Below are 95973 nucleotides of genomic sequence, written 5' to 3' on the forward strand. Positions count from 1 at the left end.
GCCCTTGTTCTCAAGGATCTTGCCGGCAACGATCGATGCTTCCGCACCGGCGTTGGCCGCGATCTGGCGGGCCGGAGCCTGCAGCGCACGACGAACGATGTTGATGCCGGCGGCCTGGTCGGCATTGACGCCGGTGACCTTGATGTCGGCCGAAGCGCGCAGGAGAGCGACGCCGCCGCCTGCAACGATGCCTTCTTCGACGGCCGCGCGGGTCGCGTTGAGGGCGTCATCGACGCGGTCCTTCTTTTCCTTGACTTCGACTTCCGTCGCACCGCCGACGCGGATCACCGCAACGCCGCCGGCGAGCTTCGCCAGACGTTCCTGCAGCTTCTCCTTGTCGTAGTCCGAAGTGGTCTCTTCGATCTGCTGCTTGATCTGGGCNCGGGTCGCGTTGAGGGCGTCATCGACGCGGTCCTTCTTTTCCTTGACTTCGACTTCCGTCGCGCCGCCGACACGGATCACCGCGACGCCGCCCGCGAGCTTCGCCAGACGTTCCTGCAGCTTCTCCTTGTCGTAGTCCGAAGTGGTCTCTTCGATCTGCTGCTTGATCTGGGCAACGCGGCCCTGGATCTCGGCCTTCTTGCCGGCACCGTCGACGATGGTGGTGTTCTCCTTGGAGATCGACACCTTCTTGGCGCGGCCGAGCATGTTGAGGCCGACGTTCTCGAGCTTGATGCCGAGGTCTTCGGAGATGACCTGGCCACCGGTGAGGATGGCGATGTCTTCCAGCATGGCCTTGCGGCGATCACCGAAGCCCGGCGCCTTGACGGCGGCGATCTTCAGGCCGCCGCGCAGCTTGTTGACGACCAGCGTGGCCAGAGCCTCGCCTTCGACGTCTTCCGAGATGATGAGCAGCGGCTTNCTTCCGAGATGACCTGGCCACCGGTCAGGATGGCGATGTCTTCCAGCATGGCCTTGCGGCGATCACCGAAGCCCGGCGCCTTGACGGCGGCGATCTTCAGGCCGCCACGCAGCTTGTTGACGACCAGCGTGGCCAGGGCCTCGCCTTCGACGTCTTCCGAGATGATGAGCAGCGGCTTCGAGGTCTGCACGACGGCTTCGAGAACCGGCAGCATGGCCTGGAGGTTGGACAGCTTCTTCTCGTGCAGGAGGATGTAGACGTCCTCGAGCTCGGCAACCATCTTGTCGGCGTTGGTGACGAAGTAGGGCGAGAGATAGCCGCGGTCGAACTGCATGCCTTCGACGACTTCGAGTTCGGTCTCGGCGGTCTTGGCTTCCTCAACCGTGATGACGCCTTCGTTGCCGACCTTCTGCATCGCTTCCGCGATCATCTTGCCGACCGACTCGTCGCCATTGGCCGAGATCGTGCCGACCTGGGCAACTTCCTCGGAGGTCTTGATCTTCTTGGCAGCCTTGCCGAGCGCCGCGACGACTTCGGTCACGGCCAGGTCGATGCCGCGCTTCAGGTCCATCGGGTTCATGCCGGCGGCAACGGCCTTGTTGCCTTCCTGGNGCGTCTTCCAGATCCGCAACCATCTTGTCGGCGTTGGTGACGAAGTAGGGCGAGAGATAGCCGCGGTCGAACTGCATGCCTTCGACGACCTCGAGTTCAGTCTCGGCGGTCTTGGCTTCCTCAACCGTGATGACGCCTTCGTTGCCGACCTTCTGCATCGCTTCGGCGATCATCTTGCCGACCGACTCGTCGCCATTGCCGGCGATCGTGCCGACCTGGGCAACTTCCTCGGAGGTCTTGATCTTCTTGGCAGCCTTGCCGAGCGCCGCGACGACTTCGNCTTCCTCAACCGTGATGACGCCTTCATTGCCGACCTTCTGCATCGCTTCGGCGATCATGGCGCCGACCGACTCGTCGCCATTGGCCGAGATCGTGCCGACCTGGGCAACTTCCTCGGAGGTCTTGATCTTCTTGGCAGCCTTGCCGAGCGCCGCGACGACTTCGGTCACGGCCAGATCGATGCCGCGCTTCAGGTCCATCGGGTTCATGCCGGCGGCAACGGCCTTGTTGCCTTCCTGGACGATCGACTGCGCCAGAACGGTCGCGGTTGTGGTGCCGTCGCCGGCGATGTCGTTGGTCTTCGAAGCAACTTCGCGGATCATCTGCGCGCCCATGTTTTCGAACTTGTCGGAAAGTTCGATTTCCTTGGCGACGGTGACCCCGTCCTTGGTGATGCGCGGTGCGCCGAACGACTTGTCGATGACGACGTTGCGGCCCTTGGGGCCGAGGGTGACCTTCACCGCGTCGGCGAGGATGTTGATGCCGTGAAGCATGCGCTCACGGGCATCGCGGGAGAATTTTACGTCTTTGGCAGCCATTTTTTTACTCCTGGGCATCTCGCCCGAAATTCAGATTTGATGGTGCGAAGGAAAGGCCTGATATCAGCCGATGATGCCCATAATGTCGGATTCCTTCATGATCAGAAGGTCTTCGCCATTGAGCTTGACTTCGGTGCCCGACCACTTGCCGAACAGGATGCGGTCGCCGGCCTTGACGTCCAGCGGGACCAGCTTGCCAGCTTCGTCACGAGCGCCGGAGCCGACAGCGATGATCTCGCCTTCCTGCGGCTTTTCCTTTGCCGTGTCGGGGATGATGATCCCGCCAGCGGTCTTGGATTCGGATTCGACCCGGCGAACGACCACGCGGTCATGAAGCGGGCGGAACTTCGACTTTGCCATTTTTTCTTCCTCGATGAGAACGGTGAGAAACAGTTCCTCCGTCCGGCGGCGCCGGACATATGTGGTTAGCACTCACCAAAGGCGAGTGCTAACGTGGCGCTGAAATAGGCTGACGGCTTTTGAGAGTCAAGGTGCGCGAAGGCCGCGATGCGAGCGAAATTTTTCTCATGCTGCCGCACGATTTTACAAAGCCTGGGTTGCGCCTGCCCCGGTCGAGCGCCGTCCTGCTATCTTCAGTGTCTTGGCGCCCGCAGCACCAACAGCGGGCATCGCTCGGCGAGCCCATAGCTCCCGGTCAAAGCGATGCGAACATCACCAAAGAACGCTTCCGCCTCGCTCGCCAATGCAGTCGCCGGCGCGAAGGTGTAGATGGCCGGCGAGTTCCGATAGACATCGATGGTGCCGATGGTGGGCAGGTCCCAGCCCGTGCGAGCCGAAAGCTCTTTGCGGTCAGGAAACAGTGCATCGAACCTTTCCGCGATCATCCTGACCGGAATGGCATGGTCGGGCGCATCGCCCGTCGCGGTCATTGCGACGCGCCATTTGAGTTCGTGGAAGGTCGAGACACCGCCCGACAGTGCAAGCGCCCGCACCGCCGCCGGATCGTCCGGTGTTTCGGGACCGGCAAAGAGACGCAGTCCCGCTCGGCCGTCGGTGCGCAGTACGCCGGCGATCGCCTCAAACAGCGCCCGGCGCGCGGTTGAAAGGCCGAGCGCCGACAGGCAGCCATCGCCGATCACCGCATCGATGCTTGCGTCCGACACCGGCAAGTCGAGCCAGTCGCCGTTGATTGCCTTTCGCAACGCGGTGTCGCCTGGCCAGATACCGGCGATCATGTCGGAGGATTCGTCGACGGCCATCATCGTCGTCCCGAGCCCGGCGAGTTCCGGCGTCACGCCGAGCAGAATGACGTGCGCCTTCGAAAGGTCGAGCTCACGCTCATAGGCCTCAACCGCTTCCGCTGGCGGCCGCAACGGTGGCCCGAGCAACTGCCAGTGCCCTCGAATGGCATTCCAATGGTCGGTCATCCACACCCCCAAGCCGGCATTGTATTTGCAGGCATAATGGAGGACGCTGATGAAGCCAAGCTCGGGGGGCGCATGACACGCATCGCGGTTATTACGCATGAGTTCGACAGGTTCGAACGCCGGCGTGGCCTGCTGTTTCGCCGCCGGAGCTCCTATATGCTTTTCGGTTTGCTGGAGGAACTGAAGCGACGCGGTCATTCCGTCCGCATAATCCCCGGAACGTCGGCAAAGCCGGAGGCCGACATCGCGGTGCTGCACGTCGATGCGACTGTGACGCCCCCCGAATATGTCGAATACGCACGCGCTTTTCCCTTCTGCCTGAACATCGGAGCCGCCGACATCTCCAAGCGACGCGTCAGTGGCGCGGTGATCGGCAAGGAGGACGACTGGCAAGGACCGGTCATCGTCAAGAGCAATCTCAACAATCTCGGGATGCGGGAGCAAGCGCTCAACCGGCGATCGCTGCGAGCCGGGAAGCCGAAGCCGTTTCCCGGCGTCGAGCTCATCGAGGGTTATCGCGTCTATGCATCCCTTTCGGATGTTGCGCCGGAGGTCTTCGACCGCAGCGATCTCGTCGTCGAAAAATTCATTCCCGAGCCGGAGGCGGACGGCTTTGGAGCCCGCTTCTGGATATTCTGCGGCGAGCGCGAGCGCTGCACCCGCCATGTCTCGCCGCAGAGCCTCGTCAAGGGCGACGACACGATCCGACGTGAGCCGGTTCCGGTTCCCGACGAGCTTCGCACGTTGAGGCGCCGGCTTGGCTTTGACTACGGAAAGTTCGATTTCGTCATGCATGAGGGCAGGGCGGTGCTGCTTGATGCCAACAAGACGCCCGGTGGCGCCCGCAATCTTTCTGCGTTTCTCGCTGCCGGCAATGCCAATCTTGCCGACGGCTTCGAAGCCCTTGTCCGCCAGGTCGCATAGCGGGCGTTCTGATGCTTGCGATGCCCGACACCTCTCATTCGCGGCAGCTTGCTGACGATCGCCACGGCTACAAAAACAGCCGCAGCTGGGTGTGAATGATAGACCGGTAATCCTCGATGGTCTGGCGGCTTTCCGGTTCGCCCTCGGCGAGCGCCAGGCGCACCACGCCGCCGGCGAGCTGGAAGATCAGCAGAACCATGCGTTCGAACTGCTCGCGCCTCTCGGGCTTGAGCAAGGCGATGACGTGGTCGCAGAACATTTTGGCTTGGTACCGGGTTTCCGCGATGTCGAGGTTCTTGAGCGCCTTGTCGGCCTGGATGGCGTTCTGCAGATCCTGGATGGCCGGATCGCCGGCGACACGGTTGAGATAATCATCGAGCAGCCGGTCAGCGGCCACGATCACATCCTTCGCCTCGTGGATTTCGGCGATGATCGTCGTCAGCCGTGCCCGGCTGACCTCTGAAAACCGTTCATAGAGCATCGCCAGGATCGCCGATTTGTTGGGAAAATAGTGGTAGACGGTGGCGATCGGCCCGCCCGCCAGCATGCCGACCTCCTTCATGGTGACGGCGTCGATACCCTTTTCCCCGATCAGCCGCATGGTCGTCGACAGGATCGCGTCGATGCGCTCGCGGCTGCGTTCCTGCTTGGGCCTGCGCCTCGGCTCGGTCGCCATTCTTTTCAATTCGGTCATGCACCGATCTTTCGCACAGTTTTCAAATTCCGGTTGACAAGAAATATGATCAAGTATCAGTTTCTGAAATACTGACAGGTTGTCAGCTTTTTTGCCGCACGGCAAGGACGTTGGGAGGCGCCTTTGGCTTCGACAGACACCGGCCATGCAGGCAGTGGCGACTGGCTGGTCGGCAATCCGACCGGCTGGCAGCTTGCCTCGGCCCTGTGGATCGGTTCGGTGGGCCTGCTCATCCTCGGGCTGCAGCCCGTGTTGCTCGGCGCCCTTTACACTGAGGGTCATGTCAGCGGCGACGAACTGGCGCTGGTCGCCACCGCCGAGATGATCGCCATTGCCATCGGTTCGGCTGTCGTGGCGATGCTGCTTTCGGCGCACCACATGCGCTGGAAAAGTGCCGTCCTTCTGCTGCTGCTGGCGCTGGCCAATGTGTGGACGGCCTATGCCGCGAGCGCCGGCACGCTGATTGCGGCCCGCGCCCTGGCCGGGCTCGCCGAGGGCGGTCTGGTCGCCATCGCCACCGAACTGATCGCCCGCTCGCGGCGCGCCGAGCGCATCGGCGGCTATTTCGTCACCATGCAGACGCTGGCGCAATGCGCGCTCGCCCTGTTGCTGGCGCTCTATGTAATCCCGGCCGCAGGGTCGGCAGGGGGCTTCATCGTTCTTGCCGTCGTCTGCATCGCGTCTCTGGCGGTCGCCTTCACTGTTCCCGGTGACTATGCCGACCTGCCCAAGGAGGAGAATTTGGCCAATGTGCTGACGGTTCCTTCACTCACCGCGCTGCTGTCGGTCTTCTGCTATTTCATGTTCTTCGGCGCGGTCTGGGCCTTTCTGGAACCGCTTGGCGCACAGTATGGCATCGATGCCCGCACCGTCGGCCTGATCGTCTCGGCCAGCCTCGCCGTACAGGTCCTGGGGGCGATGACGGCGACGGCGTTCGAAGCACGCATCGACTATCGCCTTGCCATCGCGGCGATCGGCGTCGTCGCGCTTGTCAGCTCCCTGGTTCTTGCCAGTAGCCCTGGCCTGACGACGTTCTGGGTCGCTGCCTTGGCTATGGGCTTTATCCTGCTGTTCATCGTGCCCTACCAGATACGTCTGGCGATCACCGCCGACGAGACGCGGACCGCTGTGCTGCTGGTGCCGGCGGCCCAGCTTTTCGGCCTGGCGATCGGACCGATCGCGGCGTCGCTGCTCATCGATGGCAAGGATTTCCGGCCGGTGCCGGAATTCGCCGCCGCCAGCGCGGTGGCCAGCGTGGCGCTGCTCGGTCTGTTCGTCCTTGTGTCACGTCGCCGTCGTGCGGTTGCCTGAGCGGGGAGGTGGGATGTCAAACATTTGGAGCAACTGGTCGGGCTTTGTAAGTGCCGAGCCCAAGCTGATCGCCAGCCCCGGCGATGCCGGTGAGCTCGGTGATCTCGTCCGGACCGCGCCTGGCCCGGTGCGCGTCGCCGGCGCCGGTCATTCCTTCACGCCGCTGGTGAAATCGCGGGGCACGATCCTGTCCCTGGAGAGGCTGGAAGGGCTGGTCTCGCACGATGCGCAAAAACATCAGGCGCGGGTGCGGGCAGGAACCCGGCTCGGCGCGCTGATGGGCATCCTGCAAGGCATCGGCCAGGGCCTGCCCAACATGGGCGATATCGACCGCCAGGCGATCGGCGGCGCGCTGGGCACCGCCACGCACGGCTCGGGACCGACGCTCGGCGCCTATCACACGCAGCTGGAGACAGTGCGGATCGTCGACGGGCTTGGCAAGGTTCGCGACTTCAAGCGGGCAGGGGATCAGGACATGATCCATGCCATCGGCGTCGCACTCGGCGCTTTCGGCGTGCTCACCGAAGTGACGCTGAACAACATCGCGACCTACCGGCTGCGGCGCCGCAAATGGGTGCTGCCGATCACTGAGATGCTGCGGGAGTTCGAGACGATGATGGCCGCGCATCGCTCGGCCGAATTCTACTACATTCCGTTTTCCGGCTACGCGCAGTTCATCGCCAGCGATCTCAGCGGCGCCGCACCCACCGCACGGCCGCCGGAAGAAGACGAGTCGGGTTTGAGGACACTGCGCAGGCTGCGCACTTCACTTGCCTGGCTGCCATCGCTGCGTGGCCGTCTGATCCTGGGCGCCATCGCCAAATTGCCGGCCGAGGACTACGTGCAGGACTGGCTCAACGTCTATGCCAGCGACCGGCAGACCAAGTTCAACGAGATGGAATATCATTTGCCGTTCGAGGAAGGGCCGAAGGCGCTGGCCGAGATCATCGAGCTGACCGAGAAGCGTTTTCCCGAGGTCTATTTCCCGATGGAGGTGCGCACCGTTGCGCCCGACGAATTCTGGCTGTCGCCATTCTACAGGAGGCCGACCTGCTCGATCGCCATCCACCATGACGCGGCGAACGATCCGCTGCCATTCATGCGGGCGGCCGAACCTATCTTCCGCAGATATGGCGGCAGGCCGCATTGGGGCAAGATGCACAGCCTCAAGGCCGCGGAGCTGAAAAAGCTCTACCCGCGCTGGGACGACGCCATGGCGGTGCGCCGCGACATCGATCCGCAAAACCGCTTTGTCTCACCCTACATGGCCGGCCTGTTCGGCATCGAATGATGAGCACCTATTTTTCCACCCTGTCGGATGCGCTGAAGGAAGCCGGCATCTTCCAGCCCTGCCTGCTGCTCGATCGCGACCGGCTGGACAGCAACATTGCCCTGGTGAAAGACAGGCTCGACCCCGGCCTTGCTGTGCGGTTGGTCGACAAATCGCTCGCCTGCCTGCCGCTGCTTGCGCATATCGGCAAGGCGCTCGGCACCAATCATGTCATGACCTTCCATCCGCCGATCAGCGAGGCGGTGCTGAAGGCGTTTCCGGATGCCGATCTGCTGTATGGCAAGCCGATGCCTGTCGATGCGGCAAGGGCTGTGCTTTCGAGGGGCGCGGTCGACTGGTCGCGTGTCTGCTGGCTGATCGACAGCGAGGAGAGACTGGCGGAATATGGCGCCCTCGCTGGCGAACTCGGCATCGGCCTGCGCATCGCTTTCGAGATCGATGTCGGGCTGCATCGCGGCGGGTTCGCCAATCCTGAGGCCTTGTCGAAGGCGTTGAGCGCGTTGCCGGCCCGGCTGCATTGCGAAGGCGTCATGGCCTACGAGGCGCATGCGCCGCTCATTCCCGGCCTTTTCGGCGGACCGGCAAAGGCATTGGCCAAGGCGTCGGCGCAGGCCTCGGCGTTCGTCGCCTGTCTCGGCGCCGACCAGCGCCGTATCCTGAACATCGGCGGCAGCAAGACCGCGCTGCTTCATCATGGCGGCATGGCCAACGAGGTCTCGATGGGCTCCGCCTTCGTGCTGCCCAGCGACTTCGATACGCCAGGACTCGACGGCTTCCAGCCGGCGGCCTTCATCGCCACGCCGATCCTGAAAATGGTCGAGCCGATGCTGCCTGGCCCGCCGGCCGTCACCCGCCTGCTGCAGGCGCTCGGCCGCTTCCCGCGCAAGGGCTGCTATCTCTATGGCGGCAAGTGGATGGCCGAGCCCGTCTTCCCCGAAGGCATGAAGGCGAACGGGCTGCTCGGCCTGTCCTCCAACCAGCAATTCATGGGCTTGCCCGCCGACGCGACCGCAAAACCCGGCGACTACGCGTTTCTAAGGCCGACGCAGAGCGAAGCCGTGCTGCAGCAGTTCGGGTCGATCGCTGTGTTTTCCGGCGGCGGGATAGTCGATCGCTGGCCGGCGCTGCCGATGGCCTGACCGACTACGCCTTCACCGGTATCCAGATCTCCAGCCCGCCATTGCCGCTGCGTGGGTCGAACTCAGGGCCGTAGCGTTCGAATTCCGGCGCATCCGATATCTCGTGGCCGGAAGCCGGCAGCCATTTGTTCCAGATCGTATTGACCGTGCGGCGGATGGTCGAGATGTGTTCGCGGTGGGCAAAGACCGCATATTTCTGCGCCGGCACCCGCACCCGGCTGAATTCCCTCGGCAGGTCGGAAAAATCAGACACTTCGACGCCGGCGATGTAGTCGAAATTGCCGGCATCGTCGCCGTTGACGCAGACGCCATAGGCGACATCGCCGGTCTCGCCCGGAATGTTGCCGATATAGGGGCCGAAGCGCTGCCATTGCATCGGAATGGCGGCGCTGGTTTCGCAGCTGTAGCGTTCGCCGAGGCCGGCGATCAGGAACGGCCGGCTGGTCTCGAAACGCGGTGGTTCGAGATTGGTGAGGAAGGACTGGTCCATCAGGATCGGCTCCACGAGGTCGAGCTTGTCGAGTGTGCCTTGCGCGCGCACCAGTTCCGGCGTGGTGCCGAACTGATCGCGGAAGGCACGGGTGAACGCCTCATGCGAGTTGTAGCCGGCGTCGAGCGCGACGGAGAGAATGTCGGGCGCCCCGCCGGCCAGCTTGCGCGCCGCCTCGGTGAGCCGGCGTGAGCGCATGTAGCCCATCACCGAGCGGCCCGTGGCAGCGCCGAAAGCCCGCGTCACATGAAAACGCGACACGCCGCTGCTTTGCGCGATATCGTCAAGCGAGATCGCCTCCGGCAGATGACTTTCGACGAACCACAGCGCTTTCTCGGTCGGGTTCATTTTGCTCCTCGCATTGGCCAGATCATCCTGCCGTTTCCTGGCGCGGCCAGTTTGATCGAAATTGCGCATCCCGCGCAATCGAACCGATCCCGTCACAGTCGCACACCGATATGGCACAGCGGTCGAGCGCCCCTTGCCGCCGACGAGCCAAATTCGGCAGGCTTCGCTTGACAGCGCCAGGCGGCATCCTCTAAATGCGTAATGTTATTACATATCGAGAGCGTGAAATGCATGTTTCCCCTAGCCGGCCCACCACTCCGTCCGAGAAATCCATTGCGAAGCGATTGGAGGAAATCTACGCTGAAGCGGTGATGGTCCCCGAGTCGAAAGGCGAGGGGTGAAAAGGGAACACGGTGAGATCCCCAGGGGTCCAGGCCGTGGCTGCCCCCGCAACTGTAAGCGGCGAGCAAAATCCGTGAATGCCACTGGCCGGCAAGGCTGGGAAGGCAGGATGGCGCAACGACCCGCGAGCCAGGAGACCTGCCATCACTGAGTTGACCGGACGGGGTGTGCCGGGAGGAAACGCGAATCCCGGTCTTGTCGGCCGCTTCGCCAGCTTCCTTCCGTCGCCAGTTTTGGAAAGTGACGGAAAGTTGGACGGCTCTATCGATCATCGCATCATCGTGTGCACGCTTTGCCATCCCGGCAATCTGGCGGGCAGCCGATGACCGTAGCGCTTCTCGAAGCACATGACCTCTGCGCCATGGCCAATGGGCGGGATCTGGTCCAGGCGGTCAGCTTCTCGGTGGCCGCTGGCGATCGCCTAGCCATCATCGGTCCCAACGGCGCGGGCAAGACGACGCTGCTGCGCATGCTGTCGGGCATGCTGCGGCCGAGCTCCGGCGAGGTGAACCTCGGCGGGCGCCGGCTGGACGGGATTTCCGCCGCCGAGCGGGCGCTGCATATCGCCGTTGTCGGCCAGACCGACCAGCCCGATCCGCGGCTGGCGGTGATCGACTATGTCGAGCTGGGCCGGGTCCCGCACGCTCGGCTACGGCGCAGGAGCGAGGAGCGTGACATTGTCGTCGATGCGCTGCGCCGGACCGGCCTGCTGCCGCTGCTTGGCCGCACCATCGGCTCCCTGTCGGGCGGCGAGCGCCAGCGCGCCCAACTGGCGCGCGCCATCGCCCAGCAGCCAAAGATCCTGTTCCTCGACGAGCCGACCAACCATCTCGACCCGCGCGCCCGCGGCGAACTGCTTGAACTCGTGGCCGGCTTCGAGATGATGGTGATCGCGGTGCTGCACGATCTGGCGCTGGTCGCGCCGTTCGCCACCAGGGTGGCGGTGATGAACCATGCCCGTCTGCAAGCGCTCGCCGCACCGCGCGAAGCGCTGACCCAAAAGCTGATCCGCGAGATTTTCGGCATCGATGTGCTGCGTCTGCGCCATCCGACCGAAGACCGCGAACTGACGGTGTTCGAGATGCCGAACCGTGCCGCGCCGCCATTCTGATTGAAGCCGTCCCATATCGATCAATCCCGTCCACAGGAGCAAAACCCTTGAAACGCCTCGCTTTTTCGCTTGCCTTCTCGCTGCTGGCCTCGACAGCCCTGGCCTTCCCGGTGACCGTCGACAGCTGCGGCAAGCCGCTGACCTTCGATGCGCCGCCGAAGCGCGCCGTCATCCAGGATCTCAACATGGCCGAGATGGCTTTCGCGCTGAAACTGCAGCCGTCGATCGTCGGCCTGACCGGCATCACTGGATGGTACAAGGTGGGTCCCGAATTCAAGGCGGAGCAGGGTTCGATCCCGGAACTGGCGCCGAAATATCCGACGCTCGAAAACCTCGTCGCGGTCGAGCCCGATTTTTTCTTCGCCGGCTGGTATTATGGCATGAAGCCGGGTGGTGAAGTGACGCCCGACACGCTTGCCCTGCATGGCGTCAAGACGCTGGTGCTGACGGAAAGCTGCGTCCATCTCGACAAGAGCCGCCCCGCCGCTTCGATGGACCTGCTCTACGGCGACGTCGAAAAGCTGGGCAAGATTTTCGGCAAGGAAGCCGAGGCCGAGAAGCTTGTCTCCGGCTGGAAGACGCAGCTCGCCGACATCACCGCCAAGGTCGGCAACGCCAAGGGAACGCGGGTGTTCCTCTATGATTCCGGCGAGGACAAGCCGTTCACCGCAGGCAAGTTCGCTATTCCGAGCGCCATGATCACTGCCGCCGGCGGCGACAACATCATGGCCGACATGGACACCAGCTGGGGCAACACGGACTGGGAAACGGTGGCGTCGCGCAATCCGCAATTCCTCATCCTGCTCGATTACCAGGACGGCGGCGGCTACAAGAAGCTGCTCGGTTTCCTGAAGGCGCATCCGGCGATGAAGGAGACAGACGCGGTCAAGAACGAGCGCTTCGTTGCCCTGCGCTACGCCGAGCTGACGCCTGGACCCGCCAACATCGAAGCGATCGACAAGATCGCGAAAGCCATGCATCCGGAAGCGTTTTGAGCTTGCGTCATCCAGCATTTGCATTGTCCATGGTGCTGGGAGCGGCGGCGATCGCCGCTCTCGCTCTGCTGTCGATTGCCTATGGCTCGACGCTGATCCCGCTGACCGACGTTGTTGCAGCACTTGGCCGCGCAATCGGCTTAAGCGGGCACGACGTGTCCGGACCGGTCGGCAAGATCGTCGTCGACCTGCGGCTGCCGCGCACGATCCTGGCCATCTGCGTCGGCGTCGGTCTCGGCGTCGTCGGTGCGCTGCTGCAGACGGTGACCCGCAACGACCTTGCCGACCCGTTCCTGTTCGGCCTGTCGTCGGGCGCCGCCGCGGGTGCGGTTTCCGTTATCACCGTCTTCGGCGACAGTTTCGGCATCTGGACATTGCCGGTCGCGGCCTTCACCGGCGGCATATTGGCTGCCGGCGTCGTCCTGCTGCTGGTGGCGCGGGTGAGGGGGCAAGGCCCGGAGCGGCTGATCCTTGCCGGCCTTGCCGTGTCCTTCATGTTCACCGCCTTGACCAACTATCTTGTCTTTGCCGGCGATCAGCGCGCCGCCCACTCCGTGCTGTTCTGGACCATGGGCGGCCTTGGCCTGGCGCGCTGGGACAACATCTGGCTCGGCGCACTGGGTGCGGGGACCATTCTGGCTTACGCGCTGTGGAACCACCGCCGGCTCGATGCTTTCCTGGCCGGTGAAAATGCCGCCGAAAGCCTTGGCGTGCCGGTGGCGCGCATGCGCCGGATGACCTTTCTCGTCGCCGCCTTCTCGACGGCTATCCTTGTCTCGGTCGCTGGCGTCATCGGCTTCGTCGGGCTGATGATTCCGCATCTGTCACGGCCGCTGGCGGGCCCCTTGCACCTGCGCCTGGTTGCCAGCTGTGCCGTGTTTGGCGCGGTGCTTTTGCTGGCCAGCGACCTTCTGGCCCGAACGCTGCTGCCGCCGCAGGAACTGCCGATCGGCATCATCACCAGCTCGGTCGGCGCGTTCTTCGTCGTCACCATGCTGATCCGCAACCGGCTTTGAGTACGGTCAGGGCCGCGATTACTCTCCCGAAATGCCCAGTTGCACCCGTTGCTTTGGGCGCTTCGACTGGAACAGGGCAAGCAAAAAAACGCCGGCCTGAACGACGACGATCGTCGGGCCGGTGGCTGCGTCGATGTGATAGCTGAGGATCGTTCCCACGACGCTCGACCCGATGGCGGCCGCGGCAGCAATGGCGAGCATGCGCTCAAAGCTCTTCGTCAAAAGAAAGCCGATCGCTCCCGGCGCGATCAGCATGGCGATGACAAGGATGATCCCGACAGCCTTCAGCGAGGCCACGATGGTCAACGCGAGCAGCGTCAGCAGCCCGAAATGCAGCAGGTTGACGGGCAGGCCGATCGCGCGCGCATGGGCCGGATCGAAACAATAAAGCAGCAGATCCTTGCGTTTTGCCAGAACGATCAGGATCGCCGGCACGACGATGACCGCCGCCTCGATCACGTCGCGCCACTGGACGCCGAGCATGTTGCCGAACAGGATATGATTGAGATGCTGGTCGGTCTCGACCTTGACGAACAGCACCAGGCCAAACGCGAACATGCCTGAGAAGACGATGCCCATGACTGCGTCCTCCTTGATCCGGCTGTGCTGCTTGAGGTAGCCCGTCGCCAGCGCGCAGCCAAGTCCTGCCACGAAGGCGCCGAAGGCAAGCGGGATCCCGGCGATATAGGCGAGCACGATACCCGGAAGCACGGCATGCGAAACGGCGTCGCCCATCAGCGACCAGCCCTTCAGGACGAGATAGCAGGACAACACCGCGCAAATGGCGCCGACCAGAACGGCGACGGCGAGACCGCGACGCATGAATTCGTGGCTGAGCGGTTCGGCGATCCAGGACCAGATCGTCATCATGACGCGACCTGCGATGCGGCACGTGCCGCCCGGCGTGCGGCGAGCCGCCCATGTTTGGGTGCGAAGACGCAGGCAATCAGAAAGACCACGGTCTGCAGCACCACGATCAGTCCGCCAGTCGCGCCATCGAGAAAGAAGCTGAGATAGGCGCCAACCGCGCTCGTCGCCGCGCCGATCGCCATCGCGAGCAGGATCATGACACCGAACCGATCGGTAAGCAGGTAGGCGGTGGCGCCAGGCGTTACCACCATCGCGATCACGAGGATCGCGCCGACGGTCTGGAGCGCGGCGACGATGCAGGCGCTGAGCAGCACGAAGAACAGGACCCGCAACCGCCACGGATTCAGGCCGACGCCGCGCGCATGGTTCTCATCGAAGAACACCAGCATCATATCCTTCCATCGAAGCCCCAATACAGCCAGCGAAACCGCTGCGATGAGGATGACCTGGGTTACATCCTCGTCGGAGATTGCGAGGATGTTGCCGAGTACGATGGACTGGATGTTTACGGAGGTCGGACTGATCGACGCAATCAGCAGCCCGCCAGCGAACAGCGTTGTAAAGACAAGGCCGATCACGGCGTCCTCGCGAAGTTGCGTCACGCGCCGCACCAAGGTGATGCCGAGCGCGGCGATGAGGCCGGAGGCGAATGCGCCGGCGGCATAGGGAAGGGCCAGCATGTAGGCGGCCGCAACGCCGGGCACCACCGAGTGGGCAAGCGCGTCGCCCATCAGGGCCCAGCCCTTTAGTATGAGATAACAGGACAGGAACGCGCAGACCATGCCGACCAGGGCGCTGACCCAGATGGCCTTGGCCATGTAGTTGTAGGTGAAGGGTTCCAGCAGGATGTCGATCACGGGGCTGGCGATCCGCTGTCGGGCTTCATCATCTTCTCTTGATCCCGCTCGCCGTAAAGCACCAGAGGACGCTCGTCATCGGTCAGCACGGTCAGGTGGCGAGCGTCGGGGTCGTCATGAAGATCGGCGCCGCCGAGGCGCAGATGCCTCAGCACGCCGCCAAAAGCTTTCGCAAGATTGGCTTGCGTAAACGTTGTCTCTGTCGGTCCGAAGGCCAGCACCGTCTTGTTGAAGATGACGACATGGTCGCAGAAATTGACGATGCTGCCGAGATTGTGCGTCGACACCAACATCAGCTTGCCGTCGTCGCGCATCGACCGAAGGAGATCGATGATCGCTGCTTCGGTCTGTACGTCGACGCCGGTGAACGGCTCGTCGAGCAGGATGATTTCGCCCCCCTGCGCCAGAGCGCGCGCCAGGAACACACGCTTCTTCTGGCCGCCGCTCAGTTCGCCGATCTGGCGCTTGCGAAAATCGGTCATGCCGACCCGTTCCAGTGCCGCGTCGACCGCCATGCGATCGGCTCTGCCTGGGATACGCAGAAAATTCATGTGGCCGTAGCGGCCCATCATGACGACATCTTCCACCAGCACCGGAAAGTTCCAGTCGACATCCTCGCTCTGCGGCACATACGCGACTAGGCCGCGCTTCAGCGCTGCGTGGACGGGCAATCCGGCGATAAGCACTGTTCCTGTCGACGGCGTCAGGAAGCCCATCAGCGCCTTGAACAGCGTCGATTTGCCGGAGCCGTTGACGCCGACCAGCGCGCAGATGGTGGAGGCGCCGAGCCTGAAAGAGGCGGAGTGTACGGCCGTGACCCCGCTTGAATAGCTGACGGTGACGTCGTCCACGTCGATGGAGGCAACGACCCGGCCGCTACCGGTCGATGTTCGATCACGGCTGCTGTCCGGAGCGAGCGCGGCGCGAACCCCGGTCACCCGCCGAACCCCTGGACGATCGTCTCGACGGTGGTTTCGAGAAGCTTCAGATAGGTCGGAACCGGGCCGTCTTCCTCGCTCAGCGAATCGACGTAGAGAACGCCTCCATAGGTGGCTCCGGTTTCGCGCGCGACTTGCTTGGCCGCCTTGTCGGAAATGGTGCTTTCGCTGAACACCACCGGAATCTTGTTCTCGCGCACCAGGTCGATCAGCTTGCGCGCCTGTTGCGGGGTGCCTTGCTGGTCGGCGTTGATCGGCCACAGATAGGCTTCGCGCAGGTCGAAGTCGCGTGCCAGGTAGCTGAAAGCGCCTTCGCTTGTAACCAGCCAGCGTTGGTCCGTTGGGATCGCCGACAGGCGCTTGCGCATGGGCTCGTCGATTGCCTTGATCTTTTCCGAATAGGCGGCGGCATTGGCGGCATAGACCGGGGCGTTTGCCGGATCCGCCTTGGACAGCGCCTTGCGGATGTTCTCGACATAGATGAGGGCGTTCTTCGGCGACATCCACGCATGCGGATTGGGCTTGCCTTCGTAAGGTCCCTCCTTGATCCCCATCGGCTCTATGCCCTCCGTGACGACGGCACTCGGCACGTTCTTCACGTTGTCGAAGAATTTCTCGAACCAGCGTTCGAGGTTCATGCCGTTCCAGAGCACGAGGTCGGCCGATTGCGCCCTCACCACGTCGAGCGGCGTCGGCTGATAATCGTGGATTTCAGCGCCGGGCTTGGTCACCGACTCTACGATTGCCGCGGTCCCGGCCACGTTTTGCGCGATATCCTGGATGATCGTGAACGTCGTCACGACGCGCAGAACCTTCCCTGCCGAAGGCTGAGTCTCCTGTGCCATGACCGGAACGAGGCTCGCCATCGTCGCAAAACCGATGGCCACAAGGCCGCCAAGCGCCCGCAGCATCGTCCTGCGGGTTGGGGAAGCAGAAACAGTCATCGGATGCCTTTCGACTGGAGTTGATCGTCGCCCATGCGCTGCTCACGTCATGCTAATGCAAGTGATTTGCATCTGATATTGCAGTTGCAACTGATTTGCAAGTAGCTAATTGCAGTCGCGTGGCAACGCGGCTAAGTATGACGGATGAAAGCGGACAACGACCTTTTCGAGCGATTCCGGAGCAATTTGAAAGCCGCCGGTGTCCGGATGACTGAACAACGCAAGGTGATCTTGCGGCTGCTGGCGGATGCGCATGACCATCCGGACGCGAACGAATTGTATTCTCGTGCCCACCAGATCGACGGCAGCATTTCCTTGTCGACCGTCTACCGGACGTTGCGGCTCCTGGAGGAGAAAGGCGCCATCCAGCGTCATGCCTTCGACGAGGGCCGCGCCCGGTTCGAAAACGCGGACCGTGAACATCACGACCATCTCATCGACCTCGACACCGGTCAGGTGATCGAGTTCCGTTCCGACAAAATCGAGAAACTGCAGGCCGAGATAGCGTCGGAGCTTGGCTTCGAGATCGTCCGCCACAAGCTGGAACTGTATGTCAGGAAACGCGCTAAATAGCGTGGTTTCTGGTCGTCACCATGCTCATCCGCAACCGCTTTGGGCGCGGCAACAGATCGCCGGATCACACGGTCCAGAAATAGCGCACGATGTGGAAGAACACCGGGGCGGCGAAGACCAGGCTGTCGGTGCGGTCCATCATGCCGCCATGGCCTTCGATGAGATGGCCCCAGTCCTTGACGCCCTGATCGCGCTTGATGGCCGAGGCGACCAGCCCGCNCATGGCCTTCGATGAGATGGCCCCAGTCCTTGACGCCCTGATCGCGCTTGATGGCCGAGGCGACCAGCCCGCCGAGAAATCCCATCGAGCAGGCGACGAAGGCCACGGCTGCTGCCTGCAGCGGCGAGAAGGGTGTCACGAACGATAGCAGCGCGCCGAGCAGGCTCGCCGACACCAGTCCGCCGATCAGGCCTTCCCAGGTTTTCGACGGCGAGACGTTCGGCGAGAAACGGTGTTTTCCAAACAGCTTGCCGAAGATGTATTGCAGCACGTCGCTGCCTTGCACGACGATGATGAGAAAGGCGATCAGCAGCAGGGTGCGGCCTTCGAAGCCCGGCACGTCGAGTGTCAGCAGGGCAGGGACGTGGCTGACGCAATAGACCGAGATCATCACCGCCCATTGTTGCGCGGCGATCCGCTCGAGGAAGCGTTCCGTGTCGCCATGCAGCGCCGTGATGGCCGGCATCAGCAGGAAGCAATAGACCGGAATGAAGATGACGAAGAGCCCGTACCAGGCGGTCCACACCAGCCAGTACTGAAACGGGATGATGATGCCGAACATGCCGAGCAGCACCCAATGGTCGCTGCGGCGCGTATGCGTCAGCGTCACGAATTCGCGCAGCGCGGCGAAGGAGATCAGCGCGAACAGGATGGTCATCCCGTAACGGCCGAAGAAAAATGCGACCGTCATCAGCGCCACCATCACCCACCAGGCGTTGATGCGCTGGGTCAGATTGACCAGCGTCGAGCTAAGCGGCTTTGGCGCCCGCGCGCAAAGTATGGCGGCAACGATGCTGGCGGTGGTCAAAACCGCCAGCAGGCCAATGATCAGGATGGAGATCTCGTGGCGCATCAATCGTCTCGCTCGGGACGCGGGTTGAGCGCCAGAAGCGTGGCGTGGGCGCGTTCGAGGAAGGCGCGGCGTTCTTCGCCCGGACCGATCGCCACCGGCGGGCCGAAGACGACGCGGCACAGCAGCGGCACCGGCAGGAATTGGCCTTTGGGCAGCACGCGCGACATGTTCTCGATCCAGCACGGGATCAGCTCGACCTCAGGGCGCGCCGTCGACAGATTGTAGAGCCCGGAGCGGAATGCCAGCAGCGGCTCTTCGGTCATGTTGCGTGTGCCTTCGGGAAACAGGATCAGCGAGTGCCCCTGGTCGAGAACCGACAGCATGATCTCGATCGGATTTTCCTCAGGTCTCGTCCACTGCCGGTTGATCAGCACCGACGACAGCATGTCCTGCGCGATGAAGCGGCGCAGCCGCGACTTCCCCCAATATTCGCCTGCGGCAACAGCATGGGTGATCGCGCGCTCCCTTTCGCTGAGGCAGGCCGACAAAAGGATGAAGTCGCCATGGCTGGTGTGGTTGGCGAAATAGATGCGCTGGCGGTCGGAGGGCAGGCTGCCGTTCCAGATCGGCCGCACCCCGGTTACCATCCGGGCCAGCGCCGACAGGCCGACGGAGGTTACCGTCTGCAGCAAGGTGAAGGTCTTGAGCGAAAGCCTGTTCATCGCGGCGCCCAAAACCCTGCCGCCAGAAGTGCTGCGGCAAACAGAGCCAGGGCGGCACGCTGCTTGAGCAGCAGACGACGCGTGCCGGCCATGCGGTCATCAAGCGAACGTGTCGCGGACGGGGCCGTTTTCAGGCGCATGCGCGCCAGCATGTCGTCCACTGCGGCACCGCCGGAAGCTTCGTCATCATGGCTGGCCATGATCCGGAACAGCAGCGCGTCAAACGCCAGCAGTGTCGACAGCATCAGCACCGCCACCGCGCTCGCGGCGGTGATCGACAAAGCAACGGCCGCGGGCAAGTTTTCGAAAGCGCCGCGCGTCGAGGCAGCCAGCGGCGCAAGGATATTCGCGGCCACCACGATTGCGGCCGGCCACCCTGCCTGCCGCATCAGCATGCCGGCGAAGCGGTCGGTGCGGTCCTGATAGGCATTGCCGGTCATGACGCTACCGGATCCGTGGCTTCTGCAAGATGAACCGGCCGGCCGAGGGCCGCGAGCATCTCGCGGGCGAGCGTCGACGTTTTGGCCCTGCCGGTCACCACCAGCCATTCGGCGACGACGCCGGCGCTGCGCTGGAAGCCGAGCGCGCAGCACACCAGCACGGTGCCATCCCGACGCGCGCTTTCCAGCGCGCCGGCTGCCTGTTGCTGTACCGACACGGGCGGCGGCAACAGGTCGATCATCGGAAAGCTGATCCAGCGGCAATCGGGTGCCGCCGGTCTTTCAAGTTCGGCGGCAAGGTCGATGACCGTGCCGAAGCCGTTGGCCTCGCGTGTAGTGGGAAAGCGCCCGAGAAAGACGCCATCGGCAATCGCCACCTGGGGAGCGAGATTGCGCGTCCAGGCCCATATGTTTGCCCTGGCGCCGAGGCGGTAAGGCAAGAGCAGGACACGGCTTGCGAGCGTGATGCTGCCATCGACGGATTTCTGGAACACTTTTTCGCCTGCCCCTGCATAGGCGAGGGCGACGATGGCCAGCGCCAGCGCCGGCCAAAGCAGGAACAGCGCGACAGCGCAAACGAATGCACCGAGCGCGACGCCCGCCAGCGCGAGCACGGCGCCCAGCGCATAGAACCGCGCCAGCCGCCGCGCTTGCACATCGCTGGTTAGCCGGAAGCCTGAAAACGGCAACGCGCCGCTGCGCGGAAACAGCCACAGCGCAAAGAACCCGAGCAGCGCGCCGGTCGGGATGTCGATGAAATGATGCTGCCAGGTCGTCAGCACCGAGGCGCCGATCAGGAAGCACCAGCCGTGCCAGAGCGCCAGGAGAAGGCCACCGAGCCGGTGGCGCCAATGATCCCAGATGATCACCAGAAGGGCGATGTGCAGCGAGGGCGCCTGGTTGAACGGCTTGTCGAAACCGCCGAGCACGGCAAACAGGAAGCCGGGCAGGCCGGTCGTCGCCGGCCGCACGAATGTCGCGGTCAGCGGGAACAGGATGAAGCAGGCAACGGCGACGATCTGCGCGGTGAGATAACGCCCGGCCAGGCGGTCCACCCCTTGCCTGTCGTTGTTGAGCAGCAGCGACAGGCCGTAGAACAGGTTGATCGACCAATAGGGCACGATGGTCCAGGCGACGAACGGGATGCCGTGCTCCCACGAGAACACGATGCTGCCGACCTCGTCGCGCCGCGAGGCCAGCCAGTTGGCGAAGCCGTAGCTGAGATAGAAGAACGGCGCCAGGAAGGCCAGCCAGAGCGCCGCCCTGACGACCACCCGTCCATAAGGCTCGGCGCGCGCGGTGGGTGCAGGCGATGAGACCATGCTGTTCAGCGGCGCCGCGCGACCGAGACGGTGAAGATGCCCCATTGGTCGATGCGCTGGTCGAGCTTTTCGAAACCGGCGGCTTCGACGAGCTGGTCCATCTCGCCTTGCGTACGACGCCGCATGACCCATGCCTCGCCGCCGCGATGCGAGGTCAGGCTGCGTGCGATCATCTCGAGCTGCGGGTGCCAGGGCTGGTTGGTGTAGAGCAAAAGGCTTCCCGGCTGCATGGCGCGGGCGAGCCCACCGAGCGAGCGGGCGATCATCGCATTGTCGGAGAACAGCTCGTAAAGGCCGGAAACGATGGCGAGGTCGGGCGCTGGATCGGCGCCGGCGAGCATGTCGGCATCGAAGGCGTCGGCGCGCTGGAACGAGAAATCAGCCGGGAATTGCCGCTCAGCGATCAGCTTGCGGCCAAGCTGGACGTTGAGGTCGGAATAATCCTGCAGGCGAACGCTCGCTGGCTGGTCGGGGCTCTTCGCGATGGCATCGAGAACATAGCGGCCATGGCCGGCGGCGATGTCGAGAATGTGCGCCGGCCGGCCAGCGGCCTTGAGCGTCGCCACGCAAGAGCCGATGAGCTCTTCGAGATGCAGCTTGCGCTGGCGGATGCCGCGCCAGCCAATGGCCTCCAGGAAGACACGGTCGACGACGCGGCCAAGAGGTGTGAGACCCCGCGCGTCGTTCTCGTAGACGTAATCCAATGTCGAGCCGGAATCGAAGCCGGTGGCGATGCCGGTCTTCATGCCCTGCGAGACCCAGGCACCCATGCGGATGGAGGCGCGGCTGAATGCCCAATAGAGGCCCTTGGGCGACATCAGAGCGAGCGGCGAGGCAAGCCGGTCGGCCTCGTCGCGGGTGTAGCCGGCGATGTCCGCCTGCTTCAGGTCGACCGGCGCGTCCGGTGCCGCGAATTGCCTGGCGAGGAACGGCCGGATCAGCTCGAGGGCCTGCGCCCGGTCGCGTTCGCCCAGCGTGTCGTGAAAGAAGCCCGGCAGCACATGGCGTTCCTTGGTGCGGCTGCCGAGATTGACGAAGAACTCGTGCTGCGGGCCGTGGCGCACCACCCAGTCGCTGCCCGAAAGCAGAAGCTGGGTCGGCACGCTGATGGCGCGGGCGTCAGCGACGATGCGTGCGGCATGCTGGTAGAGTTCGACCAGGATGTTGGAAGCGATCGGCCGCGTGATCAGCGGATCGCTCTCGAAGGAGGCGATGCGCACGGGATCATGGGTCAGGAATTTCGCCTTGACGTAGGAATTGACGAAAAAGCGGCCCTTGATCTTCTGCCAGAGTGCGATGCCTTCCTTGGCGAAGGGCACGTAGAGTTTCACCGAGAAGGCCGGTGAGGCCAGTACCATGGCGCGCAACTTCGGCGCATAGTCATGCACCCAGGCGGCGGCAAGCACAGCGCCGAAGGATTGCGCGATCAGCGCGATATCCCCAGTGGCGAAGCCATCCCTGGCGGCAATCTCGCGCATGAAGCAGTCGATGTCGCGCACCAGGGCCGAGAAGGAAGGGGCATAGCCGCGCTCGCCGGACGAACGGCCATTGCCGCGGGCATCCCAGGCATAGAAGGCGTGGTCCGGCATCCGCAATTCGTCGACGAGATGGGCCATGCGGCCGCCATGCTCGTGGCCGCGATGGAACAGCACCACCGCGCCTTTGGCATCGGCCGAAGCCGCAGGCCAGAATCGGTAGAAGATCTCCGCCCCGTCATGGCTGCGGAAGACCCGCTCCTGCGCTTGCCGCGCAAAGCTTTGCGTGGCCGCGGCGGCGATCGGTTCGTGCATCATGGTCTTTCCCTCTGGCGGCATGGCGAGCCTCGATGCTCAGCTGGCGCTGCCAATAAGGCCGGCGCGTATCCGGTTTATGGCGGTCAGCAGCGAAAGCGTTGCCATGGCCGGAAACACAAACGGTGCTATCGATGCCGGCCAGAGCCCGGCGGCGCACAGCACGGCGACCACACCGAGCGCCAGCGCTCTGTCGCTCTTGCCGAATGGCCCGGCATAGTTGCGTCCGATCTTGGCGGCGATGCCGAGCACGCCGGCGAATTCGGTCAGCACGGCCGATATCGCGAAGGCGACGACGCCCCATGCGCCAAATTCCGGAAAGACGGCAAAAGGAAGAATCAGTGCGAGGTCCGAAACGACGTCGCACAACTCGTTCAGATACATGCCGAGCGTCGACGCCTGCCCATGTTCCCGTGCCAGCATGCCATCCACGGCATTCAGCGCCATGCGTACGAACATCACCACGGGGATAAGCAACAGCAGCCAGCGCCATTCGTGCAGGATCGCGATGGCCGCGCCGGCGGTTATCGACATCACGGCCGCCAGGATGGTTATGCTGTTTGCGGTGACCCCGATTGCCGCCAGCCGATTGACCAGCGGCCGCAGCCGTCCCTGGAAGGCCGGCTTGAGAGCGTAGAGCGTCGGCATTTTCGTGATCCCCCGATCCTGACCAACGGCTGTACATCAATATGTCAGACCCGACCAGCATGACGTGGCGGAGCGGCGAAGCCGGCTGGCATGGCGACAGGCGCTCACCAATCGGTAACCATGCCTGCATCGCATGACTGTCGTGCATATCTGCCGGCTTCTTATGCAACGCGGCATCTTGAATAGTGAGCACGCTTATTATATATCCCGCTCATGGTTTCCGATGGCATCGACAGATTGGGTTTCTTGATTCACGACGTGCAGCGCCTGATGCGCAAGCGCTTCGAGGCGAGGGCCAGTGGCTTGGGGCTTTCTTCGGCGCAATGGCGGCTTCTGGTCCGCGTTGCCAAGGAAGACGGCGTCGCGCAGGCACGGCTGGCCGAACTTCTCGAAATCGAGCCGATCAGCGTTTCGCGCCTGGTCGACCGCATGGAGGAGGGAGGCTGGATCGAGCGTCGTGCCGACGCCGCCGATCGTCGCGTCCGCATGATCTTCCTGACGCCCAAGGCGAGCGACGCCTACGCCGTGATCAAGAGCATTGCCGGGGAAGTCTATGAGGAATCGCTGGTCGGCGTGAAGCCGGAAGCCCGTCGCGTCCTCGTCGAAGGGCTCGAGGCGATGGTCCGCAACCTGACCGACGACGAGACGCCGTCCATTGAAAAAGTGAAGAATACAGAAGGCGCAGCAGCATGAACGCGGTAGCCAAGATAGACAAGAACACGACCGAACTGGAGATGGAAGCGCCGGCGCAGCCGGCCGCGGCCCCGGTGGCGGTTGCTCCCCCAGTGCAGCCGGCCCCGGCGCCGGTGAAGAAAAAGCGCCGGCTGGGCCGCTTCCTGCTGATGGTCGCGCTGCCCGCGGCACTCGCTGTCGGGGGCGGCTACGTCTGGGTCACCGGCGGCCGCTACCAGGAGACCGAGAACGCCAACCTGCAGCAGGCCAAGGTGTCGATCGCTTCCGACACGGCAGGCCGCATCGTCAAGGTCGACATCTTCGATAACCAGCTGGTCAAACAGGGTGACGAGCTGTTTGCCATCGACCCCGAGCCATACCGGATCGCGCTGGCGCAGGCCACGCGGCGGTGGCGGGCGCGCGTCTCAATGTCGAGCAGCTGCGCGCGGCCTATGGCCAGTCGATGGCTCAGCAGAAGTCCGATGCCAGCCAGGTCGTCTTCGCCCAGTCGCAGTTCGACCGCGCCGCCGATCTTGCCCAGAAGGGCATCAACGCCAAATCGTCGCTGGACGAGGCCAAGAACGATCTCGACAAGGCCAAGCAGCAGCTGGCCGTTGCCGAGCAAGGCATCATCAGCGCCAAGGCAGCCCTTGGCGGCAATCCCGACATCGAGACCGACAAGCACCCGACCGTGATGGCCGCGCTCGCCGCGCGCGACAAGGCGGCCTACGACCTGGCGCAGACCACGGTCAAGGCGCCGGCGGACGGCATCGTCAGCCAGGCCTCGTCGTTCAAGGTCGGCCAGTATGTCGGTTCCGGCACGCCGCTGTTTTCACTGGTCGAGACCGGCGACACCTGGATCGATGCCAATTTCAAGGAAACGCAGCTCACCCACATGAAGCCCGGCCAGAAGGCCGAGATCGTGGTCGACACCTATCCAGGGCGCACCTTCGAGGCGACGGTCAAGGCGATCGGCGCCGGCACGGGAGCCGAGTTCTCGCTGCTGCCAGCCCAGAATGCCACCGGCAACTGGGTCAAGGTCACGCAGCGCATCCCGGTTCGTCTCGAATTGACCGATGCGGACGCCAAGATGGCGTTGCGCACCGGCATGAGCGCCACCGTTACCGTCGACACCGGCGTGGCGCGTGGCCTGCCTTCGATCTTTGGTCACGCCACGGCTGGCGAGGCCGCGCAGTAACGTCAACAGAATGCCGCAGGACCAGCGGCGGAGGTGAATAGCAGGATTGGTCTGATGGGAGGAGCTGGAGGATCAGCGTTTGGGCGTGCCGCGTAGCGGCCTGGCCGAAATCTGAAATCTCCGACGCGGACCCGTCGGTCCTCATGTTTCCGGGCGGCAGGCATCCGCTCATCAGAGACTTTCAGTCGATGTAACCCCCACATCGACAATCGCGTCCCACCGCGACGAGGGTCTCTCAACGGAAGGCGTTGCCGCCCGGAAACCCCTTGTACACGTTTTTGTTACCTGCTGGAAGTTTCATGCCATGAGCACGCCCGAACCCTTCAAAGAAGTGCCGCATCGCGGCCTGATCACGGTCGCGCTCATGCTGGCGACGATCATGCAGGCGCTCGACACGACGATCGCCAACGTCGCGCTGCCGACCATGACCGGCGATCTCGGCGCCTCACCCGACAACATCAACTGGGTGCTGACCTCCTACATCGTTGCCGCCGCCATCATGACGCCGGTCACCGGCTGGCTGGCCGATCGCTTCGGCCGCAAGGAACTGTTCCTTGGGGCGGTTGTCGGTTTCACCGTATTCTCGATGCTGTGCGGTATCGCCTGGAGCCTGGAGAGCATAGTGTTCTTCCGGCTGATGCAAGGCGTGTTCGGCGCCGCCATCGTGCCACTGTCGCAAACCTTCCTGCTCGACATCAACCCCAGGGAACGTCACGGCCAGGCAATGGCCATCTGGGGCGCCGGCATCATGCTGGGGCCGATTCTGGGTCCGACGCTCGGCGGCTGGCTGACCGAAAATTTCAACTGGCGCTGGGTGTTCTTCATCAACCTGCCGGTCGGCATCATCGCCTTCCTCGGCATGGCCGCCTATCTGCCGGCGGTTGCCCGGCGGGTGCGCAGCTTCGATTTCTTCGGCTTCGCCATGTTATCGCTCGGTGTCGGCGCGCTGCAGCTGCTGCTCGACCGCGGCGGCGAGGTCGACTGGTTTTCCTCGGTCGAGATCTGGATCGAGCTTGCTCTTTCGATCACCGGATTCTGGGTGTTCATCATCCACACGCTGACGGCGGAACGTCCTTTCATCGATCCCAAGATCTTCCTCGACCGCAATTTCGTGACCGGGCTGGCATTCATCTTCGTCATGGGCGTGCTGATCCTGGCCTCGATGTCGCTGCTGCCGCCGATGCTGTCGACCATCTTCGGCTATCCGACCGTCACCATCGGTGTCGTGTTGGGGCCGCGCGGTGTCGGCACCATGATTTCGATGCTTGTCGTCGGGCGGCTCATGAGCAGGATCGACGCCAGGATTCTTGTCGTCATCGGCTTTCTGCTCACGGCGCAATCGCTCTACACCATGTCCAGCTTCACGCCACAGATGGACAATTGGCTGATCCTCAGCTCCGGCGTCATCCAGGGCCTGGGGATGGGAATGGTGTTCGTGCCGCTGTCGACCGTCGCCTTCGCCACGCTTGACGTGCGCTTCCGCACCGATGCCACGGCTTTGTTCAGCCTGGTGCGCAATCTTGGCTCATCCATCGGCGTGTCGGTCGTGACGGTTCTGATGGTGCGCAACACGCAGGTCAACCACACCGAGCTTTCGGCCTTCATCAACCCATTCAATCCGAATCTGTGGGCGGTCTCTCCAGCCGCCGCGAGCGGCGATCCCATGGCGCTCTCACAGGTCGATCGCATGGTCAATCTCCAGGCGATGATGATCTCTTACGTCAATGACTTCAAAATGCTCATGGTGATGACGCTGCTTGCCATTCCGTTTGTTTTCCTGCTGCGCAAGCCGAAGCAGGCGCCTGCCGGCGGCGCGCCGGCAGCGCATATGGACTAGCTTTCCATCCTATTTCCCGAGCACCAGGCTCCAGTAACGGAGCTTGCTGTCGCCGCCGTCGCGCACATAGGCAAGGCCGAAGCGGGTGAAGCGCGGGTCGAGCATGTTGCGGCGATGGCCGGGCGAATGCACCCAGATGTCGAACAGCTTCTCAAGATCGAAACGGCCCTCGGCGATGTTCTCCGCCGCGGCACCGGAAATTCGATTGTCCCTGACGCGCGAGGCGAAATCCTTGCCCCAGCCGGTGGTGTGGCTCATGCGGCGGCGCTGCGCCATGTAGCCGGCCTGCTGCAGGGCGGCCTGTTCGAGCTGCCGGTCGGGGACCATCGGCGCCAGCCCGGCCGAGGCGCGGATACTGGCCAGCGTGCCGGTGGCGGAGGAGGAGACCCCGGCGCCTTCGCCGGTTGGCAGTGAAACAGTGCTGCAGGCGGCGAGTCCGGCTAGGGCGGCGAGGCCGGTCAACACCATGCGCCTGTTCAGATTCGGCATCGGGTAGGTTTCGATTTTCGCTATGGTCATGCCCCTGAGATAACGTCGATCATGGCTTTTGCCGGGCAGGGCGGCGAAAATTCTGGTCTAACCGACGGTTCTAGGCGGCGGTATCGAGATTTACGTCCGAAGCCGGCGAGCGGCCGGTCCGGTCGTCTTCGGTCCGTTCCCACCAGGCGCCGAGCGCATCGACCAGCGGGACAAGCCTGCGGCCCGGCGCGGTAAGGTCATAGTCGACCCGCAACGGATAACCCGGACGCGCCGTTCGCCGCACGATGCCGGCTTCCTCCAGCTTGCGCAGTTCCAGCGTCAGGATGCGATGCGACACCGTCGGGTTGTCGCGTCTCAGGTCGCTGAACCGCTTGGTGCCGTCCTTCAGATAATAGAGCAGCAGTGTGGGCCAGCGACCGCTGAGCACGCGCATGGTCTCTTCGATCGGGCAGCGTGAGACGACGTCTTTCATGGGCGGATCCTGGTTACAGAATTGTGCGTAATTTACATGGGACGATCAGCGTTTAGGGTCAAGTTTCGCTGCGCGGCGTGATCCCCTCAATCACGGAAGAAAACAAATGGAACCTATCCTGCTTTATGGCTTCCCGGCGGGAAGCTCGATGGGGCTCGTCGCTGCCTTCGAACGCATCGGGCAACCCTATCGCCTGTGCCGCGTCGACATGCTCACCGAGATGAAAAACGATGCCTATGCCAACATCAACGGCCGTCAGGAAACGCCGGTGCTGATCACCGACGACGGCCGGGTGCTCACCGAGACAATGGCCATCGCCGCATGGCTCGAAGCCCGCGACACGCAGCGCCGCATCAGCTTCGAACCGCGCACGCCGCAAGCCGACCGCATGCACCAGTTGATGGCCTTTGTGAACACCGGCTTCACCGCCGCCTTCAGCCCGCTCTGGGTGGCATTGGAAATGGCGGCGGATGAACCCGCGCTGAAGGCGACCTTGCGGGAGTTCGGCCGCAAGGCCGTTGCGGAACGTCATGATCGGCTCGAGGCGATGATCGCCGATACGGATTTCCTGGTCGGCGACCGGCTGACGCTGGCCGATACCACGCTGATCGGCGTGGCGCGCTGGGCGGAGTTTCACCAGGCGATCGACGGCGCTGCCTATCCCAAGCTGGCCGGATTGCGCCTTCGCATCGAAGCCGATCCGGCCGTGCGTTATGCGCTGGCTGTCGAGGATGGCGAACAACCCGCCGGTTCTGGCGCCTGCCTTGGCCACGTCCCGCTGACTGAGGTGATCGATCGCTTCGCTGCACCGGCGCAATCGTAGCGATACTCCATCTTCAACCAGGATGTGACTTTGTGAGAGGCACTGATCTGCCGGAGTGCGGTCGCCGCACTCCGGCATTGTTAAACGCGACCGCCATTTTTCTCAACGCGACCGCTTGCGCCGCCGGACATCGGGTCGTTTCTCATTTCACCAGAGTGATCATCCGATCGGCATACATTGTGCGATTTCCAAGCGCCGCCGCGCAATCCGACTTGACGGACGAGTTTCCGGTCATCTGTATCGTATTGCCGACAAGCCTGAGACAGTTGCCCTGGGCGCTCATATCAGAGTTGCCGGCGTAGGAAATGAGCGCGTCCGGCGCGTAGATAAAACCGCTGATCACGGAATTTGCGCCGCCATTCAATGTCAGAGCAGACGTGTTGCCGTGATCCTGAAAAATGGTGATACCGGCATAAGGGCCGCTGGTGGGCGGGGAAAGGTTCACCTTCTCATTGGCATTTATGTAGATCTGAGCGCTTTCCATGAGGAATATGGTCACGCCCTGGCCAGTCAGGCTGCCGTTTCCCCCTGGCTTTATGGTGGTGCCGCGCATGATGTAGACGCCCGGATCGAGCGTGATGTTTCCCGACAATGTCTTGTCGCAATAAGTGCCTGGCGACAGCGTGTAGGTTTTGCCGTTCGGGACCGGCAAACACAATGTGTAAGGGGGAGGAACGACGTCGGCCAGCGGATCAAAAGACGCGTACCGATGTTCGTGCGGCGTTCCGCAGGCGAGACTGGCGCTGGGTGGCGACAGCCCGCTGGTGCCGCCGACGGTTGAGACACAGCCCGCTGAAACCAGGGCGGAGCCGCCCCTGTTGACGGAATCGGACGCGTCCGAGTTCGCCGCGATCACGCAATTGTCCATCGAGACGTTGGTCGAGCCCTGCAGGTTCACGGCGGCGGACGCATGCGGATCGAGCGCCAGAACGCAGGCCTGCGCGCCAGGTTTTATCTTGACCGAGGCCGAGCGGTAGGCCTGCCAGGGGGCCGAGGCGCTGATGAAGCTTGGGCGGCTTATGCTGGACGACAGCGAGATAAAGTAGGCGCTTGGGCTGCCGCTTGCCGTTGCCGCGAAAGCGGAGACGCTGCCCAGATATTCCTGCTGGTTGGCCACGCTCATATTGGCGGCGAAAAATTGCAGCCCGAGCTGCTGGACATCGCCGGCCGCCATATCGGGAGAGAACTTCGTGCCGATGGCGAGCCCGGCCGCGTCCAGCGAGTTCTGTAGTTGCGAGGCGTCATGGCTCGTGCCGATCAGATCAACGGCGCCGGCCAAACCAATCATTATCGGCAGCATCCCGATGGCGGTCGTTATGGCAAAGTTGCCACGCTCCGAAGACCAGAAGCCTTTCAATGCGAACATAGTTCCTCGCCGAACTTCGTAAAGCTCAGGTGATACGCCAAAGATCCCTACGAGCAATTTAAGTAAATGCTAAAATGCGTAAATGCTAAAATGCAGCACAATGATTGGTCAAAATGAAGGACCGCCAAGGTACGCCATATGAGAGGCCATACGGAGAGTTGAACACTACGAGGAGTTGCTCCCCAGGCAATTGACGCGGCGACAATCGCCGCCAACTCTGCTATCGTGCCTCTCGTTCTTGAAGTGGCAGCTCTGGCGGCCATCCTGGCGGTGACCGCCCCGACACACGGGAGGAAGGTTATGGCCGGCTTTCATGTCATGGCGGACGCACGTGGAATGCATGTGCAGCCAACGGTGCGCCGCATCACCACGTCGGACCTTTGGGATGCGCTGCGCCTCGGCGTCGAGGATTTCTGGGCAAAACCTTCGCACTATGTGTTCCTGTGCTTGATCTATCCCATCGTCGGCCTGATCCTGACGCAGTGGACGTCCGGGGCCAACGCCATCCAGCTCATCTATCCCCTGATGTCGGGTTTCGCGCTGGTCGGGCCCTTTGCGGCGCTCGGCCTTTACGAGATCAGCCGCCGGCGCGAACTCGGCATGAACACCTCCTGGCGGCACGCGTTTGATGTGCGGCGCTCGTCCGCGGTTCCGTCGATCGCCGTCATCGGGATCATGCTGGTGGCGCTGTTCCTGTTATGGCTCTACACCGCGCAATCGATCTACACCGGCCTGTTCGGCGACCAGCCGCCGGCCTCGATCGGTGGCTTCATCCGCGACGTGCTGACCACCAGCAAGGGCTGGACGCTGATCCTTGCCGGCAATGCCGCGGGCTTTGTCTTTGCCGTAATCGTGCTGGCCACCACCGTGGTTGCCTTCCCGCTGCTGCTCGACCGTGACGTCGGCGCCGTTTCGGCGATCGAGACCTCGGCCCGGGCGGTAATGGCCAACCCGCTGCAGATGGCGCTGTGGGGCTTGCTGGTCGCCGTGCTTCTGGTGATCGGTTCCATCCCGCTGTTTGCCGGGCTAGCCGTCGTCATGCCGGTGCTCGGCCATGCCACCTGGCATCTCTACCGCAAGGTGGTCGAGCCCGAGCGGGCGCAGCAGACAAGGCGGCCGATGTAGGGTGCGCTGTCGCTAACTTCTTGCAATCACTCAACGACGATAGGCCGTTCAGCGATTGAGCTGGGAAACATCACCGCCCCAAAACGCGGCGCGCGGTCTTGACCGGGCGCTTTCCAGGAAGGCGACAATGATTGGATGCGGGTGCTGCTTTGTCGACGTCAGCTGCGGCACGAAGAGCGTGGCAAGGTAGAATGGGTGGGATGGCAGCAGGAGGACGCGAGCCTCGCCATTCGAATCCCTGCCGACAATGTGAAAGCCGCCGGCGTCCAGTTCTTTCTGGTAGGCTGGATTGATGCCGAAGTTGCAATAGTAGCGCTCTTTCGTGTTCGTTTGTCCATAAATCCGCGCTGCCCGGCTCCCTCGCGTCAGAAATACGTCCATGGTTTGCCCAACGAGTGAACAGGTCAGCTGTGTGACGAACAGGGTGGAAGCATAGGGATCGTATTCCGCATGCTCGGCGTCCTGGAAACCCAGCACGTTGCGGGCATATTCGACGACCATATGCTGGCAACCGCCGCAGGTTCCCAAAGCAGGAATTTCGTTTTCCCTGGCATGCCGGATGGCATTCAGAGCGCCATTCATGCTCCTGTACGGGCTGCCTGGAGCGATCCAGATCGCATCAAAAGGTGCCAGCTTGTCGCTGACCCCGGTGATCAGTTCTTCGGTCGAAATCCACTGGTGTTCGTACTGGATACCGAGCGTGGACCCGGCATGATCCAGCGCTTCGTCCATCTTGGCGTGTGGTTCGAAAGATGGCGTGTATTCACCGATCAGCGCCAATGCGAGTCGTTGTGTCATGAGAGCTCCTATGAATTGAAGTGAGCTTCCAGATGCGTTATCGGAGATGCATAAGTAAAATGCATTCGGATGATATCTATCATGACTATCACTAATATCACTCTCGCTCAGCTGCGGGTCCTGACCATGATTGTCGAAGACGCGAGCTTTTCGACGGCCGCTACGCGGATCGGCATGACGCAGTCGGGCGCAAGCCAGGCGATGAGAAGCCTTGAAGGCGTTCTTGGAGTGAAGCTTCTGGTTCGCGGCAAGAACGGGGTGTTTCCGACGGAAATTGGACAAGCAGTGCTTCAGGATGCGCGAGAGGCCGTTCTGGCCATCGAGCGAATCCAGCAAAGGAGCGCCGCAGCTTCAGGCGCTCAGACCGGGCGGTTGCGCATTGGAAGCGTGGCAAGCGCGGTAGAGCGTTTGCTGCCGCAAATACTTGCCCGCTTCCAGCGGCTTTTCCCCGGCGTCGAACTGGTTTTGCTGGAAGGAACCGATCATGAGGTTCTGGAATGGGTTGAAACAGCAGTCGTTGACGTCGGCCTGACCTCCGAACAATCAGCCGAAACTGTCGGGGATGTAGTCCTGGAGGATGATTTCGTCTTTCTTGCTGCTTGCGACCACCCGCTAGCAGCGACGGCGCGCGTCAAATTGTGCGACCTGGCCGACGAGAATTTCATCATGTCGGGCTCTGGTTGCGAGCCGGTCATCCGTCAGCTCTTCGCATCCGTGAACATCTCGCCTAAGGTTGTCCTTACGGTTCGCGATACGGCTGCCCTGGTGGAAATGGTGTCGCAGGGGATCGGTGTGACACTGATGCCTGAGCTTTCCACTCCGGAAGGAGACGCTCGCGTGTGTCGAATTCCCATTGTTCCTTGTGTTCAGAGGCGGCTGCTCGTTGTCAGTCTTGCAAGGGCCAATCGTTCGCCAGCCGCGGAGAAATTCGTGCAGCTGCTGGCGCCCTGACGTTTCTAGCTCAGCTCGCGATCATCGTCCAAGGCGAATTCAGCGCTGCGCCTCTGTCGCCATCTTCAGCGCAAGTGCCGCCAGCACGGTGCCCATCATCCAGCGCTGGATGACCAGCCACAAAGGCCGTCCGGCGAGAAAGGTGGCGATCGAGCCGGCCGTCACCGCGATGACGGCATTGACGCTGAGACTGATCGAAATCTGCGTCGCGCCGAGCACCAGTAGCTGCGACAGGACGTGGCCTTTGCCGGGGCTGATGAACTGCGGCAACAGCGACAGATAGAGCACGGCCACCTTCGGATTGAGCAGATTCGTCATCAGGCCCATGGCGAAAAGCTTGCGCGGCCTGTCCCTCGGCAATTCGCGCACTTCGAACGGCGAGCGTCCGCCCGGCTTCACCGCCTGCCAGGCCAGCCACAGGAGATAGAGCACGCCGGCAAAGCGCAGCGCGTCATAGGCGTAGGGCACGGCGAGCAGCAGCGCGGTGATGCCGAACGCCGCCGCCAGCACATAGAAGACAAAGCCGAGTGCCACGCCGCCAAGCGAGATGAGCCCCGCCTTCGGCCCCTGCGACAGGGAACGCGAGATCAGATAGATCATGTTGGGGCCAGGCGTCAGCACCATGCCGAGGCAGACCAGCGCGAAGGCGAGATGATTGGCCGTTTCGGGCATCTGTTCTTCCCCAGCGCGCCGCGAATGGATGCACGATCCGGCAGGCGGCCAACATGTGCCTGTCCCGGCAGGCGCGCGCAAGTGCATGGCGGCGCCAGCCGTTGTTCCAGCTAGCCGCCGGTGCCTACGGATCAGCCGACGACGCGCAGGTTCGACAGTTCGTTGCCGATTTCCTTGAAATCGTTCGACAAGCTGGCGCCGGTGGCGTTCCAGAACAGTTTTGCCGGCTTGCTCGCGTCCGTTGGATCCTTGCGGAAGCGCGAGTTCGACGAGCAGGATTTCAGCGCCTCGATCGCCTGCTGGTCGGCGATTTTAGTCGTCGACAGATCGAGCGCCACAGTCATCACCATGATGTTGGCTGCCTTGGCGTTGTTGCAAAGCGTCGCCATCTGCTCGTTGAGCGCGTTGGTATAATTGCCGTTAGAATAATCGAATTGGCCAATGGTGCTCGATGTGCCCATGAACAGGCGGCCCACCGACGTGCCGTTGTAGCCGGGTTTGAGATAGCCGAAGGACGCATAGGTCGACTTCGAATCGGCGGGGTCGGAATAGCCGAGCGAGGAAGGCGTGTAGTAGGTGTTGGCGCCGTCGGTCAGCACGATCACGACCTTGTCGTTGCCCCTCTCGGTTTCCGGGCGTCCTTGCGTGAAGGGCTCGCCGCTCGAAACCACGCGCCATCCCCAGGCGATGCCTTCGGGAACATTGGTGCCGCCATCGGGCTTCATCAGGTCGATCGCGGCCTTGATCGCCGTGAGCCCAGTGGCAACGCTGACATCGGTCAGCGGCGTGATCGGGTTGGTGGAGCAGCTGTAGTTCGGCCCGTTGCCGGCGGCCAGCGCCGGCGCATTGATCGGCCGCGGCTGGAAATATTTGGCCATGTTGCGCAACCGGGATTGGCCGGTGCTGCTTGTCGGGTCGTCATTCCACCAGCTGTTGATAGCGCCATAGGCCGTCGGCGCGGCCTCATCCGGATCCTGAGTGATCTTCCAATGGTTGCCGGGTTCGTCAGGGGCGAACATCGGCACGAACATCGTCGCCGGATCGCCAATCCCTATGCCGGTGTTCGCAGAGCCGCCGGAAGGCGCCGCGTCGTTGACATTGTAGGGATAGGGCCTGGCCTCGACGCAACCCTGCCAACTGGCGAACGGGCCATAGGAATCGATGTAGTCGTATTCGTCGTGGTCGCGTTTGCAGGTGTTGTTCGAGTTGTATTCGTCGCAAACCACGCGCTTGCTGTTGGTGACACGCTCATGGTTGGTGACGACCTTCATGTCTCGGTAGAGCGAAAACCGGGTCAGCATCTGGCCTTCGCCGGTACCCCATCCGGTGCCGCGCTTGTACCAGATACCGTTGGTCTGCTGGGCGTATTTGTCGACCGCGTTCAGCGTCGACCAGTCGAAATTCTCGTTCGATACCGGCGACAGTCCTTCGGTGTCCATCCAGGACGCGTTACCGTTGCCGGGTCCGACATTGACCGAGGCGGCAAACGGCACGAGGCCGAACTGCACCGGCCTGTCGACCTGCTTGATCATCGCCGCCTGCTGGGCCAGCGTGTCGACCAGCTGTTTGGCCGCGGTCTTGAGAAGGTCGATCCGCGTTTGCCCCGAGCCCGTTCCGGTCTTGGTCATCGACCCGGAATTGTCGAGCACCAGGGCGACTTCAAGAGTGTTCTTCAGCCGCACTTCCGAGGAGACGTTGAAGCTGATCTTCTGGTTGGCGTCGGTTTCGGATTTGCCGACGAGCTGACCGAAGACCGGATAGAAATAGGGCTTGTAGTCAAGCCGCGCGCTCATCTTGAGCAAGCCCCCGCCGGCGGTGTTGCTTGGCAAGGTGACGCTGAGCGTCGTGTTGGCAGGGTTGATCTTGTTGAGGTTGGCATTGAAGAAATCGAGCGCATAGGCTCTCAACTGGTCGTCGGTAGCACCTTCCGTCAGCCGGCGCGCCGTGGCGAAGTTTGCGGCATCGAGCGCATTCGAAACCGCCTGTTTTTCGCGGCTCATCTCGGTGAAGTCGACGGCCATCGCCAGGGCGCCCATGAGCGGAACCATCGCGACGACGGTCATAAGAGCATAGTTGCCGCGTTGGTCGCGGCAGAACTGACGCCAAAGTCCATGCATGTCTTGCAGCGGCCCCCGCCGGCGGATTCTCGATCAATGCCAGCTTTCCACAAAACGCTGAAGGCCGTGTTTGGGAAATCGCTCGATTGCCGGGGCAGCGCTTCACCAACCGCTAACCAATCGTGCCTGGCGAAAGCTGATGACAGGCCGGGGCGGTTCGGCTAATCCGAACCGGCTGCGGCGAACCGTCGGTCGCGGCGATCGCAACGATCATGACTGAAGGAAACGGCATGGCGGATTCGCCTGAAATCATCAGCTCGCTCGAAGACGTGTCGAAGGCCTATTCGGCAATCCTGTGCGACGTCTGGGGCGTGGTGCACAATGGTGAAACGCATTTCCCGGCGGCGGCCTCGGCATTGGCAAGGGCTCGAGAGGCGAAAATCCCCGTCGTCCTCATCACCAATTCGCCGCGCAGAAGTGCCGATGTCGTGGCGCAGATGAACGCGATCGGTGTTCCACCGTCAGCCTACGACCGGGTGGTTACCTCAGGCGACGTGACGCGGGATCTGATCGCCGAAGGGCCGCGCAAGATTTTCCATATCGGCGCCGACCGGGACTTCACCCTCTATGAAGGTCTCGACGTCGAGCTTGTCGAGGAGTTCGAGGCGTCCGGCATCGTCTGCACCGGCCTGTTCGACGACGAGGTCGAAAACCCCGAGGATTACACGGAGCTCCTGCGGCGGCTGCGCGCCCGGAACCTGCCTTTCATCTGCGCAAATCCCGACATCGTGGTCGAGCGCGGCGAACGCATCATATGGTGTGCCGGCGCGCTGGCGCGTGACTACGCCCAGCTCGGCGGCCGCACATTGATCGCTGGAAAACCTTACGCGCCGATCTACAATCTCGCGATGAAAGAGGTCGCCGAGATTCTTGGCCAGCCGGTCGAGCGCGGCCAGGTGCTGGCCATCGGCGACGGCATGATGACCGATGTGAAGGGCGCCGCCGACAATGGCTTCGATGTTCTTTATGTCTCCGGCGGCATCCATGCCCGCGACTATGGCGATGCCCTGTACCCGGACCCGGCAAGACTGGCGGCGTTCCTGGAAAAGCATGGCTATGGTCCGGTGGCCGTCATTCCCAGACTTCGGTAGGTGACGATGGCAGCCTTCCAACGCATCCTGGCAACCGCGCCGCTTCCCGCCGACCTGCGCGGCGGCGTGGTGGCGATCGGCAATTTCGATGGCGTCCATCGCGGCCATCAGGCGGTGCTCGAGCGGGCCTCTGCCGAGGCCGGACGGCGTGGAGTGCCGGCCCTGGTGCTGACATTCGAACCGCATCCGCGCAAGATCTTCAGGCCTGATATCCCGTTGTTCGTGCTGACGCCGCCGCCGATGAAGGCGAGGCTCCTGTCGCTGCTGGGCTTTGCCGCGCTGGTCGAACAGCCGTTCACGCGCGACTTCGCCTCGCTGTCGGCGGAAGCGTTCGTGACGGATGTGCTGGAAACGAACCTTGGCATTACCCACGCCGTGACCGGGTTCGATTTCCACTTCGGCAAGGATCGTCAAGGCGGCCCGGCCTACCTGATGGCGGCCGGCGAACGTCATGGCTTCGGCGTCACGCTCGTCGACGCCTTCCGGGACGAGGGCGCCGAGGTGGTGTCGTCCAGCCGCATCCGCGGATTGCTGGGCGAGGGCGAGGTGGCTGAAGCCGCCGGTCTGCTCGGCTACCGCTTCACCGTCGAAAGCGAGGTGGTCGGCGGACAGCAGCTTGGCCGCACCCTTGGCTTTCCAACCGCGAATATGAGGCTGTCGGCTGAAGCCGCACTCAAGGAGGGCATCTATGCCGTCCGCTTCCGCCGCGCCGACGGCACGCTTCACGACGGCGTCGCCAGCTTCGGCCGTCGCCCGACGGTCGACGACAATGGCGCGCCGCTGCTTGAAACCTTCGTCTTCGACTTCTCCGAAGACCTCTATGGCGAGGTCTGTCAGGTTTCCTTCTTCGGTTTCCTGCGCCCGGAGGTGAAGTTCGAAGGGCTCGATGCGCTGGTCGCGCAGATGAAGCGCGATGAAGCCGAGGCACGCGCGCTGCTTGCCGGCGTCAAGCCGCTCTCCGATCTCGACGCGGCCATGGCTTTTTGAGTCCAGGCGTGATCCCGGCTATTTTTTCAGCGCGAGGCCGACGGCGATGAAGGTCCAGCCCTGGAAGATCAGATCGATCGCAAGGAACAGACCGAGCACCCACAGGCTGTTGACCGGCCAGCCCATGGCGATGATCAGACCTGCAAGGGCGCTGATGACACCGGCGGCGACGATCCAGCCCCAGCCGCGTTCCGGCCGATGGCTGTAGCCGACCCAGGCCCTGAGCACCCCTGACGCGACCAGCGCGATCGCCAGCAGGAACGTCAGCACCGCCGAGGCAAGCAACGGATTGCCGAAAGCGAAGAAGCCGGCAACGGCGTACAGCAGTCCGCTGAGCAGCCAGTAGAAGAAGCGGCTCCAGGTCTTGACGCCGAACGCATGCACGATCTCGATGATGCCCGCCATCAGCATCAGCCATCCCACGACGTAGACGGAAGCCACCGTGGCGACGAACAGATTGGCAAAGGCAATGCCGCCGAAGATGAGCAGCAGCACACCGAGCGCGACAAACCATCCCCATTTTGTCCGTGTCTGTTCGATCGCGATTTTCAAGGCGTCGCCATGCAGGGTCATTGTCGCGGTCTCCATCGAGGGCTGCGGAATACTGCGAATGGAAGGTAATCCGGGCGCGGGCCAACGTCCAGTCGATGACCGGCAGCCGGATCGCGGCAAAGCGCGAGCGTATGTCTCGGGTTTAAATCAAATTTTACCAAACGGCCGTCAAAGCTGTCGTCGGTAACCGTGTGTGTTGTGTTAGTGGAGTGGCCATGAGTCCGGTCGGAAGAATCTCTCTGGTGTTGGCCGCTGCGATGCTGGGTGGCGCGGGCGTTGCCAATGCGGGCGAGGGCAGCTGGCTGTCCGGCGACTGGTATCTGACCGTTGGCGCCACTGGCATGGTGGCGCCGAATTTCGAGGGCGGCAAGAAGTACCTGCTCAGCGCCTCGCCGATCATTTCGCTGGGCAAGGCCGGACCTGCCGCCCGCTTTGTCTCGCGCAACGACAACATCTCGCTGGCGCTGGTCGATGATGGCGGTGTCCGCGCCGGCCTGACCGGCAAGTTCCTGTTTTCCCGCGACGATGACAACGCCGATGAGCTGAAGGGCCTCGATCCGGTGCGCTGGGGCGGCGAAGTCGGCGGCTTCTTCGAATTCTATCCGACGGACTGGCTGCGCGCCCGCGCCGAGCTGCGCCACGGCATTCGCGCCCACAACGGCTTTGTCGCCGACATCGCCGCCGACGCCTTTTACGACGTGACGCCGACCGTCAGGATTTCGGGAGGACCGCGTGTTTCCTTCGCCTCAGGCAACTATTTCGACGCCTATTATGGCGTCAACGCGCAGGAAGCGGTGGCCTCGGGCTTGAGCGAATACCATCCCGGTGGCGGGTTGAAATCGACCGGCCTCGGCGGCGCTATCACCTGGAAGGTGACCGAGCCGATGACTGCCAGCCTGTTTGGCGAATATTCGCGCCTGATGGGACCGGCGGCCGATTCCAGCCTGGTCAAGGAGCGTGGCGACCGCAACCAGTTTATGATTGGCGTGTCGACCACCTACCGCTTCGATTTCACGATGTAGGTGAATCGAACGAGAGACGCTTTATTCCTGCGTCTATCTCCGCTAAAAGCCCACCAATGACGAGCTTTTCGCGCCTTCGCGTGCTGACGATACGAATTACCGGCCCGGTGTTCCGGGCGGCCTGAGGGTCGCCGGAACCGCCGGGAATTCTGCGCGCGGCCTCTCGCGCTTTTTCCAGATCATCAGGCATGTCGCCCAAAAGTGGCCCCGGTTTTGGGAAAACGACATGCGCAAAAGTATAGTTCAACGCCCGAGCTCTTTTGCCGCCGGGCAATGCACATGGCAGACCAATGACCGATACAACTGAAACGATCGACTATTCCAAGACGCTTTACCTGCCGCGGACGGATTTCCCGATGCGTGCCGGCTTGCCGGAGAAGGAGCCGCTGCTGGTCAAGCGCTGGCAGGACATGGACCTCTACCGCAAGCTGCGCGAGAGCGCTGCCGGCCGCACGAAATACGTGCTGCATGACGGCCCGCCCTACGCCAACGGCAACATCCATATCGGCCATGCGCTGAACAAGATCCTCAAGGACGTCATCACCCGCTCGTTCCAGATGCGCGGTTACGACTCGAACTATGTGCCCGGCTGGGACTGTCACGGCCTGCCGATCGAATGGAAGATCGAGGAGCAGTACCGCGCCAAGGGCAAGAACAAGGACGAGGTGCCGGTCAACGAATTCCGCAAGGAATGCCGTGAGTTCGCCGCAGGTTGGATCACGGTGCAGGGGGCCGAGTTCCAGCGCCTCGGCGTCATCGGCGACTTCGAGAATCCCTATACGACGATGGCTTTCCATGCCGAGTCGCGGATCGCCGGCGAGCTTTTGAAATTCGCCATGTCGGGCCAGCTCTACCGCGGCTCCAAGCCGGTGATGTGGAGCGTGGTCGAGCGTACGGCGCTGGCCGAGGCCGAGATCGAGTACCACGACTATGAGAGCGACACGATCTGGGTGAAGTTTCCGATCCAGTCTGCTGATGGGGATACGATTTTACACGTCGAGGACGAAGGTGGTGAGCGAACTGGCAGGAAAATTGTCGTAAAGCCGCCGCACAGTTTGTCCCATGCTTCAGTTGTCATCTGGACGACAACGCCTTGGACGATCCCGGGTAACCGGGCGGTAGCCTATTCGCCACGCATTGCCTACGGACTTTACGAGATCGTGGCAGCCGAAAATGACTTTGGCCCTCAGCCCGGTGAGAAGCTGGTCTTTGCCGACGCGCTTGCCGATGAAAGCGCAGCCAAAGCCAAGGTGAATTTTAAGCGACTTCGCACCGTGACAAGCGAGGAACTTGCCAACGTAACGTTAGATCATCCGTTTTTTGCGTTAAACGGAGGGTATCATTTCGATGTGCCCATGCTCGTCGGCGACCATGTCACCGACGATGCCGGCACCGGCTTCGTCCACACCGCGCCCGGTCACGGCCGCGAGGACTTTGACGCCTGGATGGACGCGGCGGTGGATCTGCGCGCACGCGGCATCGATCCCGCCATCCCGTTCACCGTCGACGATGGCGGCTTCTTCACCAAGGACGCGCCGGGGTTCGGCCCCGACCGCGAGGGTGGACCGGCACGCGTCATCGATGACAATGGCAAGAAGGGCAACGCCAACCAGGCCGTCATCGACGAGTTGATCAAACGCAACGCGCTGTTCGCGCGTGGCCGGCTGAAGCACAGCTACCCTCACTCCTGGCGGTCCAAGAAACCGATCATCTTCCGCAACACGCCGCAATGGTTCGTCTACATGGACAAGGACCTCGGCGATGGCTCGACGTTGCGCAGCCGGGCGCTCAAGGCCATCGACGACACCCGCTTCGTGCCCGCCGCAGGCCAGAACCGCATCCGCGCCATGATCGAGGAGCGCCCGGACTGGGTGCTGTCGCGCCAGCGCGCCTGGGGCGTGCCGATCGCCGTGTTCGCCGATGCCGACGGCAATGTGCTGAAGGACGAGGCGGTCAACCAGCGCATCATGGACGCCTTCGAGCAGGAAGGCGCCGACGCCTGGTTCGCGGCTGATGCCAAGGAGCGTTTCCTTGGCAATCACGACGCTTCGAAGTGGAAGCAGGTGATGGACATCCTCGACGTCTGGTTCGATTCGGGCTCGACGCATGCCTTCACGCTGGAGGATCGTCCTGACCTGAAATGGCCAGCCGACGTCTATCTCGAAGGCTCCGACCAGCATCGCGGCTGGTTCCATTCGTCGCTGCTGGAGAGCTGCGGCACCAGGGGCAGGGCGCCTTACGACACCGTCGTCACCCATGGCTTCACCATGGACGAGGATGGCCGCAAGATGTCGAAGTCGCTCGGCAACACCGTCGTGCCGCAGGACGTCATCAAGCAGTCGGGCGCCGACATACTGCGTCTGTGGGTGGTGACGACCGACTACTGGGAGGACCAGCGGCTCGGCAAGAACGTGCTGCAGACCAACATCGACGCCTACCGCAAGCTGCGCAACACCATCCGCTGGATGCTGGGTACGCTTGCCCATGACGATGGCGAAGAGGTGCCGATGGAGAAAATGCCGGAGCTGGAGCGGCTGATGCTGCACCGGCTGGCCGAGCTCGATGAGGTCGTGCGTTCGGGCTACGACGCCTTTGAATTCAAGCGCATCACCCGCATGCTGCTCGATTTCATGGTGGTCGAGCTGTCGGCGTTCTATTTCGACATCCGCAAGGATGCGCTCTACTGCGACGCGCCGTCGAGCCTGAAGCGCAAGGCTTCGGTGCAGGTGGTGCGCCATCTCTTCGATTGCCTGGTGAAATGGCTGGCGCCGATGCTGCCTTTCACCACGGAGGAGGCCTGGCTTGACCGTCATCCCGACGCCGTCTCGGTGCATCTCGACCAGTTCCCGCAAATCCCGGCGGACTGGAAGAACGAGGCGCTGGCGGAAAAGTGGCGCCAGGTGCGGCAAGTGCGGCGCGTCGTCACCGGCGCGCTGGAGATCGCGCGGGCCCAGAAGGTGATCGGATCGTCGCTGGAAGCGGTGCCGGTCGTCACAATCAACGACGCAGCGCTCGAAGCGGCGATTTCAGATGTCGACATGGCCGAGATGGCGATCACCAGCGATCTGGTCATCGCTCATGGCGAGGCACCGGCTGGTGCCTTCGCGATCGACGACGTCAAGGGTGTCGCCGTGGTGGTCGAGAAGGCCGAGGATCGTGGCCTGTTAAAATGTGCACGCTCCTGGCGCTACACCGCCGATGTCGGCCAGGATCCGGAATTCCCGGATGTTTCGGCTAGGGATGCGGCGGTGCTGCATGAATTGAAGACGCTTGGCCGACTTTAACGGTTAGTCGGCTGGATCGGTGCACAAATGCCACGCCGGGCGGGCGAAAACCGCCCGCGCGTTGCCCTTAACGAGTGGTTGAGGTAAACACGCGAAACTCCGGAAGACAAATTGTCGCCGGATTTCCGTCGCAAGTGCTTGGACGATGGGGACCGGCCACAAGGCCGGCGGCAATCGAGAGGCTGTCTAGAGTGGGACTTTTTGGCATGACCGAGAGATATAACGCGCGCTTGGCGCTGCTGGCGCCGCTTGTCGCGTCGGGCCTCGCTTTGTCCGGCTGCATGGGCTCTCCGACCTACGGCACCGACAAGACCGCCGGCGAACAGCTGGCCGGCGATATTTCAGGTGCCTTTTCATTCGCGCCGAAGCGCAAGGAACAGATCGACTACAAGCCGCGTCCGACGCTTGTGAAGCCGGCGCCAGGCCAGAAGGAAGCGCTGCCGGCCCCGCAGGACAGCATCGAGACGGCGAGCGCCGAATGGCCCGAATCGCCCGAGCAGCGCCGCGCCCGCCTGCGCGCCGACGCCACCGCCCATCAGAACGACCCGGCTTACCAGTCGGAGATCGTCGACGACGTGCAGACCGATCCGGCCTCGGTGAAGAGGGCAATGGCGGAATCAGGCTCGAGCCACCCGCCGGCATGGACACCGGCCGATTCCGACAAGGGTCGCGCCGCCGAGATCCAGCGCCGCCTTGCCGACAGCAAGCAGGGCGATCCGAACACCCGCAAATATCTGAGCGAGCCTCCAGTGCAGTATCGTGTCGCGGCCGGCACGGCGCCGCAGAACGAGCTTGGCGAGGACGAGTACAAGAAGGAACGCCGTCTCAAGAAAGAGGCGGAAGGCAAGAAGGGCAGCGGCTGGTTCGACTGGATGCCGTCCCTGTAAAAACCGCTTCTTTCTTATTTCTTGCCGAAGGGCGCCCGGCTCAGCCGCGCCGTTCCCGGAAAAATCCTTTGAGCAACAAGGCCGCCTCGGTCTCGCCCATGCCTGGATAGATGTCGGGCCTGTGGTGGCAGGTTGGCGATGCGAAGAAGCGCACGCCATTGACCACCGCGCCGCCCTTGTCGTCGGCGGCACCGAAATAAAGCCGGCGCAGCCGGGCGAAGGAAATTGCGCCGGCGCACATGGCGCAAGGTTCCAGCGTCACATAGAGATCATGGCCGGTCAGCCGCTCGGCCGACAGTTTGCGGCAAGCTTCGCGGATGACCAGCATCTCGGCATGCGCGGTCGGGTCGGCAAGTTCGCGTGTGCGGTTGCCGGCGCTGGCGACAACACCAGCGCCATTGGCGATGACGGCGCCGACCGGCACTTCGCCTCGCAAGGCGGCAGCCTCGGCCTCCTTCAGCGCCAGCGCCATGAAATCGGGCCGCTTCACGCGATTTCCACTCTGATTATCTCCTCGCCACCTGACGGTGATCCTGTTATTGAGCGCAGGACCTCGAAAATCGGGACTCGGTTTTCGAAAATGATCATGCGCCACATCAAAAGTGCTACAGCGTTCGTTGCGCGCCCGAAAGGATGCGCCACGCTGTAGCAGCGCAAACGGATAAAGGCCACATGGACGACAACGAGAAGAAATTCCGACCCAGGAAGGGTCCGGCCAAGAGTGGGCCGAAAGCCGCGGGACCGCGCAGCCGAGATGGCGCCGCGGGCAAGGGCGGCAAGCCGTCCTTTGGCGCCAAGAAGCCTTACGCACCGCGTGGCGATCGGCCGATGGCCGCTGATGGCGAGCGGCCGAAGCGCGATTTCAAGGGCGGCGACAAGCCTTTCGGCAAAGGCCCGCGACCCGAAGGGAAGCCTTTTGAGAAGCGCGAGGGGCCGCGCAAGCCCTACGCACCGCGCGGCGACCGCCCGATGGCCGCCGAGGGTGAGCGCAAACCGTATGAGAAGCGCGAAGGACCACGCAAGCCCTACGCACCGCGCGGCGACCGCCCGATGGCCGCCGAGGGTGAGCGCAAACCGTATGAGAAGCGCGAAGGACCGCGCAAGCCCTATGCACCGCGNGATGGCCGCCGAGGGTGAGCGCAAACCGTACGAGAAGCGCGAAGGACCACGCAAGCCCTACGCACCGCGCGGCGACCGCCCGATGGCCGCCGAGGGTGAGCGCAAACCGTACGAGAAGCGCGAAGGACCACGCAAGCCCTACGCACCGCGCGGCGATCGCCCGATGGCCGCCGAGGGTGAGCGCAAACCGTATGAGAAGCGCGAAGGACCGCGCAAGCCCTATGCACCGCGGGGAGACCGGCCGGCTGCGGCGGCAGCGGGCGGCGAAAAGCGTTTCGACCGTCCCAAGCGTGATTTCAGTGACCGCGCGCCGCGCGACGCCGGCGATCGACCGAAGCGTGACTTCGCTGACCGCCCCAAGCGCGATTTCAGCGACCGCCCCAAGCGCGACTTTGGCGATCGGCCGCAAGGCGCATCGGGCGGCAGCTTCAAGCCACGCCCGCGTCCCGCCGACGCTGCCGAAGAGGCAGGCGAACGCATCGCCAAGCGGCTGGCGCGCGCCGGCCTGGCCTCGCGCCGCGATGCCGAGGAACTGATCGCCGCCGGTCGCGTCAAGGTCAATGGCCGCGCCCTGACCTCGCCGGCCTTCAACGTGATGCCTGATGACATCATCCATCTCGACGGCATGGAAATCCCGCCGATCGAGCGCACGCGGCTGTTCCTGTTCCACAAGCCGGCCGGCGTCGTCACCACCAACCGCGATCCCGAGGGCCGCAAGACCGTCTTCGACGTGCTGCCGGCTGAATTGCCGCGGCTGATGACCATCGGCCGGCTCGACATCAACACCGAAGGCCTGCTGCTGCTCACCAATGATGGCGGCCTGTCGCGCGTGCTCGAACTGCCGGCCACCGGCTGGCTGCGCCGCTACCGGGTGCGCGTCCACGGCAAGGTCGAGGAAAGCGCGCTTGCGGGCCTGCGTGAAGGCATTGCCGTCGACGGCGTGTTCTACGGTGCCATCGAAGCGACGCTCGACCGTGAGCAAGGCACCAATGCCTGGCTGACGATCGGTCTGCGCGAGGGCAAGAACCGCGAAGTCAGGAACATCCTGGGTTCGCTCGGCCTCGACGTTACGCGGCTGATCCGCATCTCCTACGGGCCGTTCCAGCTCGATGACCTCGCCGAGGGCCATGTGCTGGAGATCAAGGGGCGCGTGCTGCGTGACCAACTCGGCGAGCGCCTGGTCGAGGAATCCGGCGCCAATTTCGACGCCGATGTCACCAAGCCGTTTTCCAACAAGCCGGTGCGGCGCACCGAAGTTCGCGAGCCGGAGCCGGAGCGGCCGAAATTCACCCGCGACGGTGAGCGCCGCCCGATCGGGGAGGGCGGTCTGATCAAGAACCGCAAACGCCGCGAAGGCAGCCGCGACGAGGCTCTGGGCAAACTGTCGACAAGTCCCGACAGAAGCGCGGAGAAGAGTTTTGGCGAACGCGGCCCGCGTCCCGAACGCAGCTTCGGCGACAAGCCGCGCGGCAATTTTGGCGACAAACCGCGCGGTGGCTTCGGTGACAAGCCACGCGGCGGTTTCGGCGACAAGCCTCGGGGTGGTGGCAAAAAGTCCGAGCGCGAGCAGCGGCCGATCGAGCCGCCCGGCCAGCGCAAGGCCAATGTCTGGATGGCACCGGGCGCGCGGCCGATCGGCAAGGGCAGGGCCGACGCAGACGCAGCCAAGGCCGCTGAAGCAAAGGCGCGAAAGGCATCGTTCAAGCCGACCTATGGCAAACCGGCCGGTGCCAAGCCGTTCGGCAAGCCGAGAGGCGAACGTCCGGGCGGGGCCGGCGGCGGTGAGCGTCCGCGCAATGGTCCCCGAGGCCCCAAAGCGAGATGAGAATCGTCGGTGGTGAGTTTCGCGGGCGTCCGCTGGCGACGCCCCGTTCGAGCGCCATCCGTCCGACGACCGATCGCACCCGCGAGGCGGTCTTCAACGTGCTGGCGCATCGCTTTGCCGCGCAGTTGGACGGTGCGCGCGTGCTCGACCTGTTCGCCGGCACCGGCGCGCTGGGGCTCGAAGCCCTGTCGCGCGGTGCCTCCTACGGGGTCTTCATCGAGGAATCGGCCGAAGGCCGTGGCCTGATCCGCGACAATGTCGAGGCCTTTGGGCTGACCGGCCGCACCAAGATCTTCCGTCGCGACGCCACGGGCCTCGGCGAGGCCGGCACGCTGGCGCCGTTCGGCCTCGTCTTCGCCGACCCGCCCTATGGCAAGGGTCTTGGCGAGCGCGCCTTGCAGTCGGCGAAAGCCGGCGGCTGGCTTCGCCCCGGCGCGCTGTGCGTGGTCGAAGAGGCGGCAGTGGCGCCGTTCGAGCCTGGTCCCGGCTTTTCGGTGCTGGACGAGCGCAACTATGGCGAGACCGTTATCCGCTTTGTCGAGGCGGTCTGATAGCCTGCATCCTTGGCCGGGCCTCATGGGCCGGCCTCTTTGCCGCCGCCTTTGCCGGCAACATGACCAACAATTCACTTTGCTTGTCGCCAGCACCTTGCCTATCGTCCGCCAAGAAACCGGAGCCATCGATGACATTTCAGGCTGAATGGCTGCGCGGAACGCTGTTGGCGACCTCTTTGGCTTTTGCGATAACCGGTCCGGTGCTGGCCGAGAGCCCCGTCTTGCCCAACACGGTTCCGGCCGAGTTCAAGGTCACGGATTTCCTGCTCGACAACGGCATGGAGGTGGTCGTCATTCCCGACCACCGTGCGCCGATCGTCACCCAAATGGTCTGGTACAAGATCGGCAGCGCCGACGAGCCGCCCGGCAAATCCGGCATTGCGCATTTCTTCGAACATCTGATGTTCAAGGCGACGACCAACCATGCGGCCGGCGAGTTCGACCGCGCCATCTCCGATATCGGCGGCTCCAACAACGCCTTCACCTCTTACGACTACACCGCCTTCCACGAAACGGTGGCGCCGTCGGCGCTCGAGCTGATGATGAGCTTCGAGGCCGATCGCATGCGCAATCTCATTCTCACCGACGATGTGATCAAGACCGAGCGCGATGTCATCCTCGAGGAGCGCCGCTCGCGCATCGACAACAGCCCCGAGGCCGTGCTGGACGAGGAGGTCGATGCGACGCTGTGGCAGAACCAGCCCTATCGCATCCCGGTCATCGGCTGGATGCAGGAGATGCAGCAGCTGAACCGCGCCGACGCTGTTGCCTTCTATGACAAATATTACCGGCCCAACAACGCGGTGCTGATCGTCGCCGGCGATGTCGAACCGGACACGGTGCGGGCGCTGGCCGAAAAGACCTATGGCAAGGTGGCACGCGGCCCCGATCTGCCGCCGCGCATCCGTCCGGTCGAGCCGGAGCAGAACACCAAGCGCACGGTGACGCTCGCCGATGCCCGCGTCAGCGTGCCGAGCTTTTCCACCCAATGGGTGGTGCCGTCCTATCACACCGGCAAGCCGGGCGAGGCGGAAGCGCTCGACCTCTTGGCGGAGATCCTTGGCGGCGGCAATCGCAGCCGGCTCTACCAGGCGCTCGTCGTCCAGCAAGGTATCGCATCCAGCGCCGGCGCCTTTTTCCAGGGCACCATGCTCGACGACACCAACTTCACCGTCTACGGCGCGCCGCGCGGCGATGCCAAGATTTCCGACGTCGAAGCGGCGGTCGATGCCGAGGTGGTGCGCATCGTCAAGGATGGCGTCACGCCATCGGAGCTGGAGAAGGCCAAGGACCGCTATGTCAGGTCAATGATTTTTGCCCGCGACAAGCAGGATTCCATGGCCAACATCTACGGCTCGACGCTGGCCACCGGCGGCAATGTGCAGGACGTCCAGCAGTGGACGGACCGCATCCGCAAGGTCACGACAGATGAGGTCAAGGCCGTCGCCGCGCGCTACCTGGTGCTCGCCCGATCGACCACCGGCTATCTCTTGCCGCAGCAACAGGCGGGGAATTGATGATGAAGAGCACGAACGCGGTACGCGCACCCCTCACCACCCTCTTCCTCTCCATCCTCTTCCTCATCCTGCCGGCACTCACCGCGCGGGCCATGGACATCCAGTCCGTCACCTCGCCAAAGGGCATCACCGCCTGGCTGGTCGAGGACTATTCCGTGCCGGTCGTCGCCATCCGCTTCGTCTTCGGCGGCGGCTCGACGCAGGACCCGCCGGGCAAGGAGGGCTTGGCCAATCTGATGACCGGCCTGTTCGACGAAGGCGCCGGCCCGCTTGACAGTGAAGACTTCCAGATCAAGCTCGACGACGCCGGCGCCGAGATGAGTTTTGATGAAAGCCGCGACGGCATCTACGGCTCCATGCGCATGCTGGCCGAGCAGCGTGACCAGGCATTCGACCTGTTGCGGCTGGCGGTCAACCAGCCGCGCTTCGACCAGCTGCCGATCGACCGCATTCGCTCCCAGATCCTGTCCGGCATCATCGCCGGCGAGAATGATCCCGACACGGTGGCGCAGAACAAATGGGCGCGCGCCCTCTATGGCGATCATCCTTATTCCCGCTCCGACCAAGGCACCAAGGAAAGCATCGCCGCCATCACGCCGGATGATCTCAAAGCCTTGCACAAAGCGGTGTTCGCCCGCGGCGGCCTGCATGTTGCCGTCGTCGGCGCCATCGACGCGGAGACGCTGAAGAAGAAGCTCGACATGGTGTTCGGCGACCTGCCGCAAAACCAGGCGCTGAGGCCGGTGGCCGATATCGACCCGAAGCTGGCGCAGCATATCGAGGTTGACTACGACCTGCCGCAGACCTCGCTGCAGCTCGCTTTTCCCGGCGTGAAGCGCAAGGCGCCGGACTTCTTCCCCGCCGTGCTGATGAACGAGATCCTTGGCGGCGGCACCTTCACCTCACGCCTGTTCCAGGAAGTGCGCGAGAAGCGCGGGCTGGCCTACAGCGTCAACTCCTCGCTCATCAACCAGGACCACGCCAACGCGCTGATCGTCAGCACCGGCACCCGCTCCGACCGCGCGGCCGAGACGCTGGGCATCGTCCGCGACGTGGTCCAGCGACTGGCCGAAGAAGGCCCGACCGAGGCGGAGCTGGCGGCGACCAAGAAATACATGATCGGCGCCTACGCCATCAACAATCTGGACTCCTCCAGCGCCATCGCCTCGACGCTGGTCGAACTGCAGCTCGACGATCTCGGCATCGACTACATGCAGCGCCGCGCCGGCTACATCAACGCGGTGACGCTCGATCAGGTCAAGGCGGCGGCGAAGAAACTGCTGACCGCCGAGCCGACCATCATGGTCATCGGCCCGAAATTGGCCGGAGCCGGCAAGGGATGAGCCCGACCTTCGGCATCGCCTTCGGCGGCGGCGGCGCGCGCGGGCTGGCGCATATCCATGTCATCGAGGCGCTGGACGAGTTGGGCATCAAGCCGGTGGCGATTGCCGGCTCGTCGATCGGCGCCATCATGGGCGCCGGTATGGCCGCCGGCATGACCGGCAAGGAGATCCACGACTACGCCCGCTCGATTCTTGGCCGCCGCGCCGAGGTGGCGAGCCGCATGTGGCGGGCGCGGCCGGGCACCATCGCCGAAGCCATGCAGGTCCGCGTCAGCCAGTTCAACGTCGAGCGCATCCTGAAAGCCTTTCTGCCCGAGGCCATTCCCGAAACCTTCGCCGAGCTGAAAATCCCGCTCAAGGTGACGGCGACCGACTATTTCGGCCACAAGCTCGCTGTCTTCGAAGACGGCGACCTGCACTCCGCGCTGGCGGCCTCGGCGGCCATCCCCGCCGTGTTCCGCCCGGTGATGCGCGACGGCAGGCTGCTGATCGACGGCGGCATCTACAACCCCGTGCCCTTCGACCTGATCGAGAACGATGCCGACATCATCATCGGCGTCGACGTCGTCGGCGCGCCGGAAGAGGCCGACCGCAAGCAGCCGACCTCCGTCGACCTGATGTTCGGCGCCACGCAGCTGATGATGCAGTCGATCATCGCCAACAAGCTGAAACAATGCCGCCCCGACATCCTGGTCCGCCCGGCAGTGTCGAAATACCGCGTGCTCGATTTCCTGAAGATCGACGCCCTGATGAACGAGACGGTGGATATCAAGGACGAGCTGAAGCGGCAGGTGGAGAAGGTGCTGGAGGCACGGGCTGGCGCCGCCGTCAAAGCGAGGCGGGGAAAGCAGGTCGGGTGAGGATGCATCTTCCCGACTCGATCTGCTAGGAAAGAGGCTCCAACCGATTTACGATTTCGCCGCCACCGGGGCATACTCCAGCGCCACCACACCGTTGCTGAACGGCGTGGCGGAAACCAGTTCGAGCGACACCGGCTCGCCGACTGGGAACAGCGGCTTGCCCTGGCCCACAGTGCCGGGATAGCTGAGCAGCCTGACGCGGTCGACAAGGCCGTGACGCAGCAATTCCTGCGCAACGCTCAGGCTGCCATGCACGTAGATGTTGCCGCCACCGCCTTGCTTCAGGATTCTGACCGCATCCGGCAGCGGTCCCTTCAGCAATTCGGCCGGCTTCCAGTCGAGCGCCTTCAGGCGGGTCGAGACGACATATTTCGGCAGCGCGTTGAACCGGTCGGCAAAATCTCCGGTTTCCGTGGGCCAGGAGCCGGCAAAGATCTCATAGGTCGTGCGCCCCAAAAGCATGGCGCCGCTATCGGCAAGCTCGTCCTCCTTGAACCTGTTCATCTCGTCGTTCCAGGTCACGCTGGGCAGCTTCTCGACCTCGGCAATGCCATCGACGCTGATGAATTCGGTGACGATAAGTTTTCGCATGGCGTTCTCCCTTTTCCATCAAAGGACGGACTGCGCAGGCCCTTTGCGACATGCTTCGTGAAAAATAGCGCGGCGCGGCGGAAGGGAGAAGGCGCCGCGATGAAGGGCAGGCGTGGAGGAGAGACTGCGTGAGCCATGGGATGTTGCGAAATTCGAGCGCTGGTTGTGTATGACCAAGTAAGCCACAGTCGGCGCAAAGGCAAAGTCCTTCCCAGACCGGATTACCGCCAAACGACATCGGGTTTCTTCGACAAGATTCCATCACCTCTGTCAAAAAATCAGCATGTGGAAGTCGATTTCTGAAGATTTGAAACGGCCTCCCCCATGTATTTATGTGCTCTGTCGCCTTATATGGTTGAAGATGAGGTTCGTCTGCGAGTAATCTAATGTTCTAGGGTGGGATGATTCCCGGGGGATGCGCCGATAGTGCGTCGAAGTCTGTGAGTCTGCAGGTCATTGATAAACCGTTGAAGACTACGGCGGCTGGCCAATATCTCGGCTATTCGCTGCAGCAACTGCGACTGTGTCATCATCTTTTCAAGGCTCTGGATGGAGACAATGTCTCTCTAGAATATCTCGACGACATCGCAGTCCACCGGTCAGATGGAACACTCCTGTTGGAGCAGGACAAAAGTGCGCTCACCGGAAACCCTGCCGCTGACCGATGTGAGGAGCTTTGGAAAGCATTTGCAAATTGGGCCGACCTCTGTTCCTCTGATTCAATAGATGCCGCTGAAACCGATTTTCAGCTGTATGTTACGCCGGCCAAAACTGGAGCATTGGTCAGTCAACTCCATTCAGCAGTGACGTCGGCGACGGCTAGCGATGCGCTGGCGAAGATCAAGAAGCTGGTCGATCCCAATAAGCTTGAGATTGGATGTACCCCGCACGTTATTCGCTTTTTGAACGCTGGCGATGATATTTGCCGCGTTATCATTCAACGGTTCCGTCTTGTCACGGAGATCAATCCCGTCGAGAGTGTGCGCGAGTATGTGCGGGCTGGCGTTCCGCCGGACGCGGTAGACGACCTGACGTCTGCAGCCGTTGGAATGGCGCGAGATCGCGTGGACAAACTTATCCGTGAGGGGCAGCCCCCCATTGTCTCCGCGACAAAATTCCGGCGACTGTTCCAAACGTTCTCTCAGCGCTCCAATCTTACCAACATGTTGCCTTCCAAAGCGCCAGAGCCCTCCGAAGGCGCGATTGTTGCAGTCGTGGCCACCGCGCCAACTTTCGTCCGACAACTTCAGGCAATCAACGCAAGCGACGACATGCTGGTTACGGCCGTGAGCGATTATCTGCGTTCAACGGCTGACAAAGTTCATTGGGCAGACGAGGGGCTGATCATAGAGGACAGCCTGAACGATCTTGACGTCCAATTGATACGCCAACACAAGATGGTTCGTGACGAGATCGAGGACACGCAGGCCAGCGTGGATGAACCTGGGCGGGGTCGTGCGCTATATCGGAGGTGCGCAGCAACGACGCTTCCATTGGAGGGCCGCACTCTCCCATCACATTTCATTGCTGGCGCGTTCAATGATCTCGCCGATCTCCGTCGCGTAGGTTGGCATCCGTCGTATCAGACGCTATTTCCAATGGAGTAGGTTGCGATGGCGCACGCGGAAATATCGGCTGTCGGTCTGGTTCAGAATCCTGCGTTCGGCTCGCTGCTGCTTTGGAGTTTCGGCAGTGGCTTTCAGGCAGAGCGGGTTGGCGATCTTCCGGTGCTCACGCAGTTTTTTTTGGTCCTGCCGCTGGTGCTCCATGGCCCGACAGTGCGAACGATCCGCTCTACAAACCAGAGTTCGGGTCTCGCAAAGTTTATCTCAAAGCTTGCTGAGGAGCGCGAGCGCTTGTTCGCTGTCCATGATCGCGCGCTTGCGATGCGCAGCTTGACGCTTGAATCCATGGCGGCTGGTATCGCGACCAAGCTTTTGAGCGTTGACTACAACACTGCCGCGGTGCGCTCGAATGAGGTCAAGCTACCTCCGCCGCCAGACCGGTTAAAGCACCACGTCGCCAGCGCGGAAAAACTTGGCAGGTGGTTGGCCCGGCTTCCACCCAACCAAGGTTTCTCACTCCTGCAGGTCGAACCCTAATGCACTTCCAGATATTAAAACTGATACTTTGGTCTCGAGCTGGTCATGCGCCACGCGTGGTGGAATTTGAACCCGGCATGGCCAATGTTATCAGTGGCGCTTCCAAAACAGGTAAGTCCGCCGTAATTCCAATCATCGATTACTGCCTTGCTTCAGGGAAATGCAGCATCCCTGTTGGCACGATTCGCGACGCTTGTTCGTGGTTCGGCATCGTGATCGAGACTATCGAGGGGCAAAAGTTGCTGGCCCGTCGGGAGCCTGGGGAGGCGCGGCAGACTGGGGACATGTTCATACTTGAAGGGGATGTCATCGAAGTACCGGAGCAGACTCCTGACAAGAACACCACAGCTGAGATCGTAAAGCGAATGCTAGACAAACTGGCTGGCCTGTCCCAACTCGGGCTGAATCCAGAGAGTGAGGTCGCGCGAGTGAGCTTTCGCGATTTGATCGCTTTCGCGTTTCAACCACAGTATATAGTGGCCAATCCCATGGTGTTGTTTTTCAACGCCGATACATCTGAACATCGAGATAAGCTAAAGGCGATCTTTCCTTACGTGTTAGGTGCTCTCACGCCGGAGATGCTAGCGGCGCGCTGGGAAATGGATCGGCTCAATCGAGAATTGCGCCGGAAAGAAGGAGCTCTTGCTTCCGCCCGCACAGCGGTGCGGGCATGGCAAACCGAAACCCAAGCTTGGCTTCGCAATGCAGTCGAGTTTGGTCTGCTGCCTAGCGATACCCAAATTCCTACGGAGTGGAACGAGGTCGTAGATCTACTGCGACGTGTCACAAGAGCGAATACGCGGACATCTTTCGCAACGATCGGGTCTATCCAGCCCACGATTGAGCAACTGCAGGCGCTACGACAACGCGAAAGCGACGCAGCAGGAAAGCTTGCGGATCAACGCCATCGGCTGAATGAAATTCAGCGGCTGTTGACGAGCAGCGAAGCATACGGTTCAGCTATCCGAATCCAGCGAGACAGGTTGAACATTGCACCGTGGCTTAAGGCTCGCGCTGACGACGCAGGCGACATCCTTGTCGCACTCGGCGATGGTGGTCGCGACAAGCTCGATACGCTAACCGAAGCGCTGGCTGGGATAGACGTTCAACTTCGCACTCAGCCAACCATGTCAGACACTTTTGACAAGGAGCGGCTTAGACTGCGCGAAGAGGTCGAGTTGGCGACCGCAAATCTTACGGCAGTTAGGCAAGAGATCGCTCTCTTGGAACAACAGTCTGAGCAAGTCCGTGCCCTTACCTATAGGCAGGACAGGATCGAACGCTTCATAGGACGACTTGAACAAGCGCTGGTGTCGTTTGATAGATCGGAGGAAGGGTCTTCGTTCGCCGATGAGGTTTCGCTGTTGAAAACGCGCATAGATGAACTTCGCGCAATTTACTCAGAAACCCAAGTGCAGCGCAAAACGCAGAACGCTCTGCGGCAGGTCGAAGCCTTTGCTGCCACTATCATCCCAAAGCTAGATGCTGAGTGGCCAAACGCACCAATAGAATTGGTGATCAACGATCTTACAATCAAGGTCATCCACACGGAGCGCGAGGACTATCTCTGGGAAATTGGAAGCGGCGCAAACTGGCTTGCCTATCATGTTGCCATTACGTTAGCGCTGCAACGCTTCTTCATCGAGGGGCCACATCCGGTTCCTGGAATGTTGATCTATGATCAGCCAAGTCAAGTTTATTTCCCGCGAGGCTTTGATACGGCAGAGGGAGAACCTCATATCGGACGCACCCGCGATGAGGATATTGCGGCCGTAAGAAAGGTATTTGAAGCGATAGGCGGGGAGATCGTGCGAGGAAAGGGGCAACTTCAAGCGATTATCCTCGACCACGCTGGGGATGATGTTTGGGGTGAGATCCAGGGTGTTGTTCTGGCGCAGGAATGGCGTGGTGACGAGAAACTCGTTCCGCCAGAGTGGCTTGTTGGCAGCGCATAAGGCGAGTCCGGCGAAATGCTGGGCTGGCTAGGAAGCTCGTGACCCCCAGGACCCCCTCAGTCCTTCGCGCGCTCCACATACGCCCCATCGGCCGTCATCACCACCACGCGGGTGCCCGGCGCGATGTGCGGGGGGACCAGTGTGCGCACGCCGTTGGACAGCACGGCCGGCTTGTAGGAGGACGACGCCGTCTGGCCCTTGGTCGTCGGCTCGGTTTCCACCACTTCGAAGGTCGCGCGCTGCGGCAGCACCAGGGAAATGGCAATGCCGTTGAACTGCGACACCTGCACGGCCATGCCTTCCAGCAGGTAGGGCGCCATGTCGCCGACCACGCCTTCCGAGACGGCCACCTGGTCGTAGCTTTCCGGGTTCATGAAGTGAAACCCTTCGCCGTCGCGATACAGGAAAGTGTGCTCGCGCTCTTCGACATAGGCGCGCTCAACCTGTTCGGTGGTGCGGTAGCGCTCCGAAACCTTTACCCCGTCGCCGATGCGGCGCATATCGAGCTGCGTCACCGGCGTGCCCTTGCCTGGGTGGATGTTTTCGGCAAAGAGGATCACATAAAGCTTGCCGTCCTTTTCGACGACGTTGCCTTTGCGGAGCGAACTGGCGATGACTTTCACCACGGTTTTATATCCTGCAAGAAGAGTTGACTGGCGTTTGCCGGCTTGTGCGGCGCTGGATGGGGGCCTACCGCATCTTGGCCGCCGCCGCCAGCCCCCTTCCACCATGTTCCGAGCCGCATGACCGAAGCTTCGCCCTGGTGGACGCCTGACGTTCATGCCGACCGCCGCCCGCGGCTGATGCTGCGCAACGGCATCGCCGCCAGCCTGCGCGATTGGTTCGCCGCCCATGATTTCGTCGAGGTGCAGACGGCAGCGCTGCAGGTCTCGCCCGGCAACGAGGCGCATCTGACGGCCTTCGCCACGGAAGCGGTCGGGCCGGACGGTGCAAGGGCGCCGCTCTATCTCCACACCTCTCCGGAATTCGCCTGCAAGAAGCTGCTCGCCGCCGGTGAAGTCAGGATTTTCAGCTTCGGTCCGGTCTACCGCAACCGTGAGCGCGGCCCCTTGCACCATCCCGAATTCACCATGCTCGAATGGTATCGGGTGGGCGAGGCCTATGAGAGCCTGATGCTGGATTGCGCGGCCTTTCTGGCGCTGGCCGCGACAAGGGCAGGGGCGACTCTTTTCTCTTTCCGGGGCCGCGACTGCGATCCGTTTGCCGAGCCGGAACGGCTGAGCGTGGCGGACGCCTTCACCCACTATTCCGGCATCGACCTGCTGGCAACGGTCGCCGCCGACGGCAGCACCGATCGCGACGCGCTGTATGCGGCTTTGACCCAGGCCGGCCTGCGCACTGCGCCCGACGATAGTTGGGCAGATTTGTTCAGCCGTGTGATGGTGGAAAAGATCGAGCCGTTGCTCGGGCAGGGGCGGGCGACCATCCTGTGCGAATATCCACTGGCCGAGGCGGCATTGGCGCGGCCGAGCCCGAACGACTCGCGCGTCGCCGAGCGTTTCGAGCTCTATTGCTGCGGCGTCGAACTCGCCAACGGCTTTGGCGAACTGACCGACGCCGACGAGCAGCGCCGGCGTTTCGTCATCGAGATGGATGAGAAACAGCGCATCTATGGCGAGCGCTATCCGCTGGACGAGGATTTCCTCGCCGCCCTGGCCATCATGCCGCTTGCCAGCGGCATCGCGCTCGGGTTCGACCGGCTGGTGATGCTGGCCACCGGCGCGCAAAAGATCGAGGACGTGATCTGGACGCCTGTTGCCTGAGGCGCGGAAAGATCTGGCCTATTCGATTCCAGGGATCAAGACTGGACCGTGACCCCGAACCAAGAGACCACATGATCGGTACGGGATTTCAAGGTCAATCGGGAAGATCCACAGTGGCTGCTTCTGAAACGGTCGAAATCGCCATTGTCGGCGCCGGAGTTGTCGGGCTGGCGACGGCACTTCGCCTTGTCGCGGACGGCCGCGAAGTTCTGCTCATCGATCCGAACGAGCCGGGCTCCGGCGCGTCGTTCGGCAATGCCGGGACGATCGCCGAATATGCCTGCATGCCGGTCGGCACTCCTGCGGTGCTGCGGGCGTTGCCAAAGCTGCTGCTTGATCCCGACAGCCCGTTTTCGCTGCGCTGGCCGGCGCTGCTGCAGCTGGCGCCATGGCTCGTTCGGTTCATGCGGCAATCGCTGCCGGCGGCCACCCGGGCCAATGCGCTGGCGCTCGCCGGACTGCTGGCCGACGCCCTCCCGGCCTGGGAGGAAATGGCTGGGGAGGCCGATCTGGACGATCTGCTGCGCCGCAATGGCTGTCTTTACCTCTATCGCCGCGAGAGCGATTTTGCCGCTGGCGCCGGCGGCCGGGCAATGCGCGCTGGGTTTGGCATCCACCAAGAGGTGCTGACTCCGGAAGAGGTGGCGGCACTTGAGCCGGGCCTGCCGGCGACAGCAGCGCATGGCGTGTATTTTCCCGACTCGATCAATGTCACCGATCCGGCAATGGTGATGCGGCGGTTGCTGGGCGCGGTGAGCGCCCGTGGTGCATCGGTGAAGCAGGTTGAGATCACCGGGCTGCAGGTCGAGGCTGGCGGTGTCCAGCTCAGCGGCCCCGGCGTTCGCATCAAGGCTGGCACGGTGGTGATCGCCGCCGGTGCACGGTCACGCGCACTGGCCGCGCAGGCCGGCGACAGGATTCCGCTCGAGACCGAGCGCGGCTATCATCTGGAATTCCACACCGACGCGCCGCTGCTCAACCGGCCTGTGTGTCCCGTCGATCTTGGTTTCTACCTGACGCCGATGGCTGGCCGCTTGCGGGTCGCCGGCACCGTCGAACTCGGCGGCCTGGTCGCGCCGCCAAATCCGCGCCGGCTGGCGCTGCTTGACCGTGGCGCCAGGCAAATTTTTCCCGGGCTCGGCTCGCCTGCCTCGCAATGGCTCGGCTTCCGGCCGTCCCTGCCGGATTCCAGGCCGGTCATCGGCGTTTCGCGCGGCAGCTCCCGCGTAATCCATGCTTTCGGGCACGGCCATCTCGGCCTGACGCTGGCTCCGATCACCGCGCGGCTGGTCGCCGACTTGATCGGCGGACGCGGCGATCCGGCGCGGCTCGCACCTTTCGTGGCGGGCCGTTTCGGCCGTTGATCGACCGATGCCCTCGATCTGAGCTAATGCGCGAAAACCTGCTCCAAAGAGCGAAAGCCCTTGAATTCCAAGGCATTGCCCGAGGGGTCCCGGATGAACAGCGTTGCCTGTTCGCCGGGCTCGCCCTTGAAGCGGACCATCGGCCGTTCCAGCCAGTCGATGTCGTCGCGCGCCTCCAGCCGCGTCGCCAGGCGCTGCCAGTCGTCCATCAGAAGCACAGCGCCGAAATGCGGGATCGGCACGACAATGCCGTCGACCTTGCCGTCACTGGGAGCCTGTGCGGCCTGCGGCCGCAGATGCGCCGACATCTGGTGGCCGTAAAGGTCGAAATCGACCCAGGTCGCTGACGACCGGCCGATCGCGCAGCCCAGCACCTCGCCATAGAAAACGCGGGTTTCATCGAGATCACGGACCGGAAAGGCGAGATGGAATGGCGTCATCGAAATGCTCCGTGCAGGCTGCGAACCGATTTTGCGTCACAGGGTTGGCGATTTGAACCGTCCACCCTGCATTTTGATTGAAGCCTATGCCATTGCACAAGCCGGACCGGAACAATAGATGGGTGGGCAACGGCCGCACACCGGCCGCACCAGCAGGATTTCAGGCATGACCGATATATCAGACGCAGCAAAATTGACCGACCGCGTCGCGGCTCTGGTCGAGGCTGCAAAAAAGGCCGGCGCCGATGCCGCCGACGCGGTGGCCGTGCGCGGCCGCTCGACCGGCGTGTCGGTGCGTCTCGGCAAGGTCGAGGCTACCGAAGCCTCCGAGAGCGAGGATGTCGCGCTGCGCGTTTTCGTCGGCGGCCGCGTGGCGAGTGTCTCGGCTACAGCGGCGTCCGACCCGAAAACACTGGCCGAGCGCGCTGTGGCGATGGCGAAAGTGTCGCCGCAGGATCCTTATCAGGGGCTGGCCGACCCGGCATTGCTGGCCAAACAGACGCGCGATCTCGATCTGTTCGACGCCACCGAAGTGTCCGCCGACCAGTTGAAGGAAGCCGCATTGGCGGCGGAAGCGGCAGCGCTTGCCGTCAAGGGCGTGACCAATTCGGCCGGCGCCAGCGCCGGTGCGGGGCTGGGTGGTCTGGTGCTGGCCACCTCGCACGGCTTCCTCGGCCACTATGTCGGTTCGCGTTTCTCGCGCTCGGCCAGCGTCATCGCCGGCGAGGGCACCGGCATGGAGCGCGACTATGAATTCTCCTCGCGCCAGCATTTCGCCGATCTCGACGCGCCGCAAGACATCGGCCGCAAGGCCGGTGAACGCGCCGTGCGCCGCATCGGCGCGCGCAAGGCGGCGACCGGGCCGGTCGACGTGGTATTCGACCCGCGTGTCGCGCGCGGCATCGCCGGCCATCTGGCCGGCGCCATCAACGGTGCCTCGGTGGCGCGCAAGACCTCGTTCCTGCGCGACATGATGGGCAAGCAGGTGGCCGCATCCGCCATCACCGTCACCGACGAGCCGCTCCGGCTGCGTGGCCAGGCCTCGCGGCCGTTCGACGGTGAAGGCGTCGAGGGCGAAAAGCTGTTGATGGTCGAGAAGGGCGTGCTCAACCACTGGTTCCTGTCGACCTCGGCTGCAAGGGAACTGGGCCTCGTCACCAACGGCCGCGGCGCGCGCGGCGGCTCCTCCGTGACGCCATCCTCCACCAATCTCGCCATCGAACCGGGCGAGCGGTCGCCGGAAGAGCTGATCAAATCGCTCAAGACCGGCTTCTACGTCACCGAAGTGTTCGGCCAGGGCGTCGACATGATCACTGGCGAATATAGCCGTGGCGCCTCGGGTTTCTGGATCGAGAATGGCGAGCTGGCCTATCCGGTCGCCGAGGTCACAATCGCCTCGAACCTGAAGACGATGTTCCTCAACATGGTGCCGGCCGATGACCTCGACCGTAATTTCGGCACCGCCGCCCCAACGCTCCTGATCGAAGGCATGACCCTTGCCGGAGCATGACCTGACCACTGCCGGGGCCATCTCCGGCGCCTCTGGGGACTTGCCGCTGCTGCGCGATGCCGCCCGCGAGGCGGGGGTCATCGCCATGCGCTACTTCGGCAACAGCCCACAAGTCTGGATGAAGGGCGGCACATCGCCGGTCAGCGAGGCCGACCATGCCGCCGACGCCTATCTGCGCGAAACATTGCTGGCGGCGCGGCCGGATTATGGTTGGCTGTCGGAAGAAACAGTTGACGATCCGGTCCGGCTTTCGGCACGCCGCACCTTCGTCGTCGACCCGATCGACGGCACGCGCGGTTTCCTGGAAGGCCAGCGTACCTGGTGTGTCAGCGTCGCCGTCGTCGAGCATGGCCGCACGTTGGCCGGCGTGCTGGAATGCCCGGCGATGGAGGAGACCTATTGGGCGCTGCCCGGTCAGGGCGCCTTCCGCAACGGCAAGCGCATTGCGGTTCGCCAGCTGGCAGACACGGCCGAGATTTCCGGGCTGAAGCAGTTGACCGACCTGATGCCGGCCGAATGGCAGGCGCGCCTGAAGCGGGCGCCCTACAGCCCTTCGCTCGCCTATCGGCTGGCCATGATTGCCAATGGCGCGCTGGATGCCACTTTCGTCAAGCCGAACGCGCATGACTGGGACATCGCCGCGGCCGATCTCATCTTGCGCGAGGCCGGCGGCCAGTTGCTCGACCAGCATGGCCGTGCTCCGCTCTATGCCGGCGAGGTGACTCGTCACGGCGCCCTTGCTGCCGGCAGCGGTGAATTGCTGGCCGTGCTCGCCGGCGTCATCGCCGGTCTGGACGCGTGAAAGCGTTTTCCCGGGCGAGATGAATTCATCTCGCCCTAAAGGTTCCAAAGTCGGCGGCTTTGGTCTAGACCTGTCACAAACTCACGATATGTGAAGGACCGACATGGCCGCGGAAGACGGAAAGAAACAGCTTTTGCATCTGGTGTTCGGTGGCGAACTGAAGAAGCTTGGCGGCACCGAATTCCGCGATCTCGACGGGCTCGACATCGTCGGCATCTATCCCGACTATCAATCCGCGCACACGGCGTGGAAAGCCAAGGCGCAAGCCAGCGTGGACAACGCCCACATGCGTTACTTCGTCGTTCATCTGCACCGGCTGCTGGACCCCGACAACAAGGCTGCCGGTTGACTTCGATGGAGCATGACCTGGCGAAAGGGCCAGCAAGCGATGCCGCGCCCACGGGCAGGGGACGCAGCCGCACGACCAAGGCCTTCTGGCGCAAGATTCGCCAACCGCTAGCGCAGTCGCGATTCGTCAAGAACGCCATTGCCAGCCTGTTCGCCCAGTTCGTGCGGTTCGTGCGCCTCACCAATCGCGTCGTCGAGGGCTCGGCGCGGTTTTCGGGCGGCGCCTATACCGAGTTCGAGCCTGGCATCATAGCCCTGTGGCACGGCCAGCATCTGCTGACGCCGGCCTATTATCCCAAGCGCAAGCCGCTGGTCGCCATGGTCTCACGCAGCGCCGATGCCGAGCTCAACGCGCTGATGCTGGAAAAATTCGGCATCGAGGCGGTGCGCGGGTCGGGCGGGCGGGAAAATGCCAGGCATCTCGACAAGGGTGGGGCAAAAGCGCTTATCGCCCTGAAAAAGTCGCTCGCCGTCGGCAAGAACGTCGCCATGATCGCAGATATTCCGCACGGCACGCCGCGAGACGCAGGGCTTGGCATCGTTCTCCTGGCCCGCCTCTCGGGCCGGCCGCTTGTGCCCGTCGCCATCACCACCAGCCGCCGCAAGGTGCTGGAGAAGAGCTGGGACAAGACCACCATCAACCTGCCGTTCGGCCGTTCGTCGATCGTCATCGGCCAGCCGATCTTCGTGGCGGCCGGCGCCGATGACGCCGAAATGGAGCGCAAGCGCCAGGAAGTGACGACCGCGCTCAATGCCGCGACTGCCGAGGCCTACCGTCTCGTGGATGCTCCGCGATGAGCGGCCGCTGGGCACGGGCCATGCTGTCGGCTTACCGGTTCGCGGGTGCGGCAGCCTATCCGCTGGTCGGGCCCTATGTTGCCTGGCGCACCTCGCGCGGCAAGGAAGACCGCTACCGCCGCCGCGAGCGCTATGGCGTCGCCGGCCGCGCGCGCCCCGACGGGCCGGTGATCTGGATACATGCCGCGAGCGTCGGTGAGACCATAGCCGTCGTGCCGCTGGTCGAAAGCATTCTCGACTACGGCGTCAACATCGTGCTGACGACCGGCACGGTCACCTCGGCGCAGGTCGCCGACGAGCGGCTCGGTGATCGGATCATCCATCAATACGTACCGCTCGATCTCAAGCCGGCGGTCAGCCGGTTCCTCGATCACTGGCAGCCGGACCTGGCGATCATCGCCGAATCCGAGATCTGGCCGATGACCATCCTCGAGCTTGGCGCGCGCCGCGTGCCGCAGGTGCTGGTCAATGGCAGGCTGTCCGACCGCTCGTTCAAGTCGTGGAAGAAACGGGCCAACATCGCCGAGGCGTTGTTCGAGAACCTGGCTCACGTCGTGGCGCAGTCGGATGTCGATGGCGAGCGGTTTCTGGCGCTCGGCGCGCGGCCGGTCACCGTGTCGGGCAATCTCAAGGTCGATACCTCGCCGCCGCCCGTCGACGAACGGGCGCTGGCGACGCTGCGGCGGCAGATAGGCACGCGCCCGACCTGGGCGGCGATCTCGACCCATGACGGCGAGGAAGTGGTCGCGGCTGAAGTCCACGCGACGCTGCACAAGCGCCACCATGGCCTTCTGACGATCGTCGTTCCGCGTCATCCCGATCGCGGCGAGGCCCTTGCGGCGCAGATTTCCGGCTTGGGCCTGAAGGTCGCGCGGCGCAGCAAGGGCGACAGGATCGCCGCCGACACGGATATATTGCTCGGCGACACGATCGGCGAGATGGGGCTCTATCTCCGGCTGACAGAAATCGCCTTCGTCGGCCGCTCGCTGACCTCCGAGGGTGGCCAGAACCCGCTGGAGCCGGCCATGCTCGACACGGCGGTTCTCGCCGGGCGCAATGTTCAGAATTTTCGCGAGGCCTACCAGCGTCTCCTCGACAGCGGCGGCGCCAAGCTGGTGCGCGATCGCGACATGCTGGCCGGCGCCGTCAATTTCCTCCTGACCAACGAAGTGGCGCGCCACGAGATGATGGCGGCGGGTGTAGCGACCGTCGACGAGATGCGCGGCGCGCTGGCGCGCACGCTGAAATCGCTTGAGCCCTACATCCAGCCGCTGGTCGTCAAGTCGCGCCTGAAGGGCGCGAACGGGCGCTAGCGTGGCCTCCGAAGCACCACCATTCTGGTGGGAAGAGCCGGACTGGCGGGTCTTGGCGCTGTCGCCGCTATCGGCCATCTATGCCGCCGCCGCCGGCCGCGGCATGCGGCGGGCCAAGCGCGAGAAGATCGAAGCACCCGTTCTGTGCATCGGCAATTTCACGGTTGGCGGCACCGGCAAGACACCGGTGGCCATCGCGCTCGCCAAACAGGCCAAGCGCATGCGTCTCAAACCAGGCTTCCTGTCGCGCGGCCATGGCGGCTCCTTCGCCGAGCCGCATGTCGTCGATATCCATCACGACAGCGCCCGGCATGTCGGTGACGAACCGCTGCTGCTCGCCGAACACGCGCCGGTGGCGGTGACGCCGAACCGCGCCGCCGGCGCTCGGCTGCTGCTGGAACGGCATGGCTGCGATTTCCTGATCATGGATGATGGCTTCCAGAGCGCCCGCATCCACATCGATTATGCGCTGGTCGTCGTCGATGCGCGCTATGGGATCGGCAATGGCCGCGTCATTCCGGGCGGGCCGCTCAGGGCCAAAATCGTCGACCAGCTGGTCTTCACCAGCGGGCTGTTGAAAATGGGCGAGGGCACTGCCGCCGACGCCGTGGTCCGCCAGGCGGCACGCGCCGGCCGGCCAATCTTCGAGGCCCATATAGAGCCAAGCAGCAAGGCAGGGCTTGCCGGCAAGCGGTTCCTCGCCTTCGCCGGTATCGGCCATCCCGAGAAATTCTTCGACACGGTGCGCGAAGCCGGCGGCGAACTGGCATTGACGCGGCCGTTTCCGGACCATCATTTCTATGCCGAGGACGAACTTGCCGAGCTGGCGGCGACCGCACGCGCCGAAGGGCTGGTGCTCATCACCACCGCCAAGGACGCCGCCCGGCTACGCCACGGCGCCTCACAGGACTTTCTCGACCGGCTCGAGGTGCTGGAGATCGACACGGTCTTCGAACTCGACCACGTTCCCGAGCGCATCATCGACGAGACGCTCGATGCCTGGCGCCAGCGCAAGCTGAAAGGCTAAAGCAATTCTAGGAAAAGTGTGAAACGGTTTTCCCGGAAAAAGCGCATAGCGCTTTCCCTTGGGAATTGCGTCAAAACAAAGAGATAGAGCGGTTCGCCGTTCCGTGAAACGGTGAACTGCTCTAACCGCGCTTACGCAGCTCCGGATGCATCTCGATCTCGCGGCGCAGCGAGGCGGTGGCGCTGATGTAGGGCTCCTGCCTGGCGACGCTCCAGTATTTCAACTCGTCGAGCGGAATGCTTTCGCCTGTCACCGCGCAGCGCACGAACGCGCCGGGACTGGTAACCTGGAAGTCGCCATCCAGATAGCGGATGCGGGCTTCCTTGCCGCCGGGGCCTTCGAAACGGTTCATCATGCGGGGACGCCAGGGTTCATGAGGATTTCTCGCCATAAATTCCCGGCGAGGTCAAGCATGCGACAAGCCTGAGACAATGCTGAACGCTTATTGTGAAGCGGAAAAATGGTGTTGGCAGGCCGCAATGGACATTTCCTCCACTCGTCTTCCCGCGTTGCTCAGGGAAGTGATGACGCCGCAGGCAGTGCCCTCGGGGCAGGCTGATCCAGTCATGGCGGCACTGGTCAAGGCGCTGGTCCAACCGCCGGCACCGTCTCTGCTCGCACAACAGACAGCGCCAGCGCTGTTGACTTTGCCGGCCGCGCCAATGGCCGTCAAATCGCAGCAGATCGCATCGGCTGGCATCGTCGATGCCTATCTTGCCCAACTTGAGACGGGCGAAGAGGCGGCGTTGGCGACCATCGCGGCGAGAAAGGCAAAACCCGAAGCCGAAACACTGCGAGCCTTCTTGCCGCCTTCGACAACAGCCAATGACAATGCTCCTGCCAGGGTTGCGGGGCTGTCATTGCTGTCGCTTATCCCGCCGCAGGCTCCAGTCCCGCGCAATGCTGCCGCCCTGGGTACATTGGCGGGCAGGCACAGGCCGGCCAATCAATCCCACGGTGCGGCGCCGAACCCAGAGCAGTTGCTGGTGAAAATTGGCTTTGTTTCGATAATGGCCGGTTTGCTGGGAGCCGTGATCCTCGGGTTCGTTCTGTTGTTGCTTCGTTGAGCTTCGAATCGGCTGGTTCTCGATATATGCCCGGCGGAAGGCCTACCGCTCGGCTTCGATGAACGCCTCGATCTTTTCCGGCGCCAGCCCGGCCTCCGCCGCGATGCGGCGGGCGAGGTCGGCGGCTGCGGCACGCGGCCGCCCGATCGGCCGGTCGAGCCAGTAGGACACCGGATTGAGCGCGGTGCGCTCATCGACGGTGGTGATGCGGCCCGATTGCAATTGATGCCCGGTCAGGGGCGGGCGTGCCAGCGCGATGCCGAGCCCATAGGCGGCGGCGTCGAGCACCAGATTGTAGTCCTCGAAGCGACGGTCCTGCGGGCGCGGGCGATAATCCATGCCTTGCGCGGCAAACCAGGCGCGCCAGGCAGACGCGTCGGAATCGTTGATCAGCGGATATTTGAGCAGCCGGGCCGGGTCGCCGCGGCCGATCTCGCGGGCAAGCCCGGGTGACGCGACGGGGAAGACATGTTCCTCGAAAAGCTGCACCGAGACGCGGCCCGGAATGCCGCCGCGTCCACAGCGGATGGAGAGATCGATACCCTCATCGGCAAGGTCGGCCTGGCGGATGTCGACATCGAGCACGATGCGCAGCTTCGAGGGATTGTTCTCCAGAGCCGCCATGCGCGGCATCAGCCACAGCCCGCTGACCGAGGGGATCGAGGTCAGCCGCACCACGGCGGTGCCACGCGGCTCGACCCAGCGGTCGGAATGGGTCGATATCAGCGCAAAGGCTTCCGACGTGCGCAGATGCAGCCGGTTCCCCTCGATCGTCAGCGAGACGCCGCGCGCACCACGGTCGAAGACTTTCAATCCCAGCCAGTCCTCGAGCTTGGCGATCTGCCGGCTGACGGCGCCATGGGTGATATTGAGCTTTTCGGCGGCCGCCGAAAAGCTGCCTGTCCGCGCCGCCGCATCGAAGGCGCGCAGCGTCTCGAGCGGCACCATTGTGTCCGAGCTGTGATCCATAGTCACAGGTGATCCTCGATTTGGTCGTTTGTCAACTGGCCTGAAATGGCGTTTTCTGCCTCTCAGGACCGAAGAATACGAGGGCAGTGAGATGAGCGCGATGACGGGCACGTTGAATTCGACACAGCGGATGGACACCACGGCAGCCATTGCTGTCGCGCTGACGGTGGTCGGCTGGGCTTCTGCCTTTCCCGCCATCCGAGCCGGTCTCGCCGCCTTCGGACCGCTGGAATTGGGTGCATTGCGCTTTGCCATCGCCGCGGTGCCGGCGGCGATCTTCCTGGCCGTCAAGCGCCCGGTGCTGCCCAGGCTCGACGAAGTGTGGCGCCTTGTCTTTGGCGGCGCCATCTTCGTCGCGCTTTATACCGTCATGCTCAATTTCGGCGAACTGACCGTCTCGGCCGGTGCCGCCGGCTTCATCATCAATGTCAGCCCGATCTTCACCGCCATCATGGCGATGGTCCTGCTGGGCGAGCGCTTTTCGGGCATGGCCTGGGCCGGCACGGTGATTTCCTTCGCCGGCATTGGCGTCATCGCCATGGCCGACGGGCATGGCCTGTCTTTCAACACCGGTGCTCTTCTGGTGCTTGGTTCGGCCTTGTGCTCGGCCGTCAACACTATCGTCCAGAAGCCGCTGTTTGCCCGCCATCATCCGTTGACCATTTCGGCTTCGAACATGGTGCTCGGCGCACTATGCTTGGCGCCCTTCCTGCCGTCGGCCTTTTCGCAGGCGGCGGTTGCCGACACGGCAGGCCTCGGCGCCGTCATCTTTCTTGGCATCGTGCCCAGCCTGATCGCCTATGCCGCCTGGGCGACCGCGCTGTCGCGTCTGCCCGCCGCACGTGCCTCCAACTTCCTCTATCTGGTCTCGCCGATGTCCGCGCTGATCGGCTTCTTCTGGCTGGGCGAAGTCCCGACGCTGCTCGGCATAATCGGCGGCGCGCTGGCGCTGGGCGGTGTCATCGTGGTGAATTTGAAGAGATGATTTGGTAAGTCGGAGCCATTCCCCGGGCGGGAGTTGCGCCTTTGCCTGCCTTGCTGGTCATCCGGAGATCCGGCCTGATCCATATTGCCGTTTCCCTCATTCGGAACGATCCCTCGGTCAAAGGCGTTTAGCCGGTGTTTATTCGACGGAGGTCCGAATGCCGGGTGCAACGACGCACCGACGCATGCAACTGGATGATCTATCCATTTTTTATCGCGAGGCAGGGCCGCCAGAAGCACCTGTCTTGCTGTTGCCGCACGGCTATCCCTGCTCTTCGTTCCAATTCCGCCGACTGATGCCGGCGCTCGCCGACCGCTGGCGAACGATTGCATTCGACTGGCCGGGCTTCGGATACAGTGGCACACCAGATCCGGCCGCCTTTGGCTATGATTTCGACGCCTATTCCGACGTGCTTTCCAAACTTGCCGGTGAATTCGGTCTCGAACGCTACGCCTTGTGGCTGCATGATTATGGCTCGCAGATAGGACTCCGGCATGCGATCTCGCATCCGGAGCGGATCAGCGCCCTGATCATCCAGAACGGCGACATCTACGAGGACGTGCTTGGCCCCAAATACGCCACGATCAAGGCTTGGTGGACCGACAAGACGCCCGACAGGCACCGTCCGCTCGAGGCCGCCGTGAGCGAGGATGGGTTCCGGGCCGAGTTCATCGGGGAAGTGGCTGACGACGTTGCCACGCGCGTGCCGCCCGATCTCTGGAGCCTTCACTGGCCATTGATGAACACGCCGGTTCGCCAGCAGATCGCCGTCGGTCTGATGGAGAAGCTGGAAGCCAATCTGACCTGGTTTCCGCGCTACCAGGCTTATTTGCGTGAATACCACCCGCCCACGCTGATCCTTTGGGGGCCAGAGGACGGCTATATGCCCGCGGCGTCGGCACGGGCCTATCATCGCGATCTGCCCGATGCGGAACTGCATCTGATCGAAGGGGCGGGTCACTGGCTGCTCGAGACACATTTCGACGACGCGATGCCGCTGGTCCGCGAGTTCCTGGCTCGTGTTCACGCCTGATCCCACCCGGCGTTGCTTGCTGCGCTCAGTTGCTGTCCCCTGTCTGAAGGAGAACCTCATGCCGACCAAACCGACCATCGCGCGCATCTGGCGCGGTCGCACCCGCCGCGACGTCGCCGACGCCTATGAGCCATACCTGCGTGCCGAGGGTATTCCGCCCCTCGAGAAGACGGCGCTTGGCGTCCAATTGCTGCGCGAAGACCGCGATGCCGAGACGTGGTTCACAACCATCTCGTATTGGGCCGACATGCAAGCGATGACGGCCTTTACCAGAGGCGAACCGACCAAAGTCCATCATCTGGACCGCGATGCCGAGTTCCTGATCGAGCTGCCGGAGCGGATCGACATCCACCGGATACTTGTCGATCGTCAGGGACTGCGCTGAGCGGCGAATCTGGTGGTTCGCAATCTCGCCTTCTTCGCGGTGATGTCGCTGATCTGGGGGCTGACCTGGGCGGCGATCAAGCTCGGTCTCAATGACGTGCCTCCGCTACTGCTGGCGGCGGCGCGCTATTTGCTGACCGCCGCGCTTCTGGCAACAGCGGTGCGTGGAGCCGGCGCGGCATTCGCCCACGGGCGAACGGGGCGAACGGTGGTCTCGGCATTGCTGGTCAATACCGGCACCTACGGTCTGCTTTTCTGGGGAATGCAGCACGTGCCCTCGGGATTGTCGGGGCTGGTCAACCTGGCGCTGATCCCGATCCTGCTGTTCGCGATTGCCGCATTCACCGGCGAGGAGCGACCGACCTGGCGCCACGCTTCCGCGCTCGCTATCGGCAGCATTGGGCTGGTTGGGCTGTTCTGGACGCGGCTTGGCGCGGGAAGCGGTTCGAGCGGCATCGGGCTCGCTGCGATCGTCGTTGCGACCGCTTGTTATTGCTTCGGCAGCGTGGTTTCGCGCCCGCTGGTGGGCGCGGTCAAACCACTGGCGCTGACAATGGTCCAGGCTGCGATCGGCGGTGTTGCACTGCTTGCGCTGTCGCTCGTGCTGGAGCCGATCTCGGGTGAGACGCTCGAGGCGCTGCACACGCCGGCCGCCATCGGCAGTCTGCTGTTCCTGTCGCTGTTTGGCACGATCGTCGCCTATACGCTCTATCTCGTGCTGATGCGTGATTGGGGCACCGTCCGTGCCGGGCTCTACGCCTTCGTTTCGCCGATCGTCGCTTTAGCGGCCGGAGCCTGGCTCTTCGGCGAGGCGGTCGGCTGGGCTGAAATCGCCGGTGCGATCCTCCTGCTGGCGGCGGCTGCGATCGCGCTGCTCGGGCCGCCAGGCGAAAATCGCGGGTGACCGCATTGTCGGCCGATCTCCTTGGCTTGCCGGTCTCAAGTGGTGAAGCGATGGCCCGCAATCCGTCCGCAGCTATCGCCGCCCGAAAAGCCGTTCGATATCCGCCAGCTTAAGTTCGATGTAGGTCGGGCGACCGTGATTGCAGGTGCCCGAGCCGGGCGTCGCCTCCATCTGCCGCAGCAGGGCATTCATCTCCTCGGCCTTGAGCAGGCGGCCGGAGCGCACAGAGCCGTGGCAGGCCATGGTCGCGGCTATTTTGTCCAGCCGCTCCTTCAGCGTGTCGACCGTGTCGTTGTCGGCGATCTCGTCGGCGAGGTCGCGCACCAATTGCCCGACATTGGTCTCGCCCAGCATCGACGGCGTCTCGCGCACCGCGACGGCGCCGGGGCCGAAGCGCTCGATGCCGAGACCGAAGCGGGCCAGCGTTTCCGAATGCAGCGCAAGCCGCTCGGCATCCTCCTCCGGCAGGTCGATGATCTCGGGCAGAAGCAGCATCTGCGAGGGCACCGGGCGCGAGTGCAGCGCATTCTTCAGCGCCTCGTAGACCAGCCGTTCATGCGCCGCATGCTGGTCGACGATGATGAGCGAATCCCTGGTCTGGGCGACGATGTAGTTCTCATGCACCTGGGCGCGCGCCGCGCCCAGCACCGCGCCGAGCAGCGTCTCGGCCGCTTCATCCTGCCCTGCGCGTGCATCGGCGCTATGCTGCGGACCGGCATCGAAAGCCGCTTGCTCGTTTTCATGCAAGCCGCGCTGCTGGAAGCCCGCACCCTCGAAACCCATATCGAGCGGCCGCTGCGACGACCGGGCGGGATCGAAGCCGGACGGACCCGAGGCGCGGTAGGCCGCGTCGTAGCTGCGGTGGCCGTTTGCCGCTCCACCGTGGCCGTAGGATGCGGCCCCTGGCCGGAACGCCGCCATCATGCCGGCGGCCCCCGTGGTGGCGGCGCGGACGCCGGCATCGTCCAGTGCCTGTCGGATTGCCCCGACGATCAGTCCGCGCACAAGGCCGGGATCGCGGAAGCGCACATCGGCCTTGGCTGGATGAACATTGACGTCGACGATGGCCGGGTCGAGCGTCAGGAACAGCACCGTCACCGCATGGCGGTCGCGCGGCAGGACGTCGGCGTAGGCACCGCGTATGGCGCCGGCGATCAGTTTGTCGCGCACCGGGCGGCCGTTCACATAGGCATATTGCTGCAGCGCGTTGGCGCGGGTGAAGGACGGGATCGACACGTAGCCGGTCAGATGCACGCCTTCGCGCATCGCGTCGAGGGCAATAGAATTGTCCGGAAAGTCGGCGCCCATCACCTGGGCGACACGGCGCAGGCTGCCTTCCGCGCTGTCATCCGCCGCCGGCAATTCCAGCGTCGAGCGGTCCGAGCCGGCCAGCGTGAAGCGCACGGCGGGGAAGGCGATGGCGATGCGCTTGACCACATCGCTGGTGGCCGAGCTTTCGGCGCGCTCGCCCTTCATGAACTTTAATCGGGCCGGCGTTGCGAAGAACAGGTCGCGCACCTCGACCGTGGTGCCGCGATTGGCCGCCGCCGGCCTGACAGGCAGGACGCGGCCACCCTCGATGCCGATCTCGGCGGCGCTGTCACTTGCTGCCGTGCGCGAGCGGATCGAAAGTCGCGACACCGAGCCGATCGACGGCAGCGCTTCGCCGCGGAAGCCCAGCGAGCGGATGTCGTTGATATCCTTGGTGAGCTTGGAGGTGCAATGACGTGCGATCGCCAGCGTCAGCTCCCGTTCGGGAATGCCGGAACCGTCATCGGTGACGCGGATCAGGTTCAGCCCGCCGCCGGCTGTGACGATCTCGACGCGCGAAGCACCGGCGTCGAGCGCATTCTCGACCAGTTCCTTGACCACGCTTGCGGGACGCTCGATGACTTCGCCGGCGGCGATCTGGTTGATCATCGTTTCGGAAAGCTGGCGGATGGGCATGGCGCCACTATAGGCGGATTCGACGCCGATGAGGAAGCATTCGATGTCGGCGGAATAGCGATGATGCTGGCGGGACAGCACCCCCCTCTGGCCTGCCGGCCATCTCCCCCGCAAGGAGGGAGATCGGATGTCGCCACGGCTTTCGCCAATCTGCAGCGCTGCAGGAAGGGTGGCGAGGCTGGAACTGCCAATCTCCCCACTTGCGGGGAGATCTCCGGCAGGACAGAGGGGGGTGCTGTCCCGCCGACTTCCAAGGGACTGGGAGGCACTGCCCCTCATGCCTGAGCGGCCAGCCAGTCGCGCACCTTGCGGGCGTTGTCGCTGAGTTCCCGGTTCTTCGGCCAGACGACATAGAACGCCTTGCCGGTCTTCAGCACATGATCCGTCACCGGCACCAGCAAGCCCGACGCCAGCAACCGCTCGGCGAGATGCCGCCAGCCGAGCGCGATGCCTTGGCCTTCCATGACGCCCTGAATCACCAGGCCGTAGTCATTGATGCGCAGGCCGCGCGCGGTATCGCTGAGATTGGCGCCCGCCGACTGGAACCATTCGTCCCAGCTGGCCGCCTCGCGATACGGCTCCTCCAAATGGATGAGGCGGTGCGTGGCCAGTTCGGCAGCGAATTTGGGCAGGCCGAACTTTGCCGCATAGCTGGTGCCGGCGACGGGAAATATCTCCTCGTCAGCCAGCGGCAACGAGTGATAGTCCGGCCAGTCCCGCGGCGCGCCGCCGCGCACGCCGAGCGGAATGCCTTCGGCGATGATGTCGAGGTCGCGGTCGGCGGTCTGGATACGCAGGTCGATGCCCGGCAGTTCGTCGCGGAACTGCTGCAGCCGCGGCATCATCCAGAACGAACCGAACGCGGTCGAGGCGGCCAGCGTGACATGACCGCCGGTCGCCTGCAGGCGTAGATCCTCCGCCGATTTGCGGATATGCGAAAGCCCAAGCGAGACATCGGCATGGAAGCGCTCGCCGGCCTCGGTCAGGAGAACCTGGCGGTGGCGGCGCTGGAACAGCTTGGCGCCAAGCTGCTCTTCCAGCCCNGCCGCCTCGAAGACGATCAGGCTGCCGGCCGAGGGCAGGAGGTGGCGCAGGCTTCGCATAAGCTGAGCTTATACAAGAGATCAGGATTTTCCAGCGTCACATCACCATTTTGTCGCGCTAGGCTCCTTCATGAGTGGAATGGAGTTGCCATGAACGCACCGGCCCCTGAAGTGACCGAACATGCCAACCGCCGCAGTGGCGGCCGCCTGGGGCGCAAGGCGCTGCGCGGAGCCCCCGTAACGTCGTTCCCGACCCTGGTCCGCCAGATCCCCGTCTACCAGATGGTCCCCGATGAGGCGGTCGAGCTGATCCACGAGGAGTCGCTCCTGATCCTCGAAGAGGTGGGATGCGAATTCCGCGACGACGAGGCTATCGCGCTGTGGAAGGCGGCGGGCGCGGATGTCTCGGAAACTCGTGTGCGGATCGACCGGGCCCTGCTGATGGAGCTGGTATCGAAGGTCCCGTCGGAGTTCACGCTCAATGCGAGGAATCCGCAGCGTACGGTGCGGGTGGGCGGCAACAATACCATCTTCGTGCCGATGTATGGCGCGCCTTATGTTCGCGATCTCGACAACAACAGGCGCTACGGCACGCTGGCCGACCTCAACAATTTCCACAAGCTCGCCTACATGGCGCCGGCGCTGCATTCATCGAGTTCGGTCATTTGCGAGCCGATGGAAATCGCGGTACCGAAGCGTCACCTCCACATCATCCATTCCGCGCTTAAGCATTCCGACAAGCCGTTCATGGGCATCGTCACGTCCAAGGAGCGGGCGGAAGACACGATGGCGATGGCAGGCATCGTGTTCGGCGAGGATTACGTCCGCGACAATCCGGTCCTGGTGTCGATCACCAACTGCAATTCGCCGCTGGTGTGGGACGCCACCATGCTGGACGCGATGAAGGTCTATGCGCGAAGCAACCAGCCGCTGATCCTCGCACCCTTCGCACTGTGCGGCGCCTCGACTTCGGCGTCCGCCGTGGGCGCGGTTGCGCAGGTCAATGCGGAAGCGCTGGCGGGCGTCGCCTTCACGCAACTGCTGCGCCCAGGGTCGCCGCAGATCTACGGGCAGTTCATGGTCACGGTGGACATGAAGACCGGCGCTCCGATGGGCGGCACGCCCGAGGCGGCGCAGATGATGTATCTGATGGGAGCCTTGGCGCGGAAATACCGGCTGCCGTGGCGCACGTCCGGCTTTCATGTCGGGTCGAAGCTCAACGACGCCCAGGCGGGTTACGAGGCGAACATGCTGATGCATGCCGCCATCCTCGCCGGCGCCAACTACATCTGGCACTCCGCGGGATGGCTCGAGGCCGGCCTGACCTGCGGCTATTCGAAATTCGCCACCGACTGCGAACAGCTCATCGGCTGGTACAAATATGCCGGCGGTCTGCCGTTCGACGATTTCAAGGAAGCCATGGCGGCCATCCGCGAGGTGGGACCGCAGGGCCATTTCCTCGGCACCCAGCATACGCTCGAACATTTCGAATCCGCCTTCTTCATGCCCTCGATCATGGACTTCAATTCGTTCGAACAGTGGAAGGCGGAAGGGGCGAAGGACCACGACACGCGCGGCCGCGAGAAGGCGCGCAACATGCTGGCGGATTACGAGGAGCCGAAGCTCGATGAAGGCATCGCCGATGGCCTGATGGATTTCATCGCGCGGCGCGAGGAGAGGCTGCCGGACAGCGTCAGTTGACGCGAAGAACCAAGATCAAGGGAACCAGACGGGAGGAAAAAATGGCATTCTTCAGAAGCAGTGGCGATCGCGTGCCGAGCGCTATCGAGGCAATGGCGGTCGAAGCACGCGCGGGTCGTGTCGACCGGCGCGAGTTCCTGGCGCTGGCAAGCGCCTTCGGCGCATCGACGGCGCTTGCCTATGGCATGATCGGTCTTGCCGTGCCGGATCGGGCCTTGGCCGAAGAGCCGAAGAAAGGCGGAACGCTGCGCGTCTCGATGTCGGTGAAGGGACAGAAGGATCCGCGCACTTACGACTGGGTGGAACTGGCGAACATTTCGCGTTGCTGGCTGGAGCCGCTTGTCCGCTATACCAGGCAGTTCACCTTCGAGCCGGTTCTGCTCGAAAGCTGGGATATCAATGACGACGCCACCGAATATGTGCTGCATGTGCGCAAGGGCATCACATGGAACAACGGCGATGCCTTCAACGCCGATGACGTCGCTCACAATCTGACGCGCTGGTGCGAGAAGAATGTCGCCGGCAATTCCATGGCCGCCCGTGTCGGCGCGCTGATCGACACAAAGACCGGCAAGGCCAGGGATGGTGCGATCACCAAGGTCGACGACAACACGGTCAAGCTGAAGCTAAGCGAACCAGACATTTCACTGATCCCGAATTTCACCGACTATCCGGCGCTCGTCGTCCATCGCAGCTTCGATGCCGATGGTGCCGATCCGATCAAGAAGCCGATCGGCACGGGACCGTTCGAACTGGTCTCCTACGATGTCGGCCAGAAGGCGGTCGTCAAGCGTCGTGAGAATGGCAAATGGTGGGGTGGTGAAGCGCCGCTCGACAGCGTCGAGTTCATCGACTACGGCACCGATTTCAACGCCACCGTTAACGCGTTCGAATCGGGTGAGATCGACCTCAATTTCGAGTCGCCCGCCGACTTCATCGACATTCTCGACAAGATGGATCTGGTGAAATCGGAGGTGGCGACGGCGACGACGCTGGTTGCGCGCACCAACATTACCCACAAGCCCTATGACGACAAGCGGGTGCGCAACGCCCTGCAAATGGCCGTCGACAACAATGCGGTCCTCCAACTTGGTTACGCCGGGCGAGGCACCCCTGGTGAAAACCACCACGTTGCCCCGATCCATCCGGAATACTATCCGCTGCCCAAGAAGACACGCGACGCCGCCGGCGCCAAGAAGCTGATGGCGGAAGCCGGACAGGCTGACTTCGAGCATGAGCTGATCACCATCGAGGACGATTGGCAGAAGAATACCGGCGACGCCATTGCCGGCCAGCTGCGCGATGCCGGGATCAAGGTGAAGCGCACGGTGCTGCCGGGTTCGACCTTCTGGAACGACTGGACGAAATATCCCTATTCGATGACGATCTGGTACATGCGCCCGCTTGGCGTCCAGGTGCTGGCGCTCGGCTATCGCACCGGCGAGGCCTGGAATGAATCGGCATATTCCAACCCCGATTTCGACGCCAAGCTCAAGCAGGCGCTATCGCTCATCGACGTGGAGAAACGACGCGAGGTCATGAAGGATGTCGAGCAGATCCTGCAGGATTCGGGCGTCATTATTCAGCCGTTCTGGCAGAAGCTCTACAGCCACCAGAACAAGAAGGTGAAGAACTATGGTGTCCACCAGACATTCGAGATGGACCTTCAGAACGTCTGGCTGGACGGCTGAAACAAGGCGCTGCAGGACTTCATGAGCCGCAAAAAAGCCGATATGCAGGATACGTGGTATTGATAGGCTCAAGCCATCAAAAGCCGGAGATTCTGCATGAGACTGACAGTGCTCGTTGCCGCCCTTTCGATAGCCCTGCCGGCCGCCGCCGTCGCCGGACCGGCGTCCGATGCGGTGAAGTTCTTCTATGTCCCGGCGGTCAAGTTCGAGGCCGACGAACAATATCGGGACCGGTTCACCGAACCGGTGACGAAACTGTTCGAGTTGAACGACCAGGCAACGAAGAAGAACCCGGACCAGGTCGCCTGCATCGATTTCGATCCTGGTCTCGACGCCCAGGATTTCGATCAGAAAACCGTCTCGAAAACGCTGAAACTGTCTGAGAAGCTGGATGGCGATAACGCACAGGTCACGGTATCCTTCAGCCTGTTCTCCGAGGGCGATGATTCCAAACGTGAAATGCTCTGGTCGCTCAAGAAGATCGACGGCAAGTGGAAGATATCGGACATCGCTTCCAAGACCAGCGACTGGACGCTCAGTGCGCTGGAATGCATGGCCGGCCAGACGCCGGAGTGAAGCGATGGCCCATCGCCGGTTGCTGGCCCTGTCGGGTGTGTGTCTGCTGGCGGCTCTGAGCGGCGCCGCCGCGCAAGGCCTGTTGGGTGCGCCGCCGGCTGACGCCGCGCCGGGCGACAGCGGGGCTCCGCCCGCAAATGCACCCGGAACCGGAGTGGAACCGGCAACGCCGCCTGTTGGATGGTCGCCAGCCGAAGCCGCGCCGGCCGCACCGATCCAGCCGGGCTCGCCGACCGCTGTGGTGCGGCCGTTTTACGATCAGGTCGGGCTGGAGATCGATCCAGCCGAGCGAAGCCATTTCATCGACCCGGCCAAAACCGTGCTCGACAAGAGCGACGCCTTGCGCAAATCCGGGCAGGGCGAGTGCCTCGACCCCAACATGGCGCTCGATAATGCCGATTACGACAAGGCCGAGATCGACAAGAGCCTGAAGACGCTCGAGGCGATCAACGGCGACCAGGCCAAGGTCATCGTCGCCTTCGTCATATCGGGCAACCCGCACCGGCTGGAATGGAAATTCAAGAGGGTCGACGGCGACTGGAAGATATCGGACCTGCTGTCGGTGACCGGCGAATGGGCACTCAGCCAATATCAGTGCGAATGATGGGCGAGCTCAACCCCGCCCGCGATAGGGCGCCACCCCGGTGTCGGGCAGCCAGGCGCCTTCGGGCGGAGCGCCCGTTTGCCAGAACACATCGATCGGAATGCCGCCGCGTGGATACCAATAGCCGCCTATGCGCAACCACAGCGGCTTGGTTGCCGCCACGATGCGGCGGCCGATCATGACGGTGCAGTCTTCATGGAAGGCGCCATGGTTGCGAAACGAGGTCATGAACAGCTTGAGCGACTTCGATTCCACCAGAGCCGCATCGGGTGCGTAGTCGATGACGATATGGGCGAAGTCCGGCTGGCCGGTGACGGGGCACAGCGAGGTGAATTCCGGACAGGTGAAGCGCACGATCGCCGGCGGTCCGTCACCACGCGAAAACGGTACGGTCTCCAGGACCGCTGCTTCGGGGCTTTGTGGCGTCTCGACGTGCGCGCCGAGCTGGGTGAGAGTTTTGGTGTCGATCATGGGCGCAATCCTTGTCGCATGCGCCCGGAGTGCGTGCGGGACGACATGCTTGAAAACGAATTTTGCCGCTCATTAGCACAATTTGAAACCGCAGGAAGACGATGACCAGCAACGATCCGCTTCTCCAGCCCTACCAGCTCAAACATTTGACGCTGAAGAACCGGGTCATGTCGACCAGCCATGAGCCGGCCTATTCCGAGGACGGCATGCCGAAACAGCGCTACCGGCTCTACCATGCAGAGAAGGCCAAGGGCGGCATGGCGCTGACCATGACCGCCGGCTCGGCGATCGTCTCGCGCGACAGCCCGGCCGCCTTCGGCAATCTGCATGTCTATGACGACAGGATCGTGCCGTGGCTGGCCGAGCTCGCCGACGCCTGCCACGAGCACGACTGCAAGGTGATGATCCAGATCACCCATCTCGGCCGCCGTACCGGCTGGAACAAGGCCGACTGGCTGCCGGTGCTCTCGGCCTCGCCGGTGCGTGAGCCGGCGCATCGCGCATTCCCGAAGACGATCGAGGACTGGGACATCGAGCGCATCGTCGCCGACTATGCTTCAGCCGCCCAGCGCTGCGAGGCCGCCGGCCTCGACGGCATCGAGTTCGAATCCTACGGCCATCTGATGGACGGCTTCTGGTCGCCGGCCACCAATCATCGCGACGACGAATTCGGCGGCTCGCTGGACAATCGCCTGCGCTTCACCAACATGGTGCTCGATGCCGTGCGGGCAGCTGTCGGCGACAAATTCGTCGTCGGCATCCGCATGGTCGCCGACGAAGATTTCGAAAAAGGCCTGTCGAAGGCGGAGGGGATCGAAATCGCCAGGCGGCTGGCGGGCTCCGGCAAGGTCGATTTCCTCAACATCATTCGTGGCTCGATCGAGAGCGATGCGGCGCTGACCAAGGTCATCCCGGTAACCGGCATGCGCTCTTCGCCGCATCTTGATTTCGCCGGAGAGGTGAGGGCGGCGACGAAATTCCCGACCTTCCACGCGGCGCGCATATCCGACGTGGCCACCGCACGCCACGCCATCGCCACCGGCAAGCTCGACATGGTCGGCATGACCCGCGCCCATATCGCCGATCCGCACATCATCAAAAAGGTGATGGAGGGGCGCGAGCATGAGATCCGCCCGTGCGTGGGCGCCACCTATTGTCTCGACCGCATCTATGAGGGCGGCGAAGCGCTTTGCGTCCACAATGCCGCGACCGGCCGCGAGGCCGAAATCCCGCATATCATCGTCAAGACCGAAGGACCGAAGCAGAAAATCGTGGTCGTCGGAGCCGGCGCCGGCGGGCTGGAGGTTGCGCGGGTCGCGGCCGAGCGCGGCCACAAGGTGATGGTGCTTGAAGCATCGAGCCAGGCCGGCGGCCAGGTGCGATTGGCGACGCAGAACCCGCGCCGCAAGGAACTGATCGGTATCATCGACTGGCGGCTGGCTGAACTCGACCGGCTCGGCGTCGAGATCCGCTACGACACTTGGGCGGAAAAAGACGATGTCCTGGCGCTGTCGCCCGATGTGGTGGTGGTCGCTACCGGCGGCCTGCCGCAGAACCCGCCGCTGACGGCCGGCGACAACCTTGTCACCTCGAGTTGGGACATCATGGCCAGCAGCGTCAAGCCGGCCGAAAATGTGCTGCTCTATGACGACAATGGCGGCCATCAGGGCATGGGCGCCGCCGAACTGATCGCCAATGCCGGCTCGAAACTCGAGCTTGTATCGCCGGAGCGTTTCTTTGCCCCGGAAATGGGCGGCATGAACCATGTGCCCTATATCAGGGCCTTTCAGGAAAAGGGCGTCACCATCACCATCAACACGCGGCTGCGTTCGGTGCGGCGCGAGGGCAATCAACTGATCGCAGAGCTGGCTTCGGATTTCGCCGATGGCTGGCGCGGCGAGCGCAGGGTCGACCAGGTGGTGGTCGAGCACGGTACGCTGCCGCTCGATGATCTCTACCTATCGCTAAAGCCTCTGTCGAAGAATGGCGGTGCGGTCGACTACGAACGGCTGGTGAGTGGTGGCGACATCTTTCCCAAGCGCAATCCAGAAGGCGGCTTCGTGCTGTTCCGCATCGGCGACGCGGTCGCCTCGCGCAACATCCACGCCGCCATCTATGACGGCATCAGGTTCGGCTTGCGTATCTGAAATTAGCTATTGCGAGGATCGGTGGCGCGCGGTCGGACCTGCGTACGAGAGCCCGTATACTTCGGTCTGGCCGCGCGCCCGCACGTCATTGGCTCGTCGCCAGACAACGTACGATTCTGTGAGCTTGTGCTGCGTGGGCGGCGCTCAAAACATTCTGGCCGTGGCCATGCACAGCACGGTCAGCACCAGCAGCCCCCCTGCGATGCGCTCGCCTCTTGTCATCTTCGCACGCAACTGGCTTTCCGTTGCCGCATCGGCACCGGCAAGCTGCCTGCTGGCTGAGCCCACCAGCGCGCCTTGCACGCCGGCGGCGATCAGGGCCGTCACGATGCCCAGCGCCAGCACCTTCTCCATCGAGCCGAAAACGCCCTCGTGAAAGAAATACCAGAGCAGTATGCCGGTCAGGAAAACCAGACTGGCAGCGCCCATTTGCGGCCGGAAGAACCGTTCCGCCCGGATGTCCGGGTCACGGCCGACCGCGATCGTCGTACCCGCCCAGAATACACCTGCCATGACATGAAGGCCGATAACGACGATGTAGACATATTGCATAACCGGATTTCCTCTTTAGCCCGCCATCTCTCGGTAATTAGATATCAAATGGTTAGATGTCAATGTATAAGTCGCGCCAGTTCCATCCGTGCATGACACCGTCTAGTGTCCTGCAATGACACCCTTCGAACGCCCGCCAGTCGGCATGAATCTCGGACGAACCGCCAAGCTGGTTGCCCAGGCCTTCGACGCTGCCCTGGTCGAGGCCGGTGGCACGCTGCCGGTCTGGCTCACGCTGCTGTCGGTCAAGTCGAGCAAGCTTGCCAATCAGCGTGAACTCGCCGGCATGATCGGCATCCAAGGCGCGACGTTGACCCACCATCTCAACGCGATGGAGGCGCAGGGCCTGCTGACGCGCCGCCGTGATCCCATCAACCGCCGGGTTCATCTGGTCGAACTGACCGCGGCCGGAGAAGCGATGTTCGAGACATTGCGTAAGGCCGCGCTTTCCTTTGACAAGCGGCTGCGGGTCGGACTGTCCGACGAGCGGCTGGCGGAGTTCGCGCAGGTGCTGGCCGTGTTGCGGGCGAATGTGGGATGATCTTGGTGGGATCGACAGGCCTTGTTTGATCCGAGTTGCTCTGCTATATGACCACTCTAGTCATTTTGGAGCAAGCTATGCGCGAGATTCAGTTGAAGGATGCCAAGGCAACACTTTCAGCGGTGGTCGATCAAGCCGTCGCCGGGACGCCTGCCGTCATCACCCGTCACGGGCGCAAGCAGGCTGTCATTCTGTCTTTCGAAGACTATGAAAGGCTTTCGCGCGTGCCAAGTTTTGGACAATTGTTGGCGGCCTTCCCTGGTGACCTTGGCGATATTCCGCCTCGTTCCCGCAAACCGGCTCGCAAGGTTGCGTTGTAACGCGGTCGATGTTTCTGCTGGATACCAATATCATCTCGGCAATGGCGCCGTCCAAGAAAGCGGATCGGCATGCATTGGCGACTTGGCTCGACCAGGCGAGCAACCATCTGTTCCTGTCCGTTGTCACCGCATCCGAAGTTGCCGCTGGAATAGCGAAGGCCGAACGTGAGGGTGCGACAACAAAGGCGAACTCGCTGCGCGGCTGGTGGCAAGCGGTTCAGCACCTTTATGGAGAAAGAGTGCTTCCCTTCGATTTGCGCGCCGCGCATGCTGCGGGACTAATCCTGGATCGGGCGAGGGCGCACCGGCCTGGATTTGAAGACATAGCGATTGCTGCCACAGCCGAGGTCCATGGTTTAACGATACTGACGGACAACGAGCGTCATTTCGCGCCACTTGGTGTGCCAATGCTCAATCCGCTGAAGAGCTTGCCGTCTTTGCCGGCTCAGTCGTCGTAGCCCTGGATTGTCCCAAAAGTGTAATGGCGCAGCTTCAGCGCGGCGATCAAATTGGTCAGCTTCGTCTTGCCGTCGAACGCGTTCTGGAACATCTCGTCATGCATCAGCAGGATCAGCTTGCCGGGTTTGACGAAGCGGCCATAGCCGAACAGGTGATCGATCTCGCTGACCAGATGATCGACGCTCTGCACCGGCTCGCCATTGTCCTTGTGGACCCATTCATGGTCCCAGCCGTAGAGATAGAAGCCTGAGGCCGCGACAAACTCGTAATCGGGCTCTTCACGCCCCTCCTGGGCGAGGCCAAGCGAAGTGTCGTTCTTCGACATGGAGGGCAGCCTGAACACGTCGCGCCCCGGCAGTCTTGCATGCACCACGGGCTTCAAGCCGAGCACCGCATTCGCCCTTACCATGTCGGCGACGACACCCTCGGTGTTGCCGTAGAAATGCCGGTAGTGATTGTAGGCATGGCTGTAGCTGTGGTTGCCGAGCGTCACCAGGGGAAGCTGCCTGGCGCGCTGGACGAGCGCTCTGTTGGCGGCGCTCGCCTGCGCATGCATGCCGACCATGAACATTGTCGCCGGAACCTGTTCGGCTTCCAGCACATCGAGGATGTTGCTTGTGCCGTTCAGCGGCCCATCGTCGAAGGTAAGATAGATTATGCGATCGGCCCCTTGGGCGGGGACCGCAAAAATCAAAAGCGCCGCCAGGACAAACCGAAACGGTGTCATCGGCCCCGATACCCGGTTGCGATCCGACAAAGCCGCCATCTTCACACACGGTTGTCAAGGCAGCCCGGCCGTACCTATGCCAGGCTTCCTTGCAGCACCGTCAGCTTGGCCTTCTTGGGCATGCGGGCGGTCAGCCATTCCAGCGCCTTGTCGTGCGGCATCGGGAAGGCGATGGAGTAGCCCTGCACCTGGTCGCAGCCGATCGCCATCAGCGAATTGAGCTCGGCCTCGGTTTCGGCGCCCTCTGCGACGATCGAGATGCCAAGGCCACGCGCCAGCTCGGTGATGGCGCGGACGATCTTCGAGTTGTCGCCATTCTCATGGATGTTCTGGACGAAGCGGCGATCGATCTTCAGCCGGTCGATCTCGTTCGGGTTGACATGGCTGAGCGAAGCATAGCCGGTGCCGAAATCATCGAGTTCAAGATGGACGCCGGCTGCCCGGATGTGCCGCAGCTTGGCCGCGATGCCTGTCTTTTCGTCGTCGAGGATGACGGATTCGACGATTTCCAGCGACAGTTTCTGCGGCGGCAGCCCCGCCTTTTCCAGCGTCTCGAACAAGAACGCATCGAAATCGTGCTCGCGCAGCTCGGTGCCGGAAACATTGACGGCAAGCCGTCCGAAGGCAATGCCGGCGCGATTCCATTCGGCCGCCTCGTTGATCGCCTTGGTGATGACGATGCGGCCGATCTCGGGCATGAAGCCGCATTTCTCGGCGACCGGAATGAACTCGCCGGGCGGGATCATGCCGCGCTCCGCATGGTTCCAGCGCACCAGCGCCTCGATGCCGCTGATCGTGCCGTTGGTCAGCGAGACCTGCGGCTGGAAATAGACCTGGAACGCCCGCTCCGCGATGGCGACCTTGATGTCGTGCTCGAGCTGCTTGCGATAGTCGAGTTCGCGGCGCAGCTCCTCGGAGAAGAAGGAGAAGTTGCCGCCGCCAAGCTTCTTGGCGGAGTAAAGCGCCAGATCGGCGTGGACCAGCAAATCCCCAGCATTGTCGGCGTCGATCGGATAGACCGCGATGCCGGCGCTGGCGCCTGGGAGAATGGTCGTGCCCTGGAAGACGATCGGCTCGTTGATGTGTGCCAGGATGCGCCGCGCCAGCATATTGATGTCTTCGGTGCCGCCGGCGCCGCCGAGGATCATGACGAACTCGTCGCCGCCCAGGCGCACGCACAGATCCGACGCCCGGCAGGAATCGCGCATGCGCTGTGCCGTGACGACCAGCACATAGTCGCCGGCGGCGTGGCCGAGCGTATCGTTGATCTGCTTGAATCGGTCGAGATCGAGCTGGACGACGGCAAGGCGTTCGCGACGCCGGTGCGTGCCCTTGATCAGCGTGTCGAAATGATCGGTCAGGAACGTGCGGTTGTGCAGGCCAGTGAGGCCGTCATGCACCGCGATGAAGGCCATGGAATTGCGCGCGTCGATCAATTCATGTGTCTTGCGCAGGATGGCGTTCGACATCGGCCTGAAGATGAACAGCGCCACCAGTATGATGACGCCGATTGTGGCGTAGAACAGCGTGCGGTGGAGAGCGAGCAGCTTCTCGGAGCGGTCGTCGGCGTCGGCAGTGATGCGCTGGCCAAGCGCGGCATAGCCCGACAAGGTCGCATTGGCGACAGAGGCGTCGAGATTGACGCGTTCGCCGCCGCCCTTGTAACCGCCATTGCCGCTGAATTGCGATTCATAGGCCGAGATCAGGCGGTCGCCATTGGCGATCAGCCCGACCGAGAAATAGTCGAGGTGGAAGGGCTTGGCGAAAAGCACGCTTTCGATCGACTTCGGGTCAAGCTTGGCCGGCGATTGCGGATCGGCTCCCGTCTGATCGAGCAGCAGATCATAGTTCGTCTCGAACTCCGCCGTTGCCTGCTTGAGCGCGCTGACCAGCGCCGGTTGCTTGTCGCGTGAACCGGCACCCGTTGCGCTGGCAAGGAAGACGATGCGCTGCGACAGCGTCTTTTGCGTGCTGACGATGTCGAGCAAGGTGTGGTTGTGCTGCTGGGTGGCCATCATCTGCTGCAGCAGGATGAAGGAGGCTATCACCATGGCCGCAATGATCAGCAGGGCCAGCCAATAGCCAGCCTTGATCAGCAGTATGAGCTTGCCTGAAACGGTTTGCACCGGCTGCTGCGACATTTTCGGGGGCGGCCCTCTCGCCTACGGATTGTTGCCAAAAGATTCTTGTATGAGCACCATTGAACTGCAAACGTTAACAGGACCGGAAATCGACGGCTGCCCGGCAAGGGGCAGCTGTCGAAAGATCGCGAAATGGTTATCGGCTCGTTTAGCGCCATACCGGCATTTGAGCGGTCGTCGGCCAGAACCCTTTGTCGTGGTGTCGTTCCTGGGCCGCATGATGATCGACACCGGGACCGCATCGTGCTGCTTGCCACCGGTCGGTCGTTTTTGCGATGGATTTTTCGCGCGGACGAGACGACAGTCAGCCCACATCAAACGAGGCCGACCATGACCGCAGCATTCCTCTCCCACATCGACAGCGAGCTCGCGGAGCTCAAATCGGCAGGCCTCTACAAGTCGGAGCGGGTGATCACTTCGACGCAGTCGGCCGAGATCGAGGTCGGCGGCGACAAGGTGCTGAATTTCTGTGCCAACAACTATCTCGGCCTCGCCGACAGCGCCGATTTGCGTGCGGCGGCCAGCCAGGCGCTCGACCGCTATGGCTACGGCATGGCATCGGTGCGCTTTATCTGCGGTACGCAGGAAGAGCACAAGCAGCTCGAATCCACGATTTCCTGTTTCCTCGGCATGGAAGACACCATCCTCTACGGCTCCTGTTTCGATGCCAATGGCGGCCTGTTCGAGCCGCTGCTGGGCGAGGAAGACGCCATTATCTCGGATGCCTTGAATCATGCCTCGATCATCGATGGCGTGCGGCTGTCGAAGGCCAAACGTTTCCGCTACGCCAACAACGATATGGCCGATCTCGAGGCGCGACTGAAAGAAGCCCGGGACTGCCGCTTCCGGTTGATCGCCACCGACGGCGTGTTTTCGATGGATGGCATCATCGCCAATCTCAGGGGTGTCTGCGACCTCGCCGAGAAATACGACGCCATGGTGATGGTCGACGACAGCCATGCCGTCGGCTTCGTCGGCCAGAACGGCCGCGGCTCGGCCGAGCATTGCGGCGTCGAGGGCAGGGTCGATATCATCACCGGGACGCTCGGCAAGGCACTCGGCGGCGCGTCCGGCGGTTACACCTCGGGCAAGAGGCAGGTGGTCGACTGGCTGCGCCAGCGCTCACGGCCCTATCTCTTCTCCAACACGCTGATGCCGGCGATCGCCGGCGCTTCGATCAAAGTGTTCGAGTTGATCAAAGACGGCGATGGGCTGCGCGACAAACTCTACGACAATGCGGCGCGCTTCCGGTCGCAGATGGGCAAACTCGGCTTCACGCTGGCCGGAGCCGATCATCCGATCATTCCGGTGATGCTGGGTGATGCCAGCCTGGCGCAGGAGATGGCGGCGCGCATGCTGAAGCGCGGCATCTACGTCATCGGCTTTTCCTTCCCGGTGGTGCCGAAAGGGCAAGCCCGCATCCGCACGCAGATGTCGGCGGCCCATTCCAGCGCGGATATCGATCGGGCAGTGGAAGCGTTTGCCGCCGTCGGGCGCGAACTCGGGGTCATTTCCTGAAAGGCCGGAATCGAAAAGCGATTCCGGATCAAGAGATTCAAGGGACAAAAGCATGTCGAACATGATGAAGGCGCTGGTGAAGGCCAAGGCCGAACCGGGCATCTGGATGGAAGAGGTGCCGGTACCGGAGATCGGTCCCAACGACGTGCTGATCAAGATCAAGAAGACGGCGATCTGCGGCACCGACGTGCATATCTACAATTGGGACCAGTGGGCGCAAAAGACGGTGCCGGTGCCGATGGTGACCGGCCATGAATTCGTCGGCACCGTTGCCGATTTCGGCGCCGCGGTCACCGAATACAAGGTTGGCCAGCGCGTGTCGGGCGAAGGCCACATCGTCTGCGGTCATTGCCGCAACTGTCGCGCGGGCAGGGGGCATCTGTGCCGCAACACGCTCGGCGTCGGCGTCAACCGTCCCGGCGCTTTCGGCGAGTATCTGGCAATCCCGCAGCACAATGTCGTGCCGATCCCCGACGATGTGCCGGACGAGATCGCCGCCATCTTCGATCCCCTGGGCAACGCCGTCCACACGGCACTGTCCTTCGATCTGGTCGGCGAGGATGTGCTTGTCACCGGCGCCGGGCCGATCGGCATCATGGGCGCGCTCGTCGCGCAATGCGTCGGCGCGCGCAAAGTGGTCATCACCGACATCAACCCGGTGCGGCTGGCGCTGGCCAAGAAACTCGGCGTCCAGCATGTCGTCGACGCCTCGAAGGAAAAGCTGCGCGACGTCATGCCGGTGCTCGGCATGACCGAGGGGTTCGACGTCGGCCTCGAAATGTCGGGCGCTGCCCCCGCTTTCCGCGATATGATCGACACCATGAACAATGGCGGCAAGATCGCCATTCTGGGCATCGCGCCGACCGGCTTCGAGATCGACTGGAACAAGGTCATCTTCAAGATGCTGCATCTCAAGGGCATCTATGGCCGCGAGATGTTCGAAACCTGGTACAAGATGATCGCGCTTGTGCAGGGCCCGTTGGATGTCTCCGGCCTCATCACGCACCGCATCGGCATCGACGACTTTCAAGCCGGCTTCGATGCGATGCGCAGCGGCAGTTCCGGCAAGGTGGTGATGGACTGGTAGATGCCGCCCTACCGCAGGATTCTGTTTTTCATCAGCCATTTCACGGAGCGGGGCCACGCGTGGTTCGCACCCATGCGAAGATCGGTAAACCCCTCCGAAACATGTCTCCCGGTTTCGGCGTCAAGGATGCGAATGAACATAGTATGTTCTGTTCGGTTGACGCGCGTTACGACGCCAAGCAAGGCAAGCGACGCGCCGTGCTCCTTGGCAATCGGGCCTTCACAACCAGCGCAGTTGCGCAATCCGTGCGGCGCAGCAGCCTGTGTATCCCTCGCCGGCACATCAATTACTGTAAAACGCCCAGACTGGGAGAGCATGTCCCTCGCAACTTGTGCCGATTCCGACAGATAGCGCCTGTCATATTCATCCGGGGGAATTATTCCCGCCCCGGCGCTCTTATCCTCCAATTCGAAAGGGAACACTTCGATCGACATCGGCTTTGTCTGCTGGGCCTGCGCAAATGTGCAGGTGCCTACAAGCAGCGTCACCAGGACACTTAATGTGCGAATGCTCATCGTAGTCCTCCCGTCGGTGTGATGGGCATTATACGCGGCCTGACAACGCAAATCACGATCAAATCGAAGGCAATGCTATGCTTTGGCTGTGGTGGGAGCTCCCACGCAGTCTCGCTCGAACTCCGTCGTCCAGAGTGATTGGCTTGATCTTGGACTAGCTAGGGACCAGGCATTGGTCTCCAATGCAGCCAGTCCGCTGGTGATCGCCGCGCGCTCTTCAGCACTTAATCTTGCCAGCAAATCCCGTTCGAACGCCTTCGCCAGCGGCACCATCTCGCGATAGGCGGCAAGCCCCGTTCCGGTCAGCGTCAGATGTTCGATACGGCGGTCTTTTTCGTCCGGTTTTCGCGTCAGCCAGCGACGCCGTTCGAGTTCGGCGACAGCGCGCGAAACCTTTGTCTTGTGCATGGCCGACTGTTCGCCCAACGCCGTCGCCGTCATCGTGCCACGCTGTCCGAGCCCGGCCAGCGTGCGCCATTCGGGACGCGTGAGGCCGTGACGATCCTTGTATATCCTCGAGAATTCCCGGCTGACGGCCTCGGCAAGCCGGTGGAGCCGGTAGGGCAGGAAATTTTCCAGATTGAGAATTTCAGGCGCGTCGGACGCTTCGCTCTTGATCACCATTTTTCAAAGCCGCCATTGATGGTTACATTTTCAATGGTTACAAATGAAACCAGTTTGGTCAATGGATATCCATTTCGGGAGGAAGCAATGGCCTTTTCCTATATGCCGGGCTTCGGCAACGACTTCGAAACCGAGACGCTGCCCGGTTCGCTGCCGCAAGGACGGAATTCGCCGCAGCGGCCGGCCTACGGTCTTTACGCCGAGCAGCTTTCGGGCTCGCCCTTCACCGCGCCGCGCGGCACCAATGAGCGCTCCTGGCTGTATCGCATCCGACCGAGCGTCAAGCACACTGGGCGTTTCAAGGCGGCCAGCTATCCCTTGTGGAAGACCGCTCCCAATGTCGGCGATCATGAACTGGCGCTTGGCCAGTATCGCTGGAATCCGGTGCCGATGCCGAAGGAGCCGACCGATTTTATCAAGGGCATGCGCAGCATCACCACATCAGGCGACGTGCTCGGGCAAACAGGCATGGCAGCGCATGTCTACGTCGCCAACCGTTCGATGGTCGACGATCATTTCTTCAACGCCGACGGCGAGTTGCTGGTCGTGCCGCAGGTCGGCGCCTTGCGCTTCGTCACCGAGATGGGCGTCATCGAGCTGCGGCCCGGCGAGATCGCGGTGCTGCCACGCGGTCTGGTCTTCAAGGTCGAGCTGGTCGACAAGGAAGTCCGCGGCTACGTCTGCGAGAACTACGGCGCCAAGTTGACGCTGCCCGACCGCGGCCCGATCGGCGCCAACTGCCTTGCCAACCCACGCGATTTCAAGACGCCTTGTGCCTGGTTCGAGGAGAAGGAAACGCCGTGTCGGCTGACGGTGAAATGGTGCGGCAATTTCCATGTCACCGAGATCGGCCATTCGCCGCTGGACGTCGTTGCCTGGCACGGCAATTACGCGCCATACAAATATGATCTGGCGACCTTTTCGCCGGTCGGAGCGCTGCTGTTCGACCATCCCGACCCATCGATCTTCACGGTGCTGACCGCGCCGAGCGGCGAGGAGGGCACCGCCAATATCGACTTCGTCATCTTCCCGCCGCGCTGGCTGGTGGCCGAGGATACGTTCCGGCCGCCCTGGTATCACCGTAACATCATGAGCGAGTTCATGGGCCTGATCCACGGCCAGTACGACGCCAAGGAAGAAGGCTTTGTGCCCGGCGGCATCAGTCTGCACAATCTGATGCTGGCCCATGGGCCGGATGCGCCTGGCTTCGAAAAGGCCTCGCGCGCGGACCTGAAACCGGTCAAGCTCGACAACACCATGGCGTTCATGTTCGAAACCCGATTTCCGCAGATGCTGACCCGCTACGGCGCCGAACTCGAAACCCGGCAGGACAATTACATCGACTGCTGGGCGGATCTGAAGAAGCGTTTCAACGGCACGCCCGAGGGCGACTGGTCTTGAGCACCGAGCCAATGCCGGATCGGTTGGTGATTTTGGGCTCGAAGGGTGGCCCGGCATTGCGGCCGGGTGGTCCATGGCCGAGCTCGTCGCTGCTGCAGATGGGCGGCCGCTGCATCGTCGTCGATTGCGGCCTTGGCGTCACGCGGGGTCTCGTCGATGCCGGCATCAGCCTGAAATCGCTCGACCTGATCTTCATCACGCATCTGCACTCCGACCATGTGCTGGAACTGGGGCCGCTGATCCACACCGCCTGGACGGCGGGTCTGGCGGCGCCGGTCCACGTGTTCGGTCCGCCCGGCACGGATCATTATTGGCAGCGCTTTTGCCAGGCGATGGACTTCGACATCGAAATCCGCGTCGTCGACGAGGGCCGGCCGGATATTCGAGACCTGGTTTCGATCGTCGAATTCGGCGAAGGCCAGGTGCTCGAGCAGGGCGGCTTGACGGTTTCGGCGCTGCGCGTCGAGCATCCGCCGGTGACCGACTGTTTTGCCCTGCGCTTCGAACACGGCGGGAAAAGCGTGGTGTTCTCCGCTGACACGGCCTTCTTTCCGCCGCTCACCGAATTCGCCCGGAGTGCGGATATCCTCGTCCATGAAGCCATGCTGGAGGAAGGCATCGAGCGGCTGGTGGCCAGGACCGGCAATGGCGCGCGGCTGAAAGAGCATCTGCTTGCCAGCCACAGCTTTGCCGAAGAGGCCGGCAGCATCGCCAGCGATGCCGGGGTGAAGAGACTGGTGCTCAATCACCTCATTCCAGCCGACGATCCCGGGATCGGCGAGGCCGACTGGACTGCCGCTGTCAGGAAAACATGGGCTGGCGACTTGACGATCGCCCGCGACGGCCTTGTTGTGGGCTTAAGCAGCGGGAAAGCTGCACAAGGAGAGGAAATCGCATGAAGCTTGCCACATTGAAGGACGGGACGCGCGACGGAAAACTCGTCGTCGTCTCGCGCGACCTGACACGCTTCACCGACGCCTCGTTCCTGGTGCGCACGCTGCAGGCGGCGCTCGACGACTGGCGCCGCATCGCCCCGCATCTCGCGACAATAGCGGAATCGCTTGAGAACAATGCGATGCCGGCGGAGCGCTTCCACGAGCATGACGCCCACTCGCCGCTGCCGCGCGCCTATCAATGGGCCGACGGCTCGGCTTACGTGAACCATGTCGAGCTGGTGCGCAAAGCGCGCGGCGCCGAGATGCCGGCGAGCTTCTGGACCGACCCGCTGATCTACCAGGGCGGCTCGGACGCCTTCATTCCGCCACGTGACCCGATCCGCATGGCTGACGAAGGCTTCGGCATCGACATGGAGGGCGAGGTCGCCGTCATTGTCGACGACGTGCCGATGGGCGCCACTCTCGAAGAAGCGCGCGCTGCGATCCGGCTGGTCATGCTGGTCAATGACGTCACGCTGCGCGCGCTCACCGGACCGGAACTGGCGAAGGGGTTTGGTTTTTTCCAGTCAAAGCCGTCCTCGGCGTTTTCGCCGGTCGCGGTGACGCCGGACGAACTGGGTGACGCCTGGGACGGCGGCAAGGTCAGCCTGCCGCTGCTTGCCGATCTCAACGGCAAGCCGTTCGGCCGCGCCAATGCCGGTGTCGACATGACCTTCGACTTTCCGGCGCTGATCGTTCACGCGGCAAGGACACGGCCATTAGCCGCCGGCACGATCATCGGTTCCGGCACCGTCTCCAACAAGCTCGACGGCGGGCCGGGCAAGCCTGTCTCGGCCGGCGGCGCCGGCTATTCCTGCATCGCCGAATTGCGCATGATCGAGACCATTGTGTCAGGCGAACCCAAAACGCCGTTCCTGCGCTTCGGCGACACGGTGCGCATCGAGATGAAGAACAAGACCGGGCATTCGATATTCGGCGCCATCGAGCAGAAGGTCGAGAAATACGAGAGGTAAGGGCATGACCGGGGTCTATCTGCTGGCCGGTGTCTGGGCACTCGCTATACTGGCGGTCTTCATCCAGGCGATCCGGCTGAGTTACCGCATCGAGGCGCGCTCGCCTGACCTGACCAACCGCGGCGGCTTTCCGCGCAAGGCGATGATGTTCCACACCATCACCAACATGAAAGTCGCGCGGGATGAGGAGACGCAAGCCATGCGTCGGCGCATGAACGGGCTGCTGCTGATCGTTCTTGCCGGATTCGCGATCATGGGGGCAGGCTTGCATCTGGTGCGGGCAGGGGGATGATCTCGTGAACCTGCTCGACCATCTGCGCCGTATGGCCGGCAACAATCTGTGGTCGAACGACCGGCTCTACCGCGCGGTGCTGTCCCTCCAGCCCGGTGAGTTCGAGGCCGAACGCACCAGCTTCTTTCCGTCGATCAAGGCAACGCTCAACCACATCCTTGCGGTCGATCTTCTCTATCTCGATTTTCTCGAAGAGGGTGGTCTCGGTGCTGCCGCCCATGACGACTTCGTGCCCCTCGACGAGCCGGCGGCGTTGTTTGCCGCGCAGGTCGCAGCCGACCGGCGGCTGATCGCCTTTTGCGATAGGCTGTCGGCCGACGATCTCGATCGCCGCGTCATCACCGACCGGCGCGAGGACGGCATGATCCCCGAGCGCATCGGCGATATCCTCGCCCATGTCTTTCTGCACGACATCCATCACCGCGGCCAGGTGCACGCAATGCTTTCGGGCACGTCGGTCAAGCCGCCGCAATTGGACGAGTTCTTGCTCGATTATGATTTGAAGCTGAGACAAGTGGAGGTTGAGCGGCTGGGTTTGTGAGACCAATTGCTTGGCCGATCATGCCACAGCGACACCGTAACGGGCGAAATGCGGGTCGGATGTCAAGATGGTCAGGTTCTCTACTTGCGCCTGCGCGATCAGCAGTCTGTCGAATGGATCACCATGATGGTGGGGTAGGCTGCTGACGGCGTTCGCATGCTGCAAAGTGACGGCAAGTGGCTGAAATTGCATTCTGGGAAGCAGCGTTGGCAGATCGTCCGGCGCGTTGAGTTTTCCGATTGAGCGTTTGATGGCAATTTCCCAGACGCTTGCCGCGCTCGCGAACACCACCGCTTCCGAAGCCAAGATAGCGCGGTGGTGCTGGCTGAGACGTGGATCGTCTGAAATCGACCACAGGATGATATGCGTGTCGGCGAGAAACGGGCCGACCGTCATTTCACGTACTCGTCCCATTCGGGACCGAGTTCATCAAAATCGTCCGCAATCCAAATCTTGCCCTTCAAGGCGCCAATACGCGGCAGTGGTTCGGCCGCTGCCGGCGGTACGATGCGCGCGGCCACCTTGCCGTGGCGTGTGAGAACGATCTCCTCGCCGGCTTCCGCGCGGCTGACGAGTTCCGACAATTTGGCCTTGGCCTCGGCGATGGAAACATTCATAGCGCGATCCTTATGACCATAATTTAGGTCATAATTGGTCGCGCCGCAAGAAGCCCGGTTCGAATCTACTACTCCGCAGCCTGAACCTTGATCACCCCGCGCTTGATCTGGTCCTGCTCGATGGATTCGAACAGCGCGCGGAAGTTGCCCTCGCCAAAACCTTCGTCGCCCTTGCGCTGGATGAACTCGAAAAAGATCGGGCCGATCACGGTCTTCGAAAAGATCTGCAGCAGGATCTTGGTCGTGCCGCCGTCGACGACGCCTTCGCCGTCGATCAGGATACCGTGCTTCTTCATCCGCTCGATCGGTTCGTCATGGCCATTCACGCGGTCATACGACATGTCGTAGTAGGTCTCCGGAGGGCCGGGCATGAACTTCAGGCCGTTCTCGGCCAACCTGTCGGTGGCGGCGTAGATCTCGTCGGTGCCGACAGCGATGTGCTGGATGCCCTCGCCATTGTACTTCTTCAGGTATTCGGCGATCTGGCTGGTCTCGTCCTTGGACTCGTTGAGCGGAATGCGGATCTTGCCGCAGGGCGAGGTGATGGCGCGGCTGACCAGGCCGGTGATCTTGCCGTCGATGTCGAAGAAATGGATCTGCTTGAAGCCGAACAGATTGCGGTAGAAATCCCACCATGTGTCCATCTGGCCGCGGTAGACATTGTGGGTCAGGTGATCGAGATAGTAGAAGCCGACGCCTTGCGGCCGCGGGTCGCGCTCGCCCAGCCACTCGAACTCGGCATCATACGCCGAACCCTTCTTGCCATAGGTCTCGATGAAATAGAGCAGCGAGCCGCCAATGCCGACGATTGCCGGCACGTCGAGCGCCTTGTCGGCGCCTTCGTAAGGCGTGGCGCCCTTGGCAACGGCGTGATCGAAAGCGTGCTTGGCATCGACAACCCGCCAGGCCATCGAGGCAGCACAAGGCCCATGCCTGTCGACGAACTTCATCGCGTGCGAGCCAGGCTCGGCATTGACGACATAGTTGATGTCGCCCTGGCGCCAGACCGTGATGTCCTTGGTGCGGTGCTTGGCCACCGCGACATAGCCCATGCGGCTGAACAATTCGGGGAGCTTCCGCGGCTCCGTATGCGCGAATTCGACAAACTCGAAGCCGTCGGTGCCGGCCGGGTTGTCCTTGCTGATCTTGGCGGGCGGGGCGTCGTGCGGGAAGGGACCCATCATATTCCTCCGAAAGCTGGCCTGGCCTGAAAAGGCCATTTGACACGATCATAACGCGGAGGAGGCGCACGGTGCTTGCATTCAAACGCTTGAAATGATGATGTCATGCGTGAAGCGTGCATGATAAGAGAAAAAGCCATGGATGAGACGCGGATTGATCAGTTCGACCGCAAGATAATGGCGCTTTTGCAGGGCGATGCGCGGCTGACCAACAACGATCTTTCGGAGCGGGTGAACCTGTCGGCGTCGCAATGCTCGCGCCGCCGCCAGCGGCTCGAGGAGGATGGCTTTATCAAGGGCTATCGGGCGGTGCTCGACCGCGACAAACTCGGTTTTTCGCTGGTCAACGTCATCTCGGTCACACTCGCCACGCACAATCACGACAATGCGCGGCGCTTCGGTGAACTGGTGGCGCGGCTGCCCGAGGTGCAGGAAGCGCACGCGCTGACCGGCGAGATGGATTATATATTGAAAGTGGTGACGCCCGATTTGAAGTCGCTGTCGGAATTCGTCAACGGCGTGCTCTTGCCGCACGAATCCGTGCAGCATGTGAAGACGGCGATCGTGCTGGAAACGCTGAAGGAGACGGGTGCGTTACCGATTTAGGCAGAACGGATTCCAGTTGATACGTCGGAGGGGCAGCACCCCCCTCTGTCCTGCCGGACATCTCCCCCGCAAGGGGGGAGATTGGATGTCGCGAATCCCTTCGCCAATCGCCAACGTTGCAGGAAGAGCTTTGGCGGCGAAGCTGCCGATCTCCCCCCTGTTTGGACCGGAGACATCGCGAACAGGTGTGCGAGGACATCGCGAACAGTTTTGTCACTTATCGTCTGCAGAGGTTGAGGTCGACTGTTTCTATTTTCTGATGTCTGAAGAAGGCTTGGAAGACGCCGTCCTTGCCGGTGGGGGTGAAGGCCACGGCTTTCCCTCCAAATGCCTTGGAGAGGCGCAGGATGTAGCCGCACAAGGCGACGCGGCCCTC

General features: G+C 62.9%; 92 protein-coding genes, 5 pseudogenes and 1 riboswitch. Of the genes and pseudogenes, 56 read left to right on the forward strand and 41 right to left on the reverse strand.

Annotation, left to right across the window (positions count from 1 at the left end; translation table 11 throughout):
- The 5 genes and pseudogenes from X735_RS0135025 to X735_RS140230 all read right to left on the reverse strand — a co-directional run.
- Positions 1–861, reverse strand: a pseudogene (locus tag X735_RS0135025) (TCP-1/cpn60 chaperonin family protein); the annotation flags it as partial.
- Positions 862–863: 2 nt separating this feature from the next.
- Positions 864–1472: pseudogene (locus X735_RS01000000166345) on the reverse strand (TCP-1/cpn60 chaperonin family protein); the annotation flags it as partial.
- A gap of 2 nt (positions 1473–1474) precedes the next feature.
- A pseudogene (locus X735_RS1000000166890) lies at positions 1475–2292 on the reverse strand (TCP-1/cpn60 chaperonin family protein); the annotation flags it as partial.
- A 63-nt stretch (positions 2293–2355) separates the two neighbouring features.
- The gene (groES, locus tag X735_RS140235; protein ID WP_006203049.1) at positions 2356–2652 is read right to left on the reverse strand and encodes a co-chaperone GroES; all 297 of its coding nucleotides are present in this window, start codon (positions 2650–2652) and stop codon (positions 2356–2358) included.
- A gap of 233 nt (positions 2653–2885) precedes the next feature.
- Positions 2886–3680 carry a class I SAM-dependent methyltransferase gene (locus X735_RS140230; RefSeq protein ID WP_023813507.1) on the reverse strand — a complete coding sequence of 265 codons (795 nt, stop codon included), beginning with the start codon at positions 3678–3680 and terminating at the stop codon, positions 2886–2888.
- A 72-nt stretch (positions 3681–3752) separates the two neighbouring features.
- Here X735_RS140230 and X735_RS140225 point away from each other — a divergent pair, with 72 nt between their 5' ends.
- On the forward strand, positions 3753–4604 hold the full coding sequence (locus X735_RS140225) for a hypothetical protein (RefSeq protein WP_023813508.1): 852 nt from the start codon (positions 3753–3755) through the stop codon (positions 4602–4604).
- Between the two features lie 67 nt (positions 4605–4671).
- Here X735_RS140225 and X735_RS140220 read toward each other — a convergent pair whose 3' ends face one another.
- A complete protein-coding gene (locus tag X735_RS140220; RefSeq protein WP_023813509.1) occupies positions 4672–5298 on the reverse strand; it encodes a TetR/AcrR family transcriptional regulator in 627 nt (208 codons plus the stop codon).
- 123 nt (positions 5299–5421) lie between these two features.
- Between X735_RS140220 and X735_RS140215 the strand changes: the two genes are divergently transcribed.
- The 3 genes from X735_RS140215 to X735_RS140205 are packed head-to-tail and all read left to right on the forward strand — an operon-like array spanning position 5422 to position 9039.
- Complete coding sequence (locus X735_RS140215) at positions 5422–6609, forward strand: MFS transporter (protein WP_023813510.1); 1188 nt, start codon at positions 5422–5424, stop codon at positions 6607–6609.
- Positions 6610–6622: 13 nt separating this feature from the next.
- On the forward strand, positions 6623–7900 hold the full coding sequence (locus X735_RS140210; protein ID WP_023813511.1) for a D-arabinono-1,4-lactone oxidase: 1278 nt from the start codon (positions 6623–6625) through the stop codon (positions 7898–7900).
- Positions 7900–9039 carry a DSD1 family PLP-dependent enzyme gene (locus X735_RS140205; protein WP_023813512.1) on the forward strand — a complete coding sequence of 380 codons (1140 nt, stop codon included), beginning with the start codon at positions 7900–7902 and terminating at the stop codon, positions 9037–9039. Before X735_RS140210 ends, X735_RS140205 begins: the two co-directional genes overlap by 1 nt.
- A 4-nt stretch (positions 9040–9043) precedes the next feature.
- Here X735_RS140205 and X735_RS140200 read toward each other — a convergent pair whose 3' ends face one another.
- The gene (locus X735_RS140200) at positions 9044–9877 is read right to left on the reverse strand and encodes an AraC family transcriptional regulator (protein WP_023813513.1); all 834 of its coding nucleotides are present in this window, start codon (positions 9875–9877) and stop codon (positions 9044–9046) included.
- A 295-nt stretch (positions 9878–10172) separates the two neighbouring features.
- A riboswitch (cobalamin riboswitch) is annotated at positions 10173–10380 on the forward strand.
- Positions 10381–10541: 161 nt separating this feature from the next.
- On the opposite strand from X735_RS140200, the gene X735_RS140195 reads away from it, so the two are divergent.
- Genes X735_RS140195 through X735_RS140185 form a run of 3 tightly spaced genes read left to right on the forward strand, consistent with a single transcriptional unit; the run spans position 10542 to position 13341 of the window.
- A complete protein-coding gene (locus X735_RS140195) occupies positions 10542–11330 on the forward strand; it encodes an ABC transporter ATP-binding protein (RefSeq protein WP_023813514.1) in 789 nt (262 codons plus the stop codon).
- Positions 11331–11377: 47 nt separating this feature from the next.
- Positions 11378–12325, forward strand: coding sequence for an ABC transporter substrate-binding protein (locus X735_RS140190; protein WP_023813515.1), 948 nt, complete (start codon positions 11378–11380; stop codon positions 12323–12325).
- Between the two features lie 29 nt (positions 12326–12354).
- Positions 12355–13341, forward strand: a complete 987-nt coding sequence (locus tag X735_RS140185) for an iron ABC transporter permease (RefSeq protein ID WP_023813516.1) — start codon at positions 12355–12357, stop codon at positions 13339–13341.
- A gap of 18 nt (positions 13342–13359) precedes the next feature.
- Here X735_RS140185 and X735_RS140180 read toward each other — a convergent pair whose 3' ends face one another.
- The 4 genes from X735_RS140180 to X735_RS140165 form a co-directional block, all read right to left on the reverse strand.
- On the reverse strand, positions 13360–14211 hold the full coding sequence (locus X735_RS140180; RefSeq protein ID WP_023813517.1) for a metal ABC transporter permease: 852 nt from the start codon (positions 14209–14211) through the stop codon (positions 13360–13362).
- Positions 14208–15068 carry a metal ABC transporter permease gene (locus X735_RS140175; protein WP_023813518.1) on the reverse strand — a complete coding sequence of 287 codons (861 nt, stop codon included), beginning with the start codon at positions 15066–15068 and terminating at the stop codon, positions 14208–14210. The genes X735_RS140180 and X735_RS140175 overlap by 4 nt, the downstream gene beginning before the upstream one ends.
- Positions 15065–15925, reverse strand: a complete 861-nt coding sequence (locus tag X735_RS140170; RefSeq protein WP_023813519.1) for a manganese/iron ABC transporter ATP-binding protein — start codon at positions 15923–15925, stop codon at positions 15065–15067. The genes X735_RS140175 and X735_RS140170 overlap by 4 nt, the downstream gene beginning before the upstream one ends.
- Before the next feature lie 77 nt (positions 15926–16002).
- A complete protein-coding gene (locus X735_RS140165; RefSeq protein ID WP_155930606.1) occupies positions 16003–16872 on the reverse strand; it encodes a metal ABC transporter substrate-binding protein in 870 nt (289 codons plus the stop codon).
- Positions 16873–17094: 222 nt separating this feature from the next.
- Between X735_RS140165 and X735_RS140160 the strand changes: the two genes are divergently transcribed.
- Positions 17095–17523: a Fur family transcriptional regulator gene (locus X735_RS140160; RefSeq protein WP_023813521.1), complete on the forward strand. Its 429-nt coding sequence runs from the start codon at positions 17095–17097 to the stop codon at positions 17521–17523.
- 64 nt (positions 17524–17587) lie between these two features.
- Here X735_RS140160 and X735_RS01000000166350 read toward each other — a convergent pair.
- The 6 genes and pseudogenes from X735_RS01000000166350 to X735_RS140135 form a co-directional block, all read right to left on the reverse strand.
- Positions 17588–18596, reverse strand: a pseudogene (locus X735_RS01000000166350) (phosphatidate cytidylyltransferase).
- Positions 18596–19258, reverse strand: a complete 663-nt coding sequence (locus X735_RS140155; protein WP_031213680.1) for a lysophospholipid acyltransferase family protein — start codon at positions 19256–19258, stop codon at positions 18596–18598. The pseudogene X735_RS01000000166350 and the gene X735_RS140155 overlap by 1 nt, the downstream one beginning before the upstream one ends.
- Positions 19255–19698, reverse strand: a complete 444-nt coding sequence (locus X735_RS140150; RefSeq protein ID WP_023813523.1) for a hypothetical protein — start codon at positions 19696–19698, stop codon at positions 19255–19257. Before X735_RS140150 ends, X735_RS140155 begins: the two co-directional genes overlap by 4 nt.
- A complete protein-coding gene (locus X735_RS140145) occupies positions 19695–21020 on the reverse strand; it encodes a phosphatase PAP2/dual specificity phosphatase family protein (protein WP_023813524.1) in 1326 nt (441 codons plus the stop codon). Before X735_RS140145 ends, X735_RS140150 begins: the two co-directional genes overlap by 4 nt.
- 5 nt (positions 21021–21025) lie before the next feature.
- The gene (locus X735_RS140140) at positions 21026–22813 is read right to left on the reverse strand and encodes a bifunctional alpha/beta hydrolase/class I SAM-dependent methyltransferase (protein WP_196815352.1); all 1788 of its coding nucleotides are present in this window, start codon (positions 22811–22813) and stop codon (positions 21026–21028) included.
- 36 nt (positions 22814–22849) lie between these two features.
- The gene (locus tag X735_RS140135) at positions 22850–23458 is read right to left on the reverse strand and encodes a CDP-alcohol phosphatidyltransferase family protein (protein WP_023813526.1); all 609 of its coding nucleotides are present in this window, start codon (positions 23456–23458) and stop codon (positions 22850–22852) included.
- Between the two features lie 213 nt (positions 23459–23671).
- Between X735_RS140135 and X735_RS140130 the strand changes: the two genes are divergently transcribed.
- The 3 genes and pseudogenes from X735_RS140130 to X735_RS140125 all read left to right on the forward strand — a co-directional run bounded on the left by X735_RS140130 (position 23672) and on the right by X735_RS140125 (position 27165).
- Complete coding sequence (locus tag X735_RS140130; RefSeq protein ID WP_023813527.1) at positions 23672–24151, forward strand: MarR family transcriptional regulator; 480 nt, start codon at positions 23672–23674, stop codon at positions 24149–24151.
- Positions 24148–25328, forward strand: a pseudogene (locus X735_RS01000000166355) (HlyD family secretion protein). Before X735_RS140130 ends, X735_RS01000000166355 begins: the two are co-directional and overlap by 4 nt.
- Before the next feature lie 304 nt (positions 25329–25632).
- Positions 25633–27165 carry a DHA2 family efflux MFS transporter permease subunit gene (locus tag X735_RS140125; RefSeq protein ID WP_023813528.1) on the forward strand — a complete coding sequence of 511 codons (1533 nt, stop codon included), beginning with the start codon at positions 25633–25635 and terminating at the stop codon, positions 27163–27165.
- A gap of 9 nt (positions 27166–27174) precedes the next feature.
- Here X735_RS140125 and X735_RS140120 read toward each other — a convergent pair whose 3' ends face one another.
- Both X735_RS140120 and X735_RS140115 read right to left on the reverse strand, forming a co-directional pair.
- A complete protein-coding gene (locus tag X735_RS140120) occupies positions 27175–27684 on the reverse strand; it encodes a CAP domain-containing protein (RefSeq protein WP_023813529.1) in 510 nt (169 codons plus the stop codon).
- Between the two features lie 70 nt (positions 27685–27754).
- The gene (locus X735_RS140115; protein ID WP_023813530.1) at positions 27755–28117 is read right to left on the reverse strand and encodes a helix-turn-helix domain-containing protein; all 363 of its coding nucleotides are present in this window, start codon (positions 28115–28117) and stop codon (positions 27755–27757) included.
- Between the two features lie 106 nt (positions 28118–28223).
- Here X735_RS140115 and X735_RS140110 point away from each other — a divergent pair, with 106 nt between their 5' ends.
- Positions 28224–28940, forward strand: a complete 717-nt coding sequence (locus X735_RS140110) for a glutathione S-transferase family protein (RefSeq protein ID WP_023813531.1) — start codon at positions 28224–28226, stop codon at positions 28938–28940.
- Positions 28941–29082: 142 nt separating this feature from the next.
- On the opposite strand, the gene X735_RS140105 is transcribed toward X735_RS140110, so the two are convergent.
- Positions 29083–30306: a TadE/TadG family type IV pilus assembly protein gene (locus X735_RS140105; RefSeq protein ID WP_023813532.1), complete on the reverse strand. Its 1224-nt coding sequence runs from the start codon at positions 30304–30306 to the stop codon at positions 29083–29085.
- Positions 30307–30606: 300 nt separating this feature from the next.
- Here X735_RS140105 and X735_RS140100 point away from each other — a divergent pair, with 300 nt between their 5' ends.
- Positions 30607–31431 carry a DUF2189 domain-containing protein gene (locus X735_RS140100; RefSeq protein ID WP_023813533.1) on the forward strand — a complete coding sequence of 275 codons (825 nt, stop codon included), beginning with the start codon at positions 30607–30609 and terminating at the stop codon, positions 31429–31431.
- A gap of 48 nt (positions 31432–31479) precedes the next feature.
- Here the strand turns inward: X735_RS140100 and X735_RS140095 are convergent, their stop codons facing one another.
- Complete coding sequence (locus tag X735_RS140095) at positions 31480–32229, reverse strand: hypothetical protein (protein WP_023813534.1); 750 nt, start codon at positions 32227–32229, stop codon at positions 31480–31482.
- An 81-nt stretch (positions 32230–32310) separates the two neighbouring features.
- Here X735_RS140095 and X735_RS140090 point away from each other — a divergent pair, with 81 nt between their 5' ends.
- Positions 32311–33180, forward strand: coding sequence for a LysR family transcriptional regulator (locus tag X735_RS140090; protein WP_164892996.1), 870 nt, complete (start codon positions 32311–32313; stop codon positions 33178–33180).
- A gap of 39 nt (positions 33181–33219) precedes the next feature.
- Here X735_RS140090 and X735_RS140085 read toward each other — a convergent pair whose 3' ends face one another.
- Together X735_RS140085 and X735_RS140080 are read right to left on the reverse strand one after the other, a co-directional pair.
- Positions 33220–33852 carry a LysE family translocator gene (locus X735_RS140085; RefSeq protein WP_023813536.1) on the reverse strand — a complete coding sequence of 211 codons (633 nt, stop codon included), beginning with the start codon at positions 33850–33852 and terminating at the stop codon, positions 33220–33222.
- 131 nt (positions 33853–33983) lie between these two features.
- A complete protein-coding gene (locus X735_RS140080) occupies positions 33984–35969 on the reverse strand; it encodes a TadE/TadG family type IV pilus assembly protein (RefSeq protein ID WP_023813537.1) in 1986 nt (661 codons plus the stop codon).
- A gap of 230 nt (positions 35970–36199) precedes the next feature.
- Between X735_RS140080 and X735_RS140075 the strand changes: the two genes are divergently transcribed.
- A complete protein-coding gene (locus tag X735_RS140075; RefSeq protein WP_023813538.1) occupies positions 36200–37060 on the forward strand; it encodes a TIGR01459 family HAD-type hydrolase in 861 nt (286 codons plus the stop codon).
- Positions 37061–37066: 6 nt separating this feature from the next.
- Complete coding sequence (locus X735_RS140070) at positions 37067–38047, forward strand: bifunctional riboflavin kinase/FAD synthetase (RefSeq protein WP_023813539.1); 981 nt, start codon at positions 37067–37069, stop codon at positions 38045–38047.
- An 18-nt stretch (positions 38048–38065) separates the two neighbouring features.
- Here the strand turns inward: X735_RS140070 and X735_RS140065 are convergent, their stop codons facing one another.
- Entirely contained in the window at positions 38066–38620 is a 555-nt protein-coding gene (locus X735_RS140065; protein WP_023813540.1) for an HdeD family acid-resistance protein, read from the reverse strand.
- A 194-nt stretch (positions 38621–38814) separates the two neighbouring features.
- Between X735_RS140065 and X735_RS140060 the strand changes: the two genes are divergently transcribed.
- The 3 genes from X735_RS140060 (at position 38815) to X735_RS140050 (ending at position 43792) form a co-directional block, all read left to right on the forward strand.
- Complete coding sequence (locus X735_RS140060; protein ID WP_023813541.1) at positions 38815–39621, forward strand: MipA/OmpV family protein; 807 nt, start codon at positions 38815–38817, stop codon at positions 39619–39621.
- Between the two features lie 290 nt (positions 39622–39911).
- Positions 39912–42905, forward strand: coding sequence for an isoleucine--tRNA ligase (ileS, locus tag X735_RS140055; RefSeq protein ID WP_023813542.1), 2994 nt, complete (start codon positions 39912–39914; stop codon positions 42903–42905).
- A 206-nt stretch (positions 42906–43111) separates the two neighbouring features.
- Positions 43112–43792: a hypothetical protein gene (locus tag X735_RS140050; protein WP_023813543.1), complete on the forward strand. Its 681-nt coding sequence runs from the start codon at positions 43112–43114 to the stop codon at positions 43790–43792.
- 40 nt (positions 43793–43832) lie between these two features.
- Here X735_RS140050 and X735_RS140045 read toward each other — a convergent pair whose 3' ends face one another.
- On the reverse strand, positions 43833–44282 hold the full coding sequence (locus X735_RS140045; RefSeq protein ID WP_023813544.1) for a nucleoside deaminase: 450 nt from the start codon (positions 44280–44282) through the stop codon (positions 43833–43835).
- Positions 44283–44900: 618 nt separating this feature from the next.
- Here X735_RS140045 and X735_RS0135055 point away from each other — a divergent pair.
- The 5 genes from X735_RS0135055 (at position 44901) to X735_RS140020 (ending at position 51010) form a co-directional block, all read left to right on the forward strand.
- The gene (locus X735_RS0135055) at positions 44901–46736 is read left to right on the forward strand and encodes a pseudouridine synthase (protein WP_245273291.1); all 1836 of its coding nucleotides are present in this window, start codon (positions 44901–44903) and stop codon (positions 46734–46736) included.
- Positions 46733–47287, forward strand: coding sequence for a 16S rRNA (guanine(966)-N(2))-methyltransferase RsmD (rsmD, locus tag X735_RS140035; protein WP_023813546.1), 555 nt, complete (start codon positions 46733–46735; stop codon positions 47285–47287). Before X735_RS0135055 ends, rsmD begins: the two co-directional genes overlap by 4 nt.
- Positions 47288–47418: 131 nt before the next feature.
- Positions 47419–48807 (forward strand): pitrilysin family protein, encoded by a 1389-nt coding sequence (locus X735_RS140030; RefSeq protein WP_023813547.1) that lies wholly within the window; start codon positions 47419–47421, stop codon positions 48805–48807.
- A gap of 2 nt (positions 48808–48809) precedes the next feature.
- Complete coding sequence (locus X735_RS140025) at positions 48810–50150, forward strand: pitrilysin family protein (RefSeq protein WP_050592749.1); 1341 nt, start codon at positions 48810–48812, stop codon at positions 50148–50150.
- Positions 50147–51010, forward strand: a complete 864-nt coding sequence (locus tag X735_RS140020; protein WP_023813549.1) for a patatin-like phospholipase family protein — start codon at positions 50147–50149, stop codon at positions 51008–51010. The genes X735_RS140025 and X735_RS140020 overlap by 4 nt, the downstream gene beginning before the upstream one ends.
- 48 nt (positions 51011–51058) lie before the next feature.
- Here X735_RS140020 and X735_RS140015 read toward each other — a convergent pair whose 3' ends face one another.
- Entirely contained in the window at positions 51059–51601 is a 543-nt protein-coding gene (locus tag X735_RS140015) for a dihydrofolate reductase family protein (RefSeq protein WP_023813550.1), read from the reverse strand.
- Between the two features lie 467 nt (positions 51602–52068).
- Between X735_RS140015 and X735_RS140010 the strand changes: the two genes are divergently transcribed.
- From X735_RS140010 to X735_RS140000, 3 genes are all read left to right on the forward strand, one after another.
- On the forward strand, positions 52069–53208 hold the full coding sequence (locus X735_RS140010) for an ABC-three component system protein (protein ID WP_155930605.1): 1140 nt from the start codon (positions 52069–52071) through the stop codon (positions 53206–53208).
- A gap of 6 nt (positions 53209–53214) precedes the next feature.
- Positions 53215–53703: a three component ABC system middle component gene (locus tag X735_RS140005; RefSeq protein ID WP_050592745.1), complete on the forward strand. Its 489-nt coding sequence runs from the start codon at positions 53215–53217 to the stop codon at positions 53701–53703.
- A 77-nt stretch (positions 53704–53780) separates the two neighbouring features.
- A complete protein-coding gene (locus tag X735_RS140000; protein ID WP_245273292.1) occupies positions 53781–55658 on the forward strand; it encodes a DUF3732 domain-containing protein in 1878 nt (625 codons plus the stop codon).
- 56 nt (positions 55659–55714) lie between these two features.
- Here the strand turns inward: X735_RS140000 and efp are convergent, their stop codons facing one another.
- On the reverse strand, positions 55715–56284 hold the full coding sequence (efp, locus tag X735_RS139995) for an elongation factor P (protein ID WP_023813554.1): 570 nt from the start codon (positions 56282–56284) through the stop codon (positions 55715–55717).
- Between the two features lie 117 nt (positions 56285–56401).
- Here efp and epmA point away from each other — a divergent pair, with 117 nt between their 5' ends.
- Positions 56402–57442, forward strand: coding sequence for an EF-P lysine aminoacylase EpmA (epmA, locus tag X735_RS139990; RefSeq protein WP_023813555.1), 1041 nt, complete (start codon positions 56402–56404; stop codon positions 57440–57442).
- Positions 57443–57555: 113 nt separating this feature from the next.
- Positions 57556–58806 (forward strand): FAD-dependent oxidoreductase, encoded by a 1251-nt coding sequence (locus X735_RS139985; protein WP_023813556.1) that lies wholly within the window; start codon positions 57556–57558, stop codon positions 58804–58806.
- A 23-nt stretch (positions 58807–58829) separates the two neighbouring features.
- Here X735_RS139985 and X735_RS139980 read toward each other — a convergent pair whose 3' ends face one another.
- Entirely contained in the window at positions 58830–59246 is a 417-nt protein-coding gene (locus X735_RS139980) for a VOC family protein (protein ID WP_013532348.1), read from the reverse strand.
- Between the two features lie 166 nt (positions 59247–59412).
- Here X735_RS139980 and X735_RS139975 point away from each other — a divergent pair, with 166 nt between their 5' ends.
- The 6 genes from X735_RS139975 to lpxK all read left to right on the forward strand — a co-directional run bounded on the left by X735_RS139975 (position 59413) and on the right by lpxK (position 65044).
- Complete coding sequence (locus tag X735_RS139975) at positions 59413–60756, forward strand: TldD/PmbA family protein (protein WP_023813557.1); 1344 nt, start codon at positions 59413–59415, stop codon at positions 60754–60756.
- Positions 60743–61558, forward strand: coding sequence for a 3'(2'),5'-bisphosphate nucleotidase CysQ (locus tag X735_RS139970; RefSeq protein WP_023813558.1), 816 nt, complete (start codon positions 60743–60745; stop codon positions 61556–61558). Before X735_RS139975 ends, X735_RS139970 begins: the two co-directional genes overlap by 14 nt.
- Before the next feature lie 103 nt (positions 61559–61661).
- Complete coding sequence (locus X735_RS139965; RefSeq protein ID WP_013532345.1) at positions 61662–61907, forward strand: DUF4170 domain-containing protein; 246 nt, start codon at positions 61662–61664, stop codon at positions 61905–61907.
- Positions 61908–61912: 5 nt separating this feature from the next.
- Positions 61913–62704 carry a lysophospholipid acyltransferase family protein gene (locus X735_RS139960; RefSeq protein ID WP_013532344.1) on the forward strand — a complete coding sequence of 264 codons (792 nt, stop codon included), beginning with the start codon at positions 61913–61915 and terminating at the stop codon, positions 62702–62704.
- Positions 62701–64017, forward strand: a complete 1317-nt coding sequence (waaA, locus tag X735_RS139955; protein WP_023813559.1) for a lipid IV(A) 3-deoxy-D-manno-octulosonic acid transferase — start codon at positions 62701–62703, stop codon at positions 64015–64017. The genes X735_RS139960 and waaA overlap by 4 nt, the downstream gene beginning before the upstream one ends.
- A 1-nt stretch (position 64018) precedes the next feature.
- On the forward strand, positions 64019–65044 hold the full coding sequence (gene lpxK / locus X735_RS139950) for a tetraacyldisaccharide 4'-kinase (protein ID WP_023813560.1): 1026 nt from the start codon (positions 64019–64021) through the stop codon (positions 65042–65044).
- Between the two features lie 121 nt (positions 65045–65165).
- On the opposite strand, the gene X735_RS139945 is transcribed toward lpxK, so the two are convergent.
- Positions 65166–65399, reverse strand: a complete 234-nt coding sequence (locus X735_RS139945; RefSeq protein WP_031213688.1) for a DUF2093 domain-containing protein — start codon at positions 65397–65399, stop codon at positions 65166–65168.
- A 76-nt stretch (positions 65400–65475) separates the two neighbouring features.
- Here X735_RS139945 and X735_RS139940 point away from each other — a divergent pair, with 76 nt between their 5' ends.
- Positions 65476–66111, forward strand: a complete 636-nt coding sequence (locus X735_RS139940) for a hypothetical protein (protein WP_245273293.1) — start codon at positions 65476–65478, stop codon at positions 66109–66111.
- Positions 66112–66153: 42 nt separating this feature from the next.
- Here the strand turns inward: X735_RS139940 and X735_RS139935 are convergent, their stop codons facing one another.
- Positions 66154–67080, reverse strand: coding sequence for a LysR family transcriptional regulator (locus X735_RS139935; RefSeq protein ID WP_023813563.1), 927 nt, complete (start codon positions 67078–67080; stop codon positions 66154–66156).
- Between the two features lie 91 nt (positions 67081–67171).
- On the opposite strand from X735_RS139935, the gene X735_RS139930 reads away from it, so the two are divergent.
- The 4 genes from X735_RS139930 to X735_RS139915 all read left to right on the forward strand — a co-directional run bounded on the left by X735_RS139930 (position 67172) and on the right by X735_RS139915 (position 70386).
- Positions 67172–68065, forward strand: coding sequence for a DMT family transporter (locus X735_RS139930; RefSeq protein ID WP_023813564.1), 894 nt, complete (start codon positions 67172–67174; stop codon positions 68063–68065).
- A gap of 157 nt (positions 68066–68222) precedes the next feature.
- Complete coding sequence (locus X735_RS139925) at positions 68223–69098, forward strand: alpha/beta hydrolase (RefSeq protein ID WP_023813565.1); 876 nt, start codon at positions 68223–68225, stop codon at positions 69096–69098.
- 58 nt (positions 69099–69156) lie between these two features.
- On the forward strand, positions 69157–69483 hold the full coding sequence (locus X735_RS139920) for a hypothetical protein (protein WP_023813566.1): 327 nt from the start codon (positions 69157–69159) through the stop codon (positions 69481–69483).
- Positions 69484–69495: 12 nt separating this feature from the next.
- On the forward strand, positions 69496–70386 hold the full coding sequence (locus tag X735_RS139915) for an EamA family transporter (protein WP_023813567.1): 891 nt from the start codon (positions 69496–69498) through the stop codon (positions 70384–70386).
- 72 nt (positions 70387–70458) lie between these two features.
- Here X735_RS139915 and mutL read toward each other — a convergent pair whose 3' ends face one another.
- Positions 70459–72333, reverse strand: coding sequence for a DNA mismatch repair endonuclease MutL (mutL, locus tag X735_RS139910; RefSeq protein ID WP_023813568.1), 1875 nt, complete (start codon positions 72331–72333; stop codon positions 70459–70461).
- A 275-nt stretch (positions 72334–72608) separates the two neighbouring features.
- Positions 72609–73436, reverse strand: a complete 828-nt coding sequence (locus X735_RS139905; RefSeq protein ID WP_023813569.1) for a LysR substrate-binding domain-containing protein — start codon at positions 73434–73436, stop codon at positions 72609–72611.
- A gap of 90 nt (positions 73437–73526) precedes the next feature.
- Between X735_RS139905 and X735_RS139900 the strand changes: the two genes are divergently transcribed.
- The 4 genes from X735_RS139900 to X735_RS139885 all read left to right on the forward strand — a co-directional run bounded on the left by X735_RS139900 (position 73527) and on the right by X735_RS139885 (position 77948).
- A complete protein-coding gene (locus X735_RS139900; RefSeq protein WP_013532332.1) occupies positions 73527–75077 on the forward strand; it encodes a trimethylamine methyltransferase family protein in 1551 nt (516 codons plus the stop codon).
- A gap of 41 nt (positions 75078–75118) precedes the next feature.
- Positions 75119–76768, forward strand: coding sequence for an ABC transporter substrate-binding protein (locus X735_RS139895; RefSeq protein WP_023813570.1), 1650 nt, complete (start codon positions 75119–75121; stop codon positions 76766–76768).
- Positions 76769–76864: 96 nt separating this feature from the next.
- Positions 76865–77344, forward strand: a complete 480-nt coding sequence (locus X735_RS139890; protein WP_023813571.1) for a DUF3828 domain-containing protein — start codon at positions 76865–76867, stop codon at positions 77342–77344.
- A gap of 4 nt (positions 77345–77348) precedes the next feature.
- A complete protein-coding gene (locus X735_RS139885) occupies positions 77349–77948 on the forward strand; it encodes a hypothetical protein (RefSeq protein WP_023813572.1) in 600 nt (199 codons plus the stop codon).
- Positions 77949–77957: 9 nt separating this feature from the next.
- Here X735_RS139885 and queF read toward each other — a convergent pair whose 3' ends face one another.
- The gene (gene queF, locus X735_RS139880) at positions 77958–78419 is read right to left on the reverse strand and encodes a preQ(1) synthase (RefSeq protein WP_010915503.1); all 462 of its coding nucleotides are present in this window, start codon (positions 78417–78419) and stop codon (positions 77958–77960) included.
- 101 nt (positions 78420–78520) lie between these two features.
- Here queF and X735_RS139875 point away from each other — a divergent pair, with 101 nt between their 5' ends.
- The gene (locus tag X735_RS139875) at positions 78521–80566 is read left to right on the forward strand and encodes an NADH:flavin oxidoreductase (protein ID WP_023813573.1); all 2046 of its coding nucleotides are present in this window, start codon (positions 78521–78523) and stop codon (positions 80564–80566) included.
- 144 nt (positions 80567–80710) lie between these two features.
- Here X735_RS139875 and X735_RS139870 read toward each other — a convergent pair whose 3' ends face one another.
- Positions 80711–81118: a hypothetical protein gene (locus tag X735_RS139870; RefSeq protein ID WP_023813574.1), complete on the reverse strand. Its 408-nt coding sequence runs from the start codon at positions 81116–81118 to the stop codon at positions 80711–80713.
- A 115-nt stretch (positions 81119–81233) separates the two neighbouring features.
- Here X735_RS139870 and X735_RS139865 point away from each other — a divergent pair, with 115 nt between their 5' ends.
- The 3 genes from X735_RS139865 (at position 81234) to X735_RS139855 (ending at position 82437) form a co-directional block, all read left to right on the forward strand.
- Positions 81234–81659 carry a MarR family winged helix-turn-helix transcriptional regulator gene (locus X735_RS139865; protein WP_023813575.1) on the forward strand — a complete coding sequence of 142 codons (426 nt, stop codon included), beginning with the start codon at positions 81234–81236 and terminating at the stop codon, positions 81657–81659.
- 77 nt (positions 81660–81736) lie between these two features.
- Positions 81737–81979: a type II toxin-antitoxin system Phd/YefM family antitoxin gene (locus X735_RS139860; protein ID WP_023813576.1), complete on the forward strand. Its 243-nt coding sequence runs from the start codon at positions 81737–81739 to the stop codon at positions 81977–81979.
- 8 nt (positions 81980–81987) lie between these two features.
- The gene (locus X735_RS139855) at positions 81988–82437 is read left to right on the forward strand and encodes a type II toxin-antitoxin system VapC family toxin (RefSeq protein WP_023813577.1); all 450 of its coding nucleotides are present in this window, start codon (positions 81988–81990) and stop codon (positions 82435–82437) included.
- Here X735_RS139855 and X735_RS139850 read toward each other — a convergent pair.
- Positions 82425–83165, reverse strand: coding sequence for a polysaccharide deacetylase family protein (locus X735_RS139850; RefSeq protein WP_023813578.1), 741 nt, complete (start codon positions 83163–83165; stop codon positions 82425–82427). The genes X735_RS139855 and X735_RS139850 overlap by 13 nt on opposite strands.
- A 74-nt stretch (positions 83166–83239) precedes the next feature.
- Positions 83240–85306: an EAL domain-containing protein gene (locus X735_RS139845; protein WP_023813579.1), complete on the reverse strand. Its 2067-nt coding sequence runs from the start codon at positions 85304–85306 to the stop codon at positions 83240–83242.
- Between the two features lie 330 nt (positions 85307–85636).
- Between X735_RS139845 and X735_RS139840 the strand changes: the two genes are divergently transcribed.
- Entirely contained in the window at positions 85637–86824 is a 1188-nt protein-coding gene (locus X735_RS139840) for a glycine C-acetyltransferase (RefSeq protein ID WP_023813580.1), read from the forward strand.
- 52 nt (positions 86825–86876) lie between these two features.
- On the forward strand, positions 86877–87911 hold the full coding sequence (gene tdh, locus X735_RS139835; RefSeq protein ID WP_013533376.1) for an L-threonine 3-dehydrogenase: 1035 nt from the start codon (positions 86877–86879) through the stop codon (positions 87909–87911).
- 8 nt (positions 87912–87919) lie between these two features.
- Here the strand turns inward: tdh and X735_RS139830 are convergent, their stop codons facing one another.
- Both X735_RS139830 and X735_RS139825 read right to left on the reverse strand, forming a co-directional pair.
- On the reverse strand, positions 87920–88426 hold the full coding sequence (locus X735_RS139830; RefSeq protein WP_023813581.1) for a DUF2380 domain-containing protein: 507 nt from the start codon (positions 88424–88426) through the stop codon (positions 87920–87922).
- A 75-nt stretch (positions 88427–88501) separates the two neighbouring features.
- Positions 88502–89050: a MarR family transcriptional regulator gene (locus X735_RS139825; protein WP_023813582.1), complete on the reverse strand. Its 549-nt coding sequence runs from the start codon at positions 89048–89050 to the stop codon at positions 88502–88504.
- A gap of 87 nt (positions 89051–89137) precedes the next feature.
- Between X735_RS139825 and hmgA the strand changes: the two genes are divergently transcribed.
- The 5 genes from hmgA to X735_RS139800 are packed head-to-tail and all read left to right on the forward strand — an operon-like array spanning position 89138 to position 93193.
- Entirely contained in the window at positions 89138–90451 is a 1314-nt protein-coding gene (hmgA, locus tag X735_RS139820; RefSeq protein ID WP_023813583.1) for a homogentisate 1,2-dioxygenase, read from the forward strand.
- Between the two features lie 11 nt (positions 90452–90462).
- The gene (locus X735_RS139815) at positions 90463–91350 is read left to right on the forward strand and encodes an MBL fold metallo-hydrolase (RefSeq protein WP_023813584.1); all 888 of its coding nucleotides are present in this window, start codon (positions 90463–90465) and stop codon (positions 91348–91350) included.
- On the forward strand, positions 91347–92360 hold the full coding sequence (locus X735_RS139810) for a fumarylacetoacetate hydrolase family protein (RefSeq protein ID WP_023813585.1): 1014 nt from the start codon (positions 91347–91349) through the stop codon (positions 92358–92360). Before X735_RS139815 ends, X735_RS139810 begins: the two co-directional genes overlap by 4 nt.
- A gap of 4 nt (positions 92361–92364) precedes the next feature.
- Positions 92365–92652: a hypothetical protein gene (locus X735_RS139805; RefSeq protein ID WP_023813586.1), complete on the forward strand. Its 288-nt coding sequence runs from the start codon at positions 92365–92367 to the stop codon at positions 92650–92652.
- Between the two features lie 4 nt (positions 92653–92656).
- Positions 92657–93193, forward strand: coding sequence for a DinB family protein (locus X735_RS139800; RefSeq protein ID WP_023813587.1), 537 nt, complete (start codon positions 92657–92659; stop codon positions 93191–93193).
- Positions 93194–93211: 18 nt separating this feature from the next.
- On the opposite strand, the gene X735_RS139795 is transcribed toward X735_RS139800, so the two are convergent.
- From X735_RS139795 to hppD, 3 genes are all read right to left on the reverse strand, one after another.
- Positions 93212–93589, reverse strand: coding sequence for a type II toxin-antitoxin system VapC family toxin (locus tag X735_RS139795; RefSeq protein ID WP_023813588.1), 378 nt, complete (start codon positions 93587–93589; stop codon positions 93212–93214).
- Positions 93586–93810 carry a type II toxin-antitoxin system prevent-host-death family antitoxin gene (locus X735_RS139790; protein ID WP_023813589.1) on the reverse strand — a complete coding sequence of 75 codons (225 nt, stop codon included), beginning with the start codon at positions 93808–93810 and terminating at the stop codon, positions 93586–93588. Before X735_RS139790 ends, X735_RS139795 begins: the two co-directional genes overlap by 4 nt.
- A 68-nt stretch (positions 93811–93878) precedes the next feature.
- Entirely contained in the window at positions 93879–94991 is a 1113-nt protein-coding gene (gene hppD / locus X735_RS139785; RefSeq protein ID WP_023813590.1) for a 4-hydroxyphenylpyruvate dioxygenase, read from the reverse strand.
- 138 nt (positions 94992–95129) lie between these two features.
- On the opposite strand from hppD, the gene X735_RS139780 reads away from it, so the two are divergent.
- Entirely contained in the window at positions 95130–95597 is a 468-nt protein-coding gene (locus tag X735_RS139780) for an Lrp/AsnC family transcriptional regulator (protein WP_023813591.1), read from the forward strand.
- The last annotated feature ends 376 nt before the right edge of the window (positions 95598–95973 follow it).

Origin of the sequence: Mesorhizobium sp. L2C084A000 (assembly GCF_000502875.1) — a bacterium.
Lineage (GTDB): Bacteria > Pseudomonadota > Alphaproteobacteria > Rhizobiales > Rhizobiaceae > Mesorhizobium.

Coding starts and splice junctions, on each gene's coding strand:
- X735_RS140220 (WP_023813509.1), bottom strand. CDS start 5,298: ATGACCGAATTGAAAAGAATGGCGACCGAGCCGAGGCGCAGGCCCAAG.
- hmgA (WP_023813583.1), top strand. CDS start 89,138: ATGGCCTTTTCCTATATGCCGGGCTTCGGCAACGACTTCGAAACCGAG.
- X735_RS140000 (WP_245273292.1), top strand. CDS start 53,781: ATGGCCAATGTTATCAGTGGCGCTTCCAAAACAGGTAAGTCCGCCGTA.
- X735_RS140025 (WP_050592749.1), top strand. CDS start 48,810: ATGAAGAGCACGAACGCGGTACGCGCACCCCTCACCACCCTCTTCCTC.
- queF (WP_010915503.1), bottom strand. CDS start 78,419: ATGATCGACACCAAAACTCTCACCCAGCTCGGCGCGCACGTCGAGACG.
- X735_RS139815 (WP_023813584.1), top strand. CDS start 90,463: ATGCCGGATCGGTTGGTGATTTTGGGCTCGAAGGGTGGCCCGGCATTG.
- X735_RS139810 (WP_023813585.1), top strand. CDS start 91,347: ATGAAGCTTGCCACATTGAAGGACGGGACGCGCGACGGAAAACTCGTC.
- X735_RS140165 (WP_155930606.1), bottom strand. CDS start 16,872: ATGGCGAGCCTCGTTCCGGTCATGGCACAGGAGACTCAGCCTTCGGCA.
- X735_RS139795 (WP_023813588.1), bottom strand. CDS start 93,589: ATGACGGTCGGCCCGTTTCTCGCCGACACGCATATCATCCTGTGGTCG.
- X735_RS140060 (WP_023813541.1), top strand. CDS start 38,815: ATGAGTCCGGTCGGAAGAATCTCTCTGGTGTTGGCCGCTGCGATGCTG.
- X735_RS139780 (WP_023813591.1), top strand. CDS start 95,130: ATGGATGAGACGCGGATTGATCAGTTCGACCGCAAGATAATGGCGCTT.
- X735_RS139860 (WP_023813576.1), top strand. CDS start 81,737: ATGCGCGAGATTCAGTTGAAGGATGCCAAGGCAACACTTTCAGCGGTG.
- X735_RS140225 (WP_023813508.1), top strand. CDS start 3,753: ATGACACGCATCGCGGTTATTACGCATGAGTTCGACAGGTTCGAACGC.
- X735_RS140115 (WP_023813530.1), bottom strand. CDS start 28,117: ATGAAAGACGTCGTCTCACGCTGCCCGATCGAAGAGACCATGCGCGTG.
- X735_RS140210 (WP_023813511.1), top strand. CDS start 6,623: ATGTCAAACATTTGGAGCAACTGGTCGGGCTTTGTAAGTGCCGAGCCC.
- X735_RS139840 (WP_023813580.1), top strand. CDS start 85,637: ATGACCGCAGCATTCCTCTCCCACATCGACAGCGAGCTCGCGGAGCTC.
- epmA (WP_023813555.1), top strand. CDS start 56,402: ATGACCGAAGCTTCGCCCTGGTGGACGCCTGACGTTCATGCCGACCGC.
- X735_RS139825 (WP_023813582.1), bottom strand. CDS start 89,050: ATGGTGATCAAGAGCGAAGCGTCCGACGCGCCTGAAATTCTCAATCTG.
- hppD (WP_023813590.1), bottom strand. CDS start 94,991: ATGGGTCCCTTCCCGCACGACGCCCCGCCCGCCAAGATCAGCAAGGAC.
- X735_RS140200 (WP_023813513.1), bottom strand. CDS start 9,877: ATGAACCCGACCGAGAAAGCGCTGTGGTTCGTCGAAAGTCATCTGCCG.
- X735_RS140180 (WP_023813517.1), bottom strand. CDS start 14,211: ATGATGACGATCTGGTCCTGGATCGCCGAACCGCTCAGCCACGAATTC.
- X735_RS140145 (WP_023813524.1), bottom strand. CDS start 21,020: ATGGTCTCATCGCCTGCACCCACCGCGCGCGCCGAGCCTTATGGACGG.
- ileS (WP_023813542.1), top strand. CDS start 39,912: ATGACCGATACAACTGAAACGATCGACTATTCCAAGACGCTTTACCTG.
- X735_RS140135 (WP_023813526.1), bottom strand. CDS start 23,458: ATGCCGACGCTCTACGCTCTCAAGCCGGCCTTCCAGGGACGGCTGCGG.
- X735_RS140120 (WP_023813529.1), bottom strand. CDS start 27,684: ATGACCATAGCGAAAATCGAAACCTACCCGATGCCGAATCTGAACAGG.
- X735_RS140005 (WP_050592745.1), top strand. CDS start 53,215: ATGGCGCACGCGGAAATATCGGCTGTCGGTCTGGTTCAGAATCCTGCG.
- X735_RS139865 (WP_023813575.1), top strand. CDS start 81,234: ATGACACCCTTCGAACGCCCGCCAGTCGGCATGAATCTCGGACGAACC.
- X735_RS140015 (WP_023813550.1), bottom strand. CDS start 51,601: ATGCGAAAACTTATCGTCACCGAATTCATCAGCGTCGATGGCATTGCC.
- X735_RS140110 (WP_023813531.1), top strand. CDS start 28,224: ATGGAACCTATCCTGCTTTATGGCTTCCCGGCGGGAAGCTCGATGGGG.
- X735_RS139830 (WP_023813581.1), bottom strand. CDS start 88,426: ATGAGCATTCGCACATTAAGTGTCCTGGTGACGCTGCTTGTAGGCACC.
- X735_RS139855 (WP_023813577.1), top strand. CDS start 81,988: ATGTTTCTGCTGGATACCAATATCATCTCGGCAATGGCGCCGTCCAAG.
- X735_RS139875 (WP_023813573.1), top strand. CDS start 78,521: ATGACCAGCAACGATCCGCTTCTCCAGCCCTACCAGCTCAAACATTTG.
- X735_RS139935 (WP_023813563.1), bottom strand. CDS start 67,080: ATGGATCACAGCTCGGACACAATGGTGCCGCTCGAGACGCTGCGCGCC.
- X735_RS139885 (WP_023813572.1), top strand. CDS start 77,349: ATGGCCCATCGCCGGTTGCTGGCCCTGTCGGGTGTGTGTCTGCTGGCG.
- X735_RS140125 (WP_023813528.1), top strand. CDS start 25,633: ATGAGCACGCCCGAACCCTTCAAAGAAGTGCCGCATCGCGGCCTGATC.
- X735_RS139850 (WP_023813578.1), bottom strand. CDS start 83,165: ATGACACCGTTTCGGTTTGTCCTGGCGGCGCTTTTGATTTTTGCGGTC.
- groES (WP_006203049.1), bottom strand. CDS start 2,652: ATGGCAAAGTCGAAGTTCCGCCCGCTTCATGACCGCGTGGTCGTTCGC.
- X735_RS139790 (WP_023813589.1), bottom strand. CDS start 93,810: ATGAATGTTTCCATCGCCGAGGCCAAGGCCAAATTGTCGGAACTCGTC.
- X735_RS139930 (WP_023813564.1), top strand. CDS start 67,172: ATGAGCGCGATGACGGGCACGTTGAATTCGACACAGCGGATGGACACC.
- X735_RS139845 (WP_023813579.1), bottom strand. CDS start 85,306: ATGTCGCAGCAGCCGGTGCAAACCGTTTCAGGCAAGCTCATACTGCTG.
- X735_RS140085 (WP_023813536.1), bottom strand. CDS start 33,852: ATGCCCGAAACGGCCAATCATCTCGCCTTCGCGCTGGTCTGCCTCGGC.
- X735_RS140205 (WP_023813512.1), top strand. CDS start 7,900: ATGAGCACCTATTTTTCCACCCTGTCGGATGCGCTGAAGGAAGCCGGC.
- X735_RS139895 (WP_023813570.1), top strand. CDS start 75,119: ATGGCATTCTTCAGAAGCAGTGGCGATCGCGTGCCGAGCGCTATCGAG.
- X735_RS140070 (WP_023813539.1), top strand. CDS start 37,067: ATGGCAGCCTTCCAACGCATCCTGGCAACCGCGCCGCTTCCCGCCGAC.
- X735_RS140100 (WP_023813533.1), top strand. CDS start 30,607: ATGGCCGGCTTTCATGTCATGGCGGACGCACGTGGAATGCATGTGCAG.
- X735_RS140155 (WP_031213680.1), bottom strand. CDS start 19,258: ATGAACAGGCTTTCGCTCAAGACCTTCACCTTGCTGCAGACGGTAACC.
- X735_RS139945 (WP_031213688.1), bottom strand. CDS start 65,399: ATGATGAACCGTTTCGAAGGCCCCGGCGGCAAGGAAGCCCGCATCCGC.
- X735_RS139900 (WP_013532332.1), top strand. CDS start 73,527: ATGAACGCACCGGCCCCTGAAGTGACCGAACATGCCAACCGCCGCAGT.
- X735_RS139965 (WP_013532345.1), top strand. CDS start 61,662: ATGGCCGCGGAAGACGGAAAGAAACAGCTTTTGCATCTGGTGTTCGGT.
- X735_RS140075 (WP_023813538.1), top strand. CDS start 36,200: ATGGCGGATTCGCCTGAAATCATCAGCTCGCTCGAAGACGTGTCGAAG.
- X735_RS140130 (WP_023813527.1), top strand. CDS start 23,672: ATGGTTTCCGATGGCATCGACAGATTGGGTTTCTTGATTCACGACGTG.
- X735_RS140150 (WP_023813523.1), bottom strand. CDS start 19,698: ATGACCGGCAATGCCTATCAGGACCGCACCGACCGCTTCGCCGGCATG.
- X735_RS139870 (WP_023813574.1), bottom strand. CDS start 81,118: ATGCAATATGTCTACATCGTCGTTATCGGCCTTCATGTCATGGCAGGT.
- tdh (WP_013533376.1), top strand. CDS start 86,877: ATGTCGAACATGATGAAGGCGCTGGTGAAGGCCAAGGCCGAACCGGGC.
- X735_RS139960 (WP_013532344.1), top strand. CDS start 61,913: ATGGAGCATGACCTGGCGAAAGGGCCAGCAAGCGATGCCGCGCCCACG.
- X735_RS140050 (WP_023813543.1), top strand. CDS start 43,112: ATGACCGAGAGATATAACGCGCGCTTGGCGCTGCTGGCGCCGCTTGTC.
- X735_RS140105 (WP_023813532.1), bottom strand. CDS start 30,306: ATGTTCGCATTGAAAGGCTTCTGGTCTTCGGAGCGTGGCAACTTTGCC.
- X735_RS140140 (WP_196815352.1), bottom strand. CDS start 22,813: ATGATGCACGAACCGATCGCCGCCGCGGCCACGCAAAGCTTTGCGCGG.
- X735_RS139940 (WP_245273293.1), top strand. CDS start 65,476: ATGCTGAACGCTTATTGTGAAGCGGAAAAATGGTGTTGGCAGGCCGCA.
- X735_RS140095 (WP_023813534.1), bottom strand. CDS start 32,229: ATGACACAACGACTCGCATTGGCGCTGATCGGTGAATACACGCCATCT.
- X735_RS139925 (WP_023813565.1), top strand. CDS start 68,223: ATGCCGGGTGCAACGACGCACCGACGCATGCAACTGGATGATCTATCC.
- X735_RS140020 (WP_023813549.1), top strand. CDS start 50,147: ATGAGCCCGACCTTCGGCATCGCCTTCGGCGGCGGCGGCGCGCGCGGG.
- X735_RS139920 (WP_023813566.1), top strand. CDS start 69,157: ATGCCGACCAAACCGACCATCGCGCGCATCTGGCGCGGTCGCACCCGC.
- X735_RS140160 (WP_023813521.1), top strand. CDS start 17,095: ATGAAAGCGGACAACGACCTTTTCGAGCGATTCCGGAGCAATTTGAAA.
- X735_RS139805 (WP_023813586.1), top strand. CDS start 92,365: ATGACCGGGGTCTATCTGCTGGCCGGTGTCTGGGCACTCGCTATACTG.
- X735_RS140185 (WP_023813516.1), top strand. CDS start 12,355: ATGGTGCTGGGAGCGGCGGCGATCGCCGCTCTCGCTCTGCTGTCGATT.
- X735_RS140080 (WP_023813537.1), bottom strand. CDS start 35,969: ATGCATGGACTTTGGCGTCAGTTCTGCCGCGACCAACGCGGCAACTAT.
- waaA (WP_023813559.1), top strand. CDS start 62,701: ATGAGCGGCCGCTGGGCACGGGCCATGCTGTCGGCTTACCGGTTCGCG.
- X735_RS139975 (WP_023813557.1), top strand. CDS start 59,413: ATGACCGATATATCAGACGCAGCAAAATTGACCGACCGCGTCGCGGCT.
- X735_RS140230 (WP_023813507.1), bottom strand. CDS start 3,680: ATGACCGACCATTGGAATGCCATTCGAGGGCACTGGCAGTTGCTCGGG.
- mutL (WP_023813568.1), bottom strand. CDS start 72,333: ATGCCCATCCGCCAGCTTTCCGAAACGATGATCAACCAGATCGCCGCC.
- X735_RS140090 (WP_164892996.1), top strand. CDS start 32,311: ATGACTATCACTAATATCACTCTCGCTCAGCTGCGGGTCCTGACCATG.
- rsmD (WP_023813546.1), top strand. CDS start 46,733: ATGAGAATCGTCGGTGGTGAGTTTCGCGGGCGTCCGCTGGCGACGCCC.
- X735_RS140195 (WP_023813514.1), top strand. CDS start 10,542: ATGACCGTAGCGCTTCTCGAAGCACATGACCTCTGCGCCATGGCCAAT.
- X735_RS140065 (WP_023813540.1), bottom strand. CDS start 38,620: ATGACCCTGCATGGCGACGCCTTGAAAATCGCGATCGAACAGACACGG.
- X735_RS139890 (WP_023813571.1), top strand. CDS start 76,865: ATGAGACTGACAGTGCTCGTTGCCGCCCTTTCGATAGCCCTGCCGGCC.
- X735_RS139980 (WP_013532348.1), bottom strand. CDS start 59,246: ATGACGCCATTCCATCTCGCCTTTCCGGTCCGTGATCTCGATGAAACC.
- X735_RS140030 (WP_023813547.1), top strand. CDS start 47,419: ATGACATTTCAGGCTGAATGGCTGCGCGGAACGCTGTTGGCGACCTCT.